Genomic DNA, 115,343 nt, shown 5'->3' on the forward strand with positions numbered 1-115,343 from the left:
GCCCAGCGGCCGGGCCGGCCCGCTGAACCCGTCCGGGCGCCTGTCCTGGTGTCCGCGCGAGTGGGCCGCGTAATCTCCCGTCCGTGACGACCAACCTCGAGGAAATCGGCCGCAGCCGCTACGTCAGCCTCACCACCTACCGCAAGGACGGCACGGGGGTCGCCACCCCCGTCTGGCACGCGGTCGAGGGAGGGGAGCTGTTCGTCTGGACGAACACCGACTCCTGGAAGGTGCGGCGGATCCGCGCCAACCCCCGGGTCACCGTGAGCGTGTGCGATGTGCGCGGACGCGTCAAGCCGGGCACCGAGACCGTGGAGGGCACGGCACGGCTGCTGGACGCGCCGGGCACGGAGATGGTGCGGGGGCTCATCTCCCGCAAGTACGGCTGGCAGTTCTGGCTGGTCGACGTGGTGGCCAGGATCGCCCGGCGCGGCGGTCGTCCGCACACGGGCATCGCCGTCTCCTTCTGATCCTTCCGAGGCTTTCGCCGGGGGCCGTTCCGCCTCGGCGGAACGGCGCCGTCCGGCTCCGGCGGTGAGGTCGCCGCAGCATCGCCGAAAACCGCGCGTAGCCGCCCCGTAACACGGCTGAGGTCGAATCCTTACGGACCCGGGACGGCTCACACGGTGGGAGCGGCGATGGAGGGATGGCAACTCCCGGCGGAAACAGTGGTGTTCGCGCGGTATCTGAGAGAGCTGACGGCCCGGCTCGACCCGGACGGCGGCTGGTACGGGGTCTTCGTCCGACGCGACCCCGACGGCCTGCGCGCCTGCCTCGACGGGGCCGACGTCCCGCCCTGGGACGTCGTGGAGTCGTTGCTCCACGACCTCACGGCCGGGGGTGACGCCCGGGCGCACGCGCGCGAGGCCGTGCGGGCGCGGGCGCTGCACACCGCCTCCGCCGCCGCGTACGACCGGCGGCCCGGGGGCGCCGAATCGCTCTCCGAGCGGCTGCGGTTGATGACCGGCGAGCAGGCGCGCGCGGCGGGCCGCGCCGAGGAGCTGATACGGCTGATGCGCGCGGCCCCCGAGGGATCGCCCCGGGCCGAACAGCTCGCCGGTGACCTCGCCTGGGTCCGTGACGACCACGCCCGCGCCGCCGCACGCTGCGCGGAACTGCGGGAGAGGTGGGCGGCGTTGGCGGCACCGGGCCGGACCGACGGCACCGGGGCCCGTGCCCCCGTCACGCCGGGCGGCCCCGGGGAACAGACCGTCGACACCACCGCGTCCCGGAAGAACAAGCGGGACACGGCGGCCCGGCGGCGGCCGCGCGGCGCCCGGTTCGCCGGGCTCGACCTCGACGACACGGCGGAGCCGGGCATCGACGAGGCCCCGCCCGTGCCGATCCCCGTCGCCCCCGTCGCGCCCCGTGGGGCACGCTTCGGCGGGTCGGCCGGCCCGCCCGCGGAACGGGTGCCGCGCGACCGGGCCCAGGCCCACCCGCACGCGTCCGAGGACCTGCGAGCCGCCGCCGAGACGGTCGCCACCCTGGTCCGGCTGCGTGCCGCCGGCCGTGCCGGGGAGGCGCACATCGTCCTGTGCGAGGCCGCCGGCCGGCCGGCGGGACAACTGCCGCTGCTCGCCGCCGAACTGTACCGGGCCGGGCTCGGCGCCGACTGGTCCGAGGTGTTGTGGGAAGCCGCCTCGTTGCCGCCCGTCCAACTCGCCGCCGCGGCGGGCGCGCTCGCCGGAGCCGGCCGGGACGCCGACTGCCGGCACCTGCTGCGCCAGGGAGTGTCCCGGCCCGCCGAGGAGATCGCAGGAGCGGCGCTGGCCCTGGGGGAGGCGGGCCGGGCGCGGGAGGCGCGGGCGCTGCTCACCGCCTTCGTGCAGGCGCGCACGCCGAAGGACGCGGCGCTCGTCGCCGCGCTCGACCCGCGCGTGCTGGTGCCCCAGCTGATCGACGCGGCGCGGGCCGTCTCAGTGTCCCGGGAACGCGATCTGGTGCATGCCCTGCGCATGGCGGGCATCGCCCCCGCCTGAGCCGGGCCCGCCGCCGGCCGTACCGACGCCGGCCGAATGACACGGTCCTTCCGAGGTCCGAGCGCGGCCCCTGCGTCGTATGCCCCCTGATCGCGGGCGTTTCGCCCGGTGTCGACCGCTCGGGTGTGAAACGTGATCGACTCTGCGGGTTGCCGACGATGGTCTTGCCCCTGTCTGTGGCGGGGCTTACGTTCTCCTCCTACGCGCGGGCTCTACGTGCGTAGAGCTCATCGACGTACCCGCCGAAGGAGCAGCCCATGGCCAGAGTCGTACGCGCCGCACTCGTCCAGGCGGCCTGGACCGGCGACACCGAATCCATGATCGCCAAACATGAGGAGCACGCCCGTACGGCGGCCCGGCAGGGCGCGCGGGTCATCGGTTTCCAGGAGGTGTTCAACGCCCCCTATTTCTGCCAGGTGCAGGAGCCGGAGCACTACCGGTGGGCGGAGCCCGTGCCGGACGGCCCGACGGTGACCAGGATGCGGGCGCTCGCCCGGGAGACCGGGATGGTGATGGTCGTCCCCGTCTTCGAGATCGAGGGGCCGGGCTTCTACTACAACACCGCGGCGGTGATCGACGCCGACGGCACCTACCTCGGCAAGTACCGCAAGCACCACATCCCCCAGCTCAAGGGATTCTGGGAGAAGTACTACTTCAAGCCCGGCAACCTCGGCTGGCCCGTCCATGACACGGCCGTCGGCCGGATCGGCGTCTACATCTGCTACGACCGCCACTTCCCCGAGGGCTGGCGGCAGCTCGGACTCAACGGCGCGCAGCTGGTCTACAACCCCTCGGCCACCTCCCGCGGCCTCTCGGGTCACCTCTGGCAGCTGGAACAGCCGGCGGCGGCCGTCGCGAACGAGTACTTCATCGCGGCGATCAACCGCGTGGGCCAGGAGGAGTACGGCGACAACGACTTCTACGGAACGAGCTACTTCGTGGACCCGCGCGGTCAGTTCGTCGGCGATGTCGCCAGCGACAAGGAGGAGGAACTCGTCGTCCGGGACCTGGACTTCGAGCTGATCGACGAGGTCCGCCGGCAGTGGGCCTTCTACCGGGACCGCCGCCCCGACGCGTACGAAGGGCTGGTACGGCCATGACGCGGCCCGTCTCCGCCGGGGCGGAGCCCGGTGCCGTGGCCGCCGACGCGACGGGAGCCCCCGAGACGCCGGCAGCCGCCGACGCGCCAGGAGCAGCGGGCGGGACCGGGGCGGCGGGCGCGGCCGGTGCGGCGGGCAGGGCCGGGGGCACGGGCGGGGCCGGAGCCACGGGCGCCGGTCTGCACAGCCGCCACCGCGCGGTCCTCCCCGACTGGCTGGCGCTCTACTACGACCGCCCCATCGAGATCACCCACGGCGAGGGGCGCCATGTGTGGGACGCCGAGGGCAACCGTTACCTCGACTTCTTCGGCGGCATCCTCACCACGATGACCGCCCACGCCCTCCCCGAGGTCACCAAGGCCGTGAGCGAGCAGGCCGCCCGCGTCATCCACTCCTCCACGCTCTACCTCAACCGCCCCATGGTCGAACTCGCCGAGCGGATCGCCGCCCTCTCCGGCATCCCGGACGCGCGGGTCTTCTTCACCACCTCGGGCACCGAGGCGAACGACACTGCCCTGTTGCTGGCCACCGCGTACCGCGGCTCGAACCAGATCCTCGCGATGCGCAACAGCTACCACGGCCGGTCCTTCTCCACCGTCTCCGTCACCGGCAACCGCGGCTGGTCGCCCACCGGGCTGTCCCCGCTCCAGACGCTGTACGTGCACGGCGGCGTCCGGCACCGGGGCCCGTACGCGGGGCTCACCGACGAACGTTTCACCGAGGCGTGCGTCGCCGACCTGGAGGACCTGCTCGGGCACGTCCGTCCGCCCGCCGCGCTGATCGCCGAGCCGGTCCAGGGCGTCGGCGGCTTCACCGCCCCGCCGGACGGGCTGTACGCGGCCTTCCGCGAGGTCCTCGCCCGGCACGGCGTCCTGTGGATCAGCGACGAGGTGCAGACCGGCTGGGGGCGCACCGGCGACCACTTCTGGGGCTGGCAGGCGCACGACCGCAACGGCCCGCCCGACCTGCTCACCTTCGCCAAGGGCATCGGCAACGGCATGTCGATCGGCGGGGTCGTCGCCCGCGCGGAGGTCATGAACTGCCTGGACGCCAACTCCATCTCGACCTTCGGCGGCAGTCCGGTCACCATGGCGGCCGGCCTCGCCAACCTCTCGTACCTGCTGGAGCACGACCTCCAGGGCAACGCCCGCCGGGTCGGCGGACTGCTGATCGAGCGGCTGCGCGCCATCGGCGCGGGGACGGCCGCGGTACGGGAAGTGCGCGGCCGGGGGCTGATGATCGGGATCGAGCTGGTCAGGCCCGGCTCCGGCGAGGCGGCTCCGGAGGCCGTCTCGGCCGTGCTGGAGGCGGCGCGCGAGGGCGGGCTGCTGCTCGGCAAGGGCGGCGGCCACAACACCAGCGTGCTGCGGATCGCCCCGCCGCTGTCGCTCACCGTCGCGGAGGCGGAAGAGGGCGCGTCCATCCTCGAGCGGGCCCTGCGCTGCGCCTGACCACCGCGCCGGATCACACGGCCTGATCCCGGGCCGGTTCGTGGCGTCCGCCCGGCCCGGCCCCTCCCCGGTCCGCTCCGGTCCCGCCCGGTTTGGTCCGGCCGACCGTACGAAAGGGAGCGCCACCACCATGAGCAGTACCCGCACCCTGATCCGTGGCGGACTCGTCATCACCGCCGCGGAGGAGACCCACGCCGACGTGCTCATCGAGGACGGCCGTATCGCGGCCCTCGCCGCGCACGGTTCCGGCGCCGCGGCGAGCTGGACCGCCGACCGCGCGATCGACGCACGCGGCAAGTACGTCCTCCCGGGCGGTGTCGACGCCCATACGCACATGGAGATGCCGTTCGGCGGCACCTTCGCCGCCGACACCTTCGAGTCGGGCACCCGCGCCGCCGCCTGGGGCGGCACGACCACCATCGTGGACTTCGCCGTCCAGGCCCCGGGGCAGGCGCTGCGCGAGGGGCTGGACGCCTGGTACGCCAAGGCAGACGGCGTCTGCGCGATCGACTACGCCTTCCACATGATCATGGCGGACGTCAATGAGAGCTCGCTCAAGGAGATGGACCTCCTGGTCCAGGAGGGCATCACCTCGTTCAAGCTGTTCATGGCCTACCCGGGCGTCTTCTACAGCGACGACGGCCGTATCCTGCGCGCCATGCAGCGGGCCTCCGGCAACGGCGGGCTGATCATGATGCACGCCGAGAACGGCATCGCGATCGATGTCCTGGTCGAACAGGCCCTGGCGGCCGGCCGTACCGACCCGCGTCACCACGGCGAGGTGCGGAAGGTGCTGCTGGAGGCCGAGGCGACCCACCGGGCGATCCAGCTCGCACGGGTGGCGGACGCGCCGCTGTACGTCGTGCACGTCTCGGCCGAGGAGGCGGTCGCCGAACTGGCCGCCGCCCGCGACAAGGGCCTGCCCGTGTTCGGCGAGACGTGCCCGCAGTACCTCTTCCTGTCCACCGACAACCTCGCGGAACCGGACTTCGAGGGCGCCAAGTACGTGTGCTCCACCCCGCTGCGCCCCAAGGAGCACCAGGCGGCGCTCTGGCGCGGGCTGCGCACCGACGACCTCCAGGTGGTCTCCACGGACCACTGCCCGTTCTGCTTCGCCGGGCAGAAGGAATTGGGCCGGAGCGACTTCTCCAAGATCCCCAACGGACTGCCGGGGGTGGAGAACAGGATGGACCTGCTCCACCAGGCCGTGGTGGAGGGGAAGCTGACCCGCCGTCGCTGGATCGACATCGCCTGCGCCGCCCCCGCCCGGATGTTCGGCCTCTACCCGCGCAAGGGCACCATCGCCCCGGGAGCGGACGCCGATGTCGTCGTCTACGCCCCGGACGCCGGGCAGACCCTCTCCGCCGCGACCCACCACATGGCCGTCGACTACTCGGCGTACGAGGGCAAGAAGATCACCGGGCAGGTGGAGACGGTGCTCTCCCGGGGCGAACTCGTCATCGACCGGCGGGAGTTCACCGGCAGCGCGGGACACGGCCGGTTCACCCCCCGGGCCACCTGCCAGTACCTGACCTGAGCGAACGGGAGAGACCGGACCATGGACTTCGGACTCGTTCTCCAGACGGACCCGCCCGCCTCGGCGGTCGTGGACCTCATGCGGCGCGCGGAGCGCAACGGCTTCCGCTACGGCTGGACCTTCGACTCGGCCGTGCTCTGGCAGGAGCCGTTCGTGATCTACAGTCGCGTCCTGGAACACACCACCGACCTGATCGTGGGCCCCATGGTCACCAACCCGTCCACCAGGACCTGGGAGGTGACCGCGTCCACCTTCGCCACGCTCAACGACATGTACGGCAACCGCACGGTGTGCGGCATCGGGCGCGGCGACTCCGCGATGCGGGTGATGGGCCGCAGCCCCAACACCCTGGCGCGGCTGGGCGAGGCCATGGACGCCATCCGCGACCTGGCCGAGGGGCGCGAGGCGGTCGTCGACGGCCGGGCGGTCCGGCTGCCCTGGGTGCGGGAGGGGAGGCTGCCGGTGTGGATGGCCGCGTACGGACCCAGGGCGCTGGCCCTGGCGGGGGAGAAGGCAGACGGCTTCATCCTCCAGCTCGCCGACCCGTTCCTCACCGAGTGGATGGTCCGGGCGGTCCGCACGGCCGCCTCGGACGCCGGGCGCGACCCCGCCTCCGTCACCATCTGCGTCGCCGCGCCCGCCTACGTCGGCGACGACCTCGCGCACGCGCGGGAGCAGTGCCGGTGGTTCGGCGGGATGGTCGGCAACCACGTGGCCGACCTCGTGGCGCGGTACGGGGCACGGTCCCCTCTGGTGCCGGACGCGCTCACGGACTACATCGAGCGGCGCGCGGGCTACGACTACAGCCACCACGGCCGGGCGGGCAATCCGTCCGCGGACTTCGTGCCCGACGAGATCGTGGACCGGTTCTGCCTGCTGGGACCCGCCGAGGCGCACATCGAGAAGCTGACGGCCCTGCGGGCGCTGGGCGTCGACCAGTTCGCGCTCTACGACATGCACGACGCGAAGGAGGCGACGATCGACGCCTACGGAGCGCGGATCGTCCCCGCGCTCACCGGGTGAGCGTCCGCCGAAGGACGGACCGAGGGGTGTCTGTTACGGCCGGGGCCAGGGGTGACCCGTGAGGCGTTCGATGTCCGTGTTGAACTGCCGGAGGTCCTCGATGAAGCGCCGCAGCCGCTCCGGAGACCAGTCCGCGACGACGTCGGCCACGCCGGAGACGATGTGCTCGCGCTGCTCGGCGAGGCGCTTGCTGCCCTCCTCGGTGACGCGGTACTTGCGGGCCACCCCGCCCTCCGGGTCGAGCATGCGCTCCACCAGCCCCTTCCGGAGGAGGGCCGACGTCTGCCGGGTGAAGGTGGACGGGGCGAGCCCGAAGGCCTCGACGAGGTCCGGAATGGACATCGGGCCCTGAGCCTCGAGCCTGCCGAGCAGCACGTACGCGCTGCGGTCCAGAAGGTTGCCGCCGCGCGTGCCACGAAGCGCCGTCTGCTCCCTGTGCCGGACCAGGATCAGCAACTCCTGCTCGATGTGTCGCGCCGCCGCTCGGGCATCCACGCCGCTCTCCTCCGTCTCAGCACGCCGGTGTCGCCCCACCCTAAGGCCAGGAATGCGCCACCCAGTGACAGTGCATCATGCACTCTTGATGCATGATGCACAGGGCCGGTAGCGTGCGCCGCGTGACGTCCCGGCCCGGCGAGCCGGGAGCGAGCAGCGCCGACTCACCGCGCGAGGAGATGCCAGATGGCTGACAACGACCAGATCCTGCGACTGCCGATGCCCGGCCCCACCCCGCTGGAGCCGCCCGCCGAATGGGAGGGACTGCGCCGGCGGTGTCCGGTCGCGGACGTCGAACTCCCCAGCGGGGACAGGGCGAAGTTCCTGTCCCGCTACGACGACGTGAGGGCGATCCTGTCCGACCCCCGGTTCGCCCGCCCGACCGCGGCCGACGAGGGCGCCGCCCGGATCGCCCCCGAGGGCGCGGGCGGTCCCGCCGCCGACGGTGACAGCTCACTGGCCATCCCCCAGACCGGCGAACGGCACCAGCGGTGGCGGCGCCGGGTGAGCAAGTACTTCACCGCCAAACGGATGGCCCAGCTGCGCCCCGCCATGGCGCGGACGGCGGAAGCCCTCATCGACGACATGGTCGCCCAGGGACAGCCGGGCGACCTCAAGGCGGCGCTCGGCTTTCCGCTGCCCGTCTACGTCATCTGCGACATCCTCGGAGTCCCCGCGGAGGACCGGGACCGCTTCTCCCACTGGTCCGACGCGTTCCTCAACGTCACCCGTCTCTCGGGCGAACAGAGCGCGGCGTCCCAGGCCGAGTTCACCGCGTACATGTCCGCGCACATCGCGGCCACGCGCGCCGAACCGGGCGAGGACCTGATCAGCATGCTGATCAAGGAGACCGCGGCGGACGGCGCGGGCATGTCCGACGCCGAGCTGCTGACCACCGCCATGGGCCTGCTGGTGGCCGGTCACGAGACCACCGCGAACATGATCGGCAAGATGACCGCCATGCTGCTCGCCGACCGCGGGCGGTGGGAGCGCCTGCTGGAGGACCCGTCCCTGGTGCGCGGCGCGGTCGAGGAGGCCCTGCGCCTCGACGCCAACCTGGGCTTCGGCCTGCGGCGCTACCTCACCGAGGACGTCGAGGTCGCGGGCGAGGTGCTGCCGAGCGGTACCACCGTCGTGTGCGGCATGCCGTCCGCCAACCGTGACGAGCGGGCCTTCGACGACCCGGACGACATGGTGCTCACCCGGACCCCGAACCCGCACCTGACCTTCGGCGCGGGACCGCACTCCTGCCTGGGGCAGGCGCTGGCCCGCACCGAACTCCAGGTCGTCCTCGAGGTCATGCTCCGCAAACTGCCGGGCCTCCGCCTGGCCGTGCCCGTCGAGGAACTGCCGCGCGTCGAAGGTCTCCTCGTCGGCGGGCTGACGGCGGTACCCGTGCGCTGGTGAACCGAGCCGCCGGATCCCCCTGACGACCGCAGGCCCGGGGAACGCACCCGCGACGAACCCGCCCAGGGGACGGTGGCGCCGCTCAGGTGGTCGGCCGGGCGTGGCTGCCCGGTGCGAAACCGTACCGGCACCGCGGGCCGCCCTCCGCTTGCCGTGAGGGGGTGGCCGAATCCCTTCCGCAAACTTCCGCGTCTGCCCACGACGGCCGTCCGGCGGTCGCCCGTCGGACGGCGTCCCGTCCAGGTGCCGGGCCGCCGCGCCGTGGTCGTCGGTCCGCTCCGGACAGGGACACCGTCCGGGCCCACACCCTACGGACGCTCGGCGTCAGACGGTGTCGCCGCGAAGGCTCTCGGCCCGCCGCTGGACCGCGCGGAGAGCGCCTTCCCTGTGCCCCGGCACCTGGCGGCGCAGTTCGGTGAGCGCCGGAGCCAGCGAGCCGGCCGCCGCCGGCTCGCGCAGCTGCTCCCACTGGTGGTGGGCGCGGTCGACGGCGGCCACGACGTCGTCGTCCTCCGGGCGTTGCCCGGCCGCGAGGCGAGCCTCGGCGGCGGCCATCCACCACGCACAGCTGCGGGCCGGGTCCCGGGCGAGGCGGGCGAGGTCCGCGCGCACCTCCAGCCAGTGGACCGCTTCCGTCGAGCCGGGCCCGTGCAGGCGGATCGCCTCGCTCTCCCACAGGGCCACGATCGACGCGGCCTCGGTGTACCGGCCGGCCCGGGCGGCGGCCAGGATCGCCGGATGCGGGTCGTCCGGACGTGGTTCGTGCGCGGGCGGCTCGTGGGGAGACTGTTCGTACGGACGTGGCTCGTGCCCAGGCTGTTCGTCCGCGGGCGCCTCGGCCGTGCGGGTGCCGGCCACGGGGGCACCGTCAAGGGGCGTTCCGGTCCGGGGGGTCCCGGTCGTAGGAGCCGGGGGCACGGGCGCGGGTGACTCGATCTCGTAATCCTCGGCCCGGAACGCCGCTGCCCCGGGGGCGGGCGCGCTCTCGCCGGCGTGCGTCGCGGGGCCCGGCGACGCCGGTGCCGGCTCATGGAACCCGGGCGCGGCGCTGTGCCCGGACCCGGCGCCGTACCCGGGCACCACCGCGGGCGGCGAGGCATCGACGGCCAGGAACACGGCGCCCTCCACCGCCGCGCGCGCGGCGGCCTGCTCGTGCAGGTGAGCGAGGGGCGGTCGCGCCCCGCTGCGCCATATCGCCGCCCACGCCGTCACATAGGCGGGAGCGGCGACCGTACGACGCGGCGGTGGCTGCACGCGCCCGTAGAGGCGCGTGCCGTAGCCCACGGCGAGCCCTTCGACACCGAGCAGCTGCCAGGCGTCCGCGTCGGCCACCAGGTCGACGACCACGGTGGTGGTGCCCGGCCGGCGCAGCTTCAGCTCGCTGGTCAGCCAGTGCCAGGGCAGCCCCGTGTAACGCAGCGTTTTGGGCGTCGTACGGGCCAGCGCGAGGTGCATCAGGCGCTGCTTGTGGTCCAGGTGCAGTTGCCCCGTGATGTAGAGGGACAGTGGCCCGTTCGTGGCCGCCGCGGCGCGTATGCGCGTGAGGACGGTCTGCGGGGCCGCCGGATCGGCGAGTTCGATCACCGTGGCGGCGGCCGTCCCCGTCAGCGCGCTCGGGGCCACGGCCGCGAGCGGCGGCAGCGCCGACGCCGCGTCGATGAGACAGCCTTTGCCCGCCGGGGCCGCCGCGAGCAGCAGCGCGGTCCCCGCCTCCATGTCCCCTTCGGTCATCACCACCCCAGAACAATAATTCTCCGGCGAGGCCCGCCGCTCACCGAGTCGGCCCGAGGAGTACGCCCTGCCCCCGCGGTCGCTCCTCCCCGGCCGTGTCGTCCGCGGTGAGCACCTTCCGTGGCGCCCTGCCGCTCCCCGGCCCGACCCCGGGGCCACCGCGTCCCGGACACCGCACGGGATGCCCTGGGGCGCCGGATCAGCGCCCCGCGGCCCTGAACGACCGGGGCCCCGGCCCGGCTTGTCAGGCCTGATCGCAGGCGCGCAGGGCCCGCGCCAGCCACGTCAGCTCCTCGGTCGCGTCGGGCCATGAGTTCTGCCCGCGCACGCGGGCGACGAGCCTGCGGTAGCGCTCCGCCCCTGCCTCGATGCCGGCCTCCAGACTGCGCAGCACGGCGGCCCGGTCGGCGTCGCCGAACAGTTCGGACAGCACCTCGGCCGCCTCCGGCCCCTCGGGAGCGAATCCGCGTTCTCTGGCCTCCGCGACCGTCCGTACGACCTGCCTGGTCCACCAGATGGACGCCCCGGGCGGACGGCCCTGCCCCGGTACGGGCGTGTTGAGCTCCATCCACGTGCGCAATCGGGTGCGGAAGCCGGGGTCCCGCACCAGTTCGGCCAGTTCGATCCAGGCGTCGACCTGTTCAGGTGCGGGATCATCGGGCAATTCGACGCTGAAAGTACGCATGCGGTCGCGCAGGTGCGAATCGACGCCGAGACCGCCGAACACCTCCTCCTTGAACTCGTCGATGATCTGCTCGCGTTCGGCGGCGGAAAGCCGCGCCAACCGGTTCATCAGTGCTGTCTCCTCAGCGGTGGAACCACGTTTCGCCACGGTGGACAGGACGGCCCGGCTCACCTTGAGCGAGCGGATCCGCGCGTCGAGCGCGGCCACGTGCGCGTCGGCGACCTCGGCGACCGTGGCCCGGCCGCTCAGGACCCGGCACACGTCGTCGAGCCCGAGGCCCAGCTCCCGCAGGGTGCGGACCAGTTCGACGCGGGCCACGGACCCGGCGTCGTACAGCCGGTAGCCGCTCGCGGAGCGGGCCACGGGCGGTACCGCTCCCTCGTCCGACCAGAAGCGCAGGGTACGCACCGGAAGTCCGGTGCGGTGCGCGAGGCGGCCGATGGTGAGCAGGTCGGGGCGTTCGTCGTCCATGGACGAGATCCTGGACCCTCCAGCCGCTGGAGACTCAAGCACCTTGAGCGCCCCGTCCGTGAGCTCTCCCGTTCACCCCTGGTGGAACTGCTGAGCGCACAGCGCCCCTTGACACGTCGCACGCCAGGAGCAGCCCGGAATGAAAACCCAGGACGACCACCTTCAGGAGCTGCATGGTCTGCCCGCCTTCACCTTTCCCCCGCCCGGCGAGACGGCGAGACGGCGAGGCTGCCCGAGCTGACGCCGTGGCCTGGCGGATCGGCCACGAGAGGTGGTCGTGCGGAGAGGCGTGGGAGGACACCTTCGACCGTTTCCGCGGCGAAGTCGACCTCACGCGGGTCCGCGCTCTGATCATCGGCGTATGGGGCGACCCGGAGGACACGGCTCCCTCCGAGGCCATCGAAGCGCTCTTGGCCGTGCGTGACCGGCTGCCCGCCCTGCGGTCGTTGTTCCTCGGGGACATCACGGACAAGGAGTGCCAACTTTTCCGGATCACTCAGGCCGACGTCACAGCGCTGCTGGCAGCTTTCCCCGCGCTGGAGGAATTCGGCGTACGCGCGGGAGAGGGAGTGGACGCCATCGAGTGGGGAGAAGACGACGAGGCGCGCGATGTCGTCCTCGGGCTGAGGTTCCCCGCCCTGCGTCACGACTCGCTGCGCAGGCTGGTCGTGGAGGGCAGTGGCGGCCGGCCGCTGACCCACGGGGTGACTCCTCGGCGAGCCGTAAGCGACGTGGCCGGAAGCAGTCGTGTGCCGGAGGGCGAGGAGGATCATGAGGCTATGACGAACAATGTGTATTTCGATGTGACGGCCGACGGTCAGCCCCTCGGGCGGATCGTGTTCAAGCTGTTCGACGACGTGGTGCCGAGGACGGCGAAGAATTTCCGGGAGCTGGCCACGGGGGAGCATGGTTTCGGCTACGCGGGGTCGCCCTTCCACCGGGTCATCCCCGGCTTCATGCTCCAGGGCGGCGACTTCACCAAGGGCAACGGCACCGGCGGCAAGAGCATCTACGGTGAGCGGTTCGCGGACGAGAACTTCCAGCTGAAGCACGACAGGCCCTTCCTGCTCAGCATGGCCAACGCCGGGAAGAACACCAACGGCTCGCAGTTCTTCATCACCACCGTCGTCACCTCCTGGCTGGACGGGGCCCACGTCGTGTTCGGCGAGGTAGTGGAGGGCGCAGACGTCGTCCAGGCGGTCGAGAAGCTCGGCAGTTCGTCGGGAAAGACCTCGAAGAAGATCATCGTCTCGGCCAGCGGGACGGTGTGACACCGGACCGGACGGCAAAGGCGGGGCGGCAGCGGTTGTCCTTCGACATGAATGACCGGGCGGGCATGGAGGCCGGTCGGTGGCCCGACGGGCCGGCCAGTGGCCCGACGGGCCGGCCAGTGGCACTCCGACTTCACCGGCCCGGAACACTTGATCAGGCGCGTCGGTGACAAGCCTTGTCGTTCCCACGACGCGGGCAAGAAAATCAACGGCCGCAAGCGGAACCGCCAGGGTGGGGAGCCCTTGTTGCGGGGGCCGGGACCGGGTCCAGACCGTGCTCTTCGCCTACGACACCGGCCTCGTCAGCCCGCCTGGAACGGCCGGAGGACTGCGTGGGGCGCTCGGACGCTGGTTCCGGGGCCCCAGGAAGCGGGCGTTTACTCCTTCGCCACAGCAGCGCGCCCCCCGCCGCCATCAGAGCGACCACGGCGAGGGCGGGGCCGCCCAGGGTGAGGACGCGCTGGAGAGAGGTCGCGGCGGCGTACCCGACACCGGCCTCGGCCGCGGCCCACAGGCAGGCGGCGACAACGCTGTAAGGCGCGATGCGCCGGTAGGGCAGGCGGGTGGCGCCCGCGGTGTGCGGGGCGAGGGTGCGTACCACCGGCAGGAAGCGGGCCAGGAGGACCGCTCGGCCGCCGTGGCGCATCATCAGCGTCTCGGCCTGGTGCCAGGCGGCACCGGGAATGCGACGACCTACGCGGCCGCCGCGCAGCCGGTCACCGAGGTACCTGCCGGTGCGGTGGGCGAGGAAGTCACCCGCCACCACGGCGCCGGCTGCGACCCCGGTGACGAGGAGAATGTCGACGTGACCGGTACGGGCCAGCGCTCCGGCGGTCAGGAGCAGGGTGAGTGTGGGGACGAAGGCGCCCACCAGCAGAATCGACTCGGCCAGGACCGCACCGGCCACCACCGCGTACGCCGAGGCCGGCGGGAGGTGGCCGAGGATGTCGGAGAGGGCGTTCACCGCCTCGCCCCGTCGGACCGCGGCTCGGAGTGGTCCGCGGAGACGAGGGGTCGCTGCAGGTGCCAGACGCAGGCGGGGGGAAGGTTGGCCCATACCGTCCAGCGGCCCGTGGCGTAGGTGCGCTGGTAGGTGGCCATGATCTGGTCGACGGCGGCGTGGCGGCGGGCTTCGGCCCGCGATGCCGTCAGGGCGCGGGCTTTGCGGGTGCCGAGGTAGGCGAAGTAGGTCAGCGTGCCGCCGGGGTGGAGGAGTTCGATGTAGCGGGCCATGATGCGCTCGACCTGCACGGGCGTGAAGTTGGTCAGGGGCAGCCCGGAGACGATGACGTCGTACCGCTGGTCGGTGTCGAGCTGCTCGACGTAGGTCTGGTGCACGTTCACCTGCGCGGGCCTGGCTGTCAGGTGCGGGTGTGTGGTGACGAGGTGGCGCAGTCGGGCGGCGAAGCGTGGGTTGGCCTCGACGATGTCCAGGCGGCTGCCTCGGGACAGCCGCGGTATCAGGGCCCGGGTGACCGGGCCGGTGCCGGCGCCGGCTTCCAGGACTGCCAGTGGGCTGGGCGCCTGGGCCCGTACGGGGTCGGTGAGCGCGCGGGCCAGGGCCTTTCCGCTGGGGGCTATGGCACCCGTGGTGCGCAGGTCACGGGCCGCTTCGATCAGGAACATCCAGCCTTCGGCATTGCGCTGTGCCAGGACACGGTCGTGGGAGGTGGTCCAGTCGTTCATGAAATTGACGCTAGAAAGCCGCGTCCGACCTCGGATCCGCCGTTCTGCGACGGTGTCCCCCTACGAAAGTAGTGGGTGGACATCGCCGATCGGCAGACGGAAGGGAGCGGGAGTTTGCCTAGGATCGCCAAGGTGAGCAGCAGCAGGGCCCTGAAGTGGGCAGCGGCCTTCGGGCGCGTAGGACTCGTGGCGTTTCTCGCACTGGCGGCTGCGGTGAACGGAGCATCGATCAGCGGCGGTCGGCTCCTGGCCCCGGTCATCGCCTCCGTGGTGGTGTGCGCGGTGGCCCTGCTCGTGCCGCGGCTGCCATGGCCTTTCGCCCCGTTTCTGGTCACCGCGGCCACAGTGTGGTGGGGATGGCTCACGGTGCCGCTGCTGGGGATCGTCATGTTCGACCTGTCCGTGGCCCGCCGCATGCGGGTGGCAGTGGGCTGCGCCGTCGTGGCGCTGGGTGCCAATCTGCTCGGCTACCCGGCAACCCGGCTGTGGGCCGAACAGCGGTATGTGTCCGCGCTGGTCGTGCTGCTCTTCGCCGTCGTCGTCGGACTGTGGCTCGGTAACCGGCGGCGTTTGCTCCAGGCACTGGCCGCCGAAATGGAGCATCTGCGCGTCGAGGCGCGGCTGCGCGAAGAGGCCGCACGGGTCGCGGAACGGTCCCGTATCGCCGCCGAGATGCACGACGTCCTGGCCCACCGCCTGAGCCTGATCGCCCTGCACACCGGTGTCCTGGCCACCAAGAGCGACACACTGCCCGCACCCGTCGTCGAACGCCTCGGACTGCTGCGCACGACGTCCGTCGAGGCCCTCACCGATCTGCGCGACGTTCTGGGCGTGCTGTGCGACCCCGATGCCACGCCGACCAGCGCCGCTCTCACGCCGATGGTGAGGGAAGTAGGGGAACTGGTCGACGAGGCCCGCGCCGCCGGCCAGCACATCGAGCTGACCACCGACGGGCTTCCCGAGCAGGCTCCGACCACCCACCGTCTGGCCGTGTACCGCGTCGTCCAGGAAGCACTGACCAATGCCCGCAAGCACGCCGACGGTGCTCCGGTGACCGTACGCATCGACTACGGGCCGCCCGCCACACTCGTCGAGGTCACCAACCCCCCTGGCACTCCCCGCACGGACACCGTCGGCAGCCGCTACGGGCTCGTCGGTCTGCGCGAACGCGTCACCGCCCTCGGCGGGCACCTGAACTCCGGACCGGCCGGCGCGGGCGCCTGGCGGCTGGCCGCACGTATCCCCCACCCCGCCGGCATCGAACAGAACGGCACCCGCACATGATCCGAGCCATGATCGTCGACGATGACGCCCTGGTCCGCCTCGGCCTGGCCGACCTCTTGGACGGCGACCCGGGCATCGAGGTCGTCGCCCAGGCCGCTGACGGCCTGAAGGCCATCGAGCAGGCCACCGCCCACCGCATCGACGTCGCCCTGGTCGACGTACGCATGCCCCGCATGGACGGCATCACCGCCACCGCCCGCCTGCGAGCCCTCTCCCACCCGCCGAAGGTGATCACCCTGACCACCTTCGATCTCGACGAGTACGTCTACAACGCCCTCGCCGCCGGAGCCGACGGTTTCCTCCTCAAGGACACCGACCCGGCGGAAATCCTGCGCGCCATCCACTTGGTGGCCGCCGGCTCGGCCATGCTCCACCCCACCGCGGCCCGCCGCCTCATCGACCGCTACCACGCGGCCAACCAGCCCGGAGCAACCGCGGCCAAGGCCCGGCTGGACCGGCTCACCCCCCGCGAACGCGACGTGCTCACCCTGCTCGCCCAAGGCGACACCAACGCCGACATCGCCACCCGCCTCGCCATGCGCGAGAGCACCGTCAAAGCCCACGTCAGCCGCGTCCTGACCGCGCTGGAAGTCACCAACCGCGTCCAGGCCGCCCTGCTGGCCCGCGACGCCGGTCTCACCACCTGACGAGCGATGGACAGGAAACAGGGAAGGCGAGGTTCGACAGCCTCGAAGCGGTGCCCTACTCCGCCCCCGCGGCCTTCGCGGCAGCCGGCTCCGCCGGGGCCGGGACCTCCGTCGGCGCTCTGCGGGGGATGAGACTCGCCAAGGTGAACGTGAGGACACCCCGAAGAGCGGGTTGTGCCGGCAGGCGACGTCGCCTGCCCGTACAGGTTCGGCGCGGCACGGCAGTACGCGTGCCTCCTTCCCCGCGGCCGTCTCACCCGGATGTGTTCGTTTCGATGTTCGCGGTCGCCGCGTTCTTCCGGCGTCGGTTGCGGCGCCTGAGGAAGAGGGGGGCACCCACGGCGAGGGCGCCGAAGAAGACATACGGAACGTAACCCATGATGTCGACCACTCGGTGCCAGTTCTCGCCGAGCAGGTATCCGGAGCCCAGCAGTATGGCGTTCCAGATCAGGCTGCCGATCGCGGAGAGGAGCACGAACTTCGGCAGCGCCATCCGCTCGACCCCGGCCGGTATGGAGATGATGGGACGGACGACGGGCAGCATCCGGCCGAACAACACCGCCTTGGCGCCGTGCCGGGTGAACCATGCCTCGGCACGGTCGACGCTTTCCGGCTTGATGCCCGGGACCTTCACCAGCAGCGCTCGCGCGCGGTCACGGCCGAGCCGCGCGCCGAGCGTGTACTGGACGAGACTGCCCGCGACCACTCCCGCGGCGGCGCAGACGATGGCGACGCCGATGTTGATGGCGCCCTGGCTGGCGGTGTACCCGATCATTGGCAGCAGCACGTCGACGGGGAGGGCCCCGAAAGCCAGGCTGTCCAGGGCGGTGAGCACCCCGACCCCCAGCCCGCCGAGTGTGTCGATCACATCGAAGGCCCAGCCGGCCACGCCCCCTGTCGGTTCGCCGGTGGTCTGGGCGAGGTGCGGCATCATGTGTTTCCTCCGGGAGATTTCGACGGCAATATGCACGCGTGGGGCCCTTCGTCTTGGTGAGCCGTGCGGACAGCGGAGAAACCGCGTGTCGCGTACGCGCGTGTCGCCTACGGCCGATTCGGAACGGCGTCGTGCCAGGCGGCGCGGACGGCGATGACCTGCCGCCATTGCCGGACGGCCTTGGCCGGCATGCCGACCGCGAGGGCTCCGGTGATCCGGTCGCCGGAGCGGTACGCGGCCAGGAAGCGGCCCTCGGCCAAGTCCCCTTCGACGACGGCGACTTCGTCATGGCCGCGCAGGTAGCCGTACGCCTGGATCTTCATGTCGTACTGGTCGGACCAGAAGTACGGCACCGGCGTGAACGGTTTCCGTGCCCCGGGAGCGGCCAGCAGGTTGCGGGCGGCGGCCATGCCCTGCTCGGCCGCGTTGGTGCGGTGCTCGATCCGCATCGAGGTGCCGAACAGAGGGTTGTACCAGCGGGCGACGTCCCCGGCCGCGTACACGTCCGGCGCGGCCTGGCAGTACTCGTCGCAGACCACGCCGTCGTCGACCGTAAGACCGCTGCCGGCCAGCCAGTCGGTGTTCGGCAGTGAGCCGATCGCGACCAGGATCTCGTCGCCCTCGACGACCTCGCCGTCCGCCAGGCGCACCCCGTCCTCGGTCACCTCCGTGACGGTGGCCCCGCACCGCAGCTCCACGCCCCGCTCCCGGTGAGCCTGTGCCAGGGCCTGCCCCACCTCACGGCCCACCGCATGCGCCAGCGGTACCGGCGCCGGCTCCAGCAGGGTCACTTGAGCGCCCAGCTTCGACGCCACCGCCGCTGCCTCCGCCCCCAGGAATCCGGCCCCGACCACGACCAGCCGCCGTCCCGGTCCTATCCGGTCCCTCAGGGCGAGCGCGTCGTCGAGGGTGCGCAGGACATGGGCGACACGTTCGCCGGGAAGGCGCCGTGGCCGTACGCCGGTCGCGATGAGCAGCCGGTCGTACGGCGCCGTCGAGCCGTCCGCCAGCCGCACCAGACGTCCGGCGGGGTCGAGGCCGGCCGCGGCGACGCCGAGCCGCAGGTCGAGGCCGAGGGCGGCGAGGTCCTCCGGAGTCCGCAGGGCCGTCCTGTCGGCGTCCCACTGACCGGACAGGACCTGTTTGGACAGCGGCGGCCGGTCGTAGGGCGGGTGGGGTTCGTCGCCGACCAGGGTCAGGGTGCCGTCGTAGCCCTCCCGGCGCAGTGTCTCGGCCGCCGCCAGCCCGGCGGCCGAGACACCGACGACCACGATCCGTTTCACAGCTCGGCCAGGCGGATCGCCGCGGCCGGGCAGACGGCCACGGCCTCCCGCACGCTGTCGAGGAGTTCGGCCGCGGGATGCTCTTCCAGCACCACGGCGACGCCGTCCTCGTCTCGTTGGTCGAACACCTCGGGGGCGACCACTACACACTGTCCGGCCGCGACGCATTTCGGTTCGTCCAGCTCCACACGCATGGTTCTTGTCCTCGGTTCTTCAGGGGGTGGGGACTTCAGGAAGTGGTTCTTCAGGGGTGGCGGTCTCGCGGCGACCAGGCGACGGGCAGCTCGTGCACCCCGTAGACGACCATGTCGTGCCGGAAACGCACCTCTTCCAGGGGTACGGCCAGACGCAGGTCCGGCAGCCGGCGCAGCAGCGCGGGCAGGGCCTCCTGCAGTTCCACGCGGGCGAGGGACTGGCCGAGACACTGGTGGACGCCGTAGCCGAAGGCCACGTGTCCGCGGGCGTCACGGTCGAGGTCCAGGGCGTCGGCGGCCTCGAAGACAACGTCCCGGTTGGCGGAGGGCACACCGGAGACCAGCATCTCGCCCTCCCGCACAAGGTGACCGCCGACGACGATGTCCTCGGTCGCCACGCGCACGAGCATGTCCTGGGCGATCGACAGGTACCGCAGCAGTTCCTCGACGGCGCCGGCGACCACCTTCGGATCATCGGTGTCCCGGATGCGGGCGGCCTGCCCGGGGTTCTCCAGCAGGGCCAGCGTACCCAGCGCGATCATGTTGGCCGTGGTCTCATGCCCTGCGTGCAGGATGACCAAGCTGTTCATGGCCACGTCGTGATGGGTGAGCTCTCCGGTGACCACCCGCTCGGTGATCAGCCGGCTGATGAGGTCGTCCCCCGGCTCGCGCTCCTTGCGCTCCACCAGGTCCAGGAGGTAGCCGAACAGTTCACCGCTCGCCGCTTTCCTCTCCTCCTGTGGGGTTCCCTTGCGCATCAGCGTGGCGCTGCGTGTCTGGAAGAAGGTGTGGTCGTCGTAGGGCACCCCGAGCAGCAACGAGATCACCAGGGACGGGATCGGCAGGGCGTACGCGCGCACCAGGTCCGCCGGCGATCCCGCGGCGATCATCTCCTCCAGGAACCGGTTGACCAGCGACCGGACGTGCGGCCGCATCGCCTCGACCCGCTTGACCGTGAACTCGCCGGTGAGCGTGCGCCGGATGCGGGAGTGCTCGGGGTCGTCCATCCGCGGGAACGCCTGCGGCTGGCCGTGCTGCTGGGTCTCCATCAGCTGCGGGTAGCGATGTCCGTCGGCGCTGAGCCGCGAATCACCCAGGAGCTGCTTGACATCGTCGTACCGGGTGACCGCCCAGGCGATGCGGCCATTGCTCAACCGCACCTGGGTCAGCCCGTCGGCGCGCCGCCAACCTGCCTGTACGGGGGGCGGGTCGAAGGGGCAGCCCGGCGAACGGGTGCCAGGGTAGTCGGGAAGACCGGTGCCGTCGGCCGGCTGGGTCTGGTCGGTCGCCGTATTCATGGTTACTCCTGTGTGTGGGGTGACCGTGGTCCTCGTGCGCAGGGCGCCCGACGTCTGTCACCAGGCGATCGGCAGCGAGTGGACGCCGTAGACGCTCATGTCGTTGCGGAACCTGATCTCCTCCGGCGGCACCGCGAGCCGCAGGCCGGGCAGCCGGCGCAGGAGCACGGGCAGGGCGATCTCGAGTTCGGCACGGGCCAGGACCTGTCCGAGGCACTGGTGCACGCCGTGTCCGAAGGCCACGTGTCCGCGGGCGTCGCGCTCGATGTCGAGGCGGTCGGGGTCGCTGACGAAGCCGGGATCCCAGTTGGCTGCCGAGAGGTTCATGACCAGGAGGTCACCGGCGCGGACGAGCTGCCCACCGATCTCGACGTCCTCCTTGGCCACTCGGGTGACCAGGCTGTGCACGATCGTGAGGTGACGCAGGAGCTCCTCCACCGCGGCCGAGACCACCTTCGGGTCGTCCGTGTCGCGGATCCGCGCGAGCGCGTCCGGGTTCTCCAGCAGCGTGAGGGTGCCCAGCGCGATCATGTTCGCGGTGGTCTCGTGCCCGGCGTTGAGGAGGATGAAGCCGTTCACCGCCAAGGTCTCGCGGCTCAGCTGCCCTTCCTGGAGGTGCTCGTGCGCGACGCGGCTGATCAGGGCGTCGTCCGGTTCGCGTTCCTTCTTCCCGATGAGGTCGAGCAGATAGACGAAGAGCGACCCTCTGGCCTTCTGCCTCTCCTCCTCCGTGGCGGTGCGGCTCATCAGGACGGAGGTGATGTCCTGGAAGAAGGCGTGGTCGTCGTAGGGCACCCCCAACAGCATGGAGATCACCAGGGAGGGAATGGGCAGCGCGTACGCCTGGACCAGATCGGCGGGGCTGCCGGAGGCCACCATGGTGTCGATGAACTCGTTCGCCATCTCCTCGATCCGCGGGCGCATGGCCTGTACCCGCTTGACCGTGAAGTCCTTGGTCAGCATGCGGCGCAACCGAGCGTGTTCGGGGTCGTCCATCCGGGGAAACATCTGGGCGCCGGGGCCCATGCTGATCTGCTGTATCGGGACCTCTGCGCTGATCCGCGGATCCGTCATCGCGGCCGTCACGTCCTCGTACCGGCTCACGGCCCAGGCGGCGTGGCCCCTGAAGTTCACCCGGCGCAGACCATCCATCTCACGCCACTCCCGGTACTCGGGGGCGGGGGCCAGAGGGCAGCGTGCGTCTCGGTCAGCGGGGAACTCGGGAAGACCGATGGCGTCATCGGTGTCGGTCATGGTGGACATGGGACCTCCTGGAGCGTCGTGGGGGAAAGGCGCCGAGGTACTGGTGAGCGAGCCGTCGTGACTTGGAAGAACGCAGAGGCACTACGCGCGTCGTGGACCGCGCACCGCGCTCGGCGTTCGCCACTCACCGGATCACCGCGAACAGACGTACGGCAGAAAGTGGCAGCTGACCGCCAGTTCCATGGTGCACCTGATGCAAGTGGCAGTCAACCGCCTCTTTGTTACTCTGTTCTCGTGGCCACCGATCCCGAGCGACTCCTGCGGACCGACGCGGCCCGCAACGCCGAGCGAATCCTGCGCTCCGCCCGCAAAGTCTTCGCAGAGAGCGGGCCCGACGCGCAGTTGGACGAGATCGCCCAACACGCAGGGGTCGGCAGCAGAACGCTCTACCGGCGTTTTCCCAACAAGGCCGTCCTCGCGAAGGCCGCCCTGGAGCAGGGCATCGCCGAGTACATCGCTCCCGCCATCGAACAGGCGCTCCTCGATGACGACCCGCTACGCGCCCTCACCTCCGTCATCGACGCCGCCATGTCGCTGGCCGCCCGCGAGCACAACACTCTGGCCGCCGCGAGAAGGGCCGACGCCGTCATCTCGGACGCGATCGGCCCGTACTACACCTCGCTGACCCTGCTCGCCCGGCGTGCCCAGGAGGCCGGACGCATCCGCGCCGACCTCGTACCGGACGACCTGCCCAGAATCATGGCCATGCTCTTCAGTCTGCTGTGGACCATGGACCCGGCCAGCGAAGGCTGGCGCCGCTACCTCTCCCTCATCCTCGACGGCATGTCACCGGCGGCGGCGACCCCTCTTCCCGACCCCGTTCCGCTACGGCCGTCATCACGGTCGAGGAACTGGCCGGTCTGACGCGGAGGGGGCCGCCCGCGGGGAGTCCGCGACAAGCCCTGTGATCGCACGCCCCCGCACAGCTCGGCCGGGGACCGTGGTGAACCCGCCTGGCGTAAACTCCCCCGGATTCTCCCAAGGACCGATCCTGAGTGCCCGTCATCCGGGCCGAACACGTAAACAGCGAGGTGAGAGTCCCTGTGTTCACCACCCGCCCCACCCTCCAGGGCACCTTCGGCATGGTGTCCTCCACCCACTGGCTCGCTTCACAGACCGCGATGGCCGTCCTGGAGGACGGCGGCAACGCCTACGACGCGGCGGTCGCCGCCGGCTTCGTCCTGCACGTCGTCGAACCCCATCTCAACGGCCCCGCCGGCGAGGTGCCGATCATCCTCGCGCCCGCCGGGGGCGAGGTCCGAGTGCTGTGCGGCCAGGGGCCCGCCCCCGCCGGCGCCACCATCGAGCACTACCGCTCGCTCGGCCTCGAACTCGTCCCCGGCACCGGCCCGCTGGCCGCCGCCGTGCCGGGCGCCTTCGACGCCTGGATGGTGCTGCTCCGCGACCACGGCACCCGCACACCGGCCCAGGTGCTGCGGTACGCCATCGGCTACGCCGAGGGCGGCCACCCGGCCGTCGAGCGCGTCGGGCAGACCGTGGAGACCGTCCGTGAACTCTTCGAGACGGAGTGGACCTCCTCCGCCGACGTCTACCTGCCCGGCGGCGAACCCCCGGCGCCCGGCGAACTGTTCCGCAACCCCGCCCTCGCGGCGACCTGGCGCCGGCTGCTGGCCGAGGCCGAGGCGGCGGGGGACGACCGGGTGGCCCGGATCGAAGCCGCGCGCGCGGTCTGGCGCGAGGGCTTCATAGCCGAGGCGCTGCTGCGCCAGTCCGCCCGCCCCACCATGGACACCAGCGGGCGGCGCCACACCGGCACGCTCACCGCCGCCGACCTGGCCGGCTGGTCGGCCGCGTACGAGGAGCCCGCCCGGTACGAATGGGACGGCTGGACCGTGTGCAAGGCCGGCGCCTGGAGCCAGGGCCCGGCCTTCCTCCAGCAGCTCGCCCTGCTGCCGTCACGCGCCGCGGACCTGCCCGCGTACGGCTCCGCCGACTACGTCCACCTGCTGATCGAGGGCTGCAAGCTCGCCATGGCGGACCGGGAGGCGTGGTACGGGGACGCCGCCGGGACACCGCTGGCGACGCTGCTCTCGGAGCCGTACAACGCGGAGCGCCGCGCGCTCGTCGGGGAGCGGGCCTCCTACGAGCTGCGCCCCGGCAGCCCCGACGGCCGTACCCCGCTCCTCAGCGCCCACGCGCGCGCCGTCGCCACCGGCGTGCCCGGCCTCGACGCGCCCGGAGGACCGGCGGCCGGCGTCGGCGAGCCGACCGTCGCCCGGGACGGCGCCACCCGGGGCGACACCTGCCACCTCGACATCGTCGACCGCTGGGGCAACATGATCGCCGCCACGCCCAGCGGTGGCTGGCTCCAGTCGAACCCGGTGGTGCCTGAGCTGGGCTTCCCGCTCGGTACGCGGCTCCAGATGGCCTGGCTGGACCCCGGCCTGCCGAACTCCCTCACCCCGGGCCGTCGGCCCCGGACCACGCTCACCCCGTCCCTGGCGCTGCGCGACGGCGTTCCGGTAATGGCGTTCGGTACCCCGGGCGGCGACCAGCAGGACCAGTGGCAGCTGCATTTCTTCCTGTCCGTCGCCCTGCGCCCGGCCGTCCGCGGCGGCCTCGACCTCCAGGGCGCCATCGACGCGCCCAACTGGCACAACGAGTCCTTCCCCGGCTCCTTCTACCCCCGTGGCATGCGGCCGGGCAGCGTGACCGTCGAGGCCCGGATGCCCGGAGACGTCGTCGCGGAGCTGCGCCGGCGCGGCCATGAGGTGACCGTCGGCGAACCCTGGTCGGAGGGGCGGCTCTGCGCGGTGGCACGCGATCCCGGGACCGGCGTCCTGTCGGCCGCCGCGAATCCGAGGGGGATGCAGGGCTACGCGGTCGGACGCTGATCCGGCCCGGGCCGGATCAGCGATCCCCGCCCGGCGTCCCGTTCCGCACATCACCATGATTGGCTGGGGGACATGATCGATGACTCTGTGTACGGAACGATACCGCTGCCAGGTGCGGCCCACGGCCCCCGCGTCTGTGATGTCGAGGAAGCGGTCCGCGCGGCCGCCGCCGCCGAGATCATGCCGCGCCACCGGCAGCTCGCCGCGCACGAGATCATCGAGAAGAGCGGCCCGCACGACCTGGTGACCGTCGCCGACCGGCGCGCGGAGGAGCACCTCACCGCCGCCCTCACCGCGCTGCTGCCGGGCTCCCTGGTGGTGGGCGAGGAGGCGGTGCACGCGGATCCGGGGGCGTACGGCGCGCTGCGCGGCGACGCGCCCGTGTGGATCGTGGACCCGGTCGACGGCACCCGCCAGTTCGTCCGCGGCGAACCGGGCTTCTGCACGCTCGTCGCCCTCGCCCAGGGCGGTGAGCTGCTGGCCTCCTGGACGTACGCGCCGGCCCTGGACGAGATGGCCGTCGCGGTGCGCGGCCGGGGCGCCCGGCTCAACGGCGCTCCGCTGCGTTCCGGGAACCCCGAGCCCGGCGCGGTCCTCGAAGTCGCCATGTCGCACCCCGACTACACCTCCGACGCGCAGAAGCGGGCCCTGCTCGGTCTGCGCACCGAGGGCTTCGCGCCCCGCTCCTGCGGCGCGGCGGGGCTCGAGTACCTCGGGGTGGCGCGCGGACGGCTCGACGCGGTCGCCTTCAACTGGGAGCTGGCGTGGGACCACGCCGCCGGGCTGTTGCTGGTGACGGAGGCGGGCGGCACGCAGACGACGCTCACGGGCGAGCCGTACCGCATCGCGGGCGACAACGTGCTCCCGTTCACCGCGGCCAGGGACGAGGCGACGGCGAAGCGCGTCCGGGACTGCCTGCGCGCCGGAGGCGCCTGAGCGGGCGGGGCGCCTGAGCGGGCGGGGCGCCTGAGCGGGCGGAACGGGCGCACGGCCGGGGCGACGGCGGTCGGGCCGGGCGGGGCCAGGGCGTGGCGACGGCGCGGGCCGAGGTGTACCGACGGCCGGGCTGTCGGTACCCGGGAATATCCTGTGTCCCCTCGGCTGACAAAGGAGTCCGGAGGTGACGTCGATGCTCGATGCCGTCGTCGTGGGGGCGGGACCGAACGGGCTGACGGCCGCGGTGGAGCTGGCCAGGCGCGGCCTCTCCGTGGCGGTGTTCGAGGCCAAGGAGACCGTGGGCGGGGGCGCCAGGACCGAGGAGCTGACGCTGCCCGGTTTCCGGCACGACCCGTGTTCCGCGGTGCATCCGCTCGGCGCCGGTTCGCCCGTCTTCTCGACCATGCCCCTCGCCCGCTACGGACTGGACTGGGTGCACCCCGAGCTGCCGATGGCGCACCCCTTCGACGACGGCACGGCCGCCGTGCTCGCCCGGTCGGTCGGCGAGACGGCCGCGTCCTTCGGGCCGCGTGACGCGGGGGCGTACCGGCGGCTCGTCGCCCCGTTCCTCGGCAAGTGGGACACCCTCGCCCGGGACTTCATGTCCCTGCCGCTGACCGCGCTGCCCCGCGACCCGGTCACCCTCGCCCGGTTCGGACTGGCCGGGCTGCCGCCCTCGACCTGGCTCTCGTCGCGCTTCCGCGAGGAGAAGGCGAAGGCCCTGTTCGCCGGGCTCGTCGCGCATGTCATCGCCCCCTTGGGGGGCTTCGCCACCGGCGCGGTCGGGCTGATCTTCGCGCTCGCCGCGCACGCGGTCGGCTGGCCGGCGGCGCGCGGCGGCTCGCAGTCGATCTCCGACGCGCTCGCCGCCTACCTGCGCGACCTGGGCGGCACGGTCCACACCGGGTTCGAGGTCAAGCGCCTGGACGACCTGCCGCCCGCCCGGGCGTACGTCTTCGACACCGCGCCGACCGCGCTCGCCCGGATCGCCGGCCTGGGCAGGGCCTACGACGGCTACCGCTACGGCGCCGCCGTCTTCAAGATCGACTACGCCCTGGACGGGCCCGTGCCCTGGACGGCCGAGGCGCCGCGCCGGGCCGGTACGGTCCAGATCGGCCCCACCAGCCGCGACATCGGCACGGCGCTGCGCGCGGTCACGGCGGGCCGTACGCCCACGCCACCGTTCCTGATCACCGCCCAGCCCAGCCTGGCCGACCCTTCCCGCGCCCCCGGCGACCGGCAGGTCTTCTGGGCGTACGGCCACGTTCCGCACGGCTGGCGGGGCGACTTCACGGACTCGGTCGAGCGCCAGATCGAGCGCTTCGCGCCCGGGTTCCGCGACCGGGTGCTGGCCCGCGCCACGGCCGGCCCGCCCCAACTCGCCGAGCGCAACGCCAACTACGTGGGCGGGGACATCGCCTGCGGCGCGGCCTCCGGCCTCCAGCTCCTGGTCCGCTCCAAGCTGTCCCTGTCCCCGTACACCACGCCCCACCCGGCCGTCTTCCTCTGCTCCTCCGCGACCCCGCCGGGCCCCGGCGTGCACGGCATGTCGGGCCACAACGCGGCGAAGGCGGTCTGGCGACGGCTCCGCGCGAGCTGAGCCGGCCGTCCGAGGGGTGTGGGGCGGGAACGGCACGGCAGCGCGCCGTCCCGGCCTCGTTCGGCCTCGGCCGCTTGGCCGTGCACCGCCTGTATACTCATTGCATGCAATCGTGGGGGCAGTCGTGACGTCGGGCCGGGAGAAGGCGTACGCGTTCCTCAAGGAGAACGTCCTCACCGACCCCGATCTACAGGGCGGTTTCCTCTCCGAGCAGGAGATCGCGGACCGTATCGGGGTCTCCCGCACCCCCATCCGCGAGGCGCTGCTGCTGCTCGCCGCGGAAGATCTGGTACGGCTCGTTCCCAAGCGCGGGGCGCAGATCGTCCCCCTGTCGGGGCGGGAGATCACCGAGCTGATGGAGCTGCGCGGCATCGTCGAGCGGTACGCGGCCGAGCAGTTGGTCCCGGGCGGCCAAGCTCCCGTGGCCGAGCTGACCGAACTGCTGGAGCGTCAGCGTGTGCTCAGCGGGCCCGAGCACGCCAAGGAGTTCATCGCCGTGGACCACCTCTTCCACGCGACGATGGTCTCGGCGGTGGGGAACGCGCTGCTCAGCAAGCATTACGACGGGCTGCGCAGCCGGCAGATCCGTGCCGGGGTGGTGGCGCTGTACAACCAGCGGGGCCGGCAGGAGGCCGTGCTCACCGAGCACCGGGCGATCCTGGCCGCGATCGCCGCGGGCGACGCGGCGGCGGCGTGCGCCGCGATCGACGGCCATCTGGATTCCACGCTCAAGGTGCTGCTGGCGGGCTGAGCAGTCCTTTCACTATGAGCGTCCGAGCAGGGCGCGTGGTCTGGTCCCGTGCCGCCGGGACGCGCCCGCCGGTGTCCGGGGCGCGCCCGCCGGTGTCCGGGGCGCGCGCTCCCGTGTCGTGCGCGGATCCCGGGGGCGGGCCGGGGCGGTTCCCGCGCGGACGGCAGACGGATCCGGTGGCCCCGGCGGCGTACCAGACGGCCCGTCGGGTTCCTGATCGGCGGGCGGCCCGGCGGCCCGGCGCACCGCTCCGACGAGCGTGGGACCGAGCGGGCGAGCGCGACGGAGACGGCCGCACGGCCGGCCGCCCCCGGCCCGGCCGCCGGGATCGGCTGCCCCGGCCGGGCCGAGGCCCGCGGCCGGGTCGCCCGGGCAGGGCGGGACCAGGGGGGCCGGCCGACCCTCACGACCCCGCCGGCCGGTCCGTCAGCCGTGCCGCTCCGCCGGTTCCGCGCGGGCCGTTCCCTCGATGACGGCCGGCCGGCGGTTGGCCAGCACCGGCACCGCCCGGCGGACCGAGGCGACCTCGTCCGCGTCGATCTCGCCGAGCAGCAGCCCGGGGCCCTCGTCGAGCCGCTCCCGTACCGTGCCGTCGGGGCCGATGAGCTCGCTGTGGCCGATCCCGGTGGGTGCCTTCGAGGGCACGGCGATGCCCGACGCCGCCGGGTCGGCCTGACCCACGGCGGCCAGCCAGACGGTGGCGTCCAGCGCCCGGGCCCGGGTCAGCAGCTCCCACTGCTCGCGCTTGCCGGGGCCCGCGCCCCAGGACGCCGGGAGCAGGGACGCGACGGCGCCGGCGTCGGCGTGCGCCCGGAAGAGCTCGGGGAAGCGGACGTCGTAGCAGGTGGCGAGGCCGAGCCGGAGGCCGTCCACATCGATGGTGACGACCCGGGAGCCGGGTGCGACGGTGTTCGACTCGGCGAATCCGAAGGCGTCGTACAGATGGATCTTGTCGTAGGACGCCTCCACTCCGGGGCCCGTGGCCAGCAGGGTGTTGGTCACCTTCCCGTCCGGTGCGGGGGTGAACATGCCCGCGACCACGACCAGGCCGCTCTCCTCGGCGATCCGGCGGACCGCCGTGGCCCAGGGGCCGTCGAGGGGCTCGGCCACGGGCGCCAGGGACGTCCCGAACCAGGCCATCGTGGCCTCGGGAAAGACGACGACGCGGGCGCCGGCCGCGGCGGCGCGCCGGGTCTGTTCGGCGACCAGCTCCAGGTTCTCCTCGGGGCGGGGGCCTGTGGTGAGCTGGCTCAGCGCGATGCGCATGGGGTTCCTCTCTCGTACGGGGCGGGTGCGGACGCGAGGTGCGGTGGTGCCCGTACGGCGGGTACGGGGGTCGGGGCCGGGCGGCCCCGGACATCGCCCGGCCGGGCTCGACCGGGGTCGGCCGGACCCAGCCGGACCAGTGGGACTCGGCCGGGCTCAGCCCGCCCGGGACGGGTGCGGCGCCTCGGCCCGGTGGCCCGACGCTTCCTCCTCCTCGTCCTCCTCACCGGCGGGTGCCGCGTCCCGGCCCAGGCACAGCCCGAGGACCGTGACCACGGCCGTCACCGCGATGTAGAGGGCCAGCGGGAGCCAGCTGTCGTACGCGTCCAGCAGGGCCGTGAACAGCAGCGGCGCCACGGCTCCGCCGATCACCCCGGCCAGGGTGTACGCGAGCGAGGAGCCGGTGTACCGCAGCCGCGGGGAGAACTGCTCGGCGATGAAGGCCGCCTGCGGCCCGTACATCAGTGAGTGGATCGCCAGTGCCACCACGACACCGAGCGCGAGGAGGGGCCAGCTCCCGCCGTTCACCATGGGGAAGAACACGAACGGCCACACCCCGGCCGCCACGGCGGAACAGCCGTACAGCAGACGCCGGTTGACCCGGTCGGAGAGGGCTCCGGCCAGCGGGATCAGGAACACCTGGAGCGAGGAGCCGATGAGGACGGCGGCCAGGGCCGAGCCCCGGGACATGCCCAGCTCGCCGGTCGCGTAGGTCAGGACGAAGACGGTGAAGAGCGCGTACAGCACGTCCGGCGCGACCCGGCTCAGGATCGCGGCGATCAGCCTGCGCGGCTGGGTGGTCAGCACCTCCCGGATCGGGGCCTCGGGGCGGGTCCTGCTCGCCTCCATGGCCTGGAAGACGGGGGTCTCCTCCAGCTTGGTGCGGATCCACAGACCGAAGACGACCAGCACACCGGAGAGCAGGAAGGCCACGCGCCAGCCCCAGGACTCGAACTGGCTCTCCGTCAGCAGCGCGCCGAGCGCCGCCAGCACGCCGTTGGCCATCAGGTTGCCGGCGGGCGGACCGACCTGCGCGGCGGACGCGTAGAAGCCGCGCTTGCGCGGATCGCCGAACTCGCTCGACAGCAGGACCGCGCCGCCCCACTCGCCGCCGACGCCGACGCCCTGCGCGAAGCGCAGCAGGACGAGGATGACGGGCGCGGTCACGCCCATCGTGGCGTACGACGGGAGCAGGCCGATGAGCAGCGTCGCGGCCCCGATCAGGACCAGGGTGGCGATGAGGACCTTCTTGCGGCCGATCTTGTCCCCGAGCCGGCCGAAGACGAACCCGCCCAGCGGCCGGGAGACGTAGCCGACCGCGTACGTCGAGAACGCGAGCAGTGTGCCGGTGGCGGGGTCCTCGGCGGGGAAGAAGACCTTGCCGAAGACCAGCGCGGCGGCGGCGGAGTAGATCGCGAAGTCGTACCACTCCAATGCGGTCCCGGTGAGGCTGGCGAAGAAGGCGCGGCGGACAGCGGAGGCCCCGGGCGGGGCCTGGTCCGTGCGCGGGGTGGTGTGGTTCACGACTTCCGACCTCCGGTTGAGGGCACACGATCGAGTCTGCACGATCGACCTTTCGGCATACTTCTTGTATACAGGTCGTATGCGCAACCCTTCCGCGCAAAGTTAACCTCCTTGATACCGCGACCGATGTGGAGAGACCCCGTGGCGCTGCTGACCTTCGAACTGCCCGACGGAACCACCAGGGACGTCGATGTCGTCCAGGTGCTCAACGCCGGCTACGCCGGCCGCAGCCAGGCCGATGTCGCCGCGCACGTGGCGGAGCTGGCCGAGCTGGGCGTGCCCGCGCCGTCCGTGACCCCCGCCCTCTACCCCGTCTCGCCCTACCTCGCGCAGCACACCGAGAGGGTCAGCGTCCAGCACGGCCGGACCTCGGGCGAGGCCGAGTGGGCCCTGGTGGTCGACGGGGACGGCGAACTGCTGCTGACGGCCGCCTGTGACCACACCGACCGCGAGCTGGAGGTGCACGGGGTGGCGTGGAGCAAGAACGCGAGCCCCGACGTCCTGGCCCGCCGCGCCTGGCGCCTCGGCGACGTGCAGGACCGGCTCGACGCGCTCACGCTCAAGGCGTGGGTGGGCCACGAGGGCCGGGAGACCCTCATCCAGGACGGCACCCTGGCCGAGCTGCTGACCCCCGCCTACTGGGCCGAGGTGCTGCGCGAGCGCGGCGATCTGCTGCCGGGCACGGTCCTGATCTCCGGCACCATCCCGATGGCCGAGGGCGTGGACCAGTTCGCCGACCGCTGGCGCGTCGAGCTGGGCGATCCGGCCACGGGCGACACCATCGCTCTCGCCTACGACGTGGTGCGGATGCCGGAGCCCATCGGCTGAGCGGCCTCGGGCTCGTCCCGGACGTACGGAACCGCCCTGACCGGTGTGACTCCGGTCGGGGCGGTTCGGTTGGTGCGGGTGCGGGTGCGGGTGCGGGTGCGGGTGCGGGTGCGGGTGCGGGTGCGGTCAAGGCCGGGGCGCCCGGGGGCCGCCGGGCGCCCCGGGGGACCGGCTGTCCCACTCGCAAGCGCCCGAGCGGGGCAGCCGGTCCTGTCGCCGCGGCCTACGGCGACCTGCCGCGACGGCCGCGACCCGGCGGGTCAGCCGGCGAGCGCGGCCAGCGCCTGGTTCAGTGTCGCCGACGGACGCATCACGTCCGACGCCTTCGCCGGGTCCGGGTGGTAGTAGCCGCCGATCTCGACCGGCGAGCCCTGCACCGCGAGCAGCTCCTCGATGATCGTCCCCTCCTGCTCGGTCAGCGTCTTGGCCAGCCCGGCGAACGCCTCGGCGAGCCGCGCGTCGTCGGTCTGCTTCGCCAGCTCCTGCGCCCAGTACAGGGCCAGGTAGAAGTGGCTGCCACGGTTGTCGATGCCACCCACGCGGCGGCTCGGAGACTTGTCCTGGTCCAGGAACGTGGCGGTCGCGCGGTCCAGCGTGTCGGCCAGCACCTGGGCGCGGGCGTTGCCGGTGGTCTGCGCCAGGTGCTCGAAGCTGACCGCCAGGGCCAGGAACTCGCCCAAGCTGTCCCAGCGCAGGTAGTTCTCCTTCACCAGCTGCTGGACATGCTTGGGCGCGGACCCGCCGGCACCCGTCTCGAACAGCCCGCCGCCGTTCATGAGCGGTACGACGGACAGCATCTTCGCGCTGGTGCCCAGCTCCAGGATCGGGAACAGGTCCGTCAGGTAGTCACGCAGCACGTTGCCGGTGACGGAGATCGTGTTCTCGCCCCGGCGGATGCGCTCCAGGGAGAAGGCGATCGCGTCGACCGGCGACATGATCTCGATCCGCAGGCCCTCGGTGTCGTGCTCGGGCAGGTACGCCTTGACCTTCTCGATCAGCTTCGCGTCGTGCGCGCGCCCCTCGTCCAGCCAGAACACCGCCGGGTCGCCGGTCGCGCGGGCGCGCGTGACGGCCAGCTTCACCCAGTCCTTGATCGGCAGGTCCTTGGTCTGGCACATGCGCCAGATGTCGCCCGCGCTCACGGTGTGCTCGAGGACGGCCTCGCCCTTGGCGTCGACCACCCGCACCGTGCCGGTGGTGGGGATCTCGAAGGTCTTGTCGTGGCTGCCGTACTCCTCGGCCTTCTGTGCCATCAGGCCGACGTTGGGCACCGAGCCCATCGTCGCCGGGTCGAAGGCGCCGTTGGCGCGGCAGTCGTCGATCACGACCTGGTAGATCCCGGCGTAGCTGCTGTCCGGGATCACGGCGAGGGTGTCGGCCTCCTGGCCGTCCGGGCCCCACATGTGGCCGGCGGTACGGATCATGGCCGGCATCGAGGCGTCCACGATGACATCGCTCGGCACGTGCAGGTTGGTGATGCCGCGGTCGGAGTCGACCATCGCCAGCTCAGGGCCCTCGGCGAGCTCGGCGTCGAAGGACTCCTTGATCTTCGCGCCGTCGGGCAGCGACTCCAGGCCCTTGAAGATGCCGCCGAGCCCGTCGTTCGGGGTCAGGCCGGCCGCGGCCAGGGCCTCGCCGTACGCCGCGAACGTCTTCGGGAAGAACGCCCGTACGACATGGCCGAAGATGATCGGGTCGGAGACCTTCATCATCGTCGCCTTCAGGTGCACCGAGAACAGCACGCCCTCGGCCTTGGCGCGGGCGATCTGCGCCTTGAGGAACTCGCGCAGCACCGCCACCCGCAGCACGGACGCGTCGACGACCTCGCCCGCCAGCACCGGCACCGACTCGCGCAGGACGGTGGTGGTGCCGTCGTCACCGGCCAGCTCGATGCGGAGCGAGCCCTCCTCGGCGATGACCGCGGACTTCTCACTGGAGCGGAAGTCGTCGGCGTCCATGTGCGCGACGTTCGTCTTCGAGTCGGCCGACCAGGCGCCCATCCGGTGCGGGTGCGCCTTGGCGTAGTTCTTCACCGAGGCGGGGGCGCGGCGGTCGGAGTTGCCCTCGCGCAGCACCGGGTTGACCGCGCTGCCCTTGACCTTGTCGTACCGCGCGCGGACGTCCTTCTCCTCGTCGGTCCGCGGGTCGTCCGGGTAGTCCGGCAGCGCGTAGCCCTGCGCCTGGAGCTCGGTGATGGCGGCCTTGAGCTGCGGGATCGACGCCGAGATGTTCGGCAGCTTGATGATGTTCGCACCGGGCGTCCTGGCCAGCTCGCCCAGTTCCGCGAGGGCGTCGTCGATCCGCTGGCCCTCCTCGAGGTACTCGGGGAAGCCGGCGATGATCCGCCCGGCCAGCGAGATGTCCCGGCTCTCCACGGCGACACCGGCGGTCGAGGCGTACGCCTCGATCACGGGCAGGAACGAATACGTCGCCAGGGCCGGGGCCTCGTCGGTGTGCGTATAGATGATGGTCGAGTCAGTCACCGGGTGCTCCGCTCCACGTCTGCAACATTGCTCGACATCAAGATATCTCCCCGGTGCCCCCTTCCCGAAAGGGCCCTGCCGCCCCTGGACGGGGAGCCGAGGCTGATGTCGTTTTCTCGCCAGCCGGACCGCTCCCGGTGCACGATGCTGGAGCCATGCATACCGACCACGAGCGGTGTCTGCGGGCCGTCCGGTCCAAGGACGCCCGCTTCGACGGATGGTTCTTCACGGCCGTCCTGACCACCCGGATCTACTGCAGGCCGAGCTGCCCGGTGGTCCCGCCCAAGGCCCGGAACATGCGGTTCTACCCCAGCGCGGCCGCCTGCCAGCAGGCCGGGTTCCGGGCCTGCAAGCGCTGCCGGCCCGACACCAGCCCCGGCTCCCCGGAGTGGAACGCGCGGGCCGACTCCGTCGCCCGCGCGATACGGCTCATCCAGGACGGCGTGGTCGACCGCGAGGGCGTGCACGGGCTCGCCGGGCGGCTCGGCTACTCCGCGCGCCAGATCGAACGGCAGCTGCTCGCCGAGCTGGGCGCGGGCCCGCTCGCCCTGGCCCGCGCCCAGCGGGCCCAGACCGCGCGCCTGCTCATCGAGACCACCGGGCTGCCCATGGCCGAGATCGCCTTCGCCGCGGGCTTCTCCTCGATCCGGACGTTCAACGACACCGTCCGGGAGGTCTTCGCGCTGTCACCGAGCGAGCTGCGGGCCCGGAGCGCCGACGGGCGGCGGCGCCGGGCCGATGCCTCGGCGGCCCCGTCCGCGGACCGCTCGGCCGCCCCGTCCGCGGACCGCTCCACCGACCGGCCGGCCGACCGCTCGGCTCCCGGGGTGATCTCCCTGCGCCTGCCCTTCCGCGCGCCCCTCACCCCCGACAACCTCTTCGGGCACCTCGCCGCGACCGCCGTCCCCGGCGTCGAGGAGTGGCGGGACGGCGCGTACCGTCGCACGCTGTCCCTCCCGTACGGGCACGGCATCGTCGCGCTCGGCCCCCGCCCCGACCACATCGCCTGCCGGCTCTCCCTCACGGACCTGCGGGACCTCACGGTCGCCATCAGCGGCTGCCGCCGGCTGCTGGACCTGGACGCCGACCCGGTCGCCGTGGACGAGCGGCTGCGCGTCGACCCGCTGCTGGCACCCCTGGTCGACAAGGCCCCCGGGCGGCGCGTGCCGCGTACCGTCGACGCCGCGGAGTTCGCCGTACGGGCCGTGCTCGGCCAGCAGGTGTCCACCGCCGCCGCCCGCACCCACGCGGCCCGGCTGGTCACCGCGCACGGCGTGCCCGTCCACGACCCCGAGGGCGGACTCACCCATCTCTTCCCCACGTCCGAGGCGCTGGCCGCGCTCGACCCGGAGACGCTGGCCTTCCCGCGCAGCCGGCGCACCACCCTGACCACGCTGACCGCCGCGCTCGCCGACGGCACCCTCCGGCTCGGCCCCGACAGCGACTGGGACCGGGCCAGGGCCCAGCTCGCGGCGCTGCCCGGATTCGGCCCGTGGACCGTGGAGGTGATCGCGATGCGCGCGCTCGCCGACCCCGACGCCTTCCTGCCGACCGACCTCGGGACGCGGCGGGCGGCGCGGGAGCTGGGCCTGCCGGCCACCCCGGCGGCGCTCACCGCCCGCGCGGCGGACTGGCGGCCCTGGCGCGCCTACGCCGTCCAGTACTTGTGGGCCACCTCCGACCACCCCGTCAACCGCCTTCCCGCGTAAGGACGTTCCGCCATGTCCCCCACCCCTCACGTCGTGCACACCGTGGCCGACAGCCCGTACGGTCCGCTGACGCTCGTCGCGACCGACTCCGCCCTGAGCGGCCTGTACATGGCCGGGCAGCGGCACCGGCCGCCGCAGGAGACATTCGGCGAGCCGGACCCCCGGCCGTTCACGGAGGCGCTGCGCCAGCTCGACGCGTACTTCGCGGGCGAACTGACCCGGTTCGACCTGCCCCTGCGGCTGACCGGCACCGACTTCCAGCGCGGCGTCTGGGAGCAGTTGCGCGCGATCCCGTACGGCGAGACGCGCAGTTACGGCGAACTGGCCGAGGCCCTCGGCAAGCCGGGCGCCTCGCGGGCGGTCGGCCTGGCCAACGGCAGGAACCCCATCGGGATCGTGGTGCCGTGCCACCGGGTGATCGGCTCCACCGGGAGTCTGACGGGGTACGGGGGCGGGCTCGACCGCAAGCGGCGGCTGCTGGCGTTCGAGGGCGCGGCGGCCGGTCCGGCGACGGCGCGGACTCCGGCGGCCCGCCGGACACCCGTCGCCGCGCCGGACACCGCGACGCTCTTCTGACCGCACGCCTCGCCGAGGATCGAGCGGACGCCCCGTCAGCGCCGCCGCTCCGGCGTGAACGGGTCCGGGGTCCCGCCCGTCCAGCGGTGCAGCACCGCCCGGCCGGTCTGCCGGGTGTTCTCGCCGGACCCCGTCGTGCCGCTCGTGGCGACGTAGAAACGGCCGTCGTCCAGCGAGACCAGTCCGTACTGCCCGGCCGCGCGGTAGCCGTGGACACCGCTCGCGGCGTCGTGCAGTCCGGCGGCGCGGAGCGACAGGTTCTGTCCGAGTTCCGACGGCCGCTGCCCGCGCACGGGGCCCAGGACCGGCCGCTTCGACCCGTCGACGACGAAGAGGGAGTAGTTGGGGAACGTGGTCTTCGTCCCCTTGTACGCGGCCATCAGCCAGTCGCCGCTCTTCGCGTCGTACTCCAGATTCTGCACGCCGTAGGTGGTGTTGCCGGTGTACGCGAAGTACTTGCCGTCGGGAGCCGCGGGGCCGCTGGTGTGCGGGGCGCTCTCGGTCAGCGGCTTCTCGTACGTCTTCCACGCGCTGATGTCGTACTGGAGCAGCACCTGGTTGTCGTTGTCCTCGCGGCCGGTGTTGGCGTACACCCCGTAGGCCACCGTCAGTTTCTCGCCGCCCGCGCGGTCGAAGGACGGGCCGAACGCCACGCCGTCGATGCCGCTGCACCCGTAGCGGTGGTCGGCGGTGTCGGCGGTGTCGCCGTCGAAGTCCCCGTCACCGTCCATGTCGGCGGTGTAGTCCGCCACGACCTCCTTGAGGTGAACCGTGGAGACCACGCCGGTGGACTGGGCGTCCATGTCCATCCTCGTGATGCGGTCCGCGTCGAAGACCGCGATGTAGAACGCCTTCGCCGCCTTGTACTCGAGGGAGCCGTACACCCGGCCGTCGCCCTTGTTGAAGTCCAGGTCCCCGAGGTGACCGGTGAAGCCCGTGACCGAGCCGATGGGCTTGCCGCTCATGTCCGTCTTCACCAGGAGATTGGTGAAGGAGAAGTACATGTGGCCCTTGCGGCGGTCGACGGCCGTCCCCTGGAGATGGCCGGACTTCCAGGAACCGCCGTCGACGGCCGTGGGCAGGGTGAGCGGCGCCGAGGCCGGCGGGAGGGGCCGGTCCGTCCGGCCGCTGTCCTTGTCCACGGCCCCGGCCGGCCCCACGCCCACGACGGCGGCGGACATCATGACAACGGACGTGAACAGGGCCGCCGACCGGCCGCGGGCATGCGTTCGCATGTTTCCTCCGAGATCCTGGGGAGTTTCAGGATGGTGCCGGACAGGTGTGCACAGGGGACCAACACGGCATGAACGGGGCGCATTGTGCCGCAGGGACGTCAGATTGCCCAGGGGGACGGAGAGTTGAAGGCCGGGGGTCGGTGAAACGCCGGAGAGACGCGCACGGTTTGACGGGACGCGCACGTTCTGGCGCGCGGGCCCTTGCGGGGCGCCGCCGTAGGACATCAGGTCAAGCGCTTCGCGCTCCGATCGCCTCGCTCAGGGCGGCCTGCTCGGCGTCGGGCAGTCGGCGCTCCGCGTGGAGCATGCGCAGCGCCGTCGTGACCGCCTCCTCGTCCTCGGCCGTGCCGAGGCTCCCCGCCCAGACGGGGAGCAGCAGGCTCAGCGCGTCGAGGTCGGCCCGCGCGCACAGGCGCACCAGCAGGACGTGCACGGGGTCGGCTTCGGTGCCGTCCCCGCCGTCCCCGCCGCCGACGGCCCGCAGGCCCCGCGCGACGGATAGCCGTACCCAGTCCCGGTACTGCCCGGGAGGCACGTCCGAGAGGTGCCGGGCCGCCGACGCGAAATGGGTTCGGGCCTCTTCGACGTCTCCGAGGTCCAGATGGGCCCGGCCCATGGCGCCGTGGAGCGAGGCGTAGAAGGGGCGCACGCGTTCGTCCCCGACCCGGTCGGCACGGGTCAGGCACTCCCGGTTCCAGTGCAGGGTCTCCCGCGGCGTCCGCTGATGACGCGCCAGGTAGTGCGCGGCCACGCACGCCTCGTAGTCGTCGGTGGCGGCCTCCCACGCGGTCAGGAACAGCCCGCGGGCCTCCTCCGTTCGTCCGCCTGCCTCGGCGGCCATGCCCCGCGCGCACAGCTGTACGACGGCGTTCCCGGGGTCCATCGTCGTCGTCTCCACGCCCGTTCCCTCGCCCGTCTCCCGGCCCGTCTCCCGGACCGATTCCTCCGACGTCACGTCAGGACTCCTCGTCGGCCGGGCCCACGGGCATCACCAGCGTGGTGAAACTGCCCTGGTCCGCCGAGCGCACCACGACAGGTTCGACGGCGGAGGCGATCTCCAGCAGCACGTCGGGGCCGACGCCCGCGTCGAGGGCCGGGGCCAGGACGGACGGGTCGAAGTGGATACGGAGGGCCGGGGCGCCCAGGCACACGGCGGGCAGGGTCACCGTGCCGGAGCCCACGGAGCCCACGGAGCCGTCCGAGTCACCGGAGCCGCTGGAGCCACCCGAGTCGCTGGAGTCGTCGCTGCCGTCAGCGCCGTCCGGGCCGTCGGCCCGGGAAACCGTCGCCTTGTCTTCCGCGAGCCGGATCTCGACGGCCCGCGCGTCCCAGAGTGCCTCGACCGCGTCGAGCAGGGCCGTACGGTCCACGAGCAGCCGGTGCCGGGCCGGGGACAGGGCGGCCAGCATCTCCCGGTAGGCCGGGAACTCATCGGCGCGCAGGGGCAGTTCTCGCGACCCGTGGCCTGACCCGTCATCGGCGGCGACACCGGAACCGTCAGCCGCCCGCGCGTCGGCCCGCACATCGTCCTCCACCATGGCTTCGAGCCCGCCATGGGCCCAGGCCGCCGACTGGCTCCCCGCCCCTGCCGCCGGGGTCTGGGCGCCATGGATCCTGGCCCCGTCCGGGCCCGCCTCGATCGTGACCGCCGCGTGCCGCGCCGCCCACGTGCCGGTCTCCGTCAGGGCCGCCGCCTCCACCAGCAGTTTCCTGGGCGGGCCCGCCACCGTCGTCACCGGTCTGAGGACCCGGACGGACAGCCGGTAGCGGTCGGTTGCCACCAGCCGTACCTCGTCGGCGTCGATCTCGACCAGGACACAGCCGAGAACGGGGAGTTCCGGGTCCCGGGCGACGGCCGGCACGACCTGCCGCACGGCACTCGCCAGCTCCGCGCCGCCGATACGTACCCGGGTCGGCGGCTCCTCCGCGCCATCGGCCGTGGCCGCCCCGGTGAGGGACCGCAGCGCCGCCGCGATCGTGGCGTCCGCCGTCCGCGACCTGTCCCGTACGGTTCCGCGGTGCCGCTCCAGCACCGCACGGGCCTCCTCCGCGTCACCGTCGAGGACGACCGTGACATCGGCGAGCGGCATGCCCGCCTCCCGCAGGCTCCGCAGCATCCTGGCGCGGATCTCCTGGTCGGGGTTGTAGTAGCGGTAGCCGGTCGCCTCGTCCACCCGCGCGGGTTCGAGGACGCGGCAGTCGTCGTAGAAGCGCAGCGCGCTCGGCGCGAGGCCGACGCGCCGGGCGAAGGCGCTGATGCTCAGCAGTTTGGTCAGGCCCTGGGTGTTGCTCGTCGTGATGCCGTCCATGGCGGTGATTGTGGGCGTTCGAGGAACCTGAAGGTCAACTGTTCGCTCTCCGCCGCAAAGCCCGCGCGCCCCGGCCGACGGGCTCCTATCGCGTCCGCCGGCCGTTCACCAGCTCCACCGCGCCGGTACCGTCCGCCAGCGCCTCGAGTGCCGCCAGCACGCGGGGCCCCAGCGATCCGAGCAGGAACGTGGGAATCTGCTCGCGCTCCAACAGCTGCCACGACAGCAGCTCCTCCTCCTGGACCCGGATCGCCGCGAGCTGTTCGGCGGTCAGCACCCCGCCGTCGTACAGATACGCCGCGACCGGGGGCCGGGCGTCGCTCTGCACCCAGTCGACGGTGAGCAGCCGCCCCGGCTCGATGTCCAGGCCGATCTCCTCCAGCGTCTCCCGGCGGGCGCCCTGGCGCGGGGTCTCGCCGGCGTCGGACTCGATGGTCCCGCCGGGCAGGGCCCAGCCCTCGCGGTAGTTGGGCTCCACGGCCAGTACCCGGCCTTCGGCGTCCCGGCACAGCATGGCGGCGCCGGCCAGGATGCGGGGGAGGCCGGCGATGTAAGCGGCGTAGTCGGTGTCCGTGTCCGTCACACGGGCAGCCTACTGCCCCTCCCGGCGCGGACCCGCGAGCGGTGTGGGGGCCGTGGACGGCGCGCGGGCCTCCCGGAAGCGCGTGGGTCCCGCCCGGCCGTCGCGTTCCTGGCCGCCGGGTCCGGCCACGTCACGGCCATGGGCAGACGGTGATCCCTGCGGATAGGGTCGGGGCGGCACGACCGCCTGTTCGAGAGCAAGGGGCGCATGGTGACGGACGGAGCAGCAACGCAGGCCGCGCGCGTGCTCGTCGCGGCGGACAAGTTCAAGGGCTCGCTCACGGCGGTACAGGTGGCGGAGCGGGTGACGGCGGGCCTGCGCCGGGTCGTGCCCGGGGCCGCCGTCGAGACGCTGCCCGTCGCCGACGGTGGCGACGGCACGGTGGCGGCGGCCGTCGCGGCCGGTTTCGAACGGCGTGAGGTGCGGGTCACCGGGCCGCTCGGCGACGAGCTGACCGCGGCGTACGCCCTGCGCGACGGCACGGCCGTGGTCGAGATGGCCGAGGCGTCGGGCCTCCAGTGCCTGCCGGAGGGCGTCTTCGCCCCGCTCACCGCCACGACGTACGGCACCGGCGAGCTGCTGCGCGCCGCGCTCGACGCGGGGGCCCGCACCATCGTCCTCGGTGTCGGAGGGAGCGCGACGACCGACGGCGGCGCGGGCATGCTCACCGCGCTCGGCGCGCGGCTGCTGGACGCGGCCGGCCGGCCGGCCGGGCCGGGGGGCGGCGCCCTGCGCGACCTGGCCACGGCCGATCTCTCCGGTCTGGACACCAGGCTCGCCACGACGGAGATCGTGCTGGCCAGTGACGTCGACAACCCGCTGACCGGCCCCAAGGGCGCCGCCGCGGTCTACGGACCGCAGAAGGGCACGGCGCCCGAGGACGTCCGTACGCTCGACGCGGCCCTGGCCCACTACGTCACGGTCCTGGAGCGGGCCGTCGGCCCCGGCGCCGCCGACCTGGCCCTCGCTCCCGGCGCGGGCGCGGCGGGCGGCATCGGCTACGGCGCGCTCGTCGGCCTCGGCGCGGGCTTCCGCCCCGGTATCGAGGTCATGCTGGACGTCCTGGGCTTCGCCCCGGCGCTCGCGCGGGCGACCCTGGTCATCACCGGCGAGGGCTCGCTGGACGAACAGACCCTGCACGGAAAGGCCCCGGCGGGCGTGGCGTCGGCGGCCCGGGCGGCGGGCGTGGAGGTCGTCGCGGTCTGCGGCCGGCTGACGCTGCCGCCGCACGCCCTGCACCGGGCGGGAATCGCCCGCGCCTACGCCCTCACCGATCTGGAACCGGACCCGGCGGTGTGCATGGCCCAGGCGGGCCCGCTGCTGGAACGCCTGGCGGAGGAGATCGCCCGGGAGAAGCTGACCCGCTGACGGCCGGGACGTGCCGCCCCGACCCCGCGCGGGAGGGGCCCGGCCACACGCGGGGGCACACGCGGGAGGGCCCGGGTGCCTCACGCACCCGGGCCCTCCCGCGTTCCGCCGTATCCGTGGCCGCTCCCGCTACGGCAGCTGCGCCGCCCGCGCCTCGCGGCGGTTGTCGCGGAAGGTGTTCACCCGCCGCGCCGTGGCGAAGAGCGGGATCACCGCCCCCGTCACCACCTGGAGCGCGCAGCCGGTCTGGAGCAGCAGCTGACCGCCGGGCGCGTCGAACGCCCAGGCCGCCAGCAGCCCCATCGCGGCCACGATCCAGCTCAGCATCGCCACCGCGAGGACGCCCCGCGGCTTCGGGTACTCGACCCGGCTGACCATCAGCCACGCCACACCGATGATCGCCAGCGTGGTCGGTACGAAGGGAAGCTCCAGCAGGACGATGGAGATCACCGTCAGCGCCCCGAAGGGTGACGGCATCCCCTGGAACATGCCGTCCTTCATCGTCACGCACGAGAATCTCGCGAGACGCAGCACGACAGCCAGCAGCACCACCACCGCGGCCAGCGCCGAGACCCGCTGATGGGCGTCGTCGGCGACCATGCCGTACACCAGGACGAAGTACGCCGGGGCCAGGCCGAAGCTGATCAGGTCGGACAGGTTGTCCAGCTCCGCGCCCATCGGGGAGCTGCGCAGCTTGCGCGCCACGAGCCCGTCGAACAGGTCGAAGATCGCCGCCGCCAGCATCAGGATCACGGCCGTGGCCGCGGAGTGCCGCGCCATACCGCTCTCGTCGCTGCCCGTGAGGTGCGGGATCAGGATGCCGGTGGTGGTGAAGTACACCGCCATGAAGCCGCAGGTGGCGTTGCCGAGGGTGAGGGTGTCCGCTATCGACAGCCGCAGTGAGAGCGGCATGTCCTCCGCGTCGTCCTCCGTCTCCGTCGCGGCCTCCGCCTCGACGGCCCAGCCCGCCTGTGTGTCAGGATCAATCACGGTCAATGCGAGTCACCCCCGCGGTCGTGGTCTGACCGACCTCGACGTCGACCTCGACACCCTCGGGGAGGTAGAGGTCGACGCGCGAGCCGAACCGGATCAGACCGATGCGCTCGCCCTGTTCCACCTTGGTCCCCTGGGGCAGGTACGGGACGATGCGCCGGGCCACCGCGCCCGCGATCTGCACCATCTCGATGTCGCCCAGTTCGGTGTCGAAGTGCCAGACAACGCGCTCGTTGTTCTCGCTCTCCTTGTTGAACGCGGGAACGAACCCGCCCGGGACGTGTTCCACGGACGTCACCGTGCCGGCGAGGGGGGCGCGGTTGACGTGGACGTTCAGCGGGCTCATGAAGATGGCGACCCGGGTGCGCCCGTCCTTCCACGGCATGATGCTCTGCACCACGCCGTCGGCCGGGGAGATGACCCGGCCCTGAGTGATCTCGCGCTCGGGGTCGCGGAAGAACCACAGCATGCCCGCCGCGAGCGCCGTGGCGGGCACGGCGAGGGCGGCGGCACGCCGGGAGCGGCGGGCGCGGGCGAGGCTGACGGCGGCCGTGGCGACGGTCGGCAGGAGCCACGGCGATGCTCCGCGCGCGAGGCGGACCGGGCCGCGAGGTGCAGAGGTTTGGCTGTGGGGCATGGTTGACCTTCGTAGCGGATGATGCCGCGCTGGCAACGGGGGGACGGCGGCTTTCCAGCGATGGTATCGGTTGCGAGCCGTAACTGAGCAAGCCAGCCGACGAGTCGGGCGGCTTGAAGCCGCTGCGGAAGGACGACAGGGTGTGATCTTCTTCGCGGTCGAAGCGGATCAAAGGCGACAATCAACCCTGGAAACGGTACTCCTCCAAAAGCCGTCGGCCAATGATCATTTTCTGGATCTCGGCGGTCCCCTCGCCGATCAGCAGCATCGGGGCCTCCCGGTAGAGGCGCTCGATCTCGTACTCCTTGGAGAATCCGTACCCGCCGTGGATCCGGAACGAGTCCTCCACGACCTCCTTGCAGTACTCGGCGGCCAGGTACTTCGCCATCCCCGCCTCCAGGTCGTTTCGTTCCCCGGAGTCCTTTTTGCGGGCCGCGCCCACCATCATGGCGTGGGCCGCCTCGACCTTCGTGGCCATCTCGGCCAGCTTGAACTGGATCGCCTGGTGCTGCGCGATCGGCCGGCCGAAGGTGTGCCGTGCCTGCGCGTAGGCGATGCCCAGCTCGAAGGCGCGCAGCGCGACGCCGCAGCCGCGCGCCGCGACGTTCACCCGGCCGACCTCGACTCCGTCCATCATTTGGTAAAACCCTCGGCCGGTGGTCCCGCCGAGGACGCGATGGGCGGGAATGCGAAGATCGTCCATGATCAGCTCGGTGGTGTCGACGCCCTTGTAACCCATCTTGTCGATCTTCCCGGGGATGGTGAGCCCCGGCCGTACGGCGCCGAACCCCGGCTCCTTCTCGATCAGGAACGTGGTCATCGACCGGTGCGGAGCCGTGCCCGCCGGGTGGCCCTCGTCGCTGCGGCACAACACGGCCACGAGCGAGGACGTCCCGCCGTTGGTGAGCCACATCTTCTGGCCGTTCAGGACGTAGTCGTCCCCGTCCCGGACCGCCTTGGAGGTGATCGCCGAGACGTCCGAGCCGAGCCCCGGCTCGGACATCGAGAACGCGCCGCGCACCTCGCCGGCCGCCATCCGCGGCAGGAACGTCCGCTTCTGCTCCTCCGTGCCGTGCCGCTCCAGCAGGTACGCCACGATGAAGTGGGTGTTGACGATGCCCGAGACGGACATCCAGCCCCGGGCGATCTCCTCCACGCACAGCGCGTACGTGAGCAGGGACTCGCCCAGACCGCCGTACTCCTCGGGGATCATCAGCCCGAACAGGCCGAGTTCTGTGAGTCCCTCGACGATCCGCGCCGGGTACTCGTCACGGTGCTCCAGCTCCGTGGCGACCGGAAGGATCTCCTTGTCGACGAATTCCCTGACGGTGGTGAGGATCTCCCGCTGTACGTCGGTCAGTCCCGCGGTCCGGGCGAGTCGGCTCATCGGTGGTCACTTCTCCCGGGGTTCGGGGCGGCCGGGCTGGTCCCCGCCGCGCTCCTTGACGTACGCCGCGGTGGGGACCATCACCTTGCGCCGGAACACGCACACGAGCGTGCCGTCCTGGTTGTGGCCCCTGGTCTCCACGGAGACGATGCCGCGGTCGTTCTTGGACTTCGACGGTGTCTTCTCCAGGACCGTCGTCTCGCCGTACACCGTGTCGCCGTGGAACGTCGGTGCGACGTGCCGCAGCGAGGTCACCTCCAGATTGGCGATGGCCTTGCCCGAGACGTCCGGCACGGACATACCCAGCAGCAGCGAGTAGACGTAGTTCCCGACGACGACGTTCCGGCCGAAGTCGGTGGTCTTCTCGGCGTAGTTGCTGTCCAGGTGCAGCGGATGGTGATTCATGGTCAGCAGGCAGAAGAGATGGTCGTCGTACTCGGTGACCGTCTTGCCCGGCCAGTGCCTGTAGACCGCGCCGACCTCGAACTCCTCGAAAGTACGACCGAACCGCATGGCGCTCATGCCTCCGGGGCCTCGAACGAGGTGGTGCGCCGCAGCCCGGCGGCCCGGCCCTTGCCCGCGATCACCAGCGCCATCTTCCGGCTGGCCTCGTCGATCATCTCGTCACCGAGCATCGCGGAGCCCTTCTTCCCGCCCGCCTCCGAGGTGTGGTGGGCGTAGGCGTCCAGGATCAGCTCGGCGTGGTCGTAGTCCTCCTGCGACGGCGAGAAGATCTCGTTCGCCGCCTCGATCTGCCCCGGGTGCAGCACCCACTTGCCGTCGAAGCCGAGCGCCGCCGCGCGGCCCGCCACCTCCCGGAAGCCGTCCACGTCGCGGATCTGGAGGTAGGGCCCGTCGACCGCCTGGAGGTCGTGGGTGCGCGCCGCCATCAGGATGCGCATCAGGATGTAGTGGTAGGCGTCGGCGTCGTAGCCGGCCGGCTGCCGGCCGACGACCAGGGACTTCATGTTGATGGAGGCCATGAAGTCGGCGGGCCCGAAGACGATGGTCTCCAGGCGCGGCGAGGACGCCGCGATGTCGTCCACGTTCACCAGGCCCTTGGCGTTCTCGATCTGCGCCTCGATCCCGATCCGGCCCACCTCGAAGCCCATCGTCCGCTCGATCTGGGTGAGCAGCAGGTCCAGCGCGACAACCTGCCGCGCGTCCTGGACCTTCGGCAGCATCACGCAGTCGAGGTTCTGCCCCGCCCCCTCCACGACCGTGATCACGTCGCGGTACGTCCACTGCGTCGTCCAGTCGTTGACCCGCACCACCCGGGTCTTGCCCGTCCAGTCGCCCGTGTTGAGGGCGTCCACGATGGAGTGCCGGGCCCCTTCTTTGGCGAGCGGCGCGCAGGCGTCCTCCAGGTCGAGGAAGACCTGGTCGGCCGGGAGCCCCTGGGCCTTCTCCAGGAACCGCGGGCTCGAGCCCGGCACGGCGAGGCACGAGCGGCGCGGCCGGGGCTGCTCGGTGCCGTCGCCGCCGGCGCTCGCGGGGGCGGCGGAGCCGGCGGCGTTCGGGGAGCCGGCGCGGCGGGCGGAGCTGACAGGCGCGGTCATACGGGGACCTCCCACGGGTCGAGCTTGTTGGCTTTGCGGATCTCGTCGACGATACGGCCGACGATCCCGGTGATTCCGAAGTCCTTCGGGGTGAACACGGCGGCCACGCCCGCCGCCCGCAGCGCGTCGGCGTCCGCCCGCGGGACGATCCCGCCGACGACCACGGGCACGTCGCCCGCGCCGGCCGCCCGCAGCCGGGCGAGGACGTCCGGCACCAGCGCGGTGTGCGACCCCGACAGGATCGACAGCCCCACACAGTGCACGTCCTCGGCGAGCGCGGCGGCCACGATCTGCTCGGGCGTGAGCCGGATGCCCTGGTACACCACCTCGAAGCCGGCGTCCCTGGCCCGGACGGCGATCTGCTCCGCGCCGTTGGAGTGCCCGTCCAGCCCGGGCTTGCCGACCAGCAGCCGCAGCCGCCCGGCCCCGAGCTCGGCCGCCGTGCCCGCCACCCGCTCCCGTACGGCCGCGAGCGGCGAGCCCGCCTCGGCGCTCACCGCGACCGGCGCCCCACGCACCCCCGTGGGCGCGCGGAACTCGCCGAACACGTCGCGCAGCGCCCAGGACCACTCGCCGGTGGTCACCCCGGCACGCGCGCACTCCAGCGTCGCGGGCATCAGGTTGTCCGTGCCCGCCGCGGCCTTCTTCAGCGCGGCCAGCGCCTCCACCGCCCGCGCCTCGTCGCGGCCGGCCCGCCAGGCGTGCAGCGCGGCCACCACCCGGGCCTCGGTCGCCGGGTCCACCGTCTCGACCGCCGTGTCCAGGTCGGCGGTGAGCGGGCTGGGCTCGGTCGACTCGTAACAGTTGACGCCGACGACCTTCTCCTCGCCCGACTCGATGCGCGACCGCCGCTCGGCGTGCGCGGCGACCAGCCGCGACTTCAGATAGCCGGACTCGACGGCCGCCGGGACCCCGCCCATCTCCTCGATCCGGCCGATCTCGGCGCACGCCTCCTCGGTCAGGGCCGCCACCTTCTCCTCGACGACGCGCGAGCCCTCGAAGAGGTCCGGGTACTCCAGCAGATCGCTCTCGTGCGCCAGCACCTGCTGGATCCGCAGCGACCACTGCTGGTCCCAGGGCCTGGGCAGGCCCAGCGCCTCGTTCCACGCGGGCAGCTGGACGGCGCGGGCGCGGGCGTCCTTGGAGAGGGTCACCGCCAGCGTCTCCAGCACGATCCGCTGGACGTTGTTCTCCGGCTGCGCCTCCGTCAGCCCGAGCGAGTTGACCTGGACGCCGTAGCGGAAGCGGCGCTGCCGGGGGTCCTCGACCCCGTACCGCTCGCGGGTGACGCGCTCCCAGATCCGGGAGAACGCCCGCATCTTGCACATCTCCTCGACGAACCGCACCCCGGCGTTGACGAAGAAGGAGATCCTGCCGACCACCTCCCCCTCGCTGCCCTCGGGGACCCGCCCGGAGGCGAACACCGCGTCGAGCACCGTGATCGCCGTGGACACCGCGTAGGCGATCTCCTGGACGGGCGTGGCCCCCGCCTCCTGGAGGTGGTAGCCGCAGATGTTGATGGGGTTCCAGCGGGGCAGGTGGCGCACGCTGTACGTGATGAGGTCCGTGGTCAGCCGCAGGCTCGGGCCGGGCGGGAAGACATGGGTGCCGCGGGAGAGGTACTCCTTGACGATGTCGTTCTGCGTCGTCCCCCGGAGCCCGCCGAGGTCCGCCCCCTGCTCCTCCGCCACCACCTGGTAGAGCGCCAGCAGCCACATGGCGGTGGCGTTGATGGTCATCGAGGTGTTCGTGCGGTCCAGCGGGATGCCCTCGAGCAGCCGCCGCATGTCGCCGAGGTGCGACACCGGCACGCCCACCCGGCCGACCTCGCCGCGGGCGAGCACGTGGTCGGGGTCGTAGCCGGTCTGGGTGGGCAGGTCGAAGGCGACGGACAGGCCCGTCTGGCCCTTGGCGAGGTTGCGTCGGTAGAGCGCGTTGGACGCCTCGGCGGTGGAGTGGCCGGCGTAGGTGCGCATGAGCCAGGGCCGGTCCTTGGCGCGGGGCGCGTCGGGGGACGGGGGAGCAGCCTCGTGACGGTCGGTCATCGCGCGCCTCACACGTTCCGGAAGCGGTTGATCGCGTCGATGTGCCGGGCCCGCAGCTCCTCGTCCCGCACCCCCAGGCCCTCCCGGGGCGCCAGCGCCAGCACCCCGACCTTGCCCTGGTGCAGGTTGCGGTGGACGTCGTACGCGGCCTGGCCGGTGTCCCCGAGCGCGTACACCTTCGACAGCGTCGGGTGGATCCTGCCCTTGGCGATCAGCCGGTTGGCCTCCCACGCCTCGCGGTAGTTGGCGAAGTGCGAACCGATGATCCGCTTGAGGGACATCCACAGATAGCGGTTGTCGTACTCGTGCGTGTAACCGGAGGTCGAGGCGCAGGTGACGACCGTGCCGCCCTTGCGGGTGACGTACACGCTGGCGCCGAACGTCTCGCGCCCCGGGTGCTCGAAGACGATGTCCACGTCCTCACCGCCGGTCAGCTCGCGGATGCGCTTGCCGAACCGCTTCCACTCACGCGGATCCTGCTCCCGCTCGTCCTTCCAGAACGCGTAGCCCTCGGCAGTCCGGTCGATGACCGCCTCGGCGCCCATCCGCCGGCACAGCTCCGCCTTCCGTTCGCTGGAGACCACACAGACCGGGTTCGCGCCGCCGGCCAGCGCGAACTGGGTGGCGTACGAACCGAGCCCGCCGCTCGCGCCCCAGATCAGCACGTTGTCGCCCTGCTTCATCCCGGCGCCGTTGCGCGACACCAGCTGCCGGTACGCGGTCGAGTTGACCAGGCCGGGAGCCGCCGCCTCCTCCCAGCTCAGGTGGAGGGGCTTGGGCATCAGTTGGTTGGATTTCACCAGCGCCAGCTCCGCCAGGCCGCCGAAGTTGGTCTCGAAGCCCCAGATCCGCTGTTCGGGGTCGAGCATCGTGTCGTTGTGGCCGTCGGAGGACTCCAGCTCGACGGAGAGGCAGTGCGCCACGACCTCGTCGCCCGGATGCCACGCGCTCACCCCCGGTCCGGTGCGCAGGACGACACCGGAGAGGTCGGAGCCGATGACGTGGTACGGCAGGTCGTGCCGTTTGGCCAGGTCACCGAGGGCGCCGTAGCGCTCCAGGAAGCCGAAGGTCGGCAGGGGCTCGAAGATCGAGGTCCACACGGAGTTGTAGTTCACGGAGCTGGCCATGACGGCCACGAGCGCCTCGCCGGGGCCGAGTTCGGGCACCGGCACCTCGTCGAGGTGCAGGGACTCGCGGGGGTCCTTGTCCCGGGTGGGCAGGCCGGCGAACATCTCCGTCTCGTCCTTGTGCACGGTGACCGCGCGGTACGAGTCGGGCAGGGGCAGTGCGGCGAAGTCGGCGGACGTGCTGTCCGGCGACTGGATCGCGTCCAGGATTTCCTTCACGGTGTCGCCTCCGGTGAAACCGAGGTGCGTCGGGGGACCGCCGGACCGGCGGCCGGGTGCGGTGGAGGGGTGCCGTCCGTCGGTCCGGCGGGTGACGCGGGGGGTGTGCGTGCGGGTGCATGCGGTACGTGCGATGCGTGTGATGCGATGCGTGTGGATGGCGCCGGGTGGCGGCGCCGGGTGGGCGCGGGAAATGCCTGTGACGCAGGCGTCCGGAGCGTGGGCGAGATGGCCCACGGGAACAGCCGGACACCTTCAACGTATGGCACGCCGTGACAGCCTGCAAGGCACTGGGTGCCAAATTTTGCTCTCACTTGTCATCCGCATGGCACGCATGAGCAATCTGTACCGCCCGAAGCCCGCGTCGTATCACCGTGTGCGGTCAGGTGGGTGCGGGGAGTGCGTGCGGGTGCTCGGGGCGGGCCGCCGCGTCCGCCGATTCGGGTGCCCCGCTCAGGTGCCCGCTCGGGTGCTTTTGAGCGCCTGCTTGATGGTCCGCATGACCTCGTCGAGGGGCGCGTCCGTCCGGGCCACCGTCACCAGCACGTCGCCGCTCGTCCGCGCCGTGGCCGACGGCTGGGACGGCGCGCCGCCCAGGGCCCGGCCGGCCCCGGCCCCGGTGCCGAAGGTCTCGCGGACGATCGCGAACGCGTGGTCGAGCTGCGCTTCGAGGTCGCCCTCGCCGCCGGCCCGCAGCCAGCGGCGCAGCACGTGGTTGTGCGCCGTGACGACGGCGGACGCCGCCACCTCCGCCATCAGCGGGTCGTCGTTGCCGTCGGCGTGGTCCCGCTCGTCGAAGTGGCCCAGCAGGTAGCGCGTGAACAGCCGCTCGTAGCGGGCCACGGAGGCGATCTCGCGCTCGCGGAGCGTGGGCACCTCGCGGGTGAGGCGGTAGCGCTCCACGGACACGGCGGGGGAGGCCGCGTACATGCGCATGACCTCTTTGATGCCCCGGCAGACGGTGTCCAGCGGGTGCTCGTGGGCCGGCGCCGCGTTGAGCACCGCCTCCGCGCGTACGAGCGTGTCGTCGTGGTCCGGGAAGATCGCCTCTTCCTTCGAGCGGAAGTGCCGGAAGAACGTCCGGCGCGCGACACCGGCCGCGGCGGCGATCTCGTCGACCGTGGTCGCCTCGTACCCCTTGGTCGCGAAGAGCTCCATGGCCGCTGCCGCCAGCTCCCGCCGCATCTTCAGGCGTTGGGCGGCGGCGCGCACGCCCGCGGCGCTCTCGGGAGCGTCGGACCTGCTGCGCGTACGGGTGGACCTGGCGGGCTGGGACATGAGGTGAACGTACTGCATCGGCGCAGGAGGGCGCGCCCGTGGGGGCGAAGCGGGCGGCGGCGCGCCCGGTTCCGTCCCGCCCCGGGCGCGCCCGGTCCGGCGCCGTTCAGCGCCGCGTGTGCTCCCGGAAGCCGCGCCCCGTCTTGCGCCCCAGGCAGCCCGCGGCCACCAGCCGCTCCAGCAGCGACGCCGGGGCCAGCCCCGGGTCGCGGAACTCACGGTGCAGCCCGCGCTCGATGGCCAGCGACACATCGAGACCGACCACGTCGAGCAGTTCGAAGGGCCCCATCGGATAGCCGCCGCCCAGCTTCATCGCGGTGTCGATGTCGTCGGGTGTCGCGTAGTGCTGTTCGAGCATCTTCACCGCGTTGTTCAAGTAGGGGAAGAGCAGGGCGTTCACGATGAACCCGGCGCGGTCGCCGCAGTCGACCGGATGCTTGCGGACCGTGGCGCACACCTCGCGCGCCGTGGCGTGCACGTCGTCGGCGGTCAGGACCGTGCGCACCACCTCGACCAGTTTCATGGCCGGGGCCGGGTTGAAGAAGTGCATCCCGATGACGTCGGCGGGGCGCGAGGTCGCCCGGGCGCAGGCCACCACGGGGAGGGAGGACGTCGTCGTGGCCAGCACCGCGCCGGGCCGGCACACCTTGTCGAGCCGGGCGAAGAGCGCCCGTTTGACCTCCAGGTCCTCGGCCACGGCCTCGATGACCAGGTCCGCCTCGGCGAGCGCGTCGAGCGAGTCGGCCGGGAGGATACGGGACAGCGTCCCGTCCCGGGCCCCGGCGGTCAGCCGGCCCTTGGCGACGGAGCGGTTCAGGGACGAACCGATCCGGGCGGTGGCCGCCACCGCCTTCTCCGGCGTACGGGCCACCAGGACCACCTCGTACCCGGCTCCGGCGAAGACCTCGGCGATACCGCCCGCCATCGTGCCCGACCCCACGACGCCCACCGAGGCGACGGGCCTGCCCGGCACGGTGTCCGCCGCGGCAGTCGGCGTCCGGGCGTCCGGCACGGCCGTCCCGTTGCCCGGCGCCGCGTAGGTGTAGAAGCCGCGTCCGGACTTGCGGCCGGTCAGCCCGGCCTCGCTGAGCTGCCGCAGCACGGGCGCGGGCGCGTGCAGCCGGTCGTGGGTGGCCGCGTACATCGCCTCCAGCACGGTCCGGGCGGTGTCCAGACCGATCAGGTCGAGCAGCGTGAGCGGGCCCATCGGCAGCCCGCAGCCCAGCCGCATCGCGGCGTCGATGTCTTCCCGGGTGGCGTATCCGGCCTCGTACATCGCGGCCGCCTGGTTGAGATAGCCGAAGAGCAGACCGTCCGCGACGAAGCCGGGCCGGTCGCCCACCGCGACGGGCTCCTTGCCCAGCTGCCGGGCGAGCGCGGTGACGGCCGCGACGGCCCGGGGCGAGGTCAGGACGGAGGAGACCACCTCGACCAGCCTCATGGCCGGGGCCGGATTGAAGAAATGGAGCCCCAGCAGCCGTTCGGGGTGCGCCGAGTCGGCCGCGAGCCGGGTCACCGACAGCGCGTTGGTGCCGGTGGCCAGCACGGCCGCGGGGCTGACGATGCCGTCCAGCTCCCGGAAGACGCGCTGCTTGGTCTCGTAGGACTCGGGCACGACCTCGATCACCAACTCGGCGTCGGCGGCGGCCCGGAGGTCGGAGAAGGTGCGCAGTCGCGCGAGGACCGTACGCCGTTCCCCGGCGCCGAGCCGCCCGCGCTCCACGGCGCGTGAGGTGGCGGCCTCGATCGAGGCGACGGCACGCGCGGCGGCGGCGTCGCTGATGTCGATGCCGATGACCTCGTGACCGGCCCGGACGAGCACGTCGGCGATGCCGGTGCCCATGGTGCCGAGCCCGACGACGGCGATGGGGGAGAGCGGTGAGGGAGGGACTGGAGAGGCTGAAGGGGCAAGAGAGGCATGAGGGGTGGGAGAGGCGAGAGGGGCGTCCATGAGGACTCCTGAGGGGAGAGTGACGACTGGTGTCCCGGTGCCGGGTTGTGCGGGTGCGTGCCGTGCGGCCGGACGGTTCACCGGGAGCCGTACGCGTACCGGCGCGCGGTGGCGTGACCGCGCCCCGGGGTGTGAGTGGGGGCGCGCATGGCGGGAGAAAGAACGGCAGGCCCTGTCCCGTGGCCCGGCCGGTTGGAACCGACTGCTCTCACGACGGCTGCGTCACCAGGCCGCCGCGAGTCGCGGGTCGATGACCCGCTCATCTGAGGTTAACCCCCGAGTAACGAGCGCGCCAGACGGGGGAAGATGTGGGCTGGATCACTCGGTGCGCGGTGCGCGGTGCGCGGCGACGGCCCGGCCGGGGGCGCTGGGTGTGGTGGGGGCGGGCGGGGCGTACGCGCCGGTGATCTCTGGGCGGCGGATCGCTACCCTGGGGCCATGGATGAGGACTTACGTTCGCTCCTTGACCGGGTGCGGGACGAATCCGGGGGCTCGCTCGCCTACCAGCGGCTGGTCGGGGCCGAGGACCGGGACGAACTCGCAGCCGTCCTCACCGCGCGTGAACAGCCCCTCTGGGCCCGGGAACTCGCCGCCTTCCGGCTCGGCTGCGCCGGGGACCGCCGGGCGTTCGAGACGCTCGTGCTGCTGCTCAACCACCGCGACCCCGAACGCTGTGTCTCGGCCTCCTACGCCCTGGCCCGCCTCGGCGACCCCCGGACGCCCAGGGCCGCCGCCGCGCTGGCCACCAACACCCTGCGCACCGCCTACGCGATGCACCCCGTCCGGTTGCTCACCGAACTGCGCGCGCCCGAGTCCGTGCCCGCGCTGATCGCCACGCTCTCGGGGCTCCTGACGCCGGACGAGCCGCACTGGCGGGTGGCGCTGGCGTGCGTCGAGGGCCTGGGCCGCCTCGGGGACGCCCGGGCGCGTCCCGTACTCGAGGCCGCCCGCGACCTTCCCCGGCTCGCCACCGCCGCCGCGACCGCGCTGGGCCGGCTTCCGTAAGAGGCCGCGCGACCGGAAGGGTGGAGCGCAAGGACCCCTGCGCCCGGCGGGATCCGGGCGAAGGGCCCTGGGGCCGCGTCACAGCAGCGTCAACTGGGTGGCGCCCGACGCCGGTTCGCGGTCCGGGCCCGGCTCCGGCGGTGCGGTGATGCGCCGGGCCGCGCCCCGGCCGGCCGGGCCGATCCCGAACTCGGCCGCGAACTCGTGCACCTGGCGGGTGACCCGCCGCTGGTACCACGTCGGCGCGTACGCGCCGCCCGCGTACATCCGCTCGTACCGCGTCACCAGACGCGGATGGTGCTCCGCCAGCCACGTCATGAACCACTCGCGCGCCCCCGGCCGCAGGTGCAGGACGAGCGGGGTCACCGACCCGGCTCCGGCCGCGGCGATCTCCCGTACCGTCTCGCGCAGCTGGGCGGGGTCGTCGCTGAGGAAGGGGACGACCGGGGCCATCAGCACGCCGCAGCCGATCCCGCTGTCCGCCATGGCGCGTACGACGTCCAGGCGCCGCCGCGGTGACGGTGTGCCCGGCTCGACCGTGCGCCACAGGTCCTCGTCGACGAAGCCGACCGAGACCGAGACGCCCACGTCCGTGACGGCCGCGGCCTCCCGCAGCGACTCCAGGTCGCGCAGGATGAGCGTGCCCTTGGTGAGGATGGAGAAGGGGTTCGCCCGCTCGCGCAGGGCCGCGATGATCCCCGGCATCAGCCGGTACCGGCCCTCCGCCCGCTGGTAGCAGTCGACGTTCGTGCCCATCGCGATGTGCGCCCCCTGCCAGCGCGGGGACGCCAGTTGTCGGCGGACCAGCTCGGGCGCGTTGACCTTGACCACGATCTGGGAGTCGAAGCCCAGCCCCGTGTCGAGATCCAGATAGCTGTGCGTCTTGCGCGCGAAACAGTACACACAGGCGTGCGAGCAGCCGCGGTACGGATTCACCGTCCATTCGAACGGCATGCGGGACGCGCCCGGCACCCGGTTGATGATCGAACGTGCGCGGATCTCGTGAAAGGTGATGCCGCGGAATTCGGGGGTGTCGAAGGTGCGCCTGATCACCGCATCGGTGCCGAAGAGTGCATTCTCCCCGGCCGTCGAGGCGTTCTCGACCAGATTGTCCCAGCGCATGGGTGCCTCCTCGGTAGTGCTGCCCAAATAATAGAACAAACGTTCCCTTGATCGCTGCTACCTCGATTTGGCGGGTGTACCCGAGGGTGGTTGGGTGGCCGCAACTCACTGGAAAACCGAGTGCTGGAGGAAGAGAGCCATGGCGCAGGTAGAGGCCACGACGGAGCGGATCATCGCGGCGGACGCGGAGACGGTGTTCGACGTGCTGGCCGACTACGAGCACACCCGTGCGAAGCTGCTGCCGGCCCCCTTCAGCGAGTACGAGGTGCGCGAGGGCGGCGACGGCGAGGGCACTCTCGTGCACTGGAAGCTCCAGGCCACCAGCAAGCGTGTGCGTGACTGCCTGCTGGAGGTGACCGAGCCGAGCGACGGCCGGCTCGTGGAGAAGGACCGCAACTCCTCGATGGTCACCACCTGGACCGTCACTCCGGCCGGTGAGGGCCGTTCGAAGGCCGTCGTGACCACCGTCTGGAACGGCGCGGGCGGCATCGGCGGCTTCTTCGAGCGCACCTTCGCGCCCAAGGGGCTGGCGCGCATCTACGACCAGGTGCTCGCCAACCTCGCGGCCGAGACCGAGGGTGCGGCCGGGGGTGCGGCGGGCGCGGACCAGTAGCCCCCGCGCGGGGCGGGGCGGGGCACGCTGCCCGCCCGCGACCGTCACCGCACCGTCACCGCACCGCCACACCGCTCCCGACCGACGGACGCCGGCCGCCACCGGCGTCCGTCGGTCGGGCCCCGGCGCCGTCGGCCCGCCCCGCGTGGCCGTTGCCCGGTCGCCATTTCGAGTGTTTTCCCGGACCGGCCACCTCGGGGCCCGCGCTCGCGGCCCCGTCCGCCCCTCCGTCCGTCACGCTCTCCGTCACGCCGTCCGGCCAGTCGGCCACCGTACCGGCACGAGCCACGGTGATCATGGCGGGCCATCCGCCGGTCGCCACCGTGCTCCGCGGGGCGGGGGCGCGCGTACGGGGCGCTACCTTCGGCTGGGGGACGAAGACTGACTGATTTCCAGTCAACTGTTGACCCGGCCACGGTGGTGCGCGGGCGTGCTACTGATTGGTTCATTGCCCGGCGCGACGCGCGCGGCGGGCCTTACCGTGGAGGGCGGAGCCGCGCACACCTGCGGCAGGGAAGGAGCCTTCCACGCATGGACCGTGGTAATCCGTCCGGGCGGCCACAGCGGCTCGGCGCGGCCGGCCGGATCCCGCTCGCCGTGATCGTCGTGGACGGCGACGGCCTCGTGTCGCACTGGTCGACGGGCGCACGACGGCTTTTCGGCCATTCCCGGGACGAGGCCGTCGGGCAGCCTGCGAGCGATCTGATGCCGGTGGCCGGGGCACTCGCGCGGAACGAACAGGGCGTGGCGCACGGGACGTACGACGCCGATGGCGAGCTGGGGCCCGGGCTGCGCCTCCGCGGCCTCTATCCGACCTCGGGCCGCGCGAAGCTCTCCGGGCCGGGGCCGGGCGGGCTCGACGTGCTCTGGTGGGCCTATCCGCTGGTCGGACCGGGTCCCGGGCGCCATCTGTTACTCGCGGCGGACGCGGCCCGGTTCCGCGCGGACAGCGGGACACCGTACGACCAGGAGGCGCACGGGAACCGCGACGCGGGCGGGAACCGCGAGGGCGGCGCACGTGGCGACATCCCGCGGGTCAGCCCCGGCTTCGCCCTGCACACCGAGTTCCCGGACTCCGACGCGCTGGCCCGGCGCCTGCCGGACATCCTGCCGAACATGGGCCCCGCCGAGTCCGGCCGCATCATCGCGCAGGTTCTCGAACTCGGTTACCCGGTACTGGAGTTCAGTCACCAGGAACGCGTTCCCGTCACCCCCGACTGGGGCGTGCCCCGGCGCGCGCAGGGGTGGGCGGGAGCAGGTGGACCACGCTCCGGGACGGTGCCGACCGACACGGCCCCGGGCCGGTTACGGCGGACGGCCGCTCCCCCTCCTCAGCTCGACCTGGAGTACGCGGAGGTGCGTGAGCGGCTGGAGTTCCTCAACGAGGTGAGCGGCCGGATCGGTTCGTCGCTCGACCTGGCGACCACCATCCGCGAGGTCACCAGCGCCGCGGTGCCCCGCTTCACCGACTTCGCCGGCACTCACCTGCGCGCCGCCGTGCTCGCGGGGGAGGGATTCCCGGACGGCCCGCCCGATGTGACCACCGTCTGGCACCGGGTGTGGGTGGAGCACAACGACGAGCCGGGGCGGTGGGACGACACGGTCCCGGTCGGCGAGGCCATCGCCTTCCCCGAGCACACCCCGTTCTTCCAGTGCATGGTCACCGGGGAGCCGGTTCTGATCCCGCGTATCGGCGAGGAGATGGGCAACCGGATCTCGGGCGAGTTCGAGAAGCGGGACCTGCGCCCGCTCATCAACCACCGCTCCATGCTGCTCGTGCCGCTGAAGGCGCGCGATGTGGTGCTCGGCTTCATGGTGCTGATGCGCCGGCCCGACCGGGAGCCGTTCGACGACATGGACCGCACGACCGGGGCGGAACTCGCGGCGCGGGCCGGCCTCGTCCTCGACAACGCCCGCATGTACACCCACCAGGAGAACGTCGCGGAGACGCTCCAGGACAGCATGCTGCCGCGGGTCGGTCCGCGGATGGCCGGCTGCGACATCGCCACCCGCTACCTGCCGGGCGCGCGGCTGGGCCGGGTGGGCGGCGACTGGTTCGACGCCGTCAAGCTGCCCGGCTCGCGCACCGCTCTGGTCGTCGGCGACGTGATGGGCCACGGCCTCAAGTCGGCAGCGATGATGGGCCAGTTGAGGACCGCCGTGCGGACCATGGCGACCATGGAGATGCCGCCCGCGCAACTACTGCGCAACCTGGACGACGTGGCGCAGCGGCTCGGGGAGACCTACCTGGCGACCTGTCTCTACGCCGTCTACGATCCGATCAGGTCGGAGCTCCAGATCGCCAACGCGGGGCACATCCCGCCCGTGCTCGTCCGGGCCGAGGACGGCGGCGCCGACGTACTCGACCTGCCGACCGGGGCGCCCATAGGCGTGGGCGGCGTGGCCTTCGAGACGGCTACCGTACGGGTGGGGCCGGGCGACCGGCTGGTGCTGTGCACCGACGGTCTGGTCGAGGTGCGCGGCGCGGACATCGGGGACGGCCTGGCGGCGCTGTGCGCGTCCGCCGCGCACCCGGCGGCCTCCATGGACGACGCCTGCGACGCCATCATCCGCGCGCTGAACACGCGGGACGGACGCAAGGACGACGTGGCCCTGCTGATGGCGCGGCTCAACGGCATCCCCGGCGCGGACGTGGCCGAGTTCCAGCTGGAGCTGGACCCACGGGAGGTGGCGCGGGCCCGGCGGCTGGTGCGCGGGCAGCTGTCCGCGTGGGGGCTGCCCGGCGCCGCCGAGTCGGCCGAGCTGATGGTCAGCGAGCTGGTCACCAACGCCATGAACCACGCCCGCTCCCACCGGGTGGGGCTGCGTCTGGTCCGTACGGACGCGCTGCTGTGCGAGGTCCTCGACGACGAGCCGGCCCCGGCGGCCCTGCTGGACGCGGGGGCGGAGGACGAGTTCGGCCGTGGGCTGCGGGTGGTGAGCAGCCTGGCCCGGGAGTGGGGCAGCAGCAGTTCGGCCCGGGGGAAGACGGTCTGGTTCGAACAGGCCCTGACGCGGACGCCGACGCGGCCCGGTGGGCTGCGGACGGGCTGAGGGGTCCTCGCCCTGTGGAGAGGTCGGTCCGGCGCGGCGAGGTCGTGGTGACACGTGCCGAGAAGCGGCTCTCCCGTGGTGACGCGCGGCGGGACGCGACTTCCCTGTGGTGATCCGATGAATTCCGTGTCCCTTCCCTTGTCCCGGACCCGCGCGGACGGTAGTCCAGTCCCTCGAAAACGCGCTGGACGCCGGGCCGACCTGGGGAGACGTATACGTATGCACGTGTCAGAGCGTTACCGCGAGGCGTGGGAGGGGTATTGGCGGGGCACCTCCGGCACCCAGGGGGCGGCGATATGGGACGTCGACCCCTCGCTCGCCGCCGCCCCCCACTGCGCCCTGCTGTTGCCGTACGCCGATGCCTCGCTGCCAGTGGTGGACCTGGGCTGCGGCAACGGCACCCAGACCCGCTACCTGGCCACGCGGTTCGCCCGCGCGACCGGTGTGGACCTCTCGCACGCGGCGATCGCGCACGCGCGGCACGCGGATCGGGCCGGCCGCGCGGAGTTCGAACAGCTCGACCTGGTGGACCGCGCCGCGGTACGGGAGCTGGGCGGCCGGCTCGGGGACAGCAACGTCTATATGCGGGCGGTGATCCACCAGAGCGAACCCCAGGACCGGCCCCAGGTCGCCGCGGCCGTGGCGGAACTGCTCGGCGAGCGCGGCCGGGCCTTCGTCGCGGAGCTGACCTCCGCGGCCAAGGACGTGCTGCGGCAGGCGGCGCGGCGGCCGGGCGGGCCGCCCGAGAAGCTGCGGCGGGTCTTCGAGCACGGGCTCAAGCCGGGCGGCGCCGAGGACGAGGAGACGCCCGCGCTGCTGCGCGCGGCGGGCCTGACCATCCTGGCGGACGGCGACACCGGCCTCGCCCAGACGGAGCGGATGCCGGACGGGACCCTGCTCGAACTGCCGGCGCGGTGGTACGTCCTCGCCCGCGCGTAGCGGCCGTCCGTACGGGGGCCGGACGCGTGCCGTCTCCTCGCCGCCGGGGCATGCCGGGGGCTCCTCGCCGGGGAGACGGTCACTCGTGACCGGGCCGGAGGTCCGGGCGTACGCGGGTCGGCGGGCCGGGACCCCGCCGGTCGGACGGCCGGGGCCGTTCACCTCCGGCGGCCCGGGGGCTTCGTCCTGCCGCACTCGGCCATGGAGCACGCGGACGTGGTCGCGGCCGCCACCGCGGTGTGCCGCGGTCGCTTCGACCGGCGGGTTGTCGGTGCCGCCCCGCATACTGATGCCAGGAGATCACTGCTGACCGGACGGGCCGGGTGCGCCCCGGTGGTCCGGGGCCGAGTGGAGGAAGGGAGCGGGCCGGTGAAGATCCTCATCAGCGCCGACATGGAGGGCGCCACGGGCGTGACCTGGCCGGCCGACGTGCTGCCCGGCACGCCCCAATGGGAGCGGTGCCGGGCCATGTTCACCTCGGATGTGAACGCGGCCGTGCTGGGCTTCCTGGACGGCGGCGCGGACGAGGTGCTCATCAACGAGGCCCACTGGTCGATGCGCAATCTGCTGCTGGAGCGGCTGGACGAGCGCGCGCAGATGCTGACCGGCCGTCACAAGCCGCTCTCCATGGTCGAGGGGGTCCAGCACGGCGACGTGGACGGCGTCGCCTTCATCGGATACCACACGGGCGCCGGTACGGAGGGCGTCCTCGCGCACACGTACCTCGCCAACGCCCTCACCGGCGTCTGGCTGAACGGCGCGCGCGCGAGCGAGGGCCTGCTCAACGCGCACGTGGTCGCCGAGTTCGGCGTCCCCGTGGTGCTGGTCACCGGTGACGACCTGACCTGCCGGGACGCCGAGGGCTACGCGCCGGACGCCCGCAAGGTCGCCGTGAAGGACCATGTCTCGCGGTACGCGGCGGTCTGCCGTACCCCCGCCCGCACCGCCGCCGACATCCGTGCCGCGGCGAAGGAGGCGGCGGCGCTGGCCCGGCGCGGCGAACCGGCCGAAGGGGGGCCCTTCACCATGGAGATGGAGTTCGACGCCGCCCACCTCTCCGACGTCTCCACGGTCGTCCCCGGCGTGGAGCCCAGTGGTGAGCGGCGGGTCAGGTACACCAGCGGGACGATGTATGAGGCCATTCGCACCTTCAAAGCCGTGACGACGATCGTCTCGTCGGCGATGGAAGAGCAGTATGGGTGACATGAGCTCCATGAACAGCAGCGACGCGAACGGTGCGGCAGGTGCGGTCGAGGTTCCCGAGGCCACTGAGGTTGACCAGGCATCCGCCTCCGGCTCCGCCCAAGCCTGCGGCTCCGCCCAAGCCTGCGGCTCCGCCCAAGCCTCCGCCACCGGCGACGCGTTGGACGCGCGTGCGCTGGACGAGGTCGTCACCTTCACCTCCGACCTGATCCGTGTCGACACCACCAACCGGGGGAGCGGCGACTGCCGCGAGCGCCCGGCCGCCGAATACGTCGCGGAGCGGCTGGCCGAGGCGGGCCTCGAGCCCGTCCTCCTGGAGCGCACGCCCGGCCGGACCAATGTGGTGGCCCGGATCGAGGGCACCGACCCGGCCGCCGACGCGCTGCTGGTCCACGGGCATCTCGACGTGGTCCCCGCCGAGCCCGCCGACTGGACCGTGCACCCGTTCTCCGGCGAGGTCAGGGACGGTGTCGTCTGGGGCCGGGGCGCGGTCGACATGAAGAACATGGACGCGATGGTGCTGTCCGTCGTCCGCGCCTGGGCCAGGGCCGGGATCCGGCCGCGCCGGGACATCGTCCTCGCCTACACCGCCGACGAGGAGGCGAGCGCCGCCGACGGCGCGGGCTTCCTGGCCGACCGGCATCCCGGCCTGTTCGAGGGCTGCACGGAAGGCATCAGCGAATCCGGGGCGTACACCTTCCACGCCGGCTCCGGACTGACGCTCTATCCGATCGGCGCCGGGGAGCGCGGCACCGCCTGGCTCAGGCTGACCGCCGAGGGCAGGGCCGGCCACGGCTCCAAGGTGAACGACGCCAACGCGGTCAGCAGGCTCGCCGCCGCCATCACCAGGATCGCCGACCACCACTGGCCGGTCCGGCTCACCCCGACCGTGCGGGCCGCCCTGGTGGAGATCGCCGCGCTGCACGGCATAGAGGCGGACCTCGACGGCATGGACGCCGAGGGCTTCGACGTGGACGGCCTGCTGGGCAAGCTCGGCCGGGCGGCCGAGCTGATCGCGCCGACGGTGCGCAACAGCGCCAACCCGACCGTCCTGGAAGCCGGTTACAAGGTCAATGTGATCCCGGGCCGGGCCACCGCCTACGTCGACGGCCGGACGGTGCCGGGCGGCGAGGAGGAGTTCCGCACCACGCTGGACCGGCTGACCGGGCCGGACGTAGCCTGGGAGTTCCACCACCGGGAGGTCGGGCTCCAGGCGCCGGTCGACTCCCCGACCTTCGCCAAGCTGCGCGCGGCCGTCGAGCGCTTCGACCCGGCCGGACACGCCGTGCCGTTCTGCATGTCGGGCGGCACGGACGCCAAGCAGTTCTCCCGGCTCGGCATCACCGGCTACGGCTTCTCCCCGCTCCGACTGCCGCCCGGATTCGACTACCAGGCGCTGTTCCACGGCGTGGACGAGCGCGTACCCGTCGAGGCGCTGCGTTTCGGGGCGCGCGTCCTCGACCACTATCTGAAGACGGCCTGACCGCCTAAGCTCGCGTCCGCCCGTCGGCCGATCGAGGATTGAGGAGCGTCGCCATGCTGACCACGGGGGGATACGGCACGTGGCCGTCACCGATCGACGCCACGCTCGCCGCGTCGCGCGACGGCCGGCCCGAGTACGTCGGGACGGTCGGTGAGGAAGTGTGGTGGACGGCGCCGCGGCCCGCCGAGGCGGGGCGGCGCGCGCTCGTCCGGCTGCGGGCCGACGGCCACGAGGAGTCGGTGCTGCCGCCGCCGTGGAACGTCCGCAGCCGGGTGATCGAGTACGGCGGCACGCCCTGGGCGGGCGCCGAGCGGGCCGCGGGCGGGCCGCTCCTCGTCTTCGTGGACTTCGCCGACCAGCGGCTGTACGTGTACGAGCCGGACGGAACGGCTCCGCCCCGGCCGCTCACGCCCCTCTCCTCGACCGGCGGCGGACTGCGCTGGGCCGACCCCCGGATCCACCTGGACCGGGGCGAGGTCTGGTGCGTGCTGGAGGAGTTCACCGGTGAGGGGCCGACGGACGTCCGGCGGGTGATCGCGGCCGTACCGCTGGACGGTTCGGCCGCCGAGGACCGTACGGCGGTGACGGAACTGTCCGACGACCGGCACCGCTTCGTCACGGGGCCCCGGCTCTCGCCCGACGGACGGCACGTCGCCTGGATCGCCTGGGATCACCCGCGGATGCCGTGGGACGGCACGGTGGTGATGCTCGGTGAGGTGCCGGACCGGGCCGGCGGGCCGGGTACCGAGGAACCGGCCCGCGCGGGCGGCGCGAGCGGGCCGCGCAGTGCGCCGTTCACGGACGTCAGGCCGGTCGTCGGGGACACCGACGAATCGGTCGCCCAGGTCGAGTGGGCACCCGACGGATCGCTCCTCTTCGTCTCGGACCTCAGCGGCTGGTGGGAGGTTCAGCGCGTCCGTCTCGACGACCTGGCTCCCGGAGTCGTCCGCGGCACCGCCCTCCGCCCCGGCCGGAGCGAGGAGTTCGGCGGGCCGCTGTGGAAGATCGGCCTCCAGTGGTTCCAGCCGCTGGCGAACGGGCTGATCGCCGTCATCCACGGCAAGGGCACCACCGCGCTCGGCGTGCTCGACCCCGCCACCGGCGAACTGGTGGACGCCGAGGGGCCGTGGACCGAATGGGCCGCCACCCTCGCCGTGCGCGGCGACAGGGTCATCGGGGTGGCGGCGAGCCCGCGCAGCGGGTACGAGGTGGTGGAGTTCGACGCGGCGACCGCCACCGGCACCGACGCCGGGACCGCCACCGCCACCGGCGTCGGCACCGGAACCGACGCGGAAGCCGACGCCGAAACGGCTGCCCGCACGGGCCGGGTCCGGGTGATCGGCTCGGCGCACCGGGACGCGGTGGATCCCGCGTACTACTCCGAGCCCCACAGCCGTACGTTCGACGGACCGGACGGCCGCGAGATCCACGCCCACATCCACCCCCCGCACCACCCCGGCCACCGCGCACCGGAAGGCGAGCTGCCGCCCTACGTGGTGTGGGCGCACGGCGGTCCCACCGGCCACGCCCCGCTCGTCCTCGATCTGGAGATCGCCTACTTCACCTCGCGGGGCATCGGTGTCGCCGAGGTCAACTACGGCGGCTCCACCGGCTACGGGCGTGCCTACCGCAACCGGCTGCGCGGCCAGTGGGGCGTCGTGGACGTCGAGGACTGCGCGGCCGTCGCGCGGGCCCTGGCGGCCGAGGGCACCGCGGACCCGGCCCGGCTCGCCGTGCGCGGCGGCAGCGCGGGCGGCTGGACGGCGGCGGCGTCCCTCACCACCACCGACGTCTACGCCTGCGGCACGATCATCTTCCCCATTCTCGACCTGCTGGGCTGGGCCACCGACGAGACGCACGACTTTGAATCCCGGTACCTGGAGTCGCTGGTCGGGCCGCTCGCCGAGGTGCCCGAGCGGTACCACGACCGCTCGCCGCTGTACCACGCCGACGACATCACGGCGCCCTTCCTGCTGTTGCAGGGCCTGGACGACGTGATCTGCCCGCCCGCGCAGTGCGAGCGGTTCCTGGCCCGGACGGCCGAAGGCGACGTGCCGCACGCGTACATCGCCTTCGAGGGGGAGGGACACGGCTTCCGCCGGGCGGACACGATGGTCCGCGCCCTGGAGGCCGAACTGTCCCTGTACGCACAGACGTTCGGCATCGAACGCACCGATGTCCCCCGGCTGGAACTGACGAAAGGCCGACGGTGACCGACCTGACCCGGCCACGGCCCCTGGTCCGGGCCCCGCGGCTGCGGCCGGGGGCCAAGGTCGCCGTCGTGGCCCCCAGCGGACCGGTCCCCGCCGACCGGCTCGCCACCGGCCTGGACATTCTGCGCGGCTGGGATCTCGACCCCGTGGTCGCCCCGCACGTCCTGGACACCCACCCCCGGCTCGGCCACCTCGCCGGGCGGGACGAGGACCGGGCGCTCGACCTCCAGGAGGCGTGGTGCGATCCGTCCGTCTCGGCCGTCCTGTGCGCCCGGGGAGGTTACGGCGCCCAGCGCCTGGTCGACCTCCTGGACTGGGACGCGATGCGGGCCGCCGGCCCCAAGGTCTTCGTCGGCTACAGCGACATCACCGCGCTGCACGAGGCGTTCGCCGTACGGATGGGACTGGCCACCCTGCACGGGCCGATGACCGCGACCGTCACCTTCCTCAAGGACGCCGCGACCCAGGACAGCCTGCGCGCCACGCTGTTCGAGCCCGAGTCGGTCCGGACCCTGGGCCTGCCCACGGCCCGTGGCCTGCTCCCCGGCCGGGCCAGGGGCGTCACGCTCGGCGGGTGCGTCAGCCTGCTCGCCGCCGACCTCGGCACACCGTACGCCCGCGCGTCGGCCGGCGGCGGGCTGCTGCTGATCGAGGACGTGGGGGAGGAGCCGTACCGCCTCGACCGGATCCTCACCCAGCTGCTGCGCTCCGGCTGGCTGTCGGGGGTGGCCGGGATCGCGCTCGGCTCCTGGGCGGAGTGCGGACCGTACGAGGAGGTCAGAACGGTGCTGCTGGACCGGCTCGGCGGGCTGGGCGTGCCGATCGTCGAAGAGCTGGGCTTCGGCCACGGACCGACGGCGCTGACGATGCCGCTGGGCGTCCCGGGAACGCTGGACGCGGCGAGCGCCACACTCACCCTGGACGAGCCCGCCCTGACCTGACGACCCCGCTCCTCGCGGCCGTCGTCGGCCGGAGTGGCCGCTCGCCGGTGTACGGGCACCTTCCTCGTCGGCGGGCTGCCGGCCCTCGGCGCCCGCGCGCTGCCGCCCCGCGGGCGACTGCTGCCCGGGCGGGCCACACGCGGCGGTCCGCTCCCGGCCGCGCACCGCGCCGGGTGCGTTTCCCGGGACCGGCCGGCCGGGGCCGCGGGGGAGCGGAAGCTGTGGCTCCGGCGTTGCGGCGCGCGGCTGCCGACGGGACCGGTCCGGGCGGCAGTCGGTGGACGCTTTCTCGCGGGCGGCGTGTTCACCGGCGCGCCCGCCCGGGCGTGTGTCCGCGTCCGGACCGGCGTCGGCGCGTCTAAGCTGGCCCGATGCCCGAACTTCCCGGCCTCCCGGACGTCGGCCCCGGTTCCCCTCCGGTCCCGCTCGCCGAAGGCGCCCGTACGTTCCTGACCGCCTACCGGCCGCAGGACGCGGCGGAGTTCACCGCGCACGCCAGGGCCGGCCGCGCACTGCACCGCCCCTGGCTGTTCCCGCCGGAGACGGCGGAGGCGTACGCCGCGTACGCGGGCCGCCTCATCGAGGACCCGACCGCGGCGGGCTTCCTCGTCCGGGACCGCGCGGACGGCCGGATCGCGGGGTTCATCAACATCAACAACATTGTCCGGGGCGGGTTCCGCTGCGGGGCGCTCGGCTATGGCGCGTTTGCGCACGCGGCGGGCCGGGGGCTGATGGGGGAGGGGCTCGGGCTGGTGCTGCGCCAGGCGTTCGGCCCGCTCGGACTGCACCGGCTGGAGGCCAACATCCAGCCGGGCAACACCGCGTCCCTCGCGCTCGTCCGCCGTGCCGGCTTCCGGCGGGAGGGCTTCTCGCCGGACTTCCTCTTCGTCGACGGCGCGTGGCGTGACCACGAACGCTGGGCCATCACGGCGGAGATGCCGACGGCCGCCACCGGCTGAGCCGGCCCCGGCGGGGGAACGTTTCCCCGGCGGGACCCGCCGCCCGTACCGGCGTCGGCAGCCGACCGGCCCTCCGACCGGCCGGTCGACCGCCGGGGCGCGACCTGCCGACCGATCGCGGGCCGGGACAGAGCCGGGTTCGGCCGGGCCGTCGTCTCAGCGGCCCTTTCGGTTGATCTTCATCGTGTCCATGTCCGTGACCGAGGAACGCAGTTCGCCATGGCCGGTGCCCAGGGCCTTCAGCGCCGTCTCCGCCTGTTCCTCGGCGAGAGCGCCGGCCATCTCCTCGCCGTCCGCCGCGTCCGAGACCACGACGTAGCGGAAACTGAAGTGCTTCAGCGTGGGGTCGTACGTGAGCGAGCCCTCCGGGGTGAACCGCATCTGCGCCGGCCCGTGCCGGTCCACGTCCGCGAGCAGCCGTTCCCGGACGTCGCCCGTCAGACCTTGCCACGTTCCGCGCACGATGACCCGGTACGTGTGCTGAATGCTCATCCCGCCTACCGCCTTACCGTCGGACTGTGCCGCTGTGCGTTTTCCCACAACCGCGTTGAGGACCGAGAGTACGGGGGAGAGGATGACGCGCATGCGGAATATCGTGGTGATCGACGCGCCCTCCAACCTGGGCCTCCGCCCGCCGGCCCCGGTACCGTGCCGGGCTGCTACAAGCTCGCCGGCGCGCTGCGCGAGCAGCGGCTCCTCGAGCGGCTCCGGGCGTTCGAGGGCGGGGTCGTGGTCCCGCCCCGCTACGACCGCGGCGACTGGCGGGAAGGGGACGGCGTCTTCAACGCGGCCGCCATCGCCGCGTACACGCCCCGGCTGGCGGACCGGATCGAACGCCATGTGAGGGCCGGGGACTTCCCGCTCGTACTCGGCGGTGACTGCTCCATCCAGCTCGGCGCGTCGCTCGCGCTGCGCCGCCTCGGGCGGTACGGCCTGGCGGCCGTCGACGCCTCCGCAGACTTCCGGCACCACGGCAACTCCGACCGGGTCGGCGCGGCGGGCGGCGAGGAACTGGCCCTCGCCACGGGGCGCGGCAGGCGGGACCTGACCGACCTGGAGGGGCTGCGGCCGTACCTGCGCGACGAGGACGTCCGGCTCTTCGGGATCAGGGACGGCGACGAGGACCTCGCGGAGCTGGCGGAGCTGAGAATTCCCACCGGCCGCACGGCCGCCGCCGGCCGACCGGACCGTACGACCCGGCCGCCCGGCCGACGTGCGGCACCGACGGACTACTGGGCGGCGGCGTTGCGGTCGACGTACTCGAAGATCGAACCATCGGGGTGCAGGGCGATCAGATTGCGCCCCGCCGGCGTGGGCACGGGGCCCGCGAGGACCTGGCCACCGACCTCCGTGAGGGCCGTCAGGGCTTCGTCGACGTCCTTGACGGCGATGGTCGCCGTCACCTTGCGCAGGACGTCAATCTCCGAAGCGGGGCCGCTCATCAGGAGGAAGCAGCCCACGGCGGCGACCGAGACCCCACCGCGCTCGAAGCGGAGGGCGGAGGTTCCGGTGAGGCGTTCGTAGAACGACACCGAGGTCTCCAGGTCGTCGACGCAGATGCGCAGCGTGGTTCCCAGGATTTCCATACGCGTCAGGTTAGTTGGCCGGGCAGCCGCGCGGGGCAGCCGGTGGGTGCCGGACGTTCCCCGAGGGCCGCCGGAGGCCCGGTCGGCCGCGCCCCCGTCGGTGTCCGGCGCGTACACGCGCGCCCGCGGCCGCGGCGCTCCTCGTACGGCGCCCCTCACGCGCGGCAGAGGACCTCGCCGTGCGGGGTCATGAACCAGGCGTCGGCGGCGCCGCCCCACTCGCGCCACGCGTCCGCGATCGCGGCCGGCCGCTCCCGGGACGTATGGCCGTCGCGGACGGCCGCGTCCGCGTAGCTCGACGCGAGCGTGCGGTCCGCCCACAGGCCGCTCCACCAGGCGACTTCGTCGGGGCGTGCGAAGCACCAGGTTGCGGCGGTCGCGGCGACCTCGGTGAAACCGGCCCGTCGCGCCCAGGACAGCAGCCGTCGTCCCGCGTCCGGCTCGCCCCCGTTCGCGCGCGCCACCCTGCGGTACAGCTCCAGCCACTCGTCCAGCGCCGGTAGGTGCGGGAACCAGGCGAAGGCGCCGTAGTCCGCGTCGCGCGCCGCCACGACTCCGCCCGGCCGGCACACGCGGCGCATCTCGCTCAGCGCGCGTACGGGGTCGCCGACGTGCTGGAGGACCTGGTGCGCGTGGACGACGTCGAAGGAGTCGTCGGGGAAGTCCAGATCGTGGACGTCCGCGATCTGGAAGCGGACGTTGGTCACACCCGCCGTCGTGGCGGCCTCCCGTGCCCGGTCCAGGACGCCCCCGGCCGCGTCCACCGCCGTCACCGTGCCCGGCGCGACGAGCGCCGCCAGGTCGGCGGTGATGGTGCCGGGCCCGCAGCCCACGTCCAGCACGTCCTGGCCCGGTCGCAGTTCGGGGAGCAGGTACGCCGCGGAGTTGGCGGCGGTGCGCCAGCGGTGCGAGCGCAGCACCGCCTCGTGGTGCCCATGCGTGTAGACGGCGGTCTCCTTCGGCACGGCCGGACTCCCTCTCGTCGAGTGGTGGGTCCACTGTACGGGTCATGCCGAATATTGAGATGCTGCGTCTCGCTATATGGTCAATGGTGTTCGCTCCCCGCGACGGGCCCGCTGCCCTACAGCAGCGTTCGCGGCCGGTAGACCGTCAGTGCTTCGAGATCCTTGTCCACGGTCAACTCGGTCGGGGCCTCGGCCAGTTCGCCGTCGAACGCCAGCGGCGTGCCCGGCTCGATGTCCCTGATCCGCAGCCGGCGCATCCGCTCCGCCGCGTGCACCGGGGAGCGGCTCAGCGGGCCGGCGAGCGCGGCGGCCAGCAGCCGCATCCCCGGCAGCCGGCCGCCGTGCACGATGCGTACGTCCAGCAGACCGTCCGCGAGGTCGTGCCGGTGGCCCGGTGTGGGGCCCACCTGCTGGTAGAGGCAGTTGCCCGCGAACAGCAGCCACAGCTTCCGGCGCCGCCCCTCGAACGTGGCATCCAGCTGGTGCTCGCCGCGCAGCACCTTCCCCGCCGCGAGGAGCCCGGCCGGCCAGCCGCCGATCCGCGGTGCCCAGCGCTCCCGCACCCGCACCAGTTCCGGATACACGCCCAGGCTGAAGGTGTTGACGAAGTGGCCGTGCGCCGCGCCGTCCGGACCGGGGGTGAAGCGTCCCAGGTCCACGCGTACGGCTTCGCCCGCGTCCAGCGCGCGCACCGTGTCCCGGACGCTCTCGATGCCGAGGTCGTAGGCGAAGTGGTTGAACGTGCCGCCGGGGAAGACGGCCAGCGGCAGCCCGTACCGTACGGCGACGCCGGCGGCCCGGTTGATCGTGCCGTCCCCGCCGAGCACCCCCAGCGCCCGGCAGCGGTCGGCGGCCTTCTCCAGCTCGGCGTTCACCTCGTCCGGTTCGCACTCGACGACCTCCGCGTACGGAAGCGCGTCGCGCAGCAGCGTGGCGGTGTCGGCCGAACCGGAGGCGCGGTTGGCGACCACGACCAGGCCCCGGCCGCCGGGCAGTTCCGGGGCCGTCGCGAACGGCCGGCCCGGCGCGGGAAGTTGCGAGCGGGTCGGGACCAGCCCCCGTACCGCGTACGCCGCGCCCACGCCCAGAGCCGCGCCCGCCAGCACATCGCCGGGATAGTGCACGCCCGTGTAGACGCGGGAGAGCGCCACGGCGGCGGCGACCGGTGCGACCAGGGCGCCCCACCCCTTCGACTCCAGTGCCACGCCCGTCGCGAAGGCCGCGGCCGAGGCCGAGTGCCCGGACGGGAAGGAGGTCGTGAACGGCTGACGCTTCAGCTGCCGTATCACCGGAACGGCGTCCAGCACCGGCCGCTGCCTGCGCACCGCGCGCTTGCCCACGGTGTTGATGGCGGCCGAGGCCAGCCCCAGGGACACCACGCCCCGCAGCGCCGCCCGGCGCGCGCGGGCACTCCCGCCCAGCGCCGCCATCCCGGCCGCCGCGCCGAACCAGAGCAGTCCGTGGTTGGCGCTGCGGCTCAACCGGGGCAGCACGAGATCCGCCCCCGGCCAGTGCCGGGTGGCGACGGAGCGGAACACTCGCCGGTCCCAGGATTCGAGGAGGGCGGCGACCCGGGTGCGGGTGCCCGGGGTCGCCGGGCCGTGGCCGGGGAGGGCTGAGGTCAAGGAGGTCTCCGACATGGAACGCGGGTACCCCGCGGGGGGCGGGGGCAAGCGGGCGGTACGGCAACCGTGTGCGGGTACGCATCCCTCGGGTGCCTCGGGTGCCTCGGGTGCCTCGGGTGCCTCGGGTGCCCGGGGTCCTGGGGCGCACGGTGCGGCAAAGGTACGTAACCTGCCTGACAGGGGCCTCGTCGATCTGCGGCTCCCCCGGCCGAGGACCGGCGGACGGCCGGTCCGGCGGACCGGAGACCCGCGGAAGGCGGTGAGCGGCGGTATGCGGCAGGCGGCGTCGCCGGAGGACCCGGCCACTGTGCGGTTCGGCCCGCCGGTTCCCGAGCCGGGGCTGCCCCCGTTGCCCGAGCTGGTGGACGCGTGCGCGGCCGGGGCCCGGCGCGCCGGACCGGAACCGCCCGGCGGCGGTGCGGTCCTGCGCGAGGCGGCCCGCGGTTACTGGGGGCGGCGCGGGCTGGAGACCGGCGTGGACGACGTGATCGCCGCGCCGGGCGCGCAGCCGCTGCTGTTCGCGCTGCTCGCCGCGTACGACGGGGACGTGCTGATGCCCCGGCCCTGCCCGGCCTCGTGGACGGCGCAGGCCCAGTTGCTGCGGCGGCCCGCCTACCACGTGCCGGCCCCGGTGGACGCGGGCGGAGTGCCGGACCCGTTTGCGCTGCTGGAGACGGTGCGCAGGGTACGGGCCGAGGGCGGCGCCCCCCGGGTGCTGCTGCTCTGCCCGGCCGACGATCCGACCGGGACGGTGGCACCGCCCGAGCTGGTGCACGAGGTGTGCGAGGCGGCATGGGGGGCGGGGCTGCACATCATCAGCGACGAGACCTGGCGCGACACGGTGCACCGGCCGCACGAGACGGTGCTGCTCGGCCCGGCCCAGATGTGGCCCGGCGACGTGACGGTGGTCTGTGACCTGGCGGGCGCGCTGCTCCCGGCCGGCTGGCCCGCGGCGGTCGCGCGCTGTCCGGCCGCCTCCGCGGGGAGCGCGTCACGGGCCCGGACGCTCGATGTCCTCGCCGCGCTCGGCTCCCTGGTCGCGGGACCCGTGGCCCCGGCCGCGACCCTCGCGCTGGACGAACCGGAACCCGTCACTGCCAGGCTGCGCGCCGCGGCGGCCCTGCACGCGCGGGTGTCCGCCGCCGCGCACGACGCGGTACTGGCCTCGGGCGCGGTCGCCCGGCCCCCGCAGGCGGGTCGTCACCTCTACGCGGACCTCGGCCCGCTGCGCGCGCGGCTGGCGGACCTGGGCGTCACCGACTCCGTCGAGCTGGAGTCCCACCTGACCACCCGCCTGGGGACCCTCGTACCGGGCGGCCACCGCTTCGGGGACGATCCGGACGAACTGCGCGTACGCCTGTCGACGGGACCGCTGCTGGGCTCCACGGCCGAGGAGTGCCTGGAGTCCCTGGCGGCCGCGGACCCCGTGGAACTGCCGCATGTCGCGGGGGCGCTGGGACGGCTCGCGGACGTTTTCGACGAGCTGAGCTGATCCGAGCGGTCGGGGGACGGAGGGACCGACCCTCCCGGCTCGGCCTACCGGCCCGGCGCGGCCGGGCTGTCCGGTGCGCCGGGGGCCGGCGGGTCGGGCCGGGCGTTCCGGTCGGCCGGCCCCTTCCGGGCCCCGCTCCCGTTCCCACTCCCGCTCTCGGCCCCGCGCCCGGGGCCGTCCTGGGCCGGCCGGCGCAGCCGGCTCCACAGCGCCGGGACCGCGCTGAGCAGCAGTGTCAGCGCAACCGCCGCCAGCACCCCCTCCCACGCCTCGTGGAAGAGCGAGCCGCCGAGCACCCCGATGAGCTGGTACGTCGCCGCCCAGGCCAGGCACGCCGGCGCGTTGCCCCGCGCGAACCGGCGCAGCGGCCATTCGGCCAGCAGGCACGCCAGCATCACCGGTATCCGGCCCGCCGGCACCAGCCGGGACAGCACCAGCACCATCACCCCGTGCTCGCGCAGCTTGCCCTGGGCCTGCTCCAGGCGGTCCGGCGGGGCGCTGCCACGTATCGCGTCCAGCCAGCGCGAGCCGTTCTTCGAACGGAATCCCCGCCGCCCCAGCCAGTACAGCGCCACATCGCCCGAGAACGCCGCCACCGACGCCACGGCGAAGACCAGGAGCATGGGGAACGGATTGGTCTGGTGGAAGGCGACCACCGCCGCCGAACTGACCACCGCGCCCGTCGGCACCACCGGCACCAACGCGCCCAGCACCACCAGCAGGAACAGCGACGGATAGCCCGCGGCCTGCGTCGACTCGGAGGGCAGCCGCACGGCCTCGGCCAGGCGGGAGAGGTGGTCCGGCAGGCCGTCGATCACCGCCGGGCCTCCGGTCGTACGCTCTCGCCGTGCCGCAGCGGATGGACGGCCACCTTGGGCGCCAGCCGTGCCGCCTTCCGTGCGAACTCGTCGCCCGGCGCGTAGAACTCGTGCGGCCGGACGCCGTCCATTCCGATCGGCCAGTACGTGCCGTAGTGCACCGGCACCGCCGCGCCCGGCGCCAGTCGTGCCAGTGCCTCGGCCGCCCGTCCGGCGTCCAGGTGGCCGGGCCCCAGATACGGTCCCCAGCCGCCGACCGGCAGCAGCGCCACGTCGACGGGACCGACGACGTCCGCCATGGTGTCGAAGAGGCCGGTGTCGCCGGCGAAGTACGTACGGATCTCGCCGTCGATCACATAGCCGAGCGCCGGGGAGCGCTGCGGCCCCACCGGCAGCCGCCGTCCGTCGTGCCGGGCGGGTACGGCCCGTACGCGCACCGGCCCCAGGTCCACCTCGTCACCCGGTCCGACCTCGGTGATCCGCAGCCCGGCCGGGTTCCCGCGCCCGCCCAGCCGGCGGAGTCCCGGGACGGACGCCCCGGCGCCGCGCGGCACGACGAGCCGGGTGCCGGGCGCGAGCCGGGCCAGCGACCCCAGGTGCAGATGGTCGGAGTGCAGGTGCGAGACGAGCACGGCGTCCGCTGCCCCCGCCTCCGGCGGGGGCACCCGACCGCACCGACGGCGCAGATGCGCGAGCCGGCGCGCGAACAGCGGGTCCGTGAGGACGCGTACGCCGGAGTCCTCGACCGTGCAGGTGGCGTGACCCCACCAGGTGATGACCGTTCCCAAAGTCCGACCCCAGTTCCGTAGCCCGTCCGCGGTCCCGTGCTCGTATCCTCACTCACGCCGCACTACGCCTCATTCACGCGTGACTCACTCACGCGTGAATGAGTCGGGCGCGCCGCGCTTGGTGCGTCTGCCTCGGACTCGCCCTCGTACACCTGTCGGACCATCTGCCGCACCACCGGCCGCGGCGGCGGGTCCGCACTCAGCGTACGGCCGACGGGGCGCGTGGTGGAGCGGGTGCGCCTGTCACGCGCCATCGGCCGCCGGGTGCGCGCCTGCCTCGGGGACGGCCCGCCGAGTAGGGTCTGCGGACAGGCCATGACAGGACGGCGTCGGGGGAAGACGGATGTGGGGGGACGACGCATGGGCGAGATACGGGTGGCCGCGATCGCCAGCTTGACTCCACTCGAGGAACTGGACAGTGCCCCGTTCCTGGTGGACACGCACGGGCAGCACGCGATGTGCGCGCGCTGGGCGGCGGACAAGGGCTTCGTCGTCACCCGGCAACTGCTGGTCTACCGCATGCGGCCGGACCACCGCGGGCTGTGGGTGGACGTCGACGCGGGGCTCGTGGACCTCTTCGTCGCCGCGAACGAACAGGTACTGGACCGGGCCCTGACGTCGGTCGCGGACTTCGCCGCCGAGTGCGAACGGCGAGGCGTGGGGCTGGAGACGGCCGGGATGGACGAGCCGTACTACGACGCGGAGATGAAGGCGGGCGTGCACCGGAGGCTGTCGATGCCGACGGCGGGGTACGCGAAGCGGTGAGCGCCAGGCCCCGGCCCGCCCGGCCGGGGCCTGGCCAGGACCTCGGGAACCCGGCCTCCCCGTCCCTTCCGCCTCCGGGCCGTCCCGTCTCCGGCGCCCCTCCGCCCCGCTCGCCGCCCCCGGCCCCGCCGGGTACGGAGGGCCCTGTGCGAGGCTGGGCCGGGTCCGGGCAGGTGCCCGGGCACGAGTGAGGTGGAAGTTCTGTGCTCAAGGGGCGGTGGCGTACCTCCGGGGGAGCCCTGTTGCGGGTGATCACCGTCTGGGCGGTGTCCTCCCTGACGATGCTGGCACTCGCCGGGATCCTGCCGGACTTCCGGCTCCAGTCCGGCCCCGAGGACAGCATCACCGACACCGCCCTGACCGCGGCCTGGGGCGCCGGGGCGTTCGGTCTGCTCAGCGCGCTGGTCTGGCCGCTGCTCGTCCGGGCGCTGCTGCTGGTCCCCGCGCTGGTCCTCGGACTCCTGGTGTTCTTCCTCAACGGCTCGCTCCTGCTGGTCGCGCTCCGGCTGATACCCGCCGGCGGGGGTTCGGCCGATCCCGAGACCGCGGTGGTCGTCGCCGCCGTGATGTCGGCGGTCGCCTCCGCGACCTCCACCGCGCTCGCGGTCGGCGACGACAACGCGTACGGCCGCAGGTTCTCCCGCCTCGCCGGCCGGCGGCGCGGGAACGGCCGGGGCGGCCGCCGGGACGGTACGCCCGGCACCGTCTTCCTCCAGCTCGACGGTGTGGGCCACGACGTCCTGCTGGCGGCCGTCCGCGACGGCGTGATGCCCCACGTCGCCGCCTGGCTCGGTGAACACCCCACCCACCGGCTCACCCCCTGGCGCACCGACTGGTCGAGCCAGACCGGTGCCAGCCAGCTCGGCATCCTGCACGGCTCCAGCCACGACGTCCCCGCCTTCCGCTGGTACGAGAAGGACACCGGCCGGATCATGGTCAGCAACCGGCCCGGCAGCGCCGCCGAACTCCAGCGCCGGGCCGTCGAACGCACCGGTGACGGCGGCCTCCTCACGCTCGACGGCGCCAGCCGCGGCAACCTCTTCAGCGGCGGCGCCGACCAGCTCGCGCTGGTGCTGTCGATGGCGGCCCGGCGTGGGCGGGCCAACCGCTCCCGCGCCGGTTACTTCGCCTACTTCTCCGATCCCGCCAACGCCGTCCGTACGGTCGTCTCCTTCGTCGCCGACGCCGGACGCGAGATCGGCCAGTCCGTGCGGGCGCGGCTGCGCGGCGACCGGCCGCGGGTGGGGCGCGGCGGGCTCTACCCGTTCATCCGGGCCTTCGCGACCGTCGTGGAGCGCGATGTCGTGGTCGCCGCCGTCCTCGGCGACATGCTGGCCGGCCGTACCACCGTCTACGCCGACCTCGTCGCGTACGACGAGGTCGCCCACCACTCGGGGCCGCACAGCAGGGACGCCGTGCAGGTCCTCGCGCGCCTCGACCGCTCGGTCGGGCTGATCGCGCGGGTCGCCGAACTCGCTCCCCGCGGGTACCGGATCGTGCTGCTCTCCGATCACGGCCAGAGCCCCGGCGAGACCTTCGAGAGCGCCTACGGGCTCACGCTCAGGGACCTGGTCAGGGCGGGCTGCGGGCTGCCCGTACCGCGCCGGGCCGGGCGCACCAAGAGCGGTGCCGAGGCGCGCGACGCCGCCCGGCACGCGGTCCTCGGCGCCCTGCACCGCCCCGGGTCGGAGGGGCCCGGCGAGCGGCCCGCGCCGGGCTCGGACCCGATCGTGCTCGCCTCGGGGAACCTCGGCCTGGTCTCGTTCCCCGACGTGCCGGGCCGGATGAGCCGGGAGCGGATCGACCGGCGGTACCCGGCGCTGCTGCGGACCCTCGCCGACCACCCGGGGATCGGATTCCTGCTGGTGGCCAGTGAGGAGCACGGTTCCGTGGTGCTCGGCCCCGGCGGGTCGGAGGTCCCGGTCGCGCTGCTGGAGGACGGCGGTCCGCTCGCCGGGATGGGGCCGGGCGCGGCCGACGCCGTACGGCGCGCGGACGCGTTCCCGCATGTCGCGGACATCATGGTCAACTCGATGTACGACCCGGAGACGGGGGAGGTGCACGCCTTCGAGGAGCAGATCGGTTCGCACGGGGGACTGGGCGGTGCCCAGTCCCACCCGTTCCTGCTGTCCCCGCTGGTGCTCTCCGCGCCGGTCCCGGACGGTGGCGAACTCGTCGGCGCCGAGCGGGTGCACAGGGTGCTCAGGCGCTGGCTGAGGGAGGGCAGCGGACCGCAGGTGCCGGTGCGGAACGGGGCACGCGAGGGCGAACGACCGCCCACCTATGCCGCCGACGGGGTCTCACCAGGGGCGTGTCCCGCCGGGCACGAGGCGGAGTCGTCCTGACGCGCGCCCCTGGCGTGCGCGTCCCTCGTGCGAGCGATTTCCGGCGGTAGCAGGACGAAACGCCGTTCCTCATGGGCAGAGGTGGCTTGTCCAGGAGGTCGTGCCCATGCGCCGTGTCGCACCTGTCGTCCCCCGCCCCGACGTGGTACGTGCTGCCGCCGAGCGCCGGACCCTGATCGTGGCGCTGGTGCTGGCCGCGTTCCTCGCCATGACGCTCGCCTCCCTCCTGTCCTCCGTGGCGTCGGCGCAGGAGGCGGAGCCTCCGCCGCCCGTCTCGGCGCCGCGGGATCCGGCCGGCGAGGGACAGCAGCAGGACCCGGCCGAGACCGAGCAGACCGCTCCCGCCAGGACCGAGCGATCCTGTGTGACGCGGGTGCGACTCGTGTGCCGACACCGGCCGTACGGACCGGACCGGGCTCCGCGGGCCGGACGGTGCGCGCCGTCCGGAGCCCCGGTCGTGCCGGGGCCCACGCGCTGTGTGGTGCTGCGCTGCTGACAGTCGGGGCATCGAGTGCGTTTCGCACTGAAGTGCCCTTCCTCCCGCAGTAGTTGATCAGCACCGGCTCACCGACTCACCGTGAGGAACACAGCCATGCCCATCGACACGTTCGCCGCACTCAACGCCATGCTGCGCGCCGAGGTCGCCCGCGCCGACTTGGCGGAGACCCGTCGCCGGTCCTCCGCCGTCGCGAACCGGGACGTGGAGGCCGCCGTCGGCGTCGAAGGACCGACCGCCGAGACGGAACCGAACCGGGGCGGGACAACCCAGTAGCCGAGGGCCGGCCGGTTCCGTACGGTCCGGTCGGCCTCACGACCGACGGCTCCGCGCCGTCCGCCCTCCTCCGCTCCCGACCGACGGGGCACGGCGGAGAGCGCATCCTGACAGGCCGCCGCCCGCCGTGGGACGGGCGGCGGCCGGCACACGGCCGACCGGGCGTCCGGGCGAGCGGCGGGTGACCGGCCCGGCCGCCTCGTCGCGGGAGGGGCCGAGCGCCCGGCGGCGGCGGTTGGCTCCCCGCCCCCTCAACCGTCGTCGGCCGGGGACTCCTGATGTACGGGACGGGCCCTCGCCGTGCTCTCCCGTTCGATCAGGCGGGGGAGCGGCACCTGTACGGTACGGGCCGGGCCGCCGTCCAGGAGCGCGGCGAGTTCCCCCGCCGCGAGCCGGCCGAAGGCGATCGTGTCGCGGGACAGCGCCGTCAGCCAGGGGCGTACCAGTCGGCACAGCGCCGAGTCCTCCCAGGAGACGACCGAGACGTCCCCCGGCACCGCCCTGCCCAGGCCCGCCGCGACCGCCGCTCCGGCGGCGGCCATCACGTCGTTGTCGTAGATCAGCGCGGTCGGCGGGGCGCCCCGGTCCAGCAGCCGGCGGGTCACGGCCGCGCCTTCGGTGTCGGAGTAGTCCGTGGTGAACGAGTGGACGTCCGCCAGACCGCGCCGGCCGGCCTCGACGCGCAACGACCGGATCCGCCGCTCGGTGTGGGCGAGCGACGGCAGGCCGGCGACGTGCGCGATGCGCCGGTGCCCCAGCGCGTACAGCCGGTCGACGATCACGGCCATGCCGCCCGCGTCGTCGGCCCGTACCTGGGACGGGCCCGCTCCCGTACGTCCCCCCTCGTCCGTCAGCGCGCCGATGACCACGGCGGGCAGCCCCAACTCGTCCAGCAGGGCGGGGCGGGGGTCGTCGGTCCTCGGATCCACCACCAGCACCCCGTCCACCCGGTGCTCCGCCCACCACCGCCGGTAGACCGCGCACTCGGCGGTCACGTCCTCCACCACCTGGAAGAGCAGGCCGAGTCCACGGTCTGACAGGATCTCCTGGATGCCGGAGATCAGTTGGAGAAAGAACGAGTCGACGCCGAGGGTCGCCGCGGGCCGCGCGAGCACCAGTCCGACGGTGGCCGCTCCCTCGCCCGACAGGGCGCGCGCGGCGGTGCTCGGCCGCCAGCCCAGTTGTTCCGCGACCCGGCGGACCCGGGCGCGGGTCACCTCGGAGACCCCCGGCCGGTCGTTGAGCGCGAAGGACACGGCGCTCTCGGAGACCCCGGCGCGCTGGGCGATGTCCTTCATGGTCGGACGGCGCGCGCGACCGCGCCGGGCCGCCGCGGTGTCCTTGGCCGACGGCCCGTTGGCTGTCACCTGTGCCCCTTTTCTCCGCTGTCCTTCTCGGCCGACCCCCATCGGCGTCCCCGGGCTTTCCCGCCGTACCGGACAAGCCTTGCACATCGGGCACTAAAGCGCTTGAGTGTCACCATCCTAAAGCGCATTAGTGGTTGCCTGCAAGAAAGGCAAAATATGACGGCTGGCCTGGTCTGATATCAGACAGTGATGACTTTGTCGTCAGTATGTGTTGACTTCCGCCGGGGGCACTGCGAATCTCTGCTGGAAATTGGGCAACAGCCGGTGCAGCGCCGCTCCGGCTGGCCGTTTCGCACGCCTGGTCCGAGCAAAGGAGCCGTTCACCGTGCGCATCTCCCGAAGAGCAGTCGCCCTCGCCGCTGTTCTCGCCACCGTCCTGCCGCTCAGCGCCTGTGGGGGAGGGGCCGACGACGGGTCCTCCGACGCCTCCGACGCTGTCAAGGGCAAGATCACCTTCCAGACCTGGAACCTTCAGGCGAACTTCAAGGACTACTTCAACGGAGTCATCAAGGACTTCGAGAAGGAGTACCCGGGTACGGAGGTGCAGTGGATCGACCGGCCGGCCGAGGGATACGCCGACAAGCTCAGCGCGGACGCCGCCGGTGGCACGCTGCCCGACGTCGTGAACGTCTCGCCCGACCTGGTCACCCCGCTGGCGAAGGCCGGGCTGGCCATGGACCTCGACAAGGACGAGACGGCCGCCGCGTACGGCAAGGAGTACCTGCCGGGCGCCTGGCGGAGCCACCAGATACCGGGTCTTCAGGGCACCTACGCCTTCCCCTGGTACCTGAACACCGGCCCGATGTTCTACAACAAGCGTCTCTTCGAGGAGGCCGGGCTCAACCCCGAGAAGCCGCCGACGACCTACGACGAGGTCTTCGAGAGCGGCCTGCGGCTGGCCGAGCAGAGCAACGGCAAGATCGCCACCCTGGCGCAGGTGCCCACCATCGAGGACTTCGGCCGCTACGGCGCCTCGCTGATGAACAAGGAAGGCACGGGCTTCACCTTCAACGACGCCAAGGGCGTCGAGATGCTCACCCGCTACAAGGAGCTGTTCGACAAGAAGGCGCTGGACTCGCAGGCGCTGACCGCGACTCCCGAGAGCTCCGGGACCAAGTTCCTGACCGAGTCCGTGGCCATGAACCCGGGCAGCGCCCTCGACCTGGAGAAGTTCAAGAAGGAGGCCCCGCGCCTCTACAAGAACATCGGCATCACCGACCAGGTCACCAGCACCGGCAAGGTCAACATGTACGTCATGGGCGTGATGGTGAACGCCCGGACGAAGCAGAAGGCGACGTCCGTGGCGTTCGCCCACTTCGTGACCGACAAGACCCGGCAGATGTCCTTCGCCAAGCAGGTCGCGATCTTCCCGAGCACCAAGGGGAGCCTGGACGACCCGTACTTCACCAAGGAGGACGGCACCGACGAGACACGCGTGCGGATCGCCGCGGCCAAGTCGCTGGACTCCGCTGTCAATTACACGCCGGTCCTGTTCAGCGAGCAGATGAAGACCGAGCTGCGCAACCAGGTCGCCAAGGCGCTCCAGGGCAAGGTGAGCCCGCAGGAGGCGCTCGACCGCGCCGTCGAGGCCTGCGACAAGCTGCTCAAGCAGAGCTGACCCCCGGCCCGGGCCCGGCCCGGGCCCGAGCCGGCGCCCCTCCCGGCGACGTTCGTCCCGTCGCGACGGGCGCCCGCCGCCCGTCGCGGCCCGGAGCGGGGGCCGGAGTCAGAGCCACAGCCAAGAGTCGAGCGAAAGCGACGATGAAAAGCACCACCGCCCCTCGGGCGAACTCATCCGACCCCGCCACGGGCCCGCCGATCTCGCCGGCGGCGGGATCAGACGGCAACTACCCACCAGCCCCTGGCTGTTCGCGGCGCCGGGACTGCTGATCGTGGGCGCGTTCAGCCTGTACCCGTTCCTCAGTACGCTGATCAACTCCTTCACCGACCGGCGGACCCTGGTCGCCGGCGAGTTCGTCGGGCTCGCCAACTTCGCGGAACTGCTCGACGACGAGATGTTCTGGATCGGGCTGCGCAACAGCACGCTGTACGTCGTCGGGGTCGTACCGGCCCTGGTCCTCCTGCCGCTGCTGCTGGCCCTGCTCGTCCAGCGGCAGATCCCCGGCATCACCTTCTTCCGCTCCGCGTTCTACACCCCGGTCGTCGCCTCGATCGTCGTGGTCGGACTGATCTGGGTGTGGATGCTGGACGACCGGGGACTCGTCAACTCCCTGCTGGAGATGGTCGGCGTGGGGAAGATCGGCTTCCTCAGCGACCAGTGGCTGCTGCTGATGAGCGCCATGGCCGTCACGGTCTGGAAGGGCCTCGGCTACTACATGATCATTTATCTGGCCGCGCTCGCCAACGTCCCGCGCGAGCTGCACGAGGCCGCCGCCGTGGACGGGGCGGGGGCCGTGCGCCGGTTCGTCACCGTCACCATGCCGGCCGTCCGCTCCACCATGGTCCTCGTCGGCGCGCTCTCCTCGGTCGCCGCCTTCAAGGTCTTCTCCGAGGTCTACCTGATGGCCGGCCCGACCGGCGGCCCGGCGGGTGAGGACACCACGCTCGTGATGCTCGTCCAGCGCGTGGGCACCGGACTGTCCGGCCGGGTCGGGTACGCCTCCGCCATCTCGGTCGTGGTCTTCGTCGTCACGGTCGCCCTGATGCTCCTGGTGCTCCGCGCCGACCGCAAGGAGGACGCGTGAGTGCCCCGAAAGCCCCCCACCGGCCGGACCCGGCAGCCGCGTCCGGCTCCGCGAGCACGGACCGCGCCGTGACCGCCACCGGCGGGCGGTCCTTCCGTACGTCGGGTGTGTCCCGCGGGGCCGGAGGGCCGCGCACCGCGGGAGGGCCGCGCACCGCCTTCACCGACGGCGAGGGCCGGCGCATCGGGCTCGGACAACTCGTCCTGCGCTACGCCCTGCTCGTCGCCGTCCTCGCCCTGATGGTCGGTCCGTTCCTGTGGCAGCTGTCCACTTCGCTCAAGGGCCCCACCGAGAACATCTTCAGCTCCCCGCCCTCCTTCCTCCCGAGCGACCCCACGCTCGCCAACTACGGAAGGGTCGCGGAGACCATCCCCGTGTGGGAGTACGCGTTCAACTCCCTCAAGGTCGCCTGTGCCAACGTTGTCACCAACTGTGTCGGCGCCGCGCTGGCCGGTTACGCGCTGGCCCGGCTGCGCTACCGGGGCCGCAAGGCGGCGACCCTCGCGTTCATCCTCGCCATGCTGGTACCGGTGGAGGGCATCATCATCGCCCAGTTCACCACCATGCGGGAGCTGGGGCTGAACAACACCCTGCTCGGCGTACTGCTGCCCGGGTCGATCGGCGCGCTGAACGTGCTGCTGATGCGCAACGCCTTCCTGGGGCTTCCGGCGGAGGTCGAGGAGGCGGCGTACGTGGACGGGGCGAACGCCTGGCAGCGCTTCCTGCGCATCGCGCTGCCCGGTGTCAAGGGCACCCTCGCCGTCGTGGCCATCTTCGCCTTCATGGGCGCGTGGGACGACTTCCTCTGGCCGCTGATCGTCCTGAGCGACCCGCAGAACTACACCCTGACCATCGGACTCAACTACCTGCACGGCACGTTCGCCAACGACGAACGGCTGGTCGCGGCCGGCACGATCATCGCCGTGCTGCCGCTCATCGTGCTCTTCGCCTGCCTCCAGCGCTACTTCTTCCGGGGCGTCGGCGAAGGCGCCGTCAAGGGCTGACCCCGCGAGCCGGGCGGGACGGACCGCCGACTCTCCACAGAACCAGGACAGGACGACATCGCCCGTATGAGCACTCCCGTGCCGCGCTTCGGCGTCAACTACACGCCCAGCCAGGGCTGGTTCCACCACTGGCTGGACTTCGACCTCGACGCCGTACGCGCCGACCTCGACTCGATCGCGGCCCTGGGCCTCGACCACATCCGGGTCTTCCCGCTCTGGCCCCTTTTCCAGCCCAACCGCGCCCTGATCCGCCCGCGCGCGGTCGACCAGCTCGTCCGGCTCGCCGACGCCGCGGCGGAACGCGGCCTCGACGTCCAGGTCGACGGACTCCAGGGCCATTTGTCGAGCTTCGACTTCCTGCCCGCCTGGACCCGGACCTGGCACCGGCGCAACATCTTCACGGACAACGATGTCGTCGCCGCGCAGGCGGTCTACCTGCGCACGCTCGCCGCGGCCCTCGCCGACCGGCCCAACTTCCTCGGAATGACCCTCGGCAACGAGGCCAACCAGTTCTCCGGGTCACCGCACCCCGACCCCGACCCCGTCACCCCCGAGCAGGCAGCCGACTGGCTCCGGCGGCTGCTGGCCGCCTGCGAGGAGGGCGCGCCGGGCCGGCTCCACCTGCACGCCGCGTACGACGCGGCCTGGTACCAGGACGACCACGCCTTCACCCCCGCGCACGCGGCCCGCATCGGGGCGGTCACCGCCGTGCACTCCTGGGTGTTCAACGGCACCGCCCAGCGCCACGGCCGTACCGGCGTCGCCACCGAGCACCACGCCGCGTACCTGATCGAGCTGTCGAAGGCATGGGCCGCGGAGCCGGACCGGCCGGTCTGGCTCCAGGAGGTCGGCGCCCCCGCACCGCTCATCCCGCCCGAGCACGCCGCGGAGTTCACCGAGGCGACCGTCGCGAACGCGCTGGACTGCCGCGACGTGTGGGGGGTGACCTGGTGGTGTTCCCACGATGTCTCCCGGGACCTCGCGGACTTCCCCGAACTGGAGTACGGTCTCGGCCTGTTGACCAACGACCGGCGGACCAAGCCCGCGGGGGAGGCCCTCGCGCGGATCGTCCGGGACCGACGCGGCCGGGCGTACGATCCGGCGCCCCGGACGACCGCCCTGGCCGTCGATACGGGGGACACGGGCGAGGGTACGGGGGACGGCGACACGGCGCCGGCCCGCTCGGTCTGCGCGCCGGGCGGTGCCTTCTTCGAGGCGTTCGCCCGGCTCATCGAGGACGGTGTCCGGCCCGCCGCCGTCCTCGCGAGCCGTGCCGAGGACAGGGCGCACCTGGCGGCTCGCGGTATCACCGAGGTCGTCCACCCGGAGGAGGTGCTGGGCGCCTGAGGCGGGGGCGACGACCGCCACCGCACGCCCCGTCCCCACCACGACCTGTCCCCACCACGCTCCGTCCTCTCTCACACCTCACGCCCCGACCGTGCCACGGCACGACCCGACGTCCGCCACCAACCCGCACCACCACGCCGCCGGCACCACCGCGCGGCCCGTACCACCACGCGACCCGAACCGCCCGACGAGCCGCAACCCACGCGATCCAGGAGCAGCCCCTCATGCACGACGACCGCCGCCTGATCGAAGGCCGCCTCAAGCGGGTCCTCGACGAACGCATCCGGCCCGCCGTATACCCCGAGTCCGTCCCCCTCGACATCGCCGTCTGGACCGCGCCGGGGGAGCCCGTACCCGTCGCGGAGGGCCTCGCGGGCCCCACCCGGCCGATCGCCGTCGGGGACCGGTGGGGCGCTCCCTGGGGAACCAGCTGGTTCCGGGTGTCCGGCACCGTCCCCGAGGCGTGGGCGGGCCGGACCGTGGAAGCGATCCTCGACCTCGGCTTCGACGAGAACATGCCCGGATTCCAGTGCGAGGGCCTCGTCTACCGGCCCGACGGCTCGCCGGTCAAGGGACTCAACCCGCGTAACCAGTGGGTACGGATCGCGGCGCCCGCCGAGGGCGGCGAGGAGGTGCTGCTGCACATCGAGGCGGCGTCCAACCCGGTCATCCTCGACTACCACCCGTTCCTGCCGACGAAGCTGGGGGACAAGGAGACGGCCGGCGCCGAGCCGCAGTACACGCTGGCCCGGATGGACCTCGCGGTCTTCGACGAGGACGTCTGGCAGCTCGTCCAGGACCTGGAGGTGCTCGGCGAGCTGATGGCGGAGCTGCCCGTCGAGGGCGCCCGCCGCTGGGAGATCCTGCGGGCCGTCGGCCGTGCGCTGGACGCCGTGGACCTCCAGGACGTGCCCGGTACGGCGGCCGCCGCCCGGGAACGGCTCGCCGGCGTACTGGCCACTCCCGCGCCGCCCACCGCGCACCGGATCAGCGCGGTCGGCCACGCGCACATCGACTCCGCCTGGCTGTGGCCGCTGCGCGAGACGGTGCGCAAGGTCGCCCGCACGACGGCGAACATGACCGCCCTGCTGGACGACGAGCCCGAGTTCGTCTACGCCATGTCGCAGGCGCAGCAGTACGCCTGGATCAAGGAGCACCGCCCCGAGGTCTACGCGAAGGTCAAGAAGGCCGTCGCGGAGGGCCGGTTCGTCCCGGCCGGCGGCATGTGGGTGGAGTCCGACACCAACATGCCCGGGTCCGAGGCCATGGCCCGCCAGTTCGTCCACGGCAAGCGCTTCTTCCTGGACGAGTTCGGCATCGAGAACGACGAGGCGTGGCTGCCCGACACCTTCGGCTTCGCCGCCGGGCTCCCGCAGATCATCAAGGCCGCCGGGTCCAAGTGGCTGCTCACCCAGAAGATCTCCTGGTCGGCCGTCAACACCTTCCCGCACCACACCTTCACCTGGGAGGGCATCGACGGCACGCGCATCTTCACCCACTTCCCGCCCGTCGACACCTACAACTGCTCCATGACCGGCGAGCAGATCGCGCACGCCGCGCGGAACTTCAAGGAGAAGGGCCGCGCCCGGCACTCGCTCGCGCCGACGGGCTGGGGCGACGGAGGCGGCGGCACGACCCGCGAGATGATCGCCAAGGCCGCCCGGATGCGCAGCCTGGAAGGGTCCGCCACCGTCGAGTGGGAGGCCCCCGCGGCGTTCTTCGCCAAGGCCGAGGCGGAGTACCCCGATCCGCCGGTGTGGGTCGGCGAGCTGTACCTGGAGCTGCACAGGGCCACGCTCACCAGCCAGGCCAGGACCAAGCAGGGCAACCGGCGCAGCGAGCACCTGCTGCGGGAGGCCGAGCTGTGGGCCACCACCGCCGCCGTACGGACCGGCTTCCCCTATCCGTACGAGCAGCTCGACCGGATCTGGAAGACGGTCCTGCTGCACCAGTTCCATGACATCCTGCCCGGTTCGTCCATCGCCTGGGTCCACCGCGAGGCCGAGAAGACCTACGCCGGCGTCGCTGCCGAACTGGGCGCGATCATCGACGGCGCCCAGCGCGCGCTGGCCGGGGACGCCTCCGGAGGGACCACCCTGCTGTTCAACTCCGCGCCGCACACCCGGGCCGGGGTACCCGCCGGGGGAGCGGCACCCGTCATCGGCGGTGGCAGCGCCCAGCTGCTGCCGCGCGAGGGCGGCGGCTACCTCCTCAGCAACGGACTGCTGGAGGTGGAGATCGACGGCCGCGGCCTGGTGGTGTCGGTGTACGACGTCAGCGCGGAGCGCGAGACCGTCCCGCCGGGCGAGGCGGCCAACCTGCTGCAGATCCACCCCGACTTCCCGAACCAGTGGGACGCCTGGGACGTGGACGAGTTCTACCGGAACACCGTCACCGACCTCACGGACCTGGACGAACTGACCCCGATCGGTGGCAAGGGCACCGACTGCGCGGGCGTACGCGTGGTGCGCGGTTTCGGCTCCTCCAAGGTCACCCAGACGGTGACGCTCTCGCCGGGCACCAAGCGGCTCGACATCGAGACCGAGGTGGACTGGCACGAGACGGAGAAGTTCCTGAAGGCCGCCTTCCCGCTGGACGTGCACGCCGAGCGGTACGCCTCCGAGACCCAGTTCGGCCATGTGCACCGGGCCACGCACACCAACACCAGCTGGGACGCGGCCAAGTTCGAGGCGTGCAACCACCGGTTCATCCACCTGGAGGAGCCGGGCTGGGGCGTCGCGCTGGTCAACGACTCGACGTACGGACACGACGTGACCCGTGCCGTCCGGGCCGCCGACGCGGGCACCACCACCACGGTCCGGCTCTCCCTCCTGCGCGCCCCCCGCTTCCCCGACCCGGAGACCGACCAGGGCGTGCACCGCTTCCGGTACGCGCTCGTGCCGGGCGCGGGGATCGGGGACGCCGTCAGGGAGGGCTACCGGATCAATCTGCCGGAGCGCCGGGTCGCCGGGCAGGCGCCGGTGGCACCGCTGGTGACCGTCGACAACGACGCCGTCGTGGTCAGCGCGGTCAAACTGGCCGACGACGGCAGCGGCGACCTGGTCGTCCGCCTCTACGAGTCGAACGGTGGGCGGGCCAGGGTCCGGATCGGGCTGGGCCTGGAGGCCGGCGCGGTCGCCAGGACCGACCTGCTGGAGCGTCCGCTGACGGACGCGGAGCGGCCGGAACTCACGGACGGCGGGATCCAGCTGGCGCTGCGCCCGTTCGAACTGGTCACCCTGCGGCTCGCGCGGAGCTGACCGGGTCCCGGCGAGCCTCTGGCCCACCGCTCACGGTTCACGCCGGGCCCGCTGACGCTCACCCGCTCACCCGCCGCGCGATCCGCGTGCGCGGCGGGTGAGCGCCGGGGCGCGCGCCCCGGCCCCCTGGGGTGAGGTCGCCCTCGCGGCAGACGGCGCCTGTGCGGAGTCGGCCAGCACGGCCCGTACCGCCGCCGGCGGACGCACGTGCGCCCGCGCCGCCGCGTGGCGGTCGGACCGGGGGAGGTGCCGGAGGCGCCGGATGTCGTGGTGGTCATGGACCGGGTGTGGCCCATGGGTGGTCCGACACCGCCCCCGCGGTCGTCCGCCGCCCGTCACTCCTCGACGAGCATCCCGGCCCGCAGCTGAGTGATGATGCGGTTCAGCAGCCGCGAGACGTGCATCTGCGACACGCCCAGCCGCGCGCCGATCTGGGACTGCGTCATCTCCTGGCCGAACCGCATCCGCACGATGTCGCGTTCGCGCTCGTCGAGCTGCTCCAGCAGCGGGGCCAGGGCGTGCAGGTTCTCGACCTTCTCGATCGCGGGGTCCGCGTCGCCCAGCACATCGGCGAACGTCCGCCCGCCACCGTGCGGGTCGTCCTCGCCGGCCGGCATGTCGAGCGAGCCGGCCGTGTAGCCGTTGGTCGCGACCAGGCCCTCCACGACCTCCTCCTCGCTGATCCCGAGCAGCTCCGAGAGCTCCCTGACCGTCGGTTCCCGGTCCAGGCGGGTGGCCAGCCGCTCCTTGGCCTTGGCCAGCTCCACCCGCAGTTCCTGGAGACGGCGCGGGACATGGACCGCCCAGGTGGTGTCCCGGAAGAAGCGCTTGATCTCGCCGACGATGTACGGGACCGCGAAGGAGGTGAACTCCACCTCGCGGGACAGGTCGAACCGGTCGATCGCCTTGATCAGGCCGATGGTGCCGACCTGGAGGATGTCCTCCATGTCACCACCGCCCCGGTTGCGGAACCGGCTCGCGGCGAACCGGACCAGCGACTGGTTCATCTCGATGAGCGTGTTGCGCGCGTACTGGTACTCGTGCGTGCCCTCTTCCAGCACGTGCAGCCGGTCGAAGAAGAGCTTGGAGAGTTCCCGCGCGTCCTTCGGCGCGACGCTGCCCGGATCCTCGATGTACGGCAGCTCGTCCGACGGTGACGGCGACGCCGGCCACCCGGCGTCGGCCGGCGCGTCGGTGTTCGCCGTCACGCCGGAAGCCAGGACGTCATCCGCCTGCTCCGTCACAGCGGCCCCGGCAGCATGGACAGTTCCGGTCGTCATGACATCACCTTTCAGTGCGGCGGATCCTCGACGGAGCTGCGCCTGCCCCTGATGCCCGCCGTCATGCCCCCTTCTCACCAATTATTTTTTCGACTGAAAAGTCGCCATGGGGAAACGGTTCGGCCCCCGCCGCCACGCCGACGGCCACCGGGCGGAGGGCGTGAACGGGGCGTTCAGCACGGCGGAACCGCGGGGACGGGCCGGGGGACGTAGGGTCGGGCCGTGTCATCATCCGTTCGACGGAAGGAGCCCCGGCCATGGCCACCGGAGCGCTGTCCCAGCAGGAGACCGAGAACCGGCTGCGGGAGCTGCCCGGCTGGTCCGTGACGGACGGCCGGCTCGCTCGGACGTACCGCCTCGGCACGCACTTCGCGGCGACCGCCCTCGTCGTCCATGTCGCCCGGATCCAGGACGAGTCGAACCACCACTCGGAACTGACGCTGGGGTACGACACCGTGGCCGTCGCCGTGCGGACGCACGACGCGGGCGGCGCCCTGACCGAGAAGGACTTCGCTCTCGCGCGCCGCGTCGAGGAGATCGCTCCGTCCCACGGCGCGAGCTGACCGGTCGCGGCGCGAGTCCGCCGGGGCCGCGGTCCGGCGGCTCGCGCTCGCGCCTCCGCGCCCGCCCCGTCGTACGACGAAGGCGGCTCGCGCTCGCGCCTCCGCGCCCGCCCCGTCGTACGACGAAGGCGGCGCGCGCCCTCGCCGGCGCGCGCCGCCTTCGTCGTACCGTACCGGCCCGCCTCGGCCGGCCCGTCGTACTCAGCGAGCGCCGGCGGTGAAGACCGTCGGGTCGGGGCCCAGGCGCTTGCCCTCGTCCAGCGCGGCGAGTGCCGCCAGGTCGTCCGTGTCCAGCTCGAAGTCGAACACGTCGATGTTCTCCCGGATCCGGGACGGGGTCACGGACTTGGGGATCACCACGTTGCCCAGCTGGAGGTGCCAGCGCAGCACCGCCTGCGCCGGGGTCCTGCCGTGCTTCCGCGCGATCGCGACCACCGTCGGGACCTCCAGCAGGCCCTTGCCCTGGCCCAGCGGGGACCACGCCTCGGTGAGGATGGAGCGCTCCGCGTGGAAGGCGCGCGACTCCGCCTGCTGGAGCTGCGGGTGCAGCTCGATCTGGTTGAGCACCGGGACCACCGCGGACTCGTCGGCCAGCCGGTCCAGATGCTCCGGGAGGAAGTTCGACACGCCGATGGCCTTGGCCCGGCCGTCCGAGTAGATCTTCTCGAACGCCTTGTACGTGTCCACGTACCTGTCGACGGAGGGCATCGGCCAGTGGATCAGGTACAGGTCGACGTAGTCGAGACCGAGCCTGCCCAGCGAGGCGTCGAAGGCGCGCAGCGTGGAGTCGTAACCCTGATCGCTGTTCTGCAGCTTCGTGGTGACGAACAGGTCCTCGCGGGCTATCCCGGAGGCGGCGAGGGCCCTGCCCGTGCCCTCCTCGTTGCCGTAGGCGGCCGCGGTGTCGATGCTGCGGTATCCGGCCTCCAGCGCGGTGGCGACCACCGATGTCGCCTCGGCGTCCGGCACCTGCCAGACGCCGAAGCCGAGCTGGGGAATCTTCACGCCGTTGTTGAGGGTGAGTGCGGGCACCTGGCTCACGAGCTGTCGGTCCTCACGTCGTAGGGGGTGTCTTCGGGAGCAACGATCACAAGGGCCACCGGATTCCCGCGGCGGGGGTCCGGTCTTCCCGTTCCCTCCGCCCCTGCCCGGCCGCGGCCTCGGCCATTCACCGGTAGAGCGCCTCGACCTCCGCCGCGTACGCGGCCTCTATCGCCTTCCGCTTGAGCTTCAGCGACGGTGTCAGCAGCCCCTGTTCCTCGCTGAACGGGTGCGCCAGGATACGGAACGTACGGATCGACTCCGCCTGGGACACCGAGGTGTTGGCGGCCACCACCGCACGGCGGATCTCCGTCTCCAGGTCCGTGTCCCGCACCAGCGCGGCGGGTTTGAGCGGCGGCCGGCCCTGGATGGACAGCCAGTGATCGACGCCTTCCTTGTCCAGCGTGACCAGGGCGGCGACGTACGGCCGGTCGTCGCCGACCACGAGGCACTGCGCGACCAGCGGATGCGCCCGTACCCGCTCCTCCAGCCAGGCGGGCGACAGGCTCTTGCCGCCCGAGGTGACCAGGATCTCCTTCTTCCGCCCGGTGATGGTGAGATAGCCGTCCTCGTCGAGCGCGCCCAGGTCCCCGGTCGCCAGCCAGCCGTCGCGCAGGGTCCGGTCGGTGGCCTCCTTGTCGGTCAGATAGCCCGCGAAGACGTGGCCGCCGCGCAGCCAGACCTCGCCGTCCTCGGCGATCCGCACCGACCCGCCCGGTATGGGCAGCCCGACCGTGCCGAAGCGGGTACGCCCCGGAGGGTTCGCGGTCGCCGCCGCGCTGGACTCCGTGAGCCCGTACCCCTCGTAGATGGTGATGCCCGCGCCGGCGAAGAAGAGGCCGAGCCGCCGGTCCATCGCGGAACCGCCCGACATGGCGTGCCGCACCCGCCCGCCCATCGCCGCACGCACCTTGGCGTACACCGCCTTCTCGAAGAACTGGTGCTGTACGCGCAGCGCGGCGGAGGGCCCCGGGCCGAGGCCGAAGGCCCGCCGCTCCCTGGCCTCCGCGTAGCGCACCGCCACCTCCACGGCCTTGTCGAACGGAGCGGCCTTCCCCTCTGACTCCGCCTTGCGGCGGGCCGCGTGGTAGACCTTCTCGAAGATGTACGGCACCGCCAGGACGAAGGACGGCGCGAACGCGGCCAGATCCGGCAGCAGGGCGCTCGCCTTGAGGACCGGCTGATGGCCCAGCTTCACCCGGCCGCGTACCGCCGCTATCTCGATCATGCGCCCGAAGACGTGTGAGAGGGGCAGGAACAGCAGGGTCGAGGCCTCGTCGTCCGGGCGGGAGCGGAAGACCGGTTCCCAGCGGCCCAGGACGGTGTCCGCCTCGAACATGAAGTTGGCGTGGGTGAGGACGCAGCCCTTGGGCCGGCCGGTGGTGCCCGAGGTGTAGATGACCGTGGCCGTCGAGTCCGGCGTCACCGCCATCCGGTGCCGGTGCACGACGTCGTCGTCCACCGTCTCACCCGCGGCGAACAGCTCCGCCACCGCGCCCCCGTTCAGCTGCCAGAGCCGCTTGAGGCGGGGCAGCCGGTCGATCACCGAGCCGACGGTCATCGCGTGGTCCTCGTGCTCGACCATACAGGCGGACACCTCCGCGTCGTACAGCATCCAGTGGACCTGCTCGGCGGAGGACGTGGGATAGACCGGGACGGGCAGGGCGCCGACGGCCCAGAGCGCGAAGTCGAAGAGCGTCCACTCGTAGCGGGTACGGGACATGATCGCGACCCGGTCCCCGAACCGTACGCCCTGTGCGAGCAGTCCCCTGGCCAGGGCCATCACCTCGTCACGGAACTCCGCCGCGCTCATGTCCCGCCACCGGCCCGTCGCGTCCTTGACGCCGAGCGCGGCGCGTTCCGGATCCTCCAGAGCGTGCTCGAACACGATGTCCGCGAGCCCACCGACATGGGGGGCGGCCGGCAACGGGGGGACGGTGATCTCGCGCAATGGCATGGCTCCTCGTGGCGCTCCGTACGGCGCCGGTGACGGTACCCCACCCTCCGGAGCGTGGACAGAGCCCGAAGGGAGCTGGTTACCGGCGGTATTCGCACAGGTCGACGACCCGAAACGGGCCGGGAGAACAGGGGTTGGGCCGCTTCGCGGGCCCGCGACGGATGCGGCGGCCCGGAATCTCCACCGAATCCGTACGGAGGAGTCACGTCCGCTCTACCGCGCGGCGGGCTTGGTCCGTACCTGATGAGTTGCTGACGGGCTCTCACCTGCGAACTTTCCGCCGGAAGCGGCGCCGGGCGGTTTCGGGGGACGGCCGACGGCGCGAGCGTACCGAGCGCGCGGGCCCGGAAGGGGGCAGCAGGCGAGCCGCCACGGCTCGGCCCCGACCGGGCACGCGTCGGGCGGCGAACGGGCAGCGGCCCGGACGGGCGTCACGTGCGGCGGAAGGGCGCCACGCGTGGCCGTCGAGGGCTTCAGCCCTCGGCGGCCGGGCGGCGCAGCCGGTCACCGGCCGCCAGGATCGCCGCGGCCAGCGCGTCCGCCGCCTCCTGGGCGGCCCCGCCCCCGCGCCCCGTACTCCTGGCGCCGTGCAGGAGGACGAAGTCCACCTCGCCCAGTTCCGGCAGCCCCGCCCGGGCCGGGACCGGGACCAGCCCCGTCGGTATCAGCCCGCGCGTGTGCGCCATCACCCCGAGCCCCGCCCTGGCCGCCGCGATCAGCGCGCTCAGGCTCGCGCTCGTACAGGCGACGCGCCAACGCCGGCCGTGCGCCTCCAGCACCGTCAGGGCGCGGGCCCGGGTGATCCCCGGCGGCGGATACACGATCAGCGGGACCGGCCGGCCGGGGTCCAGCCGCAGCCGCGGGGCGCCGATCCAGGTCAGGGCGGACCGCCAGACCAGCTCGCCGTGTGTGTCGCCGCCGCGGCGCTTGGCCAGCACCAGATCGAGAAGGCCGGCGGCGAGCTGTTCGTGCAGGGTGCCGGAGAGCTCGACGGTCAGCTCCAGGTCCACCTCGGGATGGTCGCGCCGGAACGACTCCAGGATCTCGGGGAGCCGGGTGAGGACGAAGTCCTCCGACGCCCCGAACCGCAGCCGGCCGCGCGGCCGGCCGCCGGTGAAGAAGGCCGCCGCCCGTTCGTGCGCGGCCAGGATCGTCGAGGCGAATCCGAGCATCGCCTCGCCGTCCTCGGTCAGCTCCACGCTGTGGGTGTCACGGCTGAACAACGGCCGGCCCGTCGCGTCCTCCAGCCGCCGCACGTGCTGGCTCACCGTCGACTGGCGCACTCCCAGCCGGCGGGCGGCCTGCGTGAAGCTCAGGGTCTGGGCCACGGCCAGGAAGGTACGCAGCTGTGCGGGGTCGTACATACCGCCACGCGGATCACCGGGCATATAACCAGGCTACGGGTCATCGCGAAGCGTGATGACAGTCAGAGCGGTATGCGGGATTCCCGATCGGCCCGAACGGGTGGAGCATGGGGAGGCACGATCTGTACCGACCGCACGTAGTAGTGGAGCACATGAACCGCCGCCGTTCCCTTCGCCCGCCCTCCTGGTTGCCCCTCGACCCGTACCTCCTGGCGCTGATCGGAACGGTGGCCCTCGCCGCGCTGCTCCCGGTCTCCGGTACGCCCGCCACCGTGGCGGGCGGCGCGTCGACCGGCGCGGTGGCGCTGCTGTTCTTCCTCTACGGGGCCAGGCTGTCGACGCGCGAGGTGCTCGACGGGCTGCGCCACTGGCGGCTGCACGTGACCGTCCTGGCCGGTACGTTCGTGCTCTTCCCGCTGCTCGGGCTGGCCGCGCGGGGCCTCGTGCCGTTCGTGCTGACACCCTCGCTGTACAGCGGGCTCCTCTTCCTGTGCCTGGTGCCCTCCACGGTCCAGTCGTCCATAGCCTTCACATCCATGGCCCGGGGCAACGTGGCCGCCGCGATCTGCGCCGGATCGTTCTCCAGCCTCGTAGGGATCGTGGCCACCCCACTGCTCGTGGCGCTGCTGATGGGCGGCGGCACGGGCGGCTTCTCGGCGGGCTCGCTCCTCAAGATCGTGGCGCAGCTGCTGCTGCCGTTCCTGGCGGGGCAGGCGCTGCGCCGCTGGGTCGCGGGCTTCCTGACCCGGCACAAGAAGGTGCTCGGCCTGGTCGACCGGGGCTCGGTGCTGCTGGTCGTCTACACCGCCTTCAGCCAGGGCATGGTCGAGGGCATCTGGCACCAGGTGACCCCGGCCAGGCTGGGCGCGCTGCTGGGTGTCGAGGCCGTGCTGCTGGCCGCGATGCTGGCGGCGAGCTGGTACGGCGCCAAGGCGCTGGGGTTCGGCCGGGCGGACCGGGTGGCGATCCAGTTCGCGGGCTCGAAGAAGAGCCTGGCGGCGGGGCTGCCGATGGCGAGCGTCCTGTTCGGGGCGCAGGCGAGCCTGGCCGTCCTGCCGTTGATGCTGTTCCACCAGATGCAGCTGATGGTGTGCGCGGTGATCGCCAAGCGCCGGGCCCGGGATCCGCTGGCGGAGCCGGACGCGAGCCCCGTCGTGGCACGGTCCGCCGCCCGGCCGCCCGAGGACCGGGCCGCCATGGCGGACGGACGCGTCGGCCGCTGACGTCCCCGGCGGTCCGTGGGGGCCGACGGCTCAGCGACGCCGGTCCTTCCGGAGCGTCCGCGCCCCAGCGGTCGCCTCCCGGGCGAGACGGGGTGCCTGATACGTCCGGGCCGGGCACGTCCGTGGGCGAGTGGGCCAGGGGCCGGGGCGCCCGATACGTCCGGGGTGCCCACGTCCGCCGGCGAGTGAGCCGAAGGGGACTTCCGCCCGCGCCCCGGAGGCGAAGCGAGTCTCCGAAAACTCACACCTGGCTGTGCAAGGCGATCCGCTCCTCGCCCGCGTACACGTTCATGGACGCCCCGCGCAGGAAACCGACCAGCGTCAGTCCCGTCTCCGCCGCGAGATCGACGGCGAGGGACGAGGGCGCGGACACCGCCGCGAGCACAGGTATGCCCGCCATCACCGCCTTCTGGGCCAGCTCGAACGACGCGCGCCCGGAGACCAGCAGGATCGCCCGGGACAACGGCAGCAGGTCCTGTCGCAGTGCCCGGCCGACGAGCTTGTCGACCGCGTTGTGCCGGCCGACGTCCTCCCGGATGTCCAGCAGCTCTCCGGCTTCGGAGAACAGCGCCGCCGCGTGCAGCCCACCGGTCCGGTCGAAGACCTGCTGGGCCGCCCGCAGCCGGTCGGGGAGGGCCGAGAGCAGCGTGGGCTCGACGCGGACCGGGGGAGTGTCCGCGATCGGGAACCGGGCCGTGGTCCGCACGGCGTCCAGGCTGGCCTTGCCGCACAGCCCGCACGACGACGTCGTGTAGACGTTCCGCTCCAGCGTGATGTCCGGTACCGGCACGCCGGGGGCGAGCTGCACGTCCACCACGTTGTACGTGTTCGATCCGTCGTCCTGGGCCCCGGCACAGTACACGACGGACCGCACCTCGGAGGCCGAGCCGAGTACGCCCTCGCTGACGAGGAACCCGGTGGCGAGGGCGAAGTCGTCCCCCGGGGTGCGCATCGTGATGGCGAGCGGTTTGCCGTTCAGCCGGATCTCCAGCGGTTCTTCGGCGACCAGGGTGTCGGGCCTGCTGCTGACGGCTCCGTTCCTGATGCGGATGGTGCGGCGGCGCTCGGTGACCCGTCCCATGGTGATCAGCCCTTGTAAGTTCGCAAATTTGAGAGATGAGAGATTACGGAGTTGCCGGTGTCACCGGATCGTTCGCGCGGTGACGTGATCTCTCACGATCTCACTGTCCCGGACACAAAGCCTTGTGCATACAGTATGCGAACCTGCCCGCAGGTGACAGGGGCGCCCGATCCGAGCCCCCGGTAACGGCGCCGCGACTCCCAGTGGGTCACGGCGTCCCAGTCCTGGCGCACGGCCGGTGAACTGCGTGGAAGACCTTCCCAAGCGCGCTGAGGGTTCCTAGAGTTCGCGACCATGACCCCACCAATCGCACCCGCAGGCTGGAGCCGCTGGCTGGTGCCGCCCGCCGCGCTGTCGGTGCACCTGTCGATCGGCCAGGCGTACGCCTGGAGCGTGTTCAAGCCATCGCTCGAATCCGCCCTCGGTCTCTCCGGCACCGAGAGCGCCCTGCCCTTCCAACTCGGCATCGTGATGCTCGGCCTGTCCGCCGCCTTCGGCGGCACGCTCGTCGAGCGCAACGGCCCGCGCTGGGCCATGACCGTCGCCCTGTGCTGCTTCTCCTCCGGTTTCCTGCTCGCCGCGCTCGGCGCCGCCACCCGTCAGTACTGGCTGATCGTCCTCGGCTATGGATTCGTCGGCGGCATCGGCCTCGGCATCGGTTACATCTCGCCGGTCTCCACACTGATCAAGTGGTTCCCCGACCGGCCGGGCATGGCCACCGGCATCGCCATCATGGGCTTCGGCGGCGGTGCGCTCATCGCCTCGCCGTGGTCCGCGCAGATGCTCGACACGTACGGCAACGACAGCGACGGCATCGCCCTCGCCTTCCTGACGCACGGGCTGGTCTACGCGGCCTTCATGACGCTCGGCGTGCTGCTCGTCCGCGTACCCCCGCCGGGGTACGGGCGGTCGAAGGCCGCCGACCCCGCCGCCACGGGCCGGGCCGCGGACGCCGCGTCCGTGGCCACACCCCAGGTCTCGGCCCGCTCGGCCATCCGCACCCCGCAGTTCTGGTTCCTGTGGCTCGTCCTGTGCATGAACGTCACCGCGGGCATCGGGATCCTGGAGAAGGCCGCCCCGATGATCACCGACTTCTTCGCCACGAGCGACACCCCGGTCACGGTCTCGGCCGCGGCCGGTTTCGTGGCGCTGCTCTCCGCCGCCAACATGGCGGGGCGCATCGGCTGGTCGTCCACCTCCGACCTGATCGGCCGCAAGAACATCTACCGCGTCTACCTGGGCGTCGGCGCACTGATGTATCTGCTGATCGCCTTGTTCGGGGACGCCTCCAAGCCGCTCTTCGTGATCTGCGCGCTGGTGATCCTCTCCTTCTACGGGGGCGGCTTCGCCACCATTCCCGCCTACCTCAAGGACCTCTTCGGCACCTACCAGGTCGGCGCGATCCATGGTCGGCTGCTCACCGCCTGGTCCACCGCCGGTGTGCTGGGCCCGCTCATCGTCAACTGGGTGGCGGACAGCCAGGAGGAGGCCGGCCGGAGCGGAGCCGGTCTCTACGGGCTCTCGTTCACGATCATGATCGGCCTGCTGGTCGTCGGTTTCATCGCCAACGAACTGGTCCGGCCCGTCCATGCCCGCCACCATGTCCCCGCGGCGGACATCGCAGCCGCGACGGCGACCGCAGCCGCGACCACCTCCGCCCCCGCCGCCGCATCCACGTCCGCCTCCGGCACAACCCCCGCACCGAAGGAGGCCGCCGATGGCCGGTAGCCCGTCTCCGAGCAGTTCGTCCCCGGGTGGCGCCGCGCCCGAGGCCCGGGCGCGGACCGGTGCGCCCGAAGCGTCACGGCGTACCGGTCTGATCGTTTTCGCGTGGCTCTGGGTGGGGACCCCGCTGGCGTACGGGGTCTACGAGCTGGTGCTCAAGGCCGCCCAGTTGTTCACCGGTTGACGATCACGATGTGGTGGAGTCTCCAACCGGAGGGGGTGAATCCTGTCGGATCCCCTGCACGGTTACTCACGAGTCCTTGACAACACTTGAGGATTCCTGACGACCGACAACAAAGGGGGTCCCGGGCATGACGGGCACTCGTATCGCCGCGCTCGGGCACTATCAGCCCGCCAAGGTGCTCACCAACGACGATCTCGCGGTCATGGTGGACACCAACGACGAGTGGATCAGCAGCAGGGTCGGCATCAAGACCCGGCATGTCTCGGGCCCCGACGAGCCCGTGGACGAGCTGGCCGCCCACGCGGCGGCCAAGGCGCTCGCCTCGGCAGGGCTCACCCCGGCGGACATCGACCTCGTCCTGGTCGCCACCTCCACCGCGACCGACCGGTCACCCAACACGGCCGCCCGGGTCGCCGCGCGGCTGTCGATGGAGTCGCCGGCGGTGATGGACCTCAACGTCGTGTGCGCGGGGTTCACCCACGCGCTCGCCACCGCCGACCACGCGATACGCGCGGGCTCGGCGGCCCGGGCCCTGGTCATCGGCGCGGACACCATGTCCGCCGTCGCCGACTGGACCGACCGTACGTCCTGCGTCCTGGTCGGCGACGGTGCGGGCGCGGCGGTCGTCGTGGCGGCCGGGGAGAGCGAGGGGCCGGGGATCAGTCCCGTGCTCTGGGGATCCGTTCCTCAGATGGGGCGCGCGGTGCGGATCGAGGGCACCCCGCCGCGGTTCGCGCAGGAGGGGCAGACGGTCTACCGCTGGGCCACCACCCAGCTGCCGCCGATCGCACGCCAGGTCTGCGAGCGGGCCGGCGTCGCCCCCGAGGATCTGGCGGCGGTCGTGCTGCACCAGGCCAATCTGCGGATCATCGAGCCCGTCGCCCAGAAGATCGGCGCCGTCAACGCGGTGATCGCCCGCGACGTGGTGGAGTCCGGCAACACGTCCGCGGCCTCGATACCGATGGCCCTGTCCAAGCTGGTGGCGAGGGGAGAGGTCGAGTCGGGGGCCCCGGCCCTGCTGTTCGGCTTCGGAGGGAACCTCTCCTACGCGGGGCAGGTCGTGCGCTGCCCCTGAGCCGGCCGCGCGTCCCCCAGGTGCCGCACCGTGCGTGCCACGCCGCACCGTGCGTGCTTCGCGCGTGCCGGTCCGCGGCGCCCGGGGAACCGTCTCCGTCTGATCCCCGTCTTCCCAAGACCGTCAAGAAGGCAACTGTTCTCGGTAGACTGTAGACGATAGCCAATCGCTGGTGCGTGTCGCGCGACGCGGCCCCGCACCGGTCTTTCGACACTGTCGTCAGGAGGGGGACCGCGCATGCTGTCCGCGAAGTTGGCGCAGGGAGCCGTGCCCAAGCTCGAACGGCCGGGGCCGCTGCGTGAGCGTGTGTACGAGGCCCTGCTCGAACTGATCACGACCCGCGCGCTCCAGCCGGGGCAGCACCTGGTCGAGAGCGAACTGGCGGGCCACCTCGGCGTTTCCCGGCAGCCGGTGCGCGAGGCACTCCAGCGCCTGAACACGGAGGGCTGGGTCGATCTGCGCCCGGCCCAGGGCGCGTTCGTCCATGAACCGACCGAGGAGGAGGCGGACCAACTGCTCTCGGTCCGTACGCTCCTGGAGGCCGAGGCGGCCCGGCTGGCCGCCGCGAACTCCGGCTCCGCCGGGATCCGCGAGCTGGAGGCGCTGTGCGCCGTGGGCGAGCGGGCCGTGGCGGACGACGACGTGGAACTCGCGGTCGCCACGAACGCGGCCTTCCACGCCAAGGTCATGGAACTGGCGGGCAATGTCGTCCTGGCCGAGCTGGCCGGGCAGGTGGACCGCCGGGTGCGGTGGTACTACACGCCGGTCGCCCGGCAGCGGGGCAAGCAGTCGTGGATCGAGCACCGTGATCTGATCGACGCGATCTCGGCCCGGGACGAAGTGCGCGCGACGGAGGTCATGAGGGCGCACACGGAACACACGCGTACGACGTACCACCAGCGCGAGCGCGGCTGACCGCGCCCCCTCGGCCGCCCACCTCCTCGCCGCCCGCACCGCGTTCCCCGTGGGCGTCAGCTCCGCCCCACGTCCTTGACGAACACCATCCCGTCGATCCCGGCCAGGTGGGCCGGGTCGAGTGGGGCGTAGCCGTACCAGGGGGAAACGCGGGGAGCGGGCAGTGTGTCACCGAGGGCGGTGGCCGGCCGGGAGGAGTCGACGACGTAGCGGTCCTCCGGGAGTGCGTACAGGAGGCCTTCGACGGTGTCCGGCGGCGGGGTGTCCACTCCCTGGTGCCGGATCGTGCCGACGGCCGTGGCCACGAAGGCGTACTCCTCGCCGAGCCGGGCACTCACCAGCGCACCGGCGCTCCACCACTCCACCGGCCCCTGCCACATCCGCATCGTGCTCTTCTCCCGCTGGAGATGGCTGTTGTGGGCGTGGACCAGTGCCGGGCCCCGTTCGGCGACGGCGAGGAGGTTGTGGGCCATCATCACGTCCCGCAGCGCACACAGCCGTGTCATGCGGGCGGGTGACGTGTCGGCCATCCAGAAGTGGTAGCGCAGCAGGCCGGTGGCGGTGCGCCCGTACAGGTGCGCCCGGTCCCAGGCGTCCCGCGCGGCCGCCGTGATCAGGTGCGGGGTCTGTGCGTCCAGCAGGGCCACCAGGTCGTCGGCGAGCAGCCGCAGCTCCCTGGCCTCGGCCGACTGCCCCACGGACCGGGCCGGGTCCGTCATGGCCGCGGGGTCGGTCCACCGGTCGTCGGCGCCGAGCAGGGTCGCACCCCCCACGGCTACCGCGCCTATACATACCTCGCTGCACGCGCGGGCCCTGCGCGCGTTCCTCGCCCTGGTGCCCGGCCACGGCCATCCGACGGCGACGTCGATCATGCGGGCGGTGAACGAGGGCGCGGCCGACGAGGCGTTCCGCCTCATCGACGAGAGTCACGCCCAGCTCCTGGACGACCGCCGGACCCTCCAGGCCGTGGAGAGTGCCCTCCGCGACCTGGAGCCCACCGAGGCGTCCGAGCCCGGCCCCGGGTGCGCGCAGATCACGGTGCGCGGGCCGGGCGCAGGGTCGGGGCCGGGCGCGGGGGCCAGGTCCGGTGGCACGTTCATCGGGCCGCTCGCGGACGAGCTCGGTGTCCGGCCCGCGACACTGCGCAAGTGGGAGCGCGCCGGGCTGGTCCGCCCGCGCCGCGACCCGCTGACCGGGTACCGCGTCTACGACGAGGCCGACGTACGGGACGTCCGGCTGGCCCACCAGCTCAGGCGGGGCGGCTACCTGCTGGAGCGGATCGCCCCGCTGATCGCCCAGGTGCGGGCGGCCGGCGGGCTGAAGTCGCTGGAGGGCGCACTGCGCGACTGGCACGGCCGGCTGTCCGCGCGCGGGCGGGCGATGCTGACCGGGGCCGCCGAGCTGGAGGCGTACCTGCGCGAGCGCGGATGAGACGTCCCGGACGAGACCTCGGTCGTCGGCCGACGAGAACACAGGCCGACGAGACTCAGGAGTCACCGACGTTCCGCCGACGGCCTCCCCGGGCGGCTTCACCGGACCTTTGTCCTCGGTGTGGAGAAAGTTGGGACTGATTCGTGCGCAACTTCTTCCCCCTGCGGGCAAGCGCTGCTACGTTCCCTCAAAAGCCCGATAATCACAGCCGAGAGGCGGGGAGGGGCGCGTGAGACGTATGACCGCACGGCCCGCGAACGCGCACCAGGCGCGACTGCTCCGACTGTTGCGCGACGGTGGCCCCAACTCCCGTGCGCAACTCGGCGACCAGGTCGACCTCTCCCGCTCCAAGCTCGCGGTCGAGGTGGACCGGCTGCTGGAGACCGGTCTGGTGGTCGCCGACGGACTCGCCGCCTCGCGCGGAGGCCGCCGCTCCCACAACATCCGGCTCGCGCCGGGCATGCGCTTCCTCGGTGTCGACATCGGCGCCACCTCCATCGACGTGGCCGTGACCAACGCGGAGCTGGAGGTGCTGGGACATCTCACTCACCCCATGGACGTCCGGGAGGGGCCGGTCGCGGTCTTCGAGCAGGTGCTCGTCATGGCCGCCAAGCTCAAGGTCTCCGGTCTCGCCGAGGAGTTCGACGGGGCGGGGATAGGCGTTCCGGGCCCGGTGCGCTTCCCCGAAGGCGTCCCGGTCGCGCCGCCGATCATGCCGGGCTGGGACGGCTTCCCCGTGCGGGAGGCGCTCAGCCAGGAACTGGGCTGCCCGGTCATGGTCGACAACGATGTGAACCTGATGGCGATGGGGGAGCAGCACGCGGGCGTCGCCCGCTCCGTGGACGACTTCCTCTGCGTCAAGATCGGCACCGGCATCGGCTGCGGGATCGTGGTCGGCGGCGATGTCTACCGGGGGACGACCGGCAGCGCCGGGGACATCGGCCATATCCAGGCCGTACCCGAAGGCCGAGCCTGCGCCTGCGGCAACAAGGGCTGCCTGGAGGCGTACTTCAGCGGGGCCGCGCTCGCCCGGGACGCCGAGGAGGCGGCCCGTAGCGGAGCCTCGCCTGAATTGGCCGGCCGGCTGGAGACGTCGGGCCGGCTGACCGCCGTGGACGTCGCCGCGGCGGCGGCGGCCGGTGACGCCGCCGCCCTCGACCTGATCCGCGCCGGCGGAAACCACGTCGGACAGGTCATCGCCGGGCTCGTCAGCTTCTTCAACCCGGGCCTCGTGGTGATCGGCGGTGGCGTGACCGGCCTCGGGCACACGCTGCTCGCCAGCATCCGCACCCAGGTCTACAAGCAGTCCCTGCCGCTGGCCACCGGCAACCTCCCCATCGTCCTGGGCGAGTTGGGACCGGCCGCCGGGGTCACCGGCGCCGCCCGGCTCATCAGCGACCACCTGTTCTCGCCGGTCTGACCCGGCGCGCACCATCCGGCTGTCCGGCGTGAACCGCCGGCAGCCCGGCCGCACCGCACGCACAACGCGCACCACCCCGCACGACTCGTAGACACAACACATCACAACAACACACGACAACAGACACACCAACAACACGCGACACACAACAGACGCGTCAACACATCCGCACCGCATTCGTAGCCGCAGCCAGTACCTCTGCCCGTGCCCGTACACCGCGCATCCGCATCCGCCGCGCGCCCGTACGGCGTACGACACCACCACTCCGCACCTGGCTCCGCCCTGCCCTGCCCGCGTTCAGCCCTGCCCGCGGGGCAGGCCGTATCCGCCGAGGAGACAACACGTCATGGCACCAGCATCAGCACCGGCACCACCCCAGACCCCGCTGCTCACCATGTCCGGCATCACCAAGACCTTCCCGGGCGTGCGCGCCCTCGACGGCGTCGACCTGGAGGTCCAGGCGGGCGAGGTGCACTGCCTGCTGGGCCAGAACGGCGCGGGCAAGTCCACCCTCATCAAGGTGCTCGCCGGGGCCCACCAGCCCGACGACGGTGTCATCACCTGGCAGGGCGAGGCGATCACACTCAAGTCGCCCATCGCCGCGATGCGGCACGGCATCGCCACCATCTACCAGGAACTCGACCTGGTCGAGGGCCTGTCGGTGGCCGAGAACATCTTCCTCGGCCACGAACCCACCACCGCCGGATTCGTGGTCAAGGGCCGGGAGGCCAGGGCCCGGGCGACCGACCTTCTGGCGCGCCTCGGCCACCCGGAGATCCAGGCGCACCGCCCCGTCGGCTCGCTCTCCGCCGCCCAGCAGCAGATCGTGTCGATGGCACGGGCCCTGTCCCACGACGTACGACTCATCGTGATGGACGAGCCGTCCGCGGCGCTCGACCCCGACGAGGTCGACAACCTCTTCCGTACCGTCGCCACCCTCACCGCCGACGGGGTGGCGGTCATCTACATCTCCCACCGGCTGGAGGAGATCCGCCGCATCGGCGACCGGGTCACGGTCATCAAGGACGGCCGCACGGTGGCCGTCGGGCTGCCGGCCGACCGGACCCCGACCCATGAGGTCGTCGCGCTGATGACCGGGCGCAACGTCGAGTACGTCTTCCCCGAGCGGCCGGGACCCGCCACCGCGGCGGCCCGGCCCGAGCCGGTCCTGCGGGTCGAAGGACTCGCCAGGGACGGCGAGTTCGAGCCGGTGGACCTGGAACTGCGTCCGGGCGAGATCGTCGGGCTGGCGGGGCTGGTCGGTTCCGGACGGTCCGAGATCCTGGAGACGATCTACGGCGCGCGCAAGCCCACCGCGGGCCGGGTCCTGGTCGACGGAGTGGCGCTGCGCCCCGGCAGCGTACGGTCCGCCGTCCGCGCGGGGCTGGGCCTCGCCCCCGAGGAGCGCAAGGCCCAGGGCCTGCTGATGCTCGAATCGGTCACCCGCAACGTGTCGGTGTCGACCCTCTCGCGCTTCTCCCGGGCCGGCTGGCTCGACCACGGCGCCGAGCGGTCCGCCGCCCACACGGCCATCCGGGAGCTGTCCCTGCGGCCCGACAACCCCGACGCCCGGATCCGTACCCTCTCCGGCGGCAACCAGCAGAAGGCGGTCCTCGCCCGCTGGCTGCTGCGCGGCTGCCGGGTGCTGCTGCTGGACGAACCGACCCGCGGCGTCGACGTCGGCGCCCGCGCGGAGCTGTACGCCGTGATCCGCAGGCTGGCCGACGACGGACTGGCCGTCCTGCTCGTCTCCAGCGAGGTACCCGAAGTCCTGGGCCTCGCCGACCGGGTGCTGGTGCTCAGGGAGGGCCGGGTGGTCCACCGGGCACCGGCCCAGGAGCTCGACGAGCACCGTGTCCTCGACCTTGTGATGGAAGGGAGCCCGACGCGATGACACCGCCTGCCTCCGAGGCGCAACAGGGCGGGACCGGCGCCGCAGCCGCGTCCGGTCCGCCCACGCCGAACACAACGGAAACACCGAACGCATCGAACACAGCGAACACAACGAACATGACAAAGACTTCGAGCACACCGAACACATCGAACGCGTCCCCCGCGTCCGGGGGCAGGCCCGGCCTCGGGCTGCGCCTCGACGTCCGTAACCTCTCGCTCCTCGGCGTGCTTCTCGCCCTCGTGATCGTCGGCGGTTTCACCCGACCCGAGCAGTTCCTGTCGACCAGCAACCTCCAACTCGTCCTCACCCAGGCGTCCGTGATCGGTGTGGTCACGGTGGGCATGACCTTCGTGATCACCAGCGGGGGCATCGACCTGTCGGTGGGCGCGATCCTCGCGCTCGCCTCGGTCTGGGCCACGACGGTGGCCACCCAGGAGTACGGATTCGCCGGCATCCTCTTCACAGCGGTGGCCGTGGGACTGGCCTGCGGCCTGGTGAACGGACTGCTCATCGCCTACGGCGGGATGGTGCCGTTCATCGCCACGCTCGCGATGCTCGCCTCGGCCCGGGGGCTCGCCCTGCAGATCACCGAGGGCAAGACCCAGATCGTGACCGTCCAGTCGGTCCTCGACCTCGGCGTCCCCGACTCCTACGTGCTGGGGATCCCGCCGCTCGTCCTGGTCTTCGCCGCCGTCACCGTCATCGGCTGGCTGGTGCTGAACCGTACGACCTTCGGCCGGCGCACCGTCGCCGTCGGCGGCAACGCGGAGGCCGCGCGCCTCGCCGGGATCGACGTCCGCAGGCAGCGGCTGTACCTGTACCTGCTCTCCGGGCTCTGCTGCGGCATCGCCGCGTTCCTGCTGATCATTCTGGCCGGCTCGGGACAGAACACCAACGGAAACCTCTACGAGCTGGACGCCATCGCCGCGGCGATCATCGGCGGCACGCTGCTCACCGGGGGCCGCGGCACGATCGTCGGCTCTGTCCTCGGTGTCCTCGTCTTCACCACGATCACCAACATCTTCGCCCTCAACAACCTGCAGAGCGACGTCCAGCAGATCGCCAAGGGGGCGATCATCGTCGCCGCCGTCCTGATCCAGCGCCGCACCCTACGGGGCGGCGAGTCGTAACCGGGTCCCGCCCGCTCCCACCACACCTCTCCCCCGTACCGGCCTACCGCGAAGGGTTCCATCCCATGCCAGAAACGAGCCGCAGAGGACTGCTCTTCGGCACCGCCGCCGTCTCGGCGGGTGCCTTCCTCACCGCCTGCACCAGCAACGAGCCCGCGAAGAAGGAACCGGCGGCCGACAGCCGTCCGGCCGCCGACGACAAGCCGGGCAAGCACGTCACCATCGGCTTCGCAGGTCCGCAGGCCGACCATGGCTGGCTCAACGCCATCAACGAGCAGGCCAGGTCGCGCGCGGAGACCTACTCCGACGTGACGCTGGACGCCACCGAGGGTTCCAACGACACGGCCGCGCAGATCGGTCAGGTCGAAACCCTGATCAACAAGAAGGTCGACGTCCTGGTGATCCTGCCGGCCGACGGCAAGGCACTCACCCAGGTCGGACTCAAGGCCATGCGGGCCGGCATCCCGGTGATCAACCTGGACCGGGTCTTCGCCGATCCCCAGGCCTACCGCTGCTGGGTGGGCGGCGACAACTACGGCATGGGCCTCAACGCCGGCAAGTACATCGGCGAGAAGCTCAAGGACAAGCCGAACGCCAAGGTCGTCGAGCTCTCGGGCCCGGACAGCCTGGAGCTGACCCAGCAGCGCACGAAGGGCTTCGACGACGCCCTCAAGAACTATCCGAACATCCGGAAGGTCGCGCGCCAGGCCGCCGACTTCACCGTCGAGTCGGGCCAGGCCAAGATGGCCCAGCTGCTGCAGGCCCAGTCCTCCTTCGACGCCCTGTGGAACCACGACGACGACCAGGGCGTCGGTGCGCTGCGCGCCGTCCAGCAGGCGGGCCGCGAGGGCTTCCTGATGGTCGGCGGGGCGGGCGCGAAGTCCGCGATGGACGCGATCAAGGCCGACAACAGCGTGCTCAAGGCCACCGTTCTCTACCCGCCGACCATGGCCGCGTCCGCCATCGACCTGGCCCGCGCGCTGGGCCAGTCGAAGGGCATCAGCGGCATGTCGGAGCTGGAGATCCCGGCCTCGGTCACGCTCTTCTCCGCCGTGGTCGACAAGCAGAACGTCGACCAGTACCTGCCCACCGGGTTCAACTGACCGTCGGCACCGCCCCCGGCCCGCGACGAGGAGGCCGGGGGCCGCGCCACCCCACCGGTCGGTTCACAAGACGAGGAGTACTCCGTATGACCCCCAGCGAAGCGTCGGAGACGGCAGCGGGCGCCCCACCGGCACCGCCGTCCGCACTCGGTGTCGGTATGGTCGGATACGCGTTCATGGGCGCCGCCCACTCCCAGGGATGGCGCACCGTTGGTCACGTGTTCGATCTGCCGGTACGGCCCACGCTGGCCGCGATCTGCGGGCGGGACGCGACGGCCGTCCGCGCGGCGGCCGACCGGCACGGCTGGGCCGCCGCCGAGACCGACTGGCGGGCGCTCATCGCGCGCGACGACGTCCAGATCGTGGACATCTGCACACCGGGGGACAGCCACGCGGAGATCGCCGTCGCCGCGCTGGCGGCGGGCAAACACGTGCTGTGCGAGAAACCCCTCGCCAACTCGGTGGCCGAGGCGGAGGAGATGGTGCGGGTCGCCGAGGAGGCAGCCGGACGCGGCCAGATCGCGATGGTCGGATTCAACTACCGCAGGGTGCCGGCCGTCTCCTACGCCAGGAAGCTGATCGAGTCGGGCCGGCTCGGTGAGCTGCGGCACGTCCGGGTCACCTACCTCCAGGACTGGCTGGTCGACCCGGAGGCTCCGCTCACCTGGCGGCTCCGCAAGGAGCACGCCGGATCGGGGGCGCTGGGCGACCTGGGCGCGCACATCGTGGACCTCGCGCAGTTCCTGGCGGGGGAGCCACTGGTGGGCGTCTCGGCGCTCGTCGAGACCTTCGTCAAGGAGCGGCCGCTGCCCGGCGGCGCGGCGGCGGGCCTCTCGGCGAGCACGCGGGCCGACGGCGGCCGAGGGGCGGTGACCGTGGACGACGCGGCGGTGTTCACCGGCCGCCTCGCGTCGGGCGCGCTGGCCACCTTCGAGGCCACCCGGATGGCCGCCGGGCGCAAGAACGCGCTGCGCCTGGAGATCAACGGGGAACGTGGTTCGCTCGCCTTCGACCTGGAACGGCTGAACGAGCTGTCGTTCCACGACCACACCGAGCCCGCGCCATCCTCCGGCTTCCGCCGCATCCTGGTGACCGAACCGGAACACCCCTACCTGGAGGCGTGGTGGCCGGCGGGGCACGCCCTCGGGTACGAGCACACCTTCGTCCACCAGGCCCGCGATCTGGTCGAGGCCATCGCGACCGGAACCGGCCCGGTGCCGTCGTTCGCCGACGGGCTCCAGGTCCAGCGCGTGCTGGCCGCGGTGGAGGACAGCGCCGCGAAGAACGCCGTCTACACGCCCGTACCGCAGCCCACGGACTGAACAGGGAGTATCGCCCGCGGCGCGCCGCCGCACCGGCCTGCTGCCGCACCACCCTGTCGCCGTACCGCCGTACCGCCCTATCAAGGAGGCACGAATGCCCCGCCCGTTCACACTGTTCACCGGCCAGTGGGCCGATCTGCCCCTGGAGGAGGTGTGCCGGCTCGCCCGTGACTTCGGTTACGACGGCCTGGAACTCGCCTGCTGGGGGGACCATTTCGAGGTCGACAAGGCGCTCGCCGACCCCGGTTACCTGGCGGGCCGCCACGAACTGCTCGACAAGTACGGACTGAAGTGCTGGGCCATCTCCAACCACCTGGTGGGCCAGGCCGTCTGCGACCACCCCATCGACGAGCGGCACCAGAACATCCTGCCCGCCCGGATCTGGGGCGACGGGGAGCCCGAGGGCGTGCGGCAGCGCGCCGCCGCCGAGATCAAGGACACCGCGCGGGCCGCGGCGGCCTTCGGCGTCGACACCGTCATCGGCTTCACCGGATCCTCGATCTGGCACCTGGTGGCGATGTTCCCGCCCGTCCCGCCCGGCATGATCGAGCGGGGGTACGAGGACTTCGCCGAGCGGTGGAACCCGATCCTGGACGTCTTCGACGCCGAGGGGGTCCGCTTCGCCCACGAGGTCCACCCCAGCGAGATCGCGTACGACTACTGGACCACGCACCGCGCCCTGGAGGCGGTCGGGCACCGGCCCGCGTTCGGGCTGAACTTCGACCCCAGCCACTTCGTGTGGCAGGACCTGGATCCGCTCGGCTTCCTCTACGACTTCAAGGACCGGATCTACCACGTCGACTGCAAGGAGGCCCGCAAGCGCCTGGACGGCCGCAACGGCCGTCTCGGCTCGCACCTGCCCTGGGGCGACCCGCGGCGCGGCTGGGACTTCGTCTCCGCGGGGCACGGGAACGTGCCGTGGGAGGACGTGTTCCGGATGCTCCGGTCGATCGGGTACGAGGGGCCGGTCTCCGTGGAGTGGGAGGACGCGGGGATGGACCGGCTCGCGGGTGCGCCGGAGGCACTGGCGCATTTGAAGCGGTTCGACTTCGAGCCGCCGCAGAGCTCGTTCGACGCGGCTTTCGGTTCATAGCGTCGTAGCCGGCGGCGTCCGCCCGCGGCGGCGCGCTCCTCGTCTCCCGCGGTTCCCGCCATTCCCGCGGTTTCTCACCGTTCTCGCGGTTTCCGGGGTTTCTGCGAGGGAAAGGTGTCCGCCGCGGGCGCTTCCGGCGTCCCCTTTGTCTTTCCGCTGGGGAAAGTTCAACTTCACCCCTGCGCAAGGTCTTTTCGTTGAGGACGAACACAGCTACCGTCCCTGATGTGTACAGGACATAGGTCTGGGTCCCCGATGTGACGGCGCACGTCGGTGACGAAGCCACCTCCGCCCCGCCCGGTGCCGGACGAGCACCCGGGCCGGGGAACGGAGGCGAGCACGGCGGGTGACCGCCGCGCCCGTAGCGGCATCCCGCACGTACGTACAGCCCCATTGTGGAGGATCCGTGCACAGTAAACGCACCCGAGCCAGAACCCTCCTCGCGCTCCTGACGGGCGCCATGCTCGCGGCAGCGAGCCTCAGCGCCGTGCCCGCCACAGCCGCCGATTCCGGCGCGGCGGCCGTCGCCCACGACCCCGGGCACGACGACCCCGGCCATGACGTTCCCGCCGCCGAGGACTTCCAGCAGGTGACCCTCGCCAAGGGCGCCGACGAGACCGGTGAGCCCATGTCGCTCGCCGTGCTCCCGGACCGCAGTGTGCTGCACACCTCGCGGGACGGCACACTCCGGATCACCGACGCCGGCGGTGACACCACGATCGCCGGCAAGCTGGACGTGTACAGCCATGACGAGGAAGGGCTCCAGGGAGTTGGTGTCGACCCCGGGTTCGCCGAGAACCGCGCCATCTACCTCTACTACGCGCCCAAGCTCGACACACCGGCCGGCGACGCCCCCGAGAACGGCACGGCTGCCGACTTCGCCCCCTTCGACGGCATCAACCGCCTCTCGCGCTTCACGCTCGACGAGGACGGCACGCTGAACACGGCGAGCGAGAAGAAGGTCCTCGACGTCGCCGCGTCGCGCGGCACCTGCTGCCACGTCGGCGGCGACATCGACTTCGACGCGGACGGCAACCTGTACCTGTCGACCGGCGACGACACCAACCCGTTCGCCTCCGACGGCTACACCCCGATCGACGAACGGACCGACCGCAACCCCGCGTTCGACGCCCAGCGCAGCGCCGGCAACACCAACGACCTGCGCGGCAAGCTCCTGCGGATCAAGGTCGCGGAGGACGGTTCGTACACCATCCCGGAGGGCAACCTCTTCGCTCCGGGCACGGAGAAGACCCGGCCCGAGATCTACGCGATGGGTTTCCGCAACCCGTTCCGCATCTCGGTCGACGAGAAGACCGGCATCGTGTACGTCGGTGACTACGGGCCCGACGCGGGCGCCGCGTCGCCGACCCGGGGGCCGTCCGGAATGGTCGAGTTCGCGCGGGTCACCGAGGCGGGCAACTTCGGCTGGCCGTACTGCGTCGGCAACAACGAGCCTTTCATCGACTACGACTTCGCGACCAAGCAGTCCGGCGAGGCCTTCGACTGCTCGGCTCCCAAGAACACCTCCCGGAACAACACCGGCCTGACCGACCTCCCGGCCGCGAAGCCCGCGTGGATCCCCTACGACGGCGGAAGTGTGCCCGAGTTCGGCACCGGCTCGGAGTCCCCGATGGCCGGGCCCGTCTACCGCTACGACGCGGACCTCGACTCGCCGGTGAAGTTCCCCGAGGCCTACGACGGCGACTTCTTCGCCGGGGAGTTCGGCCGCAAGTGGATCAAGCGGATCGAGCAGGGTGAGGACGGAACGGTCGAGAAGATCAACCCGTTCCCGTGGACCGGCACCCAGATCATGGACATGGACTTCGGCCCCGACGGCGCGCTCTATGTCCTGGACTACGGCCTCTCCTGGTTCGGCGGCGACGAGTACTCCGCGCTCTACCGCATCGAGAACGCCACCGGCGGCAAGTCACCGATCGCCGAGGCCACCGCGAGCAAGACCTCCGGCAAGGCTCCGCTGAAGGTGGCCTTCTCCTCCGCCGGCACCGAGGACCCGGACGGCGACAAGCTGTCCTACCAGTGGGACTTCGGCGACGGCTCCACCTCCACCGAGGCCGACCCCACGCACACGTACAAGAAGAACGGCACCTACAGCGCACGGCTCACGGTCACCGACCCCACCGAACGCACCGGCACGGCGTCCGTCCGGGTGGTCGTCGGCAACACCGCGCCCACGGTGACACTGGAGCTCCCCGCCGACGGAACCCTGTTCGACTTCGGTGACACACTGCCCTTCAAGGTGAAGGTCAGCGACCCCGAGGACGGCACGATCGACTGCTCCAAGGTGACGGTCCGCTACGTTCTCGGCCATGACAACCACGGCCACCCGATCACCTCGGCGAACGGCTGCGAGGGCACCATCACCGCCCCCGCGGACGCCGAGCACGACCCCAACGCCAACATCTTCGGTGTGATCGACGCCGAGTACACCGACGGCGGGGGCGGCGGCCAGGCCGCGCTCACCAGCCACGACCAGGCGCAGCTCCAGCCCCGCCACCGGCAGGCCGAGCACTTCACCGGGTCCTCCGGCGTCAATGTGATCGAGAAGGGGGCCGCCAACGGCGGCAAGACCGTCGGTGACATCGACAACGGCGACTGGATCTCCTTCAAGCCGTACAACCTGACCGGCTCGAAGACGCTCACGGCCCGGGTCTCGTCCGGCGGCTCCGGCGGCTTCCTGGAGGTACGGACCGGCTCCGCCAAGGGCACCCTGCTGGGTTCGGCGCCGATCCCGGTCACCGGCGGCTGGGAGACCTTCCAGGACGTGGACGTTCCCCTGCGCTCCGTACCGAAGAAGACCACCGAGCTGTTCCTGGTCTTCAAGGGCGGCTCCGGAGCGCTGTTCGACCTGGACGACTTCGAGATATCGACGAAGACCCCCGGCAAGACCGAGAAGCGGGTCCTGGTCTTCTCCAAGACCGCGGGATTCCGCCACGACTCGATCTCCGCGGGCGTCGCCGCCCTGAAGGAGCTGGGCAAGACCACGGGGATCACCGTCGACGCCACGGAGACGGCGGCCCAGTTCACCACCAACAACCTGGCCCGCTACGACGCGGTGGTCTTCCTCTCCACCACCGGTGACGTCCTCGACGCGGAACAGCAGAAGGCGTTCGAGAACTACGTCGCCACCGGTGGCGGCTACATGGGGGTGCACGCGGCGGCCGACACCGAGTACGACTGGGCCTTCTACGGCGGGCTCGTCGGCGCGTACTTCGGCTCCCACCCGGCGATCCAGCAGGCCACCGTGCGGGTCGAGGACAAGGACCACCCGTCGACCGCCCACCTGGACGACGAGTGGCAGCGCACCGACGAGTGGTACAACTACCGCACCAACCCGCGCGAGCAGGCCCGTGTCCTCGCCACCCTGGACGAGACCACCTACCAGGGCGGCACCATGAAGGGCGACCACCCGATCGCCTGGTGCCAGACCTACGAGGGCGGCCGGTCGTTCTACACCGGCGGCGGCCACACGAAGGAATCGTACGAGGACGCGGCCTTCCGCCAGCACCTGCTGGGCGGGCTGCGCTACGCGGCCGGCCAGGTGAAGGCCGACTGCAAGCCGCGGACCGGCTACCGGGACATCTTCAACGGCAAGACGCTGGAGGGCTGGAAGCAGGCCGGACCGGGCAAGTTCAACGTCGTGGACGGTGAACTGCGCTCGGAGGGCGGGATGGGACTCCTCTGGTACCAGGCCAAGGAGCTGAAGTCCTACTCGCTCAAGCTCGACTGGAAGATGGAGGGCGACGACAACTCGGGCGTGTTCGTGGGCTTCCCGGCCTCCGACGACCCGTGGTCGGCGGTGGACAAGGGGTACGAGGTTCAGATCGACGCGACCGACGCCCCGGACCGTACGACGGGCGCCGTCTACGGCTTCAAGTCCGCCGACGTGAAGGCCAGGGACCGGGTGCTCCGGCCGCCCGGGCAGTGGAACGCGTACGAGATCAAGGTCCAGGGCGAACGGCTCCAGGTCTTCCTCAACGGTGTGAAAATCAATGACTTCACCAACACGGACCCGGTGCGCAGCCTGAAGGACGGCTACATCGGACTCCAGAACCACGGGGCCGACGACCAGGTGTCCTTCCGTGACATCCAGCTCAAGGAACTGCCCTCCTCCTAGAACCGGCCGCCCGCCCAGGACCCTTCGGGGGCCCGGGCGGGCGGCCCGTCGGACGGGCGGCGGGCGGGGGAGGCGCCGAACCCCTCGCCCGCCGTCCACCTCAGCCCCTTCCCCGACCGGCCGGCCATACGCACCACCGGCCATACGCACCACCGCGCTTTCCGCACCACCTCGTATTCCGTATCACTCCGCATTCCGTACCACCCCGCAAGGAGGCACCCCCGTGACGACGGCCAGTACAGAATCGACGGCAGTACGCACCGGAGTCTGGTTCGTCGGAGCGCGTGGCTCCGTCGCCACCACCGCCGTCGTGGGCTGCGCGGCGATCACCGCGGGTCTGCACCCCCCGACGGGCATGGTCACCGAGACCGCGCCCTTCGCGGAGTCGGGCCTGCCGGGCCTGGCCTCGCTCGTCTTCGGCGGCCATGACACGGCGAGCTGTCCACTGCCGAAACGGGCCGAGGAGCTGACGGCGGCGGGCGTGCTGCCGCACGGCCTGTCCTCCGCCGTACGCGCCGAACTCGCCGCCGCCGACCGGGAGATCAGACCGGGCGGGCCGCAGGCGGGCGACACGCGCGACGACGAGGAGATCATCGCCGCGTTCGCCGCCGACCTCGCCGACTTCGGCCGCCGCACCGGCGTCGCACGGACCGTCGTCGTCAACGTCTCCTCCACGGAACCCGCCCCGTCGCCGGACGACCCGCGGCTGCCCGCCAGCGCGCTGTACGCGACGGCGGCCGTGCGGGCGGGCTGTCCATACGTCAACTTCACCCCGTCGACCGGCATCCGGGCCCCCGGACTGCCGGCCGCCGCCGAGGCCGGCGGGCTTCCCCACGCCGGCCGCGACGGCAAGACCGGCCAGACGCTGCTCCGTTCCGTGCTCGCCCCCATGTTCGTCCAGCGCGCCCTGACGGTACGGGCCTGGTCGGGCACGAACCTGCTGGGTGGCGGGGACGGGGCGGCGCTGGCCGACCCGGCCGCGGCCGCGGCCAAGAACGCGGGCAAGGAACGCGTCCTCGCCGACACGCTGGGCACGGCCCCCGAGGGCGAGGTGCACATCGACGACGTACCGGCGCTCGGCGACTGGAAGACGGCGTGGGACCACATCGCCTTCGACGGGTTCCTGGGCTCCCGGATGGTGCTCCAGACGATCTGGCAGGGCTGTGACTCGGCGCTCGCCGCGCCGCTGGTGCTCGATCTCGTCCGGCTGGTGGCGCGGGCGCACGAGGCCGGGCTGAGCGGACCGCTGCCCGAGCTGGGCTTCTACTTCAAGGACCCGGACGGCGGCCCGGCCGCGCTGGCCGAGCAGTTCGAGGCGCTGCTCGGCTTCGCGGAGCGGCTGAAGGCGGCCCGGTGAGCCCGCGCGGACGGGGCCGGCTGCGGGCCTGGGCGGAGCTGCTGCGGGTGTCCGCGCTGTTCACCGTCCCGGGGGACGCCCTGGCGGGCGCCTCGGCCCTGGGCGTACGGCCCCACCGCGGCACCGCGCTGGCCGTGGGCGCGTCGCTGTGCCTGTACGAGGCCGGCATGGCCCTCAACGACTGGGCGGACCGGGAGGAGGACGCCGTCGACCGCCCCCACCGGCCGATCCCCTCGGGCCGTGTCTCCGCCCCGGCCGCCCTGGCGGCCGCGGGCGCCCTGACGGCGGCCGGGCTCGCCCTGGCCGCCCGCGCCGGCCGGGCCCCGCTCGCGGTGGGCACGGCGCTGGCGGCGACGGTCTGGGCGTACGACCTGAAGCTCAAGCACACGGCGGCGGGACCGGCGGCGATGGGGGCGGCGCGGGCGCTGGACCTCCTGCTGGGCGCGACGGCGACCGCCGCGCCGGCGGGCGGGCACACCGCCACGCCGGGGGCCGGGCGTCCGGCACCCCGGCCGGGCGGCGCGGCCACCGAGCGCGGGACCCGGCCCTCCGGGAGCCGCCCCCGGCCGGGACCGACCGGTGCGACCGGCACGGGGCGGGGCCCCCGTGGAGCCGGGAGCGCGGTGCCCGCGCGGCCCGGCCCGCGTGGGCCTGGCGCGCGGCTCTCCTCCCGGGACGTACGGTCCTCCGGAGCCTGGGCGGGCGCACGGGCGGCACT

The 115,343-nt window shown here is 72.5% G+C and carries 91 protein-coding genes and 4 pseudogenes (1 of these 95 running past the window's edge); 55 read left to right on the plus strand and 40 right to left on the minus strand.

Annotation, left to right across the window (positions count from 1 at the left end):
- Nucleotides 1–83 precede the first annotated feature (83 nt).
- From ACU6P3_RS28320 to ACU6P3_RS28345, 6 genes are all read left to right on the plus strand, one after another.
- On the plus strand, nucleotides 84–470 hold the full coding sequence (locus tag ACU6P3_RS28320) for a PPOX class F420-dependent oxidoreductase (RefSeq protein ID WP_447194701.1): 387 nt from the start codon (nucleotides 84–86) through the stop codon (nucleotides 468–470).
- 168 nt (nucleotides 471–638) lie between these two features.
- The gene (locus ACU6P3_RS28325; RefSeq protein ID WP_447194702.1) at nucleotides 639–1,982 is read left to right on the plus strand and encodes a hypothetical protein; all 1,344 of its coding nucleotides are present in this window, start codon (nucleotides 639–641) and stop codon (nucleotides 1,980–1,982) included.
- Between the two features lie 257 nt (nucleotides 1,983–2,239).
- Nucleotides 2,240–3,082, plus strand: a complete 843-nt coding sequence (locus ACU6P3_RS28330; protein ID WP_447194703.1) for a nitrilase-related carbon-nitrogen hydrolase — start codon at nucleotides 2,240–2,242, stop codon at nucleotides 3,080–3,082.
- A complete protein-coding gene (locus tag ACU6P3_RS28335; protein WP_447194704.1) occupies nucleotides 3,079–4,533 on the plus strand; it encodes an aspartate aminotransferase family protein in 1,455 nt (484 codons plus the stop codon). Before ACU6P3_RS28330 ends, ACU6P3_RS28335 begins: the two co-directional genes overlap by 4 nt.
- 130 nt (nucleotides 4,534–4,663) lie before the next feature.
- The gene (hydA, locus tag ACU6P3_RS28340) at nucleotides 4,664–6,070 is read left to right on the plus strand and encodes a dihydropyrimidinase (protein ID WP_447194705.1); all 1,407 of its coding nucleotides are present in this window, start codon (nucleotides 4,664–4,666) and stop codon (nucleotides 6,068–6,070) included.
- Nucleotides 6,071–6,091: 21 nt separating this feature from the next.
- A complete protein-coding gene (locus ACU6P3_RS28345) occupies nucleotides 6,092–7,093 on the plus strand; it encodes a TIGR03842 family LLM class F420-dependent oxidoreductase (RefSeq protein WP_447194706.1) in 1,002 nt (333 codons plus the stop codon).
- 33 nt (nucleotides 7,094–7,126) lie between these two features.
- On the opposite strand, the gene ACU6P3_RS28350 is transcribed toward ACU6P3_RS28345, so the two are convergent.
- A complete protein-coding gene (locus tag ACU6P3_RS28350; protein ID WP_447194707.1) occupies nucleotides 7,127–7,588 on the minus strand; it encodes a MarR family winged helix-turn-helix transcriptional regulator in 462 nt (153 codons plus the stop codon).
- Between the two features lie 186 nt (nucleotides 7,589–7,774).
- On the opposite strand from ACU6P3_RS28350, the gene ACU6P3_RS28355 reads away from it, so the two are divergent.
- Nucleotides 7,775–8,995, plus strand: a complete 1,221-nt coding sequence (locus ACU6P3_RS28355) for a cytochrome P450 (protein WP_447194708.1) — start codon at nucleotides 7,775–7,777, stop codon at nucleotides 8,993–8,995.
- Between the two features lie 324 nt (nucleotides 8,996–9,319).
- On the opposite strand, the gene ACU6P3_RS28360 is transcribed toward ACU6P3_RS28355, so the two are convergent.
- Entirely contained in the window at nucleotides 9,320–10,726 is a 1,407-nt protein-coding gene (locus tag ACU6P3_RS28360) for a hypothetical protein (RefSeq protein ID WP_447198098.1), read from the minus strand.
- Nucleotides 10,727–10,970: 244 nt separating this feature from the next.
- Nucleotides 10,971–11,882, minus strand: coding sequence for a helix-turn-helix domain-containing protein (locus ACU6P3_RS28365; protein WP_447194709.1), 912 nt, complete (start codon nucleotides 11,880–11,882; stop codon nucleotides 10,971–10,973).
- Nucleotides 11,883–12,661: 779 nt separating this feature from the next.
- Between ACU6P3_RS28365 and ACU6P3_RS28370 the strand changes: the two genes are divergently transcribed.
- Nucleotides 12,662–13,153 (plus strand): peptidylprolyl isomerase, encoded by a 492-nt coding sequence (locus tag ACU6P3_RS28370; protein ID WP_447198099.1) that lies wholly within the window; start codon nucleotides 12,662–12,664, stop codon nucleotides 13,151–13,153.
- A gap of 205 nt (nucleotides 13,154–13,358) precedes the next feature.
- Here ACU6P3_RS28370 and ACU6P3_RS28375 read toward each other — a convergent pair whose 3' ends face one another.
- Nucleotides 13,359–14,117: a DedA family protein gene (locus tag ACU6P3_RS28375; protein WP_447194710.1), complete on the minus strand. Its 759-nt coding sequence runs from the start codon at nucleotides 14,115–14,117 to the stop codon at nucleotides 13,359–13,361.
- A complete protein-coding gene (locus ACU6P3_RS28380; protein ID WP_447194711.1) occupies nucleotides 14,114–14,839 on the minus strand; it encodes a class I SAM-dependent methyltransferase in 726 nt (241 codons plus the stop codon). Before ACU6P3_RS28380 ends, ACU6P3_RS28375 begins: the two co-directional genes overlap by 4 nt.
- A 132-nt stretch (nucleotides 14,840–14,971) precedes the next feature.
- Here ACU6P3_RS28380 and ACU6P3_RS28385 point away from each other — a divergent pair, with 132 nt between their 5' ends.
- Nucleotides 14,972–16,123: a sensor histidine kinase gene (locus ACU6P3_RS28385; protein WP_447194712.1), complete on the plus strand. Its 1,152-nt coding sequence runs from the start codon at nucleotides 14,972–14,974 to the stop codon at nucleotides 16,121–16,123.
- Nucleotides 16,120–16,770 (plus strand): response regulator, encoded by a 651-nt coding sequence (locus ACU6P3_RS28390; protein WP_447194713.1) that lies wholly within the window; start codon nucleotides 16,120–16,122, stop codon nucleotides 16,768–16,770. The genes ACU6P3_RS28385 and ACU6P3_RS28390 overlap by 4 nt, the downstream gene beginning before the upstream one ends.
- Nucleotides 16,771–17,023: 253 nt before the next feature.
- Here the strand turns inward: ACU6P3_RS28390 and ACU6P3_RS28395 are convergent, their stop codons facing one another.
- The 5 genes from ACU6P3_RS28395 to ACU6P3_RS28415 all read right to left on the minus strand — a co-directional run bounded on the left by ACU6P3_RS28395 (nucleotide 17,024) and on the right by ACU6P3_RS28415 (nucleotide 21,742).
- Nucleotides 17,024–17,704, minus strand: coding sequence for a DedA family protein (locus tag ACU6P3_RS28395; RefSeq protein WP_447194714.1), 681 nt, complete (start codon nucleotides 17,702–17,704; stop codon nucleotides 17,024–17,026).
- Nucleotides 17,705–17,811: 107 nt separating this feature from the next.
- Complete coding sequence (locus ACU6P3_RS28400; RefSeq protein WP_447194715.1) at nucleotides 17,812–18,987, minus strand: NAD(P)/FAD-dependent oxidoreductase; 1,176 nt, start codon at nucleotides 18,985–18,987, stop codon at nucleotides 17,812–17,814.
- Complete coding sequence (locus tag ACU6P3_RS28405; protein ID WP_030355372.1) at nucleotides 18,984–19,181, minus strand: ferredoxin; 198 nt, start codon at nucleotides 19,179–19,181, stop codon at nucleotides 18,984–18,986. The genes ACU6P3_RS28400 and ACU6P3_RS28405 overlap by 4 nt, the downstream gene beginning before the upstream one ends.
- Before the next feature lie 50 nt (nucleotides 19,182–19,231).
- Nucleotides 19,232–20,479, minus strand: coding sequence for a cytochrome P450 (locus tag ACU6P3_RS28410; protein WP_447194716.1), 1,248 nt, complete (start codon nucleotides 20,477–20,479; stop codon nucleotides 19,232–19,234).
- A gap of 57 nt (nucleotides 20,480–20,536) precedes the next feature.
- The gene (locus ACU6P3_RS28415) at nucleotides 20,537–21,742 is read right to left on the minus strand and encodes a cytochrome P450 (protein WP_447194717.1); all 1,206 of its coding nucleotides are present in this window, start codon (nucleotides 21,740–21,742) and stop codon (nucleotides 20,537–20,539) included.
- 234 nt (nucleotides 21,743–21,976) lie between these two features.
- Between ACU6P3_RS28415 and ACU6P3_RS28420 the strand changes: the two genes are divergently transcribed.
- From ACU6P3_RS28420 to ACU6P3_RS28440, 5 genes are all read left to right on the plus strand, one after another.
- Nucleotides 21,977–22,606 carry a TetR/AcrR family transcriptional regulator gene (locus ACU6P3_RS28420; protein ID WP_447194718.1) on the plus strand — a complete coding sequence of 210 codons (630 nt, stop codon included), beginning with the start codon at nucleotides 21,977–21,979 and terminating at the stop codon, nucleotides 22,604–22,606.
- Between the two features lie 179 nt (nucleotides 22,607–22,785).
- Nucleotides 22,786–24,597 (plus strand): gamma-glutamyltransferase family protein, encoded by a 1,812-nt coding sequence (locus ACU6P3_RS28425; protein WP_447194719.1) that lies wholly within the window; start codon nucleotides 22,786–22,788, stop codon nucleotides 24,595–24,597.
- A 72-nt stretch (nucleotides 24,598–24,669) separates the two neighbouring features.
- Nucleotides 24,670–25,533 (plus strand): inositol monophosphatase family protein, encoded by an 864-nt coding sequence (locus ACU6P3_RS28430; RefSeq protein WP_447194720.1) that lies wholly within the window; start codon nucleotides 24,670–24,672, stop codon nucleotides 25,531–25,533.
- Between the two features lie 184 nt (nucleotides 25,534–25,717).
- Nucleotides 25,718–27,133 carry a phytoene desaturase family protein gene (locus ACU6P3_RS28435; RefSeq protein ID WP_447194721.1) on the plus strand — a complete coding sequence of 472 codons (1,416 nt, stop codon included), beginning with the start codon at nucleotides 25,718–25,720 and terminating at the stop codon, nucleotides 27,131–27,133.
- 124 nt (nucleotides 27,134–27,257) lie between these two features.
- Nucleotides 27,258–27,884 (plus strand): GntR family transcriptional regulator, encoded by a 627-nt coding sequence (locus ACU6P3_RS28440; RefSeq protein WP_447198100.1) that lies wholly within the window; start codon nucleotides 27,258–27,260, stop codon nucleotides 27,882–27,884.
- Between the two features lie 426 nt (nucleotides 27,885–28,310).
- On the opposite strand, the gene ACU6P3_RS28445 is transcribed toward ACU6P3_RS28440, so the two are convergent.
- Nucleotides 28,311–29,150 carry a carbon-nitrogen hydrolase family protein gene (locus ACU6P3_RS28445; protein ID WP_447194722.1) on the minus strand — a complete coding sequence of 280 codons (840 nt, stop codon included), beginning with the start codon at nucleotides 29,148–29,150 and terminating at the stop codon, nucleotides 28,311–28,313.
- 156 nt (nucleotides 29,151–29,306) lie between these two features.
- Nucleotides 29,307–30,674, minus strand: a complete 1,368-nt coding sequence (locus tag ACU6P3_RS28450) for an MFS transporter (RefSeq protein ID WP_447194723.1) — start codon at nucleotides 30,672–30,674, stop codon at nucleotides 29,307–29,309.
- Between the two features lie 141 nt (nucleotides 30,675–30,815).
- On the opposite strand from ACU6P3_RS28450, the gene ACU6P3_RS28455 reads away from it, so the two are divergent.
- Entirely contained in the window at nucleotides 30,816–31,502 is a 687-nt protein-coding gene (locus ACU6P3_RS28455) for a DUF2848 domain-containing protein (RefSeq protein ID WP_199814080.1), read from the plus strand.
- 260 nt (nucleotides 31,503–31,762) lie between these two features.
- Here the strand turns inward: ACU6P3_RS28455 and ACU6P3_RS28460 are convergent, their stop codons facing one another.
- A complete protein-coding gene (locus ACU6P3_RS28460) occupies nucleotides 31,763–33,985 on the minus strand; it encodes an NADP-dependent isocitrate dehydrogenase (RefSeq protein WP_447194724.1) in 2,223 nt (740 codons plus the stop codon).
- A 155-nt stretch (nucleotides 33,986–34,140) separates the two neighbouring features.
- Here ACU6P3_RS28460 and ACU6P3_RS28465 point away from each other — a divergent pair, with 155 nt between their 5' ends.
- On the plus strand, nucleotides 34,141–35,694 hold the full coding sequence (locus ACU6P3_RS28465) for an AlkA N-terminal domain-containing protein (RefSeq protein WP_447194725.1): 1,554 nt from the start codon (nucleotides 34,141–34,143) through the stop codon (nucleotides 35,692–35,694).
- 12 nt (nucleotides 35,695–35,706) lie between these two features.
- Nucleotides 35,707–36,270, plus strand: a complete 564-nt coding sequence (locus ACU6P3_RS28470) for a methylated-DNA--[protein]-cysteine S-methyltransferase (protein ID WP_447194726.1) — start codon at nucleotides 35,707–35,709, stop codon at nucleotides 36,268–36,270.
- 35 nt (nucleotides 36,271–36,305) lie between these two features.
- Here ACU6P3_RS28470 and ACU6P3_RS28475 read toward each other — a convergent pair whose 3' ends face one another.
- From ACU6P3_RS28475 to ACU6P3_RS28490, 4 genes are all read right to left on the minus strand, one after another.
- Entirely contained in the window at nucleotides 36,306–37,505 is a 1,200-nt protein-coding gene (locus ACU6P3_RS28475; protein WP_447194727.1) for a hypothetical protein, read from the minus strand.
- Between the two features lie 229 nt (nucleotides 37,506–37,734).
- Entirely contained in the window at nucleotides 37,735–38,460 is a 726-nt protein-coding gene (locus ACU6P3_RS28480) for a hypothetical protein (RefSeq protein ID WP_344280000.1), read from the minus strand.
- 1 nt (nucleotide 38,461) lies between these two features.
- Nucleotides 38,462–39,814 (minus strand): DNA polymerase III subunit beta family protein, encoded by a 1,353-nt coding sequence (locus tag ACU6P3_RS28485; protein ID WP_447194728.1) that lies wholly within the window; start codon nucleotides 39,812–39,814, stop codon nucleotides 38,462–38,464.
- An 85-nt stretch (nucleotides 39,815–39,899) separates the two neighbouring features.
- Entirely contained in the window at nucleotides 39,900–40,397 is a 498-nt protein-coding gene (locus tag ACU6P3_RS28490) for an NUDIX domain-containing protein (protein WP_447194729.1), read from the minus strand.
- Nucleotides 40,398–40,607: 210 nt separating this feature from the next.
- Here ACU6P3_RS28490 and ACU6P3_RS28495 point away from each other — a divergent pair, with 210 nt between their 5' ends.
- On the plus strand, nucleotides 40,608–41,765 hold the full coding sequence (locus ACU6P3_RS28495) for a glycerate kinase (RefSeq protein WP_447198101.1): 1,158 nt from the start codon (nucleotides 40,608–40,610) through the stop codon (nucleotides 41,763–41,765).
- Nucleotides 41,766–41,894: 129 nt separating this feature from the next.
- On the opposite strand, the gene pssA is transcribed toward ACU6P3_RS28495, so the two are convergent.
- The 9 genes from pssA to ACU6P3_RS28540 all read right to left on the minus strand — a co-directional run bounded on the left by pssA (nucleotide 41,895) and on the right by ACU6P3_RS28540 (nucleotide 52,961).
- Nucleotides 41,895–42,761, minus strand: a complete 867-nt coding sequence (gene pssA, locus ACU6P3_RS28500; protein ID WP_199814079.1) for a CDP-diacylglycerol--serine O-phosphatidyltransferase — start codon at nucleotides 42,759–42,761, stop codon at nucleotides 41,895–41,897.
- On the minus strand, nucleotides 42,748–43,395 hold the full coding sequence (locus ACU6P3_RS28505) for a phosphatidylserine decarboxylase (protein WP_447194730.1): 648 nt from the start codon (nucleotides 43,393–43,395) through the stop codon (nucleotides 42,748–42,750). The genes pssA and ACU6P3_RS28505 overlap by 14 nt, the downstream gene beginning before the upstream one ends.
- Before the next feature lie 181 nt (nucleotides 43,396–43,576).
- Nucleotides 43,577–44,782: an acyl-CoA dehydrogenase family protein gene (locus ACU6P3_RS28510; RefSeq protein WP_447194731.1), complete on the minus strand. Its 1,206-nt coding sequence runs from the start codon at nucleotides 44,780–44,782 to the stop codon at nucleotides 43,577–43,579.
- 6 nt (nucleotides 44,783–44,788) lie between these two features.
- Nucleotides 44,789–45,295 (minus strand): MaoC family dehydratase, encoded by a 507-nt coding sequence (locus ACU6P3_RS28515; protein WP_447198102.1) that lies wholly within the window; start codon nucleotides 45,293–45,295, stop codon nucleotides 44,789–44,791.
- Between the two features lie 5 nt (nucleotides 45,296–45,300).
- Nucleotides 45,301–46,341 carry an HpcH/HpaI aldolase/citrate lyase family protein gene (locus ACU6P3_RS28520; protein WP_447194732.1) on the minus strand — a complete coding sequence of 347 codons (1,041 nt, stop codon included), beginning with the start codon at nucleotides 46,339–46,341 and terminating at the stop codon, nucleotides 45,301–45,303.
- On the minus strand, nucleotides 46,338–48,386 hold the full coding sequence (locus ACU6P3_RS28525) for a methylmalonyl-CoA mutase family protein (protein ID WP_447194733.1): 2,049 nt from the start codon (nucleotides 48,384–48,386) through the stop codon (nucleotides 46,338–46,340). The genes ACU6P3_RS28520 and ACU6P3_RS28525 overlap by 4 nt, the downstream gene beginning before the upstream one ends.
- Nucleotides 48,387–48,394: 8 nt before the next feature.
- Complete coding sequence (ccrA, locus tag ACU6P3_RS28530; protein ID WP_447194734.1) at nucleotides 48,395–49,732, minus strand: crotonyl-CoA carboxylase/reductase; 1,338 nt, start codon at nucleotides 49,730–49,732, stop codon at nucleotides 48,395–48,397.
- A 453-nt stretch (nucleotides 49,733–50,185) separates the two neighbouring features.
- Nucleotides 50,186–51,010 (minus strand): TetR family transcriptional regulator, encoded by an 825-nt coding sequence (locus ACU6P3_RS28535; protein WP_447194735.1) that lies wholly within the window; start codon nucleotides 51,008–51,010, stop codon nucleotides 50,186–50,188.
- Between the two features lie 106 nt (nucleotides 51,011–51,116).
- Complete coding sequence (locus tag ACU6P3_RS28540; RefSeq protein ID WP_447194736.1) at nucleotides 51,117–52,961, minus strand: 3-hydroxyacyl-CoA dehydrogenase family protein; 1,845 nt, start codon at nucleotides 52,959–52,961, stop codon at nucleotides 51,117–51,119.
- A gap of 438 nt (nucleotides 52,962–53,399) precedes the next feature.
- Here ACU6P3_RS28540 and ACU6P3_RS28545 point away from each other — a divergent pair, with 438 nt between their 5' ends.
- The gene (locus ACU6P3_RS28545; protein WP_447194737.1) at nucleotides 53,400–53,966 is read left to right on the plus strand and encodes an adenylosuccinate lyase; all 567 of its coding nucleotides are present in this window, start codon (nucleotides 53,400–53,402) and stop codon (nucleotides 53,964–53,966) included.
- A 78-nt stretch (nucleotides 53,967–54,044) separates the two neighbouring features.
- Here the strand turns inward: ACU6P3_RS28545 and ACU6P3_RS28550 are convergent, their stop codons facing one another.
- A complete protein-coding gene (locus tag ACU6P3_RS28550; protein WP_447194738.1) occupies nucleotides 54,045–55,088 on the minus strand; it encodes an Rv2578c family radical SAM protein in 1,044 nt (347 codons plus the stop codon).
- 139 nt (nucleotides 55,089–55,227) lie between these two features.
- Here ACU6P3_RS28550 and ACU6P3_RS28555 point away from each other — a divergent pair, with 139 nt between their 5' ends.
- The 8 genes from ACU6P3_RS28555 to ACU6P3_RS28590 all read left to right on the plus strand — a co-directional run bounded on the left by ACU6P3_RS28555 (nucleotide 55,228) and on the right by ACU6P3_RS28590 (nucleotide 66,493).
- Nucleotides 55,228–55,701 (plus strand): SRPBCC family protein, encoded by a 474-nt coding sequence (locus ACU6P3_RS28555; protein WP_447194739.1) that lies wholly within the window; start codon nucleotides 55,228–55,230, stop codon nucleotides 55,699–55,701.
- Between the two features lie 531 nt (nucleotides 55,702–56,232).
- Nucleotides 56,233–58,755 (plus strand): ATP-binding SpoIIE family protein phosphatase, encoded by a 2,523-nt coding sequence (locus ACU6P3_RS28560; RefSeq protein ID WP_447194740.1) that lies wholly within the window; start codon nucleotides 56,233–56,235, stop codon nucleotides 58,753–58,755.
- Nucleotides 58,756–58,974: 219 nt separating this feature from the next.
- Nucleotides 58,975–59,694, plus strand: coding sequence for a class I SAM-dependent methyltransferase (locus ACU6P3_RS28565; RefSeq protein WP_447194741.1), 720 nt, complete (start codon nucleotides 58,975–58,977; stop codon nucleotides 59,692–59,694).
- A gap of 369 nt (nucleotides 59,695–60,063) precedes the next feature.
- Entirely contained in the window at nucleotides 60,064–60,897 is an 834-nt protein-coding gene (locus ACU6P3_RS28570) for a M55 family metallopeptidase (protein ID WP_447194742.1), read from the plus strand.
- A gap of 1 nt (nucleotide 60,898) precedes the next feature.
- The gene (locus ACU6P3_RS28575) at nucleotides 60,899–62,380 is read left to right on the plus strand and encodes a M20/M25/M40 family metallo-hydrolase (RefSeq protein ID WP_447194743.1); all 1,482 of its coding nucleotides are present in this window, start codon (nucleotides 60,899–60,901) and stop codon (nucleotides 62,378–62,380) included.
- Between the two features lie 53 nt (nucleotides 62,381–62,433).
- A complete protein-coding gene (locus ACU6P3_RS28580; RefSeq protein WP_447194744.1) occupies nucleotides 62,434–64,593 on the plus strand; it encodes a S9 family peptidase in 2,160 nt (719 codons plus the stop codon).
- A gap of 5 nt (nucleotides 64,594–64,598) precedes the next feature.
- A complete protein-coding gene (locus ACU6P3_RS28585) occupies nucleotides 64,599–65,534 on the plus strand; it encodes a S66 peptidase family protein (RefSeq protein WP_447198103.1) in 936 nt (311 codons plus the stop codon).
- Between the two features lie 371 nt (nucleotides 65,535–65,905).
- Nucleotides 65,906–66,493 (plus strand): GNAT family N-acetyltransferase, encoded by a 588-nt coding sequence (locus ACU6P3_RS28590; RefSeq protein ID WP_447194745.1) that lies wholly within the window; start codon nucleotides 65,906–65,908, stop codon nucleotides 66,491–66,493.
- Nucleotides 66,494–66,649: 156 nt separating this feature from the next.
- Here ACU6P3_RS28590 and ACU6P3_RS28595 read toward each other — a convergent pair whose 3' ends face one another.
- On the minus strand, nucleotides 66,650–66,985 hold the full coding sequence (locus ACU6P3_RS28595; protein WP_447194746.1) for a DUF6204 family protein: 336 nt from the start codon (nucleotides 66,983–66,985) through the stop codon (nucleotides 66,650–66,652).
- A 91-nt stretch (nucleotides 66,986–67,076) separates the two neighbouring features.
- Here ACU6P3_RS28595 and ACU6P3_RS28600 point away from each other — a divergent pair.
- Nucleotides 67,077–67,648 (plus strand): annotated as a pseudogene (locus tag ACU6P3_RS28600) (arginase family protein); the annotation flags it as partial.
- A gap of 74 nt (nucleotides 67,649–67,722) precedes the next feature.
- On the opposite strand, the gene ACU6P3_RS28605 reads toward ACU6P3_RS28600, so the two are convergent.
- From ACU6P3_RS28605 to ACU6P3_RS28615, 3 genes are all read right to left on the minus strand, one after another.
- Nucleotides 67,723–68,079 carry a VOC family protein gene (locus ACU6P3_RS28605; RefSeq protein WP_447198104.1) on the minus strand — a complete coding sequence of 119 codons (357 nt, stop codon included), beginning with the start codon at nucleotides 68,077–68,079 and terminating at the stop codon, nucleotides 67,723–67,725.
- Between the two features lie 155 nt (nucleotides 68,080–68,234).
- Complete coding sequence (locus ACU6P3_RS28610) at nucleotides 68,235–69,044, minus strand: methyltransferase domain-containing protein (protein ID WP_447194747.1); 810 nt, start codon at nucleotides 69,042–69,044, stop codon at nucleotides 68,235–68,237.
- Between the two features lie 116 nt (nucleotides 69,045–69,160).
- The gene (locus ACU6P3_RS28615) at nucleotides 69,161–70,684 is read right to left on the minus strand and encodes a bifunctional phosphatase PAP2/diacylglycerol kinase family protein (RefSeq protein WP_447194748.1); all 1,524 of its coding nucleotides are present in this window, start codon (nucleotides 70,682–70,684) and stop codon (nucleotides 69,161–69,163) included.
- A gap of 256 nt (nucleotides 70,685–70,940) precedes the next feature.
- Between ACU6P3_RS28615 and ACU6P3_RS28620 the strand changes: the two genes are divergently transcribed.
- Entirely contained in the window at nucleotides 70,941–72,161 is a 1,221-nt protein-coding gene (locus ACU6P3_RS28620) for an aminotransferase class I/II-fold pyridoxal phosphate-dependent enzyme (protein WP_447198105.1), read from the plus strand.
- 179 nt (nucleotides 72,162–72,340) lie between these two features.
- On the opposite strand, the pseudogene ACU6P3_RS28625 reads toward ACU6P3_RS28620, so the two are convergent.
- Nucleotides 72,341–72,946: pseudogene (locus tag ACU6P3_RS28625) on the minus strand (DedA family protein); the annotation flags it as partial.
- 29 nt (nucleotides 72,947–72,975) lie between these two features.
- Nucleotides 72,976–73,767, minus strand: coding sequence for an MBL fold metallo-hydrolase (locus tag ACU6P3_RS28630; RefSeq protein WP_447194749.1), 792 nt, complete (start codon nucleotides 73,765–73,767; stop codon nucleotides 72,976–72,978).
- A gap of 360 nt (nucleotides 73,768–74,127) precedes the next feature.
- On the opposite strand from ACU6P3_RS28630, the gene ACU6P3_RS28635 reads away from it, so the two are divergent.
- From ACU6P3_RS28635 to ACU6P3_RS28650, 4 genes are all read left to right on the plus strand, one after another.
- Nucleotides 74,128–74,532 (plus strand): hypothetical protein, encoded by a 405-nt coding sequence (locus tag ACU6P3_RS28635; protein ID WP_447194750.1) that lies wholly within the window; start codon nucleotides 74,128–74,130, stop codon nucleotides 74,530–74,532.
- Between the two features lie 203 nt (nucleotides 74,533–74,735).
- Nucleotides 74,736–76,877 (plus strand): phage holin family protein, encoded by a 2,142-nt coding sequence (locus ACU6P3_RS28640; protein WP_447194751.1) that lies wholly within the window; start codon nucleotides 74,736–74,738, stop codon nucleotides 76,875–76,877.
- Between the two features lie 106 nt (nucleotides 76,878–76,983).
- Entirely contained in the window at nucleotides 76,984–77,373 is a 390-nt protein-coding gene (locus tag ACU6P3_RS28645) for a hypothetical protein (protein WP_447194752.1), read from the plus strand.
- 96 nt (nucleotides 77,374–77,469) lie between these two features.
- Nucleotides 77,470–77,649 (plus strand): hypothetical protein, encoded by a 180-nt coding sequence (locus ACU6P3_RS28650; RefSeq protein WP_344283137.1) that lies wholly within the window; start codon nucleotides 77,470–77,472, stop codon nucleotides 77,647–77,649.
- Nucleotides 77,650–77,900: 251 nt separating this feature from the next.
- Here the strand turns inward: ACU6P3_RS28650 and ACU6P3_RS28655 are convergent, their stop codons facing one another.
- Nucleotides 77,901–78,947: a LacI family DNA-binding transcriptional regulator gene (locus ACU6P3_RS28655; RefSeq protein WP_447198106.1), complete on the minus strand. Its 1,047-nt coding sequence runs from the start codon at nucleotides 78,945–78,947 to the stop codon at nucleotides 77,901–77,903.
- Between the two features lie 394 nt (nucleotides 78,948–79,341).
- Here ACU6P3_RS28655 and ACU6P3_RS28660 point away from each other — a divergent pair, with 394 nt between their 5' ends.
- From ACU6P3_RS28660 to ACU6P3_RS28680, 5 genes are all read left to right on the plus strand, one after another.
- On the plus strand, nucleotides 79,342–80,634 hold the full coding sequence (locus ACU6P3_RS28660; RefSeq protein ID WP_447194753.1) for an ABC transporter substrate-binding protein: 1,293 nt from the start codon (nucleotides 79,342–79,344) through the stop codon (nucleotides 80,632–80,634).
- 175 nt (nucleotides 80,635–80,809) lie between these two features.
- A complete protein-coding gene (locus tag ACU6P3_RS28665) occupies nucleotides 80,810–81,721 on the plus strand; it encodes a carbohydrate ABC transporter permease (protein ID WP_447198107.1) in 912 nt (303 codons plus the stop codon).
- Nucleotides 81,722–81,828: 107 nt separating this feature from the next.
- Nucleotides 81,829–82,725 (plus strand): carbohydrate ABC transporter permease, encoded by an 897-nt coding sequence (locus tag ACU6P3_RS28670; RefSeq protein ID WP_447198108.1) that lies wholly within the window; start codon nucleotides 81,829–81,831, stop codon nucleotides 82,723–82,725.
- Nucleotides 82,726–82,791: 66 nt separating this feature from the next.
- A complete protein-coding gene (locus ACU6P3_RS28675) occupies nucleotides 82,792–84,072 on the plus strand; it encodes a glycoside hydrolase 5 family protein (RefSeq protein WP_447194754.1) in 1,281 nt (426 codons plus the stop codon).
- A gap of 224 nt (nucleotides 84,073–84,296) precedes the next feature.
- Nucleotides 84,297–87,332, plus strand: a complete 3,036-nt coding sequence (locus tag ACU6P3_RS28680) for an alpha-mannosidase (RefSeq protein WP_447194755.1) — start codon at nucleotides 84,297–84,299, stop codon at nucleotides 87,330–87,332.
- 335 nt (nucleotides 87,333–87,667) lie between these two features.
- Here ACU6P3_RS28680 and ACU6P3_RS28685 read toward each other — a convergent pair whose 3' ends face one another.
- The gene (locus ACU6P3_RS28685; protein WP_447194756.1) at nucleotides 87,668–88,612 is read right to left on the minus strand and encodes an RNA polymerase sigma factor SigF; all 945 of its coding nucleotides are present in this window, start codon (nucleotides 88,610–88,612) and stop codon (nucleotides 87,668–87,670) included.
- A gap of 257 nt (nucleotides 88,613–88,869) precedes the next feature.
- Between ACU6P3_RS28685 and ACU6P3_RS28690 the strand changes: the two genes are divergently transcribed.
- The gene (locus ACU6P3_RS28690; protein ID WP_447194757.1) at nucleotides 88,870–89,175 is read left to right on the plus strand and encodes a 4a-hydroxytetrahydrobiopterin dehydratase; all 306 of its coding nucleotides are present in this window, start codon (nucleotides 88,870–88,872) and stop codon (nucleotides 89,173–89,175) included.
- A gap of 201 nt (nucleotides 89,176–89,376) precedes the next feature.
- Here ACU6P3_RS28690 and ACU6P3_RS28695 read toward each other — a convergent pair whose 3' ends face one another.
- The 3 genes from ACU6P3_RS28695 to ACU6P3_RS28705 all read right to left on the minus strand — a co-directional run bounded on the left by ACU6P3_RS28695 (nucleotide 89,377) and on the right by ACU6P3_RS28705 (nucleotide 93,537).
- Nucleotides 89,377–90,216, minus strand: coding sequence for an aldo/keto reductase (locus ACU6P3_RS28695; protein ID WP_447194758.1), 840 nt, complete (start codon nucleotides 90,214–90,216; stop codon nucleotides 89,377–89,379).
- A gap of 127 nt (nucleotides 90,217–90,343) precedes the next feature.
- Nucleotides 90,344–92,143, minus strand: coding sequence for an AMP-dependent synthetase/ligase (locus ACU6P3_RS28700; RefSeq protein ID WP_447198109.1), 1,800 nt, complete (start codon nucleotides 92,141–92,143; stop codon nucleotides 90,344–90,346).
- Between the two features lie 503 nt (nucleotides 92,144–92,646).
- Nucleotides 92,647–93,537, minus strand: a complete 891-nt coding sequence (locus ACU6P3_RS28705; protein ID WP_447198110.1) for a LysR substrate-binding domain-containing protein — start codon at nucleotides 93,535–93,537, stop codon at nucleotides 92,647–92,649.
- 152 nt (nucleotides 93,538–93,689) lie between these two features.
- On the opposite strand from ACU6P3_RS28705, the gene ACU6P3_RS28710 reads away from it, so the two are divergent.
- Entirely contained in the window at nucleotides 93,690–94,760 is a 1,071-nt protein-coding gene (locus ACU6P3_RS28710; protein ID WP_447194759.1) for a bile acid:sodium symporter family protein, read from the plus strand.
- Nucleotides 94,761–95,001: 241 nt separating this feature from the next.
- Here the strand turns inward: ACU6P3_RS28710 and fdhD are convergent, their stop codons facing one another.
- Nucleotides 95,002–95,841, minus strand: coding sequence for a formate dehydrogenase accessory sulfurtransferase FdhD (fdhD, locus tag ACU6P3_RS28715; protein ID WP_447194760.1), 840 nt, complete (start codon nucleotides 95,839–95,841; stop codon nucleotides 95,002–95,004).
- 294 nt (nucleotides 95,842–96,135) lie between these two features.
- Between fdhD and ACU6P3_RS28720 the strand changes: the two genes are divergently transcribed.
- From ACU6P3_RS28720 to ACU6P3_RS28735, 4 genes are all read left to right on the plus strand, one after another.
- Nucleotides 96,136–97,569 (plus strand): OFA family MFS transporter, encoded by a 1,434-nt coding sequence (locus ACU6P3_RS28720; RefSeq protein WP_447194761.1) that lies wholly within the window; start codon nucleotides 96,136–96,138, stop codon nucleotides 97,567–97,569.
- Nucleotides 97,559–97,750: an MFS transporter small subunit gene (locus tag ACU6P3_RS28725; RefSeq protein ID WP_447194762.1), complete on the plus strand. Its 192-nt coding sequence runs from the start codon at nucleotides 97,559–97,561 to the stop codon at nucleotides 97,748–97,750. The genes ACU6P3_RS28720 and ACU6P3_RS28725 overlap by 11 nt, the downstream gene beginning before the upstream one ends.
- Before the next feature lie 127 nt (nucleotides 97,751–97,877).
- Nucleotides 97,878–98,825, plus strand: a complete 948-nt coding sequence (locus tag ACU6P3_RS28730; RefSeq protein ID WP_447194763.1) for a beta-ketoacyl-ACP synthase III — start codon at nucleotides 97,878–97,880, stop codon at nucleotides 98,823–98,825.
- Nucleotides 98,826–99,062: 237 nt separating this feature from the next.
- On the plus strand, nucleotides 99,063–99,740 hold the full coding sequence (locus ACU6P3_RS28735; RefSeq protein WP_447194764.1) for a GntR family transcriptional regulator: 678 nt from the start codon (nucleotides 99,063–99,065) through the stop codon (nucleotides 99,738–99,740).
- 56 nt (nucleotides 99,741–99,796) lie between these two features.
- Here the strand turns inward: ACU6P3_RS28735 and ACU6P3_RS28740 are convergent.
- A pseudogene (locus tag ACU6P3_RS28740) lies at nucleotides 99,797–100,498 on the minus strand (erythromycin esterase family protein); the annotation flags it as partial.
- On the opposite strand from ACU6P3_RS28740, the pseudogene ACU6P3_RS28745 reads away from it, so the two are divergent.
- The 10 genes and pseudogenes from ACU6P3_RS28745 to ACU6P3_RS28790 form a co-directional block, all read left to right on the plus strand.
- A pseudogene (locus ACU6P3_RS28745) lies at nucleotides 100,430–101,171 on the plus strand (TioE family transcriptional regulator). The pseudogenes ACU6P3_RS28740 and ACU6P3_RS28745 sit on opposite strands and share 69 nt — an antisense overlap.
- 238 nt (nucleotides 101,172–101,409) lie before the next feature.
- Nucleotides 101,410–102,591 carry an ROK family transcriptional regulator gene (locus tag ACU6P3_RS28750; protein WP_447198111.1) on the plus strand — a complete coding sequence of 394 codons (1,182 nt, stop codon included), beginning with the start codon at nucleotides 101,410–101,412 and terminating at the stop codon, nucleotides 102,589–102,591.
- Between the two features lie 346 nt (nucleotides 102,592–102,937).
- The gene (locus ACU6P3_RS28755; protein ID WP_344284144.1) at nucleotides 102,938–104,485 is read left to right on the plus strand and encodes a sugar ABC transporter ATP-binding protein; all 1,548 of its coding nucleotides are present in this window, start codon (nucleotides 102,938–102,940) and stop codon (nucleotides 104,483–104,485) included.
- A gap of 116 nt (nucleotides 104,486–104,601) precedes the next feature.
- Complete coding sequence (locus ACU6P3_RS28760; protein WP_425574219.1) at nucleotides 104,602–105,615, plus strand: ABC transporter permease; 1,014 nt, start codon at nucleotides 104,602–104,604, stop codon at nucleotides 105,613–105,615.
- 65 nt (nucleotides 105,616–105,680) lie between these two features.
- Entirely contained in the window at nucleotides 105,681–106,718 is a 1,038-nt protein-coding gene (locus tag ACU6P3_RS28765) for a substrate-binding domain-containing protein (RefSeq protein WP_030741705.1), read from the plus strand.
- 86 nt (nucleotides 106,719–106,804) lie between these two features.
- Nucleotides 106,805–108,040 carry a Gfo/Idh/MocA family protein gene (locus tag ACU6P3_RS28770; RefSeq protein ID WP_447194765.1) on the plus strand — a complete coding sequence of 412 codons (1,236 nt, stop codon included), beginning with the start codon at nucleotides 106,805–106,807 and terminating at the stop codon, nucleotides 108,038–108,040.
- A gap of 94 nt (nucleotides 108,041–108,134) precedes the next feature.
- Nucleotides 108,135–109,133: a sugar phosphate isomerase/epimerase family protein gene (locus ACU6P3_RS28775; protein ID WP_030741700.1), complete on the plus strand. Its 999-nt coding sequence runs from the start codon at nucleotides 108,135–108,137 to the stop codon at nucleotides 109,131–109,133.
- A gap of 460 nt (nucleotides 109,134–109,593) precedes the next feature.
- The gene (locus tag ACU6P3_RS28780; RefSeq protein ID WP_447198112.1) at nucleotides 109,594–113,268 is read left to right on the plus strand and encodes a ThuA domain-containing protein; all 3,675 of its coding nucleotides are present in this window, start codon (nucleotides 109,594–109,596) and stop codon (nucleotides 113,266–113,268) included.
- 223 nt (nucleotides 113,269–113,491) lie between these two features.
- A complete protein-coding gene (locus tag ACU6P3_RS28785) occupies nucleotides 113,492–114,625 on the plus strand; it encodes an inositol-3-phosphate synthase (RefSeq protein WP_447194766.1) in 1,134 nt (377 codons plus the stop codon).
- Nucleotides 114,622–115,343: the 5' portion of a UbiA family prenyltransferase gene (locus ACU6P3_RS28790; RefSeq protein WP_447194767.1), read on the plus strand. It continues 565 nt past the right edge of the window; only the first 722 of its 1,287 coding nucleotides appear in the window; the start codon lies at nucleotides 114,622–114,624; the stop codon falls past the right edge of the window. Before ACU6P3_RS28785 ends, ACU6P3_RS28790 begins: the two co-directional genes overlap by 4 nt.

The sequence above is a fragment of the Streptomyces hebeiensis genome (assembly GCF_052983195.1).

Excerpts from the sequence above, each read along its gene's own strand:
- ACU6P3_RS28325 (WP_447194702.1), top strand. The coding sequence starts at position 639 with ATGGAGGGATGGCAACTCCCGGCGGAAACAGTGGTGTTCGCGCGGTAT.
- ACU6P3_RS28330 (WP_447194703.1), top strand. The coding sequence starts at position 2,240 with ATGGCCAGAGTCGTACGCGCCGCACTCGTCCAGGCGGCCTGGACCGGC.
- ACU6P3_RS28335 (WP_447194704.1), top strand. The coding sequence starts at position 3,079 with ATGACGCGGCCCGTCTCCGCCGGGGCGGAGCCCGGTGCCGTGGCCGCC.
- hydA (WP_447194705.1), top strand. The coding sequence starts at position 4,664 with ATGAGCAGTACCCGCACCCTGATCCGTGGCGGACTCGTCATCACCGCC.
- ACU6P3_RS28345 (WP_447194706.1), top strand. The coding sequence starts at position 6,092 with ATGGACTTCGGACTCGTTCTCCAGACGGACCCGCCCGCCTCGGCGGTC.
- ACU6P3_RS28355 (WP_447194708.1), top strand. The coding sequence starts at position 7,775 with ATGGCTGACAACGACCAGATCCTGCGACTGCCGATGCCCGGCCCCACC.
- ACU6P3_RS28360 (WP_447198098.1), bottom strand. The coding sequence starts at position 10,726 with ATGACCGAAGGGGACATGGAGGCGGGGACCGCGCTGCTGCTCGCGGCG.
- ACU6P3_RS28365 (WP_447194709.1), bottom strand. The coding sequence starts at position 11,882 with ATGGACGACGAACGCCCCGACCTGCTCACCATCGGCCGCCTCGCGCAC.
- ACU6P3_RS28370 (WP_447198099.1), top strand. The coding sequence starts at position 12,662 with ATGACGAACAATGTGTATTTCGATGTGACGGCCGACGGTCAGCCCCTC.
- ACU6P3_RS28380 (WP_447194711.1), bottom strand. The coding sequence starts at position 14,839 with ATGAACGACTGGACCACCTCCCACGACCGTGTCCTGGCACAGCGCAAT.
- ACU6P3_RS28390 (WP_447194713.1), top strand. The coding sequence starts at position 16,120 with ATGATCCGAGCCATGATCGTCGACGATGACGCCCTGGTCCGCCTCGGC.
- ACU6P3_RS28395 (WP_447194714.1), bottom strand. The coding sequence starts at position 17,704 with ATGATGCCGCACCTCGCCCAGACCACCGGCGAACCGACAGGGGGCGTG.
- ACU6P3_RS28405 (WP_030355372.1), bottom strand. The coding sequence starts at position 19,181 with ATGCGTGTGGAGCTGGACGAACCGAAATGCGTCGCGGCCGGACAGTGT.
- ACU6P3_RS28410 (WP_447194716.1), bottom strand. The coding sequence starts at position 20,479 with ATGAATACGGCGACCGACCAGACCCAGCCGGCCGACGGCACCGGTCTT.
- ACU6P3_RS28415 (WP_447194717.1), bottom strand. The coding sequence starts at position 21,742 with ATGTCCACCATGACCGACACCGATGACGCCATCGGTCTTCCCGAGTTC.
- ACU6P3_RS28430 (WP_447194720.1), top strand. The coding sequence starts at position 24,670 with ATGATCGATGACTCTGTGTACGGAACGATACCGCTGCCAGGTGCGGCC.
- ACU6P3_RS28445 (WP_447194722.1), bottom strand. The coding sequence starts at position 29,150 with ATGCGCATCGCGCTGAGCCAGCTCACCACAGGCCCCCGCCCCGAGGAG.
- ACU6P3_RS28465 (WP_447194725.1), top strand. The coding sequence starts at position 34,141 with ATGCATACCGACCACGAGCGGTGTCTGCGGGCCGTCCGGTCCAAGGAC.
- ACU6P3_RS28470 (WP_447194726.1), top strand. The coding sequence starts at position 35,707 with ATGTCCCCCACCCCTCACGTCGTGCACACCGTGGCCGACAGCCCGTAC.
- ACU6P3_RS28475 (WP_447194727.1), bottom strand. The coding sequence starts at position 37,505 with ATGCGAACGCATGCCCGCGGCCGGTCGGCGGCCCTGTTCACGTCCGTT.
- ACU6P3_RS28485 (WP_447194728.1), bottom strand. The coding sequence starts at position 39,814 with ATGGACGGCATCACGACGAGCAACACCCAGGGCCTGACCAAACTGCTG.
- ACU6P3_RS28505 (WP_447194730.1), bottom strand. The coding sequence starts at position 43,395 with ATGCCCCACAGCCAAACCTCTGCACCTCGCGGCCCGGTCCGCCTCGCG.
- ACU6P3_RS28510 (WP_447194731.1), bottom strand. The coding sequence starts at position 44,782 with ATGAGCCGACTCGCCCGGACCGCGGGACTGACCGACGTACAGCGGGAG.
- ACU6P3_RS28515 (WP_447198102.1), bottom strand. The coding sequence starts at position 45,295 with ATGCGGTTCGGTCGTACTTTCGAGGAGTTCGAGGTCGGCGCGGTCTAC.
- ACU6P3_RS28520 (WP_447194732.1), bottom strand. The coding sequence starts at position 46,341 with ATGACCGCGCCTGTCAGCTCCGCCCGCCGCGCCGGCTCCCCGAACGCC.
- ACU6P3_RS28525 (WP_447194733.1), bottom strand. The coding sequence starts at position 48,386 with ATGACCGACCGTCACGAGGCTGCTCCCCCGTCCCCCGACGCGCCCCGC.
- ACU6P3_RS28535 (WP_447194735.1), bottom strand. The coding sequence starts at position 51,010 with ATGTCCCAGCCCGCCAGGTCCACCCGTACGCGCAGCAGGTCCGACGCT.
- ACU6P3_RS28540 (WP_447194736.1), bottom strand. The coding sequence starts at position 52,961 with ATGGACGCCCCTCTCGCCTCTCCCACCCCTCATGCCTCTCTTGCCCCT.
- ACU6P3_RS28545 (WP_447194737.1), top strand. The coding sequence starts at position 53,400 with ATGGATGAGGACTTACGTTCGCTCCTTGACCGGGTGCGGGACGAATCC.
- ACU6P3_RS28550 (WP_447194738.1), bottom strand. The coding sequence starts at position 55,088 with ATGCGCTGGGACAATCTGGTCGAGAACGCCTCGACGGCCGGGGAGAAT.
- ACU6P3_RS28555 (WP_447194739.1), top strand. The coding sequence starts at position 55,228 with ATGGCGCAGGTAGAGGCCACGACGGAGCGGATCATCGCGGCGGACGCG.
- ACU6P3_RS28560 (WP_447194740.1), top strand. The coding sequence starts at position 56,233 with ATGGACCGTGGTAATCCGTCCGGGCGGCCACAGCGGCTCGGCGCGGCC.
- ACU6P3_RS28565 (WP_447194741.1), top strand. The coding sequence starts at position 58,975 with ATGCACGTGTCAGAGCGTTACCGCGAGGCGTGGGAGGGGTATTGGCGG.
- ACU6P3_RS28575 (WP_447194743.1), top strand. The coding sequence starts at position 60,899 with ATGAGCTCCATGAACAGCAGCGACGCGAACGGTGCGGCAGGTGCGGTC.
- ACU6P3_RS28580 (WP_447194744.1), top strand. The coding sequence starts at position 62,434 with ATGCTGACCACGGGGGGATACGGCACGTGGCCGTCACCGATCGACGCC.
- ACU6P3_RS28590 (WP_447194745.1), top strand. The coding sequence starts at position 65,906 with ATGCCCGAACTTCCCGGCCTCCCGGACGTCGGCCCCGGTTCCCCTCCG.
- ACU6P3_RS28595 (WP_447194746.1), bottom strand. The coding sequence starts at position 66,985 with ATGAGCATTCAGCACACGTACCGGGTCATCGTGCGCGGAACGTGGCAA.
- ACU6P3_RS28605 (WP_447198104.1), bottom strand. The coding sequence starts at position 68,079 with ATGGAAATCCTGGGAACCACGCTGCGCATCTGCGTCGACGACCTGGAG.
- ACU6P3_RS28615 (WP_447194748.1), bottom strand. The coding sequence starts at position 70,684 with ATGTCGGAGACCTCCTTGACCTCAGCCCTCCCCGGCCACGGCCCGGCG.
- ACU6P3_RS28620 (WP_447198105.1), top strand. The coding sequence starts at position 70,941 with ATGCGGCAGGCGGCGTCGCCGGAGGACCCGGCCACTGTGCGGTTCGGC.
- ACU6P3_RS28635 (WP_447194750.1), top strand. The coding sequence starts at position 74,128 with ATGGGCGAGATACGGGTGGCCGCGATCGCCAGCTTGACTCCACTCGAG.
- ACU6P3_RS28645 (WP_447194752.1), top strand. The coding sequence starts at position 76,984 with ATGCGCCGTGTCGCACCTGTCGTCCCCCGCCCCGACGTGGTACGTGCT.
- ACU6P3_RS28650 (WP_344283137.1), top strand. The coding sequence starts at position 77,470 with ATGCCCATCGACACGTTCGCCGCACTCAACGCCATGCTGCGCGCCGAG.
- ACU6P3_RS28655 (WP_447198106.1), bottom strand. The coding sequence starts at position 78,947 with ATGAAGGACATCGCCCAGCGCGCCGGGGTCTCCGAGAGCGCCGTGTCC.
- ACU6P3_RS28675 (WP_447194754.1), top strand. The coding sequence starts at position 82,792 with ATGAGCACTCCCGTGCCGCGCTTCGGCGTCAACTACACGCCCAGCCAG.
- ACU6P3_RS28680 (WP_447194755.1), top strand. The coding sequence starts at position 84,297 with ATGCACGACGACCGCCGCCTGATCGAAGGCCGCCTCAAGCGGGTCCTC.
- ACU6P3_RS28685 (WP_447194756.1), bottom strand. The coding sequence starts at position 88,612 with ATGACGACCGGAACTGTCCATGCTGCCGGGGCCGCTGTGACGGAGCAG.
- ACU6P3_RS28690 (WP_447194757.1), top strand. The coding sequence starts at position 88,870 with ATGGCCACCGGAGCGCTGTCCCAGCAGGAGACCGAGAACCGGCTGCGG.
- ACU6P3_RS28705 (WP_447198110.1), bottom strand. The coding sequence starts at position 93,537 with ATGTACGACCCCGCACAGCTGCGTACCTTCCTGGCCGTGGCCCAGACC.
- ACU6P3_RS28710 (WP_447194759.1), top strand. The coding sequence starts at position 93,690 with ATGAACCGCCGCCGTTCCCTTCGCCCGCCCTCCTGGTTGCCCCTCGAC.
- fdhD (WP_447194760.1), bottom strand. The coding sequence starts at position 95,841 with ATGGGACGGGTCACCGAGCGCCGCCGCACCATCCGCATCAGGAACGGA.
- ACU6P3_RS28720 (WP_447194761.1), top strand. The coding sequence starts at position 96,136 with ATGACCCCACCAATCGCACCCGCAGGCTGGAGCCGCTGGCTGGTGCCG.
- ACU6P3_RS28725 (WP_447194762.1), top strand. The coding sequence starts at position 97,559 with ATGGCCGGTAGCCCGTCTCCGAGCAGTTCGTCCCCGGGTGGCGCCGCG.
- ACU6P3_RS28730 (WP_447194763.1), top strand. The coding sequence starts at position 97,878 with ATGACGGGCACTCGTATCGCCGCGCTCGGGCACTATCAGCCCGCCAAG.
- ACU6P3_RS28735 (WP_447194764.1), top strand. The coding sequence starts at position 99,063 with ATGCTGTCCGCGAAGTTGGCGCAGGGAGCCGTGCCCAAGCTCGAACGG.
- ACU6P3_RS28750 (WP_447198111.1), top strand. The coding sequence starts at position 101,410 with ATGACCGCACGGCCCGCGAACGCGCACCAGGCGCGACTGCTCCGACTG.
- ACU6P3_RS28755 (WP_344284144.1), top strand. The coding sequence starts at position 102,938 with ATGGCACCAGCATCAGCACCGGCACCACCCCAGACCCCGCTGCTCACC.
- ACU6P3_RS28760 (WP_425574219.1), top strand. The coding sequence starts at position 104,602 with ATGACAAAGACTTCGAGCACACCGAACACATCGAACGCGTCCCCCGCG.
- ACU6P3_RS28765 (WP_030741705.1), top strand. The coding sequence starts at position 105,681 with ATGCCAGAAACGAGCCGCAGAGGACTGCTCTTCGGCACCGCCGCCGTC.
- ACU6P3_RS28770 (WP_447194765.1), top strand. The coding sequence starts at position 106,805 with ATGACCCCCAGCGAAGCGTCGGAGACGGCAGCGGGCGCCCCACCGGCA.
- ACU6P3_RS28775 (WP_030741700.1), top strand. The coding sequence starts at position 108,135 with ATGCCCCGCCCGTTCACACTGTTCACCGGCCAGTGGGCCGATCTGCCC.
- ACU6P3_RS28780 (WP_447198112.1), top strand. The coding sequence starts at position 109,594 with ATGCTCGCGGCAGCGAGCCTCAGCGCCGTGCCCGCCACAGCCGCCGAT.